Below are 115,343 nucleotides of genomic sequence, written 5' to 3' on the forward strand. Positions count from 1 at the left end.
TGGGCATTTACAGCCTTCTTCATCATCCATTACAGGCTCCGTTATTCGCTATCAACATCTAAAACACGCTTGCCTTCATTGAGGTAGTTTTTCAGATAACTATCAATGACCCGTGGGTTTTGTCCATCCTGAATAGCCAGAACACCATCCATGATTAAACGGCGGTTAAGCTTTTCTTGATCTCGGCGCAAAGCGAGTTTGTCTGCAATCGGGAAAAAAATCATGTTCGAGAGAACAGCGCCGTACAAGGTAGTTAATAAGGCAACGGCCATGGCAGGACCAATTGATTTAGGGTCATCCATGTTAGACAGCATGGCAACCAAGCCCACCAAAGTACCGATCATGCCCATCGCTGGCGCTACGTCACCAAAAGCACGAAATACGCCAGTTCCCTGTGAATGACGCTCATCAGTCAATACAATGTCTTTTTGCAACGCAGAGCGCACCACGTCAGCATCATGGCCATCCACCAGCAAATCGATCCCCTTTTGCATGAAGCTATTGGTAATTTCCATCTCTTCTAATGCAAGAAAACCACCTTTCCGCGCCGCATCAGCCATTTCTACAATTTTCGCGATCAAATCTTCAGGTTCATCGGATTTGAACATAAATGCCTTACCTGCCACCTTGGCTGCACCGAAGAATTGTCCCATCGTGAACTTCATCAATACAACAAACATTGACCCACCCACTACGATCAAGATGGATGTGACGTCGAAGAACATCATTAGGCTTCCGCCTAAAATCATCGCCATGATAACGAAAGCGAGGCCTCCGATCAGGCCTATCAGCGTTGCTAAATCCACAAAGCACTCCTCATGCTGCTTACCTGCGATAATGAGTTTAAACTCGTTATCGGCAATAGATTCAAATCTTTAAGTAAATTATTGGATCATACCGAAATTCTCTCTATTCAGTTTATACCTAAACTGAGCAAAGATGCACTGTTGCCAGCACACTGATATGGCCAAGATTCTGAGTCACCGTCACTATTTCAGTAAATATCGGTCTGGTTGCTAAGTATCGTATTATTATTTTTATTATTTGTGATAGTGACAGTTCCAAAAGAGGGACTTTTCAGACAAAAATCGTTGGTTAAATTTGACCATCACTACGCCCTAAGGTAACTTTCGTGCATATTTACCAAGATAAAAAGATTATGGCGAGCAAGAAACCTGAAAATATGTCCTTCGAAGCGACAATCGAAGAACTTGATAGCTTAGTGGAACAGCTAGAAAATGGCGATTTAGCCTTAGATGATGCGCTAAAAAAATTCGAGCGCGGAATATCCCTTGCTCGTGCTGGACAAAGTAAGTTAAGTGAAGCGGAGCAGCGAGTCAGTATTTTGCTCAGTGCGAGCGATGACGCGCCACTCTCTGACTTTACTGAACTACCTGAGTAATAGGCACGTATTACTGATACATACTTATTACTGACTCATATTTATCGATCTCATCGCTCGCTATGTGACATGAACCTGTCAATTAAGTCACAGGGAAACGGTCGATCGTAACCTAGTAGATACCACAACTTAGTAGAAAGAGTGCCCTATGATTGAGGCTCTGAGCTCCTATCAGCAAAGAAATATTGACCAATTAAACCTTTGGTTAGGCCGTTTACCGCACCAAAAACAACCGTTGATTGACGCGATGCGCTACGGTTTGTTACTTGGCGGCAAAAGAGCTCGACCTTATTTGGTGTATATCACAGGGCAAATGCTTGGTTGTACGCCAGATGAACTCGATACCCCAGCCTGCGCAATAGAATGTATTCATGCTTATTCATTGATCCACGATGACCTTCCCGCGATGGACGACGATGAATTGCGTCGCGGTAAAGCCACTTGTCACATCGAATTTGACGAAGCCATCGCGATTTTAGCGGGCGATGCCCTGCAAACACTGGCCTTTACTATTTTGGCAGAAGGTCAACTTGCCGAACATGCGCAAGTCAACCGCATTAAAATGGTCCAAATGTTGGCTCAAGCTTCCGGTGCTCAAGGTATGTGTATAGGGCAAGCGTTGGATCTGCAAGCGGAAAATCGTCTGGTTTCAGTGCAGGAATTAGAAGAGATCCATCGCAATAAAACAGGAGCCTTGATGCGTTGTGCAATCCGTTTAGGTGCGCTTGCGGCTGGTGAAAAAGGGCTTGCGGTACTACCACAATTGGATCGCTATGCCGATGCCGTTGGTCTCGCATTCCAAGTTCAAGATGATATTTTGGATATCGTTAGCGATACCGAGACATTAGGTAAACCTCAAGGCTCGGATCAACAACTCAATAAAAGTACCTACCCAGCGCTGCTAGGGTTACAAGGTGCTATTGATAAAGCACAAAGTCTGTTACAGGAAGCTCTTAAAGCCTTGGAAGCAATACCCTACAATACAGAATCACTCGAAGAGTTCGCCCGATACGTCGTCGAGCGCAAGAACTAAACTATAAGCGCGCAAAATTATGACTCTTGATATTTCAAAATACCCAACACTGGCTTTAGCAAATACACCCGATGAACTGCGCAGTCTGCCGAAAGAGGTTCTGCCAACGTTGTGTGATGAATTAAGAAACTACCTTCTTAATTCCGTCAGTCAGTCGAGTGGCCACCTTGCGTCAGGCTTAGGCACGGTTGAATTAACGGTTGCCCTACACTACGTCTATAACACCCCTTTCGATCAGCTGATTTGGGATGTAGGCCACCAAGCTTACCCGCACAAAATATTAACTGGTCGCCGCGAGAAAATGTCGACCATTCGTCAAAAAAACGGTCTTCACCCTTTTCCTTGGCGTGAAGAAAGTGAATATGACACGCTCTCTGTCGGCCACTCGTCCACCTCAATCAGTGCCGCCTTAGGGATGGCGATCAGTGCAGGTAAAGAAGGGAAAAATCGCAAAGTGGTGGGCGTAATTGGTGATGGTGCTATCACCGCAGGCATGGCCTTTGAAGCAATGAACCATGCTGGCGACGTTCATCCGGATATGTTAGTCGTGCTCAACGACAACGAAATGTCGATCTCTGAAAACGTCGGCGCACTGAATAACCATTTAGCGCAACTGCTTTCCGGTAGCCTTTATACCTCAATCCGTGAAGGGGGCAAAAAAGTGCTCTCTGGCATACCGCCTATCAAAGAGCTGGTACGCCGCACAGAAGAGCACTTGAAAGGCATGGTCGTACCCGGCACCTTGTTTGAAGAGCTTGGATTTAACTATATCGGCCCAGTCGATGGCCATGATGTGATTGAACTTATCAAGACATTACGCAACATGCGCGAGCTCAAAGGCCCGCAGTTTTTGCACATCATGACCAAAAAAGGCAAAGGTTATGAGCCCGCAGAAAAAGATCCGATTGGTTACCATGGCGTTCCTAAATTTGACCCGAGCCACACTAGCCTGCCAAAAAGCAGCAATGCTAAACCTACTTTTTCTAAAATCTTTGGCGATTTTTTATGCGATATGGCCGCGCAAGATCCAAAATTAATGGCGATTACACCCGCGATGCGCGAAGGCTCTGGCATGGTTCGCTTTTCAAAAGAGTTCCCACAACAATATTTTGATGTGGCGATTGCTGAGCAACATGCCGTCACCCTTGCGACAGGTATGGCGATTGCGGGAGATCATCCGATAGTGGCGATCTACTCAACCTTTTTACAACGGGGTTATGATCAACTGATCCACGATGTTGCCATCATGAATTTACCGGTTATGTTTGCCATTGACCGTGCGGGGTTAGTCGGAGCTGATGGCCAAACTCACCAAGGTGCGTTTGATTTAAGCTTCATGCGCTGCATTCCCAACATGGTGATCATGGCACCCGCCGATGAAAATGAGTGCCGACAAATGCTCTATACCGGCCATAAACACACCGGGCCAAGCGCCGTGCGTTATCCTCGTGGCAATGGCATGGGAGTCGAAATCCAAACCCAATTTAGTGCGTTAGAGATTGGCAAAGGACGCATTATGCGCCAATGTGACACGGCTATCGCGAATGAAAAAATCGCGATCCTCAACTTTGGCACTTTCCTACCAAACGCGCTTGAAGCAGCCGATAAGCTAAATGCAACAGTGGCTGACATGCGATTTGTTAAGCCCCTTGATGAAACACTCATTCGCCAACTGGCTGCGCAACATGATGTGCTAGTGACCTTGGAAGAGAATGCGATTGCAGGTGGTGCGGGTGCTGGCGTCATTGAACTGATGATGAAAGAGAAAATCCTAAAACCGGTACTCAATCTAGGTTTGCCTGATCAATTCATCGCTCAAGGCACACAAGAAGAGCTGCATGCAGAATTAGGTTTAGATGCCAAAGGCATCGAGCGTTCCATTCAAGAGTATCTAGCGAAATAGCTCGTTTTTTTGTTCGCTGTCGGCTTTTATGAACTGAATGTCTTGATGAACTACACCACTTTCAGTTACATCCCAATACTCAAAACCCTCGCATTACGAGGGTTTTGTTTTTATATCGGCTGGCTCCACTCAAACTGAGTAAACAGCCTTTGCCATACCTCATCAAAACCAGCTTTAAGCACTAATGCTTGGCCAGTAAACGGATGAGTAAAACGTAATTCAGAGGCATGGAGCATCAGACGCTGCGCGTCATAATGATCGCGAAATAGGCGGTTGTGCTTGCCATCACCATGAGTGGTATCACCAATAATCGGATGACTCAAATGGTGCATATGACGACGCAACTGATGTTTACGGCCCGTTTGCGGCTTCATTTCCACCAAACAGTAGCGGCTGGTTGGGAAACGCCCGGTTGAATACGGCACTTCTACTGTCGCTAATGGTTGATAAGCGGTGATCGCATCTTGGGCTTCTTTATCTTGTTTGGCAAACTTATCGGCAATTTTATCTAGCTCGATTTTGAGTGGGTAATCAAGCACATCCCCTTGTTCAATCCAACCACGCACAATCGCATGGTACGTTTTTTCCATTTGGTGGTTGGCAAACATCGGCATCATTTGCGCCGCCACTTCACTGGAGAGCGCAAACACGAGCACGCCAGAAGTTGGCCTATCTAATCGATGTAGGGGAAACACATGCTGGCCAATTTGATCGCGCAGCGTTTGCATCACAAATTGCGTTTCGTGTTTATCTAGCCATGAGCGATGCACCAGCATTCCTGCGGGTTTATTCACGGCGACCAAATCATCGTCCTGATACAGAATCTCTAACATGGTTGGCTTACCTCATCAATCAAACGTAGCAGCGCAATCACCTCAGCCAATTCCGCTTGATGTTGCCATGCCTCTTCAAAATAGGGAGTGAGCGAAAACCCTTGAGGAAGCTCTGCTTGCTGCTCAATTGCCAATAACATTTTGGGGATGAAAATCCACTGCAGCCACTGCTCCGGAGTGAGGGTATCGATGGAGAAAGGCTCTGTGCTCATCAATGCGCTTTCGCTTGGCGGCTGAGATTGCCAGCACTGAGAATTGCGTAACTGAGTTTCTAGTTGCTTCAACAGGTGGGTCAGTTCTGTGCTTACTGTCATTATTCACCAAGTTAATTTGCTAAGTGACCTTGAAAATGGGCTATAGAGTACCATTTATTGTTCAAAGAGAGTTATTGATCAAAAATAGTTATTCAAGAACACAAGTTAAGGCCACTTTATCCATGGATACCATTCATACGCTTAGCCAATTGCTCACCAATAGTGGTAGCCAATATCGGATCTTTGATTTAGGAAGACGTATCTGCCCGATTGAAAATACACACTTTTCTCAAGTAGAAAAAGGTCAACAACCGTATCCCTATCCATTGCAGCGTCATGCTCATCTTGCCATCGCGTATTGGAACCAAGCCCAACAACCTTGGATCTGGTTTCTTAAATTCTCTTTGGATGAACGCGGCCTACTCAAACAAGCTGAGATAGGTAACTTCATCAAGTTTGTACTTGAAGCGATGGGGTCACGTTTGCATCAAGACCTCAGCGATGAGCAGCAGCAAAAGCTTGCCAATAACCCTTATACCTTTAAACCGAGCGACGACAAAATGGCAGTATTCCACAGCCAAATACGCGCCCAGTTGAACCTACCATCAAGCCAATATTATGAGCATGCGCAACACTATTTTAGTGGGGATTTAGGCTGGGAAAACTGGCAGACGGTCGGCTTACAAGGCATTACTGATATTTGTGCTCGTTTAAGCAAAGAACAAAATAGCGTGTTACTAAGGAAGGCATTAAACCACCTCCCCGATCAGCCTTTGTATGCCCTGCTGGGGGCGCTCGAACATAGTGCACCGTTGAATGATAAGTTGGCGCTGCGTTTGCAAGAGATGGCAATGTTGCACATCGAAAGCCACGAACCTGATCTGTTCTTACTCTCTGCCTTAGTACGAGCCTTATCAGGTGCGAATAATGCACTCACCGCGACCTTGGTTGAACGTATTCTGCAAAGCCCACGCTTGAGCCATCAAGAGATATTAATTGCCATTGCAGGGCGCTCGTGGCATGTATTGTCTAACCCATTGCTTGCCGAAACGTTTTTATTACGCTTGGCGCAAACAGGCAATCAAACCCTCTTTAACCAGCTCTTTGCTGATTTAGTGATGCTGCCAGAACTGCGAATGGTACTGCTGCCACTGCTGCATTCTAGCCCTTCGTTCGAATTAGCCGATGCCTTAATTCGCTTACAGCAAGCGACCAAAACTCAATAACTGGAATGTTTATGCTAGGCGATCTATTGGCTATTTTATTACTCAGCTTGGGCTGCTTTCTTTTCTGGCAACAGCGTCGCCAAGCCGAATTGGCAAAAGCGGCGATCAGTCGAAAATGCGAACAACTCGACTTACAGCTGATCAGCGTTGCTTTTGGACGCCACAAATTCAAAACGCCAGAAGGACTCTGGCGTTGGCATACCGTTTATTGGTTTGAGTTTTCTGCACTAGGTGACGACTGCTACCAAGGTGAATTACAAATGATAGGCTTTAGGCCATCTGCTTTTCATTTGCCGCCTCATCGTATGTAAACTCAAATTCCCAATAAGGGCCAAAAACATCTTCTTTCTCACCCAACAGCTCAAAGCCGAGTTTTTTGAGTACCGCAATAGAGGCATGGTGGCCAATATTAGCAGTGGCTGTAATTTTTTGTCGTTGCAATTGGTAGGCCGCTTTAGGTAAAAAAGCCTTCAATGCCTCAGTTGCAATGCCTTTGCCCCAATACAATTTATCAAACAGAAAACCGAGTTCTGCTCGCTCTTCGTCAAGTTCAATGAACAAATGCCCCATGTATTCGCGGTTATAATTATCTAACACCGCCATTGCGTACAAATGAGGATCATGAAGCACTCGTTGAAAAAGCTGTTTTGCTGAAGCGACCGTTTTAGGGCCATTCATCTGTGCCCGATTTTTGGCGCAACAATTGAGCATCAAAAAATCAGACTCTAACGAATCGGTGTAAGGGAGAAGAAGCGTTCTTCTTGTTACGGTTGTCACGTACAATCCTTGTTAGCCGCAAAATAATACCGAAAGACTCAACTAGGCTCAGGGCAATACGCCTTAGCCCAGATAAAATCTGGTACTCTATTTTTGCAAAGAAGCCGAAAATTAAACCAACCGAACGATGAGGTAATTGATCTAGATTGTTTTTTTGTTGTTATTATTTTGCTGCACTTATCATATGAACTTTTTTTGAAGCAACAACACGCTAAAGCCAGAATGCAAGTAATAAGAAAAGCCTCAACACGCATGTGTCGAGGCTTAAAGTCTTACTCGCAGCAGTCCAGCTACTAAATTGTGTGCTCCATGCATCATCCATAATAGTGGCCAATTCTTCGGCTCATCCTGCATCGCCATCCTAGCGGTGTCCAAACTTTCCATGGTACTAACACTCCGGTCAATACTCATCACTTGTTCCTTGAGCGGTGTCCATAACATCATCCTGATGTTGTCCTGCCTTATCCACAAGGTGTCCATCGCCAATCCATGCAGCTCGCATCCTGCCAACTGTTGTATCCTTACGCTGTCCTAGCATCCTGCGTGGTTATTCTTCGTGAACAACCTTGTCTTCTTCCTGAAGAGACCAAACCTTGGTGCTTTGTAATTCCTTGTCAGAATCCTTCCGACAGGGTCCAATTTACTCGTTTGGCTTTAAGAAACAATCACCTAAAAATATCATTTTTAAAAAAACAACCTAAAGAAATAGATATATTAATTAAAAACAAATAGTTATAAAAAAATCACCACCAAACACTGCGTTAAACACTGTGATTTCTTACAAACAATGTGCGAGATCTCTTACAACACTTCGCCACTTTTGCTCTTGGTAAATAAAAGGTAAGATCACAGCAACTCACAAAAAGGACAACCTATGCTCACAAAAGATGTCACTCAAGAACTAGAAAGCATCTTGACTCTCTTACAACAACAGGGAAAGGAACCGAGCGTGGCCTTAGTAAAGTCACGTCTTAGCACCTCAGTGCCAATGCCAGCCTTGATTGCAACCATCAAAAGTTGGAAAAATGCACACCGAGTTCCCAAAGTAGAAGTGAGCGTTAGTACGGAAAATAGCGCGAACAAGGTAGCCGAACTTGAAACGCAACTAGCCGCTTTGTCAGCCCGAGTAGCAGCCCTAGAGGCACAACTAAACGAGAAGTAATTGAATGATGAAAATTTGGGTGGACGCCGATGCATGTCCGAAAGTAATTCGTGAAACCATTGTCCGCGCAGCCGAAAGGACGGGCGTTGAATGTACTTTTGTGGCCAATCATGTTGTTCCGATTCCGCAACGATCTAACATTCGTTCACTGCAAGTCCCCAGTGGTTTTGATGTTGCCGATAACGAAATCGTCAAACGGGTAGAAGTGGGCGATTTGGTAATTACTTCCGATATTCCACTGGCCGATGAAGTGATAACCAAAGGTGGCTTGGCGCTCAATTCTCGTGGTGAGCTGTATACCAAAGAGACCATCAAGGCACGCCTCAATATTCGAGATTTTATGGACACAATGCGATCAAGCGGTATCCAAACTGGCGGACCAAGTGCGCTTTCTCAAACAGAACGGCGCGAATTTGCCAACCATTTGGATCGCATTTTGGCTAAAGCGAACAAATAACCACGTTTTGACGGTTGGACAATCACTAGCCTGTCCAACCGTTCCTCTTCATTAGCGCTGAACCGCCTTAAATCTTGGATTAGTTTTACAAATTACATATAAACGACCGCGTCTTTTGACGATTTGACAATCTGGATGACGTGATTTTGCGCTTTTTAATGAACTTAATACTTTCATAGTTTACTCCTTACCAAACTGAGCAAAGCGACGATTGAAATTCGCCACTCGTCCTTCTTTTTGAACAACTCGCTGCTTACCGGTGTAATACGGATGCGATTCAGACGACACATCTAAGGTGAAATAAGGATAGGTGTTGCCATCTTCCCACTCGATCGTCCGATCAGTTTTTAGCGTTGAACCCACAATAAAATACTTATCCACACTGGTGTCGTGGAAAACCACTTTTTGGTATGGCGGATGAATTCCGTCTTTCATCAATTTCCCCTCGCTTAAATTGTTATGTTATAACATGCCAATTAATAATCATTACCAAGAAGAAAAGCAAGCTTAAATGTGATATTTTTCTCAACCAACGTGAAAAAAGACGGATACGGATATGCACACCATTGCTCCGATTGGCACTATTGAAACGCCTTATAAAGAAAAATTTGCCGTTCCTCGCCAACCTCGCTTAGTGGCGAGCGCAAGCGCGAGAGTCAAGCTCATCGGTCACGCTAATTGCTTAGAGTCGGTGCGAGGTATCGAACAATTTAGCCATGTCTGGTTACTTTTTCTGTTTGACCAAAACCTCGATGCTGGTTGGAAACCGACCGTGCGCCCACCGCGCTTAGGCGGAAATGAGCGGATCGGCGTATTTGCTTCACGGGCTACGTTTCGACCTAACGGCATCGGTATGTCTGCCGTTGAATTGAAAGGCGTCACTCAACAAGGTGATCAGGTTTATTTGGAACTAGGCAGCGTAGATTTAGTCGATAACACACCGATCATTGACATCAAACCCTATATTCCCTATTCCGATTCGATAGCCACAGCCGGCGGTGGCTATGCCGAGAGCGAGCCCGACAAGATCGCAGTGACCTTTAGCCAAGCAGCGTTAACGGCACTGAATGCGCGGGCAGATCAAGACATGGTTAAAGCCGTCATTGAGCAAGTGCTGGCTCAAGACCCTCGCCCAGCCTATAAAAAACACAAAATCGATCATAAAGAATATGCGGTAAATCTGTTCGATCTGAACGTAAAATTCACTATCGCAAACAACTTAGTCTCAGTAACCGCAATAGAACGCTTTTGACAAAGCCGATTGGCTGATATTATTAGCGGCTTAATTCTAGCCTCTCATTGGAGAGCGCTTTTAACTATCATGAAACGGATACCATAGAATGCGTACCAGTAAATATCTTCTTTCTACTTTGAAGGAGACTCCAAACGACGCAGAAGTCGTGAGCCATCAGCTCATGTTACGTGCAGGTATGATCCGTAAGCTGGCTTCAGGTCTTTATACCTGGCTGCCTACTGGTCTACGTGTGCTGCGTAAAGTCGAAAACATCGTTCGTCAAGAGATCGACAATGCCGGTGCAATCGAAACCTTGATGCCCGTTGTGCAACCGTTTGAACTGTGGGAAGAGACAGGCCGCTCTGAGAAAATGGGCCCTGAGCTACTTCGCTTTACTGACCGCCATACTCGTCCGTTTGTGCTTAGTCCAACAGCAGAAGAAGTAATCACCAGCTTGGTACGCAACGAAGTCAGCTCTTACAAGCAATTGCCGCTGAACCTGTACCAGATTCAAACCAAATTCCGTGATGAGAGACGTCCTCGTTTTGGTGTGATGCGTGCTCGTGAATTCTGCATGATGGATGCCTATAGCTTTGATATAGATAAAGCAGGCTTAGAGAAATCTTACCAAGCGATGCACGAAGCTTACTGTAAAGCCTTCGATCGCATGGGGCTTGATTACCGCCCAGTATTAGCCGACACCGGCGCTATCGGTGGTAACGGCTCTCATGAGTTCCATGTATTGGCTGAAAGTGGTGAAGACATCATCGCCTTCTCAACTGAATCGGATTACGCCGCCAACATCGAAAAAGCAGAAGCCATTGCGCCAGCCGTTGAGCGCGCCGCGCCAACTCAAGAGATGACGCAGGTTGATACGCCAAACGCCAAAACCATCGCTGAATTGGTTGAGCAGCATGGCCTACCGATTGAGAAAACAGTTAAAACACTGTTTGTAAAAGCATCTGATGAGATCGATGCCTCTATCGTGGCACTGATTATCCGTGGTGATCATGAACTCAATGAAATCAAAGCCGAGAAACTCGCTGAAGTTGCCGCTCCGCTAGAAATGGCTAGCGAAGAAGAGATTCGCGCGCTGATTGGCGCAGGCCCAGGCTCTCTTGGCCCTGTTGGTCTTGAATTGCCGTTTATCGTTGATCACAGCGTAGCCGTCATGAGCGATTTTGGCGCAGGAGCCAACATCGATGGCAAACACTACTTTGGCATCAACTGGGGCCGTGACGTTGAGCTAGCGAAAGTGGAAGACCTCCGTAACGTCGTTGAAGGCGACCCAAGCCCATGTGGCAAAGGGACACTAATGCTCAAACGCGGTATCGAAGTGGGTCATATTTTCCAATTGGGTACTAACTACTCTGAGAAAATGAACTGTGGCGTTCTTGATTCCAATGGTAAAAACACCATTTTAGAGATGGGTTGTTACGGCATTGGCGTATCACGCGTTGTGGCATCAGCCATCGAGCAAAACAACGATAAATACGGCATCATCTGGCCTGACGCGATCGCACCTTTCCAAGTGGTGATTGTCCCTATGAACATGCACAAATCAGAGCGCGTCCAACAAGCTGCTGAAAAACTGTATGCGGAACTGACCGCAGCTGGTATTGAAGTGCTATTTGATGATCGTAAAGAGCGCCCGGGCGTAATGTTCTCAGATATGGAACTGATCGGTGTGCCACATACCATCATTATTGGCGATCGCAGTATGGATGAGGGCAACTTCGAATATAAACATCGCCGTAGTGGTGAGAAGTCGGCCGTCGCTATGAATGAAATAGTCTCCTTTATTAATGCTCAAATCGCCTAATAAAGTGTGCTATTGAAAAGGTTGCCTAAATGGCAACCTTTTTTATTTTGTCACCAGCCACACAAGCTTTTTCAAGCATATTAATCTTCGATTCATCTACGGTGATCTATTCTTTAATCCATTATTAATGGAGGTGACCTATGGATCTAAAAAGTTTACTTAACCAAGCATTGAATTCAGACATCGTAAAACAAGGTTCAAGCCAACTCGGCGCTATCACACAAGATTCAAGTAAACTCAAAACCTTAGGAGCTGGTGCACTCGGTGGTGGCCTAATCGGTTTGTTGATGGGCTCGAAGAAAGCAAAAAAAATAGGCACTAAAGTGATAGGGATTGGTGGAGCAGCGGCGCTCGGCGCACTAGCCTATAAAGCGTATAATGACTGGCAAGCAAAACAAACGACCACTCAACCGCAGTCTAGCTTTGACCCTAATGATGCTAGCCACAGCACGCTGATCCTAAAAGCGATGATTGCCGCCGCAAAAGCTGATGGTCATGTGGATGAACAAGAAATGGCGAAAATTGAGCAAGCCATCTCTGAAATGGGCGCAGATAACCAATTGCAGCAGCTGGTAAAAAATGAGCTGCATAAACCGCTCGATCCCACGGCTATTGCACAGTTAGCCACAACGCCCGCACAAGCGAGTGAGCTTTATCTGGCCTCTTTACTTATCGCCGATGAACAAAATTTCATGGAAAAAGCGTATCTGAACGAGCTCGCTAAGCAACTACAGCTAGCCGACGATCTGGTCATGGCGCTAGAGCAGCAAGTGAACGCTTAAAGTTTCATCACATGCAATCAGAGCTTGCGCAAACGCAAGTTCTGATTTTGTCTTTGCCAAACGTAATGTGTATATTGAGAGCCATTATCATTAGTTAGGATTTAATCTATGCAAGTTTACGGTTGTTGTGAATTAGTGCGCGAGCTTTATGCACAGATAGGCAGTGGTGATCAAGCTTATATTCCTCAAGCAATCTCCTGCGCCATCAAAACCTTGAATGATGTCGCAGCAGACGAATCGCTGCCAAAAGCGGTTCGAGAGCAAGCAGCCTTTGCGGCAGCTAACTTGCTGATTTCTGATTTCGAGGATAAGTGATGAATTTAGCCAATTTTGCCTCGATGGATCCAATCATGCTGATGAGCATCATCAATATGAAGCTACGTGATGATTTTAATGGCGATCTTGATAAGCTGGCAGATGACTTTGATATCGATCGGGCAGCATTAGAGGCTCGCTTAGCCAGTGCAGGTTTTGAGTTTTTACCGCAAATCGGTCAATTTCGTTAAGGCATAAAAAACCCGCTAATTTAAAGCGGGTTTTCGTTCAAATAACAGTTCTTAAAGCACAGCACTCAGATTTTTTGTACTAAGCTTTTTTCTCTTTTCTTGCCAGAGCCTTACGCTCATTGCGTTTCGCTTGGTTCTCAATAAAGCCACTGAGCTCTTTTTCCGCCCAAGCTTGTGCTTGTGCTTCGCTTTCAAAACCCATTTCGCGCTTTGAAACAACACTTCTGCGAGAGGTCACTTGACGTACGATTTCCGCCGCCCAACCATTGCGCTTTTCAGTCACTTTGATGGTAAATTTTTTACTTTCTGACATTTTCGTTTTCCTAAGGGAATAATAAGGGATTACTCATCAACGTTTGTCGCGCGCCATTATATTATATGGCGGCGGATGTTGAACACCATCCCTTGGTAAGCGCGGCATTAGAGCACAAATCACAATTTTTTTCTGCATTTTTTACAAAAAATTCATCCTCAAAGTAAACAAAAAAGCCGCTGAGTTGCAGCGGCTGGAATAACAAGACTAAGTCGTTTCTCTCACTGGCGACAAGGTGAGTTACCCTAAGTTCTTACGTGCATTTTGGAACATACGCATCCATGGGCTGTTTTCACCCCAAGAATCAGGATGCCAAGAGTTCGCTACCGTGCGGAACACGCGCTCTGGGTGCGGCATCATGATCGTCACACGGCCATCTTGAGTCGTTAAGCCTGTAATGGCATTTGGTGAACCATTTGGGTTGTTCGGATATTGCTGTGTGGCATGGCCGTTGTTATCCACAAAACGCAGCGCAACAGTGCCTGATTGTTCAATCGCCACTAAATGTGCCGTATCACGAACTTCAACGCGCCCTTCGCCATGCGAAACCGCAATCGGCATGCGCGAGCCAGCCATCTCATTAAAAAACAGTGAATCAGATTGCTGCACTTCCACTAAGCTAAAGCGCGCTTCAAAACGCTCTGATTCATTGCGCACAAAACGCGGCCATAAATCCGCACCAGGGATTAACTCTTTCAAATTCGACAGCATTTGACAGCCGTTACACACTCCTAGCGAGAAAGTATCTTCACGTTGGAAGAAACGTTGGAACTGTTCACGAGCTTGTACATTAAACAGCACTGATTTCGCCCAGCCTTCGCCCGCGCCCAATACGTCACCATAAGAGAACCCACCACATGCGACGAGGCCTTGGTACTCGTCAAGCACCGCTTGACCCGTTAAGATGTCGCTCATGTGTATATCGGTTGTTTCAAAGCCTGCGCGATCAAACGCTGCCGCCATTTCAACGTGTGAGTTAACCCCTTGCTCGCGCAAAATAGCCATTTTTGGCTTCACGCCTTTAGCAATATACGGTGCCGCAACATCCTGCTGCACGTCAAAGCTCAAACTGACGTTAAGACCTTTATCACTGTTATCTTGTTTTGCTGCAAACTCTTGGTCCGCGCACTGCGGGTTATCGCGCAGCGCTTGCATCTTATGCGTGGTTTCAGCCCAAATGGTGCGAAGTTCGGTGCGGTTACGCACAACAATAGGTTGTTCACCAGCGGTAATGGCTAACTCATCAGAAGCGTCAACACGACCGATAACGTGTGAACACGCTTGTAAACCATGCGCCGTTAGCGTCGAGATCACCGTTTCTAAATCGTGGTGACGAACTTGAATGACTGCGCCCAGCTCTTCATTGAATAACGCGGCCAACGCATCATCACCTAGCGCGGCGATATCGGCTTTCACGCCACAATGACCAGCAAAGGCCATTTCAGCTAGAGTAACGAATAGACCACCGTCACCTTTATCGTGATAGGCAATAATCTGCTGATTCGCGACCAAGGTTTGGATCGCTTCATAGAAGGCTTTAAGCTGCGCCGCATTATCTACGTCTGCGGGTTTATCACCCAACTGTTTGTAGACTTGTGCTAACGCCGTTGCGCCCAAGCGATTCTTACCATTACCTAAATCAATCAAAACCAGTGAGGTTTCGCCCTTATCGGTTCTTAACTGAGGGGTGATGGTGTTACGTACATCTTCAACACGAGCAAATGCCGTGATCACCAATGATAGCGGAGAGGTCACTTCTTTTTGTTCGCCATTTTCATCCCATTTGGTCTTCATCGACATCGAATCTTTACCCACTGGGATAGTCAGGCCGAGCGCAGGACAAAGCTCTTCACCGACCGCTTTTACTGCCTCATACAAACCAGCATCTTCACCTGGGTGACCCGCTGGTGACATCCAGTTCGCCGACAACTTAATGTGTTTGATATCACCGATATGGGTAGCGGCAATATTGGTGATCGCTTCGCCCACGGCTAAACGTGCCGATGCCCCAAAATCCAGCAAGGCAACTGGCGTGCGCTCACCCATCGACATCGCTTCGCCATGGTAAGTATCATAACTTGCCGCAGTGACCGCGCAGTTTGCTACTGGCACTTGCCACGGACCAACCATTTGGTCACGAGCGACCAAGCCAGTGACGGTTCGGTCACCAATGGTGATGAGGAAGGTTTTTTCTGCAACCGCAGGGAGACGCAGTATACGATCAATCGCTTCGTTCAATTCGATATCACGGCGATCAAGTGCTGGATTATTAACTTTCAGCGTCTTCACATCACGATACATTTTAGGTGTTTTGCCAAGCAATACGTCCATCGGCATATCAATTGGCGTATTGTCGAAATGTGAATCTTCCAATTTCAGTTCACGCTCTTCAGTGGCAATGCCCACAACAGCATAAGGCGCGCGCTCACGTTGGCAAATGGCGTCAAAGCGCGCCATGTTTTCTGGCGCTACAGCCAGTACGTAACGCTCTTGTGATTCATTACACCAAATTTCAAGCGGGCTCATTCCCGGCTCATCGTTAGGTACATCACGCAGTTGGAAAATACCGCCACGTTCACCATCATCAACAAGCTCAGGCAATGCGTTTGAGATACCACCAGCGCCCACATCATGGATAAAGGCGATCGGATTCGCCTCACCGAGTTGCCAGCAGCGATCAATCACCTCTTGGCAGCGGCGTTCCATCTCTGGGTTTTCACGCTGTACCGACGCAAAATCAAGATCTTCCGCAGATTGACCAGATGCCATAGAAGAAGCGGCGCCCCCACCAAGGCCAATGTTCATTGCCGGACCACCAAGCACAATTAAGCTCGCGCCAACAGGGATCTCTTTTTTCTGCACATGCTCGTCGCGGATATTCCCCATCCCACCAGCAATCATGATTGGTTTGTGATAACCACGCACTTCTTCACCTGCGTGAGAGTTAACTTTCTCTTCGTAAGTACGGAAGTAACCTAACAAGTTGGGACGACCAAATTCGTTGTTAAAAGCCGCGCCACCGAGCGGGCCTTCCAGCATAATATCGAGTGCCGTGACAATGCGCCCCGGTTTACCAAAATCCGTTTCCCAAGGCTGCACAAAATTAGGAATACGCAAGTTTGAAGTAGTAAAACCGACTAACCCGGCTTTAGGTTTTCCACCAATACCCGTTGCACCTTCGTCACGAATTTCACCACCGGAACCCGTTGAAGCGCCCGGCCAAGGAGCAATTGCCGTAGGGTGGTTGTGTGTTTCCACCTTCATTAAAATATGCGCTTTTTCATGGTGATAACCATATTGGCGTGTCTCTGGATCAGGGAAAAAACGCCCAACTTCTGAACCCACCATGACGGCAGCATTATCTTTATAGGCGGACAGCACGTGATCAGGAGTCACTTCATAAGTGTTTTTGATCATCTTAAACAGCGATTTATCTTGCTTAACGCCATCAATAGTCCAATCGGCATTGAAGATTTTATGGCGACAATGCTCAGAGTTTGCTTGAGCAAACATCATTAATTCGATATCGGTTGGATTACGCTCAAGCTTAGTGACGAAGCTTTCGAACAAATAATCAATTTCATCGTCAGCCAATGCAAGCCCAAGGGTAACGTTTGCTTTTTCAAGCGCTGAGCGGCCGCCATTCAGCAAGTCGACGTACGCTACGGGAGCAGGTTCAGCGACTTTAAACAGTGAGGTTGCTGATTCGAAATCGGTAAACACGACTTCCATCATTCGGTCGTACAGCAGTGAATAAAGCGTAACAAGTTGCGGTTGAGAAAGTTCGCGATCTAATTCGATGTAGTAAGCCGTACCTCGCTCTAAGCGCTTCACCTCATTCAAACCACAGTTATGCGCAATATCCGTCGCTTTGGAAGACCAAGGCGAGATGGTTCCAGGGCGAGGAGTGACCAGTAAAAGAAGACCTTGTGGCTCATGTTCTTGAATCGTTGGGCCATAAGTGAGTAGTTTCTCTAATTTTTCAAGGGATTGAGCGTCTAAATCCGCAGAGAGATCAGCAAAATGCATGAACTCCGCGTAAATACCCGATACAGGCAGTTGCTGTTCACGACAAAGTTCAACGAGTTTGTTAACACGAAACTCAGAAAGCGCTGGGGAGCCACGCAAAATTCTCATGTGCTTAGGTCTCTTATACAGTGGGTTGAGGTGTAATTGGAATGAATTCAAAATCATTAAAATACAATAAGTTAATAAAAGAAAACTGAATACATACCAATTTCACCTCGTGATTTCGAACTCATTATAAAGGAATTCTTTTTGTGACGTAACACCAAAAGCAACCGTTTGCGTCATTTTTTTTGTCAAATTTGAAATACAGCCACATTAGCGTGGTCGCCGACACTTTTTCATCCGTTTTTGATCTGAAACTTTGCCAATATGGCCGCCTTTGATATAAAGGCAGTAATTGATGTAAGAGATCGCTCATAAATGCCAAAGTATTATCTGATTCAGCTTCATCGCTCATTGTCCATTTTCCTACTCACTCTTTTTGTAGTCGGTTGCCAAATCGATTCAGATCCTAAAAGCGAGCTTGACCATATTCGTGAACGTGGCGTATTGCGAGTGGGTACGTTGAACAATCAACTCTCCTACTACATTGGCCCAGATGGCCCTGCAGGGCTGGACTACGAACTAGCACGCGAATTTGCCAATCAGCTTGGGGTTAAACTAGAGATGAAACCCGCTTATCGGTTGTCTAGTCTCTTTCCTGCACTGAAAAATGGGGAAATCGACGTTGTTGCAGCAGGGTTAAGTCAATCGAATCAACGCTTGAATGAGTACAGAACAGGGCCCGCTTATTACTATGTCAGCCAACAAGTCGTCTATAAGAAAGGCAACTGGCGTCCAAGAAATTTAAAACAATTACTGGAAAAACAACCGGAACTGATTGCTGGTCATGAAGGTGACAGCGTTTTTTCTATCGTGAATGAATCCCACTTTGAAAATACGCTCAGCGACATTAAACAGACCTACCCAGAGTTTCAGTACAATGTGAATAATAACGCCGACGTTAACGACCTTTTAAAACAGGTTTCGAATGGCGAACTGCTATTTACCATGGCTGATTCGGTCGAAGTCTCGCTGTCGCAGCGAATCTACCCTGACTTAGCCGTCGCCTTTGAATTAACTGAAGATCAGCCTATCGCTTGGTATATGCGTCGTTCTGAAGATGAAAGCTTATACGCCTTGATGATTGAGTTTTTTGGCAACCTTAAACAATCTGGTCAATTAGCGGCCTTGGAAGAGAAATATATTGGTCACGTGGGCACGTTTGATTATGTCGATACGCGCGCCTTTATTAGAGCACTCGATGTCCGCTTACCAAAATGGGCACCTCTTTTCCAACAATATTCTGACGAGTTTGATTGGCGATTGATTGCCGCCTTAGCTTATCAAGAGTCTCACTGGAATCCGTTAGCTAAATCCCCCACCGGGGTCCGCGGTATGATGATGTTGACTCTCCCTACGGCAAGAAGTGTTGGTGTCGCCAATCGACTCGATCCGGAACAATCGATTCGTGGTGGTGTCGAATACCTGCGTCGGATGGTACAGCGTATACCAGACTCCATCCCAGAACATGAGAAAATTTGGTTTGCTCTCGCTTCCTATAACGTCGGCTATGGGCATATGATGGATGCAAGACGCTTAACCAAGCAACAAGGTGCGAACCCTGATTCATGGACTGAAGTCAAAGAACGCCTCCCTCAACTGAGACAAAAGAAATACTTCAGCCAGACTCGATATGGCTACGCGCGAGGTGACGAAGCCAAGGCCTACGTTGAAAATATTCGTCGCTATTATCAAAGTATTATTGGCCATGTTGATCAACAAAAGCAGATAGACAATAGTTCAGGTACTGATGATTTGGTTGTGATCAGTATTGAGGAGGAGGAGGCCGCGTTAGAAGCTATGGAATCGGCCGATGAGGCGCAGGATAATCAGTATCTCGACCCCATAGCTCAATAAGCATAACAATAGCTAAATCTTCCACGTTGAACGAAAATTGCACACTTGATTTCCAAGTGTGCAGCCCATACATCAAAACGTGAAAAAGATCGTTTTCTAAGTTTCATATTATGGTAACAATCCTGCACTATAAAGGCAGATTAAGATTGTCATAAGGCACCCTAAACCATTAGGGATCATTGTCAAAACTCAGCAGTAGGAGGTTGTTTATGCTTAAACGTAAAAAGCTATCAAAACACCTTAATAAAACGGTGGCAGCAAACCGTCGTAAACGTATGTTATCCAATAATAAAAAGAAAATTATCTGGCGTAACCGTGCATTTATGCAATTAATCTCTGCTTAACCTTCAGCGGCAAACATCTACTCAAAGTGGATGTTTGCTAAAGCCCATCACTCTGTTGCTTATTCCGCTGTTTTTCTGCCTGTATCTCTGCGCGTCTTCGTCTAAAAAAAGATTGCAGTTGCTCCCGACACTCCTCTTCTAACAATCCTTTATCGACCGTCGCATAATGATAGGAGGCTTGGCTTTCAAATAAATTCAGCACCGTACCGGCCGCCCCAGCTTTGAGATCTGGAGCGCCAAAGACAATCCTTTTGACTCGGCTATGCAGCAGTGCGCCTGCGCACATTGGACAGGGCTCTAAAGTGACGTATAAGGTAGTATCAAGCAAACGATAATTTTGTAACCGTTGACCTGCTTGACGCAAAGCCTGAATTTCAGCGTGCGCTGTTGCATCATGTTGACCAATAGAGGCATTCCAACCTTCAGCAATGATTTCGCCATCTTTAACAAGCACAGCGCCCACAGGCACTTCACCTGCTTGTTCTGCAAGATTGGCAAGCGCGATGGCTCGGCGCATAAACTTTTGATCTTGAACGGTAAACTGTGTATTCATATATCCTATTTTCTCTTTCACTAGCCTTTGCCGTTAGCGGACGATAGCCGTTCTGCCAGAAAATCCACCAGCAGCCTAACTTTTGAGGACAAATGGCGATTTTGTGGGTATAAGGCCCATACACCTTCACGATCATCTCGGTACTGATGTAGCACTTCTTGCAACTCACCCGAGAGCAAATACGGCTCTACATAATAGTCGGGCAATTGTACGATTCCAATCCCTTGCAACGCGGCATTCAATAACGCCACACCGCTGTTGCATTTAATTTTTCCTTTAACACCGATTTCACGGGAGCGTTGCTGATCCTTAAATCGCCAATAGTTCATAGTGCCTTGTAAACATTGGTGATGAACCAACTCTGACAATGAATAGGGAGTGCCATATTTCACCAAATAGTCAGGGCTAGCGCAGACAAACAGTTGTCGGTTGGATAACTTTTTGCCAATAAAACTCGAATCATCTAACTGCCCTAATCGTACGGCGACATCAATTCCTTCCGCAATCAGATCCAATTTTTGGTTAGTGAGTATCAGTTCCAACTCCAATTGAGGATGTAACTGCAAAAACTCATGCAGCAAAGGCGCGACTTTCTGCTCACCATAAGTCACCGGAGCGGTCACTTTCAGTAAACCTGACGGCGTTTGCTGCATCTGCGTGACAGCAAGATCAGCCTGCGCTAAGCCTTCAACCAATTGCCGACACTGATGATAATAGAGTTGACCCGCTTCGGTCAGGGAGACTCGCCGCGTGGTACGTTGCAACAACTTTACCGCCAAGCGCTCTTCTAATAGCGCAATACGTCGGCTGACATTCGCTACTGATGTCGATAGTTTATGTGCTGCTGCGGTAAAACTTCCAGTTTCAGCCACCGCAACAAATTCATGAATGCCTTCCCAACTCGCCATCTTAATTATTACTGATAAGTAAAAGTGATTCTTATTTTAGACCGATTATCAAATTTCAAGAAGGGAATATACTGTCACTCTCCCCAACTCACTTGAAACTTCAAGTAATGTGCAAAGGAAAATCTTATGTCATCACATCAATTCATTAAATCTCGCGCGGCGATTGCGTGGGGGCCAAATCAACCACTAAAAGTCGAGGAGGTTGACGTTATGTTGCCCCAAAAAGGCGAAGTGTTGGTGCGTATTATTGCGAGCGGCGTTTGTCATACCGATGCCTTTACGCTATCTGGTGAAGACCCTGAAGGGATTTTTCCGGTTATCCTCGGCCACGAAGGCGGCGGTATCGTTGAGAGGATTGGTGAAGGGGTAACCAGCGTCGAGGTAGGAGATCATGTCATTCCCTTGTACACCGCAGAGTGTGGTGAATGCAAATTCTGTAAATCAGGTAAAACTAACCTGTGCCAAGCAGTACGTGAAACGCAAGGAAAAGGATTAATGCCGGATGGCACTACACGTTTCTATAAAGACGGCCAACCCATTTTCCATTATATGGGTTGCTCCACCTTTTCTGAGTATACCGTGTTGCCAGAAATTTCCTTGGCTAAGGTCAATAAAGCGGCTCCATTAGAAGAGGTCTGCTTGCTCGGTTGTGGTGTCACAACGGGCATGGGCGCGGTGCTTAATACGGCCAAAGTTAAACAAGGTGATACTGTGGCCATCTTTGGCCTAGGCGGCATCGGGCTTTCCGCCATTATTGGCGCAAGAATGGCCGGTGCCAGCCGTATTATTGGCATTGATATCAATGAGAGTAAGTTTGAGCTTGCTACTCAGCTTGGTGCAACGGACTGCCTGAACCCGAAAACTCTGACTAAGCCAATCCAAGAAGTGATTATTGAGATGACTGATGGCGGTGTTGATTTTTCTTTTGAGTGCATCGGTAACGTCAATGTAATGCGCCAAGCGTTAGAATGCTGCCATAAAGGCTGGGGAGAATCGGTCATTATTGGTGTGGCTGGCGCGGGCCAAGAAATATCAACTCGCCCTTTCCAATTAGTGACGGGCCGAGTATGGCGTGGTAGTGCATTTGGCGGCGTAAAAGGCCGCTCGGAACTACCACACATTGTCGAGCGCTATCTGGCAGGCGAATTTGGTTTGCAAGAGTTTATTACCCATACCATGGGTTTAGAGGATATAAACCAAGCCTTTGATTTAATGCATAAAGGCGAAAGTATTCGTTCTGTGATTCATTTTGACCAATAAGCCTTAATAGCCAGCCTTTTTTCTTAAAGGGCTGGGTGGGGAAACTTGCTATGCACATTGAAAACATTAGCCAAGCCAAAGTATTTGAAGGCTGGCATAAACAGTACACGCACTCATCACAAGTACTAGGGTGCAGTATGCGTTTTGCTATTTATCTTCCACCTCAAGCGGCCTACCAATCGGTTCCGGTGTTGTATTGGTTATCCGGCTTAACATGCAGCGATGAAAACTTCATGCAAAAAGCTGGCGCATTTCAAAGCGCGGCTAAGCTCGGTATCGCGATTGTTGCCGCCGATACCAGCCCAAGAGGTGAAGGTGTTCCTGACGACCCGCAAGGAGCGTATGATTTTGGCCTTGGCGCAGGATTTTACCTCAACGCAACTCAAGCGCCTTGGGATAAGCACTACCAAATGTACAGCTACATTGTGCAAGAACTTCCAGCCTTAATAGAGCAACATTTTCCCGTAAACCAACAGCGAGCGATTGCAGGACACAGTATGGGTGGCCATGGTGCGTTAACCATCGGATTGAAAAACCCTCAACGCTATCGCTCGATTTCAGCCTTTAGCCCGATAAGCAACCCAATACACTGCCCTTGGGGGCAAAAAGCATTTCGCCACTACCTTGGTAATAACCAGCAAGATTGGAAACAATACGATGCGGTTGAATTGCTCACTACTCACTCATCATCCTTACCCATTTTGGTTGACCAAGGAGAGGAAGACCCGTTTTTACACGAACAGCTTAAACCTGAACGCTTACTCGCCGCTGCACAAGCGAGCAATAGCCCACTCTCGTTAAGAATGCATAAAGGTTACGATCACAGTTATTTTTTCATTCAAAGTTTCATTGATGATCACTTAGCATTTCACGCGCAACATCTGCACAAATGAGATTGAAAAAGCCCGCGATACACTCGCGGGCTTTTAATTCAGACTCGATAAATAACGTTAACGCTACAAGCTGTATGTGTAAGGCGCTTGCACCCCTAGCGGAATACCAAAAGCCCAGTAAGCGAGCAGGAACAGCGTCCAACCAATCAGCATCGCAATGGAGAAAGGCATCATCATTGAAGCCAAGGTGCCAATGCCCGTCGATTTTACATAACGTTGGCAATACACCACGACTAATGGGAAGAAGACCATCAGTGGAGAGATAATGTTAGAAACCGAATCGCCCACGCGGTAAGCCGCTTGCGATAGCTCGGGAGAAATCCCTACCGCCATCAGCATAGGTACCAGAATTGGACCAATCAATGCCCATTTTGCCGAGGCCGAACCCACCAGCAAATTAACGCTAGCCGTGAGTAAAATCATCCCCACAATCGTTGCTTGGCCGGGTAAGTCCATCGCTTTTAGGCCTTCGGCACCATACAATGCCAACATAGTACCAATATTAGATTGACCAAACGCTGATAGGAACTGAGCACAGAAGAACGACATCACTATGTATGCGCCCATCGTAGCCATGGTGCCAGACATCGCTTTTATCACGTCATTACTGTTTTTAAAGGTGCCAGCCACTCGGCCATACACAATTCCCGGAATAATAAACAAGATAAAAATCAAAGGAACGATCGACTTCATCACTGGCGCAGAAAAGGCCGTTAGCTCACCATCAGGCGAACGCAGTGCTGAGTTTTCTGGGATCAAAGCCGCTACTAGTAATGCAATACCTACCACCATTGCCCAGCCAGCAAAACGAAATGCTCTCGATTCCGTTGCGCTGAATGTTCCTAGATCAGGCGCTATTTCCGCATCTTCATCGACAGGCATATTCGCTAGACGAGGTTCAATAATTTTCTCAGTCACATACCAACCAATCGCAACGATGATCACCGAAGATAAACCCGTGAAGAAAATGTTCGCCAGCGGATTCACTATGTATTGAGGATCCAAAATTTGTGCGGCGGTTTGTGTAAAACCAGCGAGCAAAGGATCAATACCAGAAGGGATAAAGTTCGCTGAAAAGCCACCAGAAACACCAGCAAATGCGGCTGCAATACCGGCCAGTGGATGACGCCCTGCCGCATGGAAAATAATCCCACCCAGAGGAATAACCAATACATAACCAGCATCAGCAGCCGTATGCGACACTATCGCCACCAAAATCAGCATCGGTGTTAGTAGTTTCGCTGGCGTGAAATTTAGCATTTTCTTAAGGCCTGTAGTGATAAACCCTGAAGAATCAGCCACTCCCACACCGAGCATGGCAACCAGCACGATACCTAGCGGCGCAAAGCTGGTGAATGTGGTCACCATATTGGCTAGAAAACTCGCGAGCGCTTTACCTGTCAGTAGGTTATTAACTTGCAGTGCTTCACCCGTTCGAGGGTTGGTCAAATCAAATGTCACATTCGATAACAGTGCCGATGAAACCCAAACAATAATCAGTGCCCAGAAGAACAAAATCGCAGGGTCAGGAATTTTATTTCCTGCACGTTCAATAAAATTTAAAAAGCGATCCATACCGCTCGGCTTCGGAAATGGTGCTTGTTTTACGACTTGGTTACTCATTCGTAACTCCATATGTGATGTTGCTGCTGTAGGCCTATATCAATTTATTTGACCTATTAATCGTCGGTTATTCTATAAAAAAGCCTCAACCAAAGCACAAGCTTCTACAGTTTTTTACAAAAACGGGGACATATTTTGCAAAAATAGCATTCCACCACAACAATCCAAACACATTCTTATGCTCTTTTTTCCTACAAATCAGTAACCAATTTGCAAAATCAAATATTTCATTTTTGTATAAGCATCGAGACGCTAATCAAACTCACTGAACTGCGAAATCATGGTTTTCAGCTCAACCGACTGCTTATTTCCCTGACGATCATGCCAATAGGACTCAATATAAATGGTTTTCAGTGAGCCCGATAAAGAGACCGTTGGTACTGACCAACTGAGTGTATAAAAGGGATGTGAGTGATCTTGTCCGTTAACAATATCACTATCAAAATTCGCTGGCGTGAGAGTAGAAATCGCGGCAGAAGCGCCACGGCTACGAAACCATTCCAACTTTTGTTCGGCCAAATGTAGTGCTTCGATACTATGAACGGCAAAATCCGCCTTTTGCTCAACCAACACTTGTAATTTGACCAAACCCAGTGCCCCAACACCAATTAGAACAAACGATATCATTACTTCTATTAGGCTAAATCCTTGCTGCTTAGAGATCATTCCATGAACCTTTTTGCCATCTAGGTGGAACCGAAAAGGAAAAGCTGTTTTCAATATCACTGTTATATTGCAAACGTAGCGAGTTATAAAATAGTGCTATCTGACCTTGGGTATCAAAGGCCATTCCTCCGGTAAATTGAAAAGATCCCGACTGTAAGTAGGTAGCGTGCTTTGGCGTCAAGGTGGTAGCGCTGCCGTACAATGTTTTTATCGGTGCATCAAAATTAGCATTGAGATCCGCGATGAGTTCAGTATCAAATCCATTCCAATTTGCCGTATCAGCGGCAAATCCACTGTTAAAATGAAAGAGCACCCCTTGAATGCTGCCACTCCCTCGAATCCCTAACACGCCATTATGCACCAGCAAAAAAAGGTAAGTCCCAGGATGAGCATTTTGTATGGTTGACATTGTATCAATCGATGCTTGGTTCAGTTGACAACTGCCATCAATCCATACTTGATTGGGCTGACCAAGAACCAAAGCACCTTTAAATTTCGAAACACAATCAACATCACCACTGGTCATTGTGTAACTCAAGAACTTAAATTCAGTATCGTCGCGTGCTTTTTCCCATTCTCCCCGTTCGTAACCAAAGAGATCTTTAAATGGGTTTAGCGTTTCATCTCGGTAAATATCATTTTTGACATCGACTGCTTCATAAAGACCGCTACTATTTTTCCAAATACCGCTTTGTGAACTACTGTTCGTTTTATGCGTCGGCGCGCAATCGGCACTATTGTCAAAAACAGCGCTTGGTTTTTGAATAGCACTCCCAACACCATTATTTGTCACTCCCGCCGTAGCAATAACATATTTAGCAACGGCGATAGCCGCGCATTCATATTTCCCATCACTATTTTTGGGCCCGGGATCTGGTGGAGAAATAAGTGTAGAGCCAAACACTATTAAGTCTGAAGTAGAACGAATGGCTCCTGGACTTCTCCCACGTTGAAACAGAATGTTCTTTTTCAACGTCGTCATTTGATACTGGGACATAAGTGTACTGGCGTTAGTAGGGTCTGCAGAGAGGTACGTTAACTCTAAATCGACACACAAGGTATTGAGGTTATTGGGAATTGAACTATTTTTATTGTTCACAATATGGCTATAACCACACTCAAGCCCCCCTTCTGCTCGCCAATGCTGTTGCCTCGCTTGCACCTCATTTTGTGCTCGTTTGATCTGAAAAAAGAGCGAACGGTAGGAGCCTAATGCCACCACTAAAGCGAGCACCAACAAAAGCGTGGTGATCAATAACGTTACAGCGCCTTGCTGAGCTTGCTTCATTACTGCCAATTCCTTTGTTTTATTGCCACTCCAAATGATGTTGATACACGGCTATCCCCCACCAACTCTGCTGCCATAGAGATCGTCATGTAGGCTGAGCTCACACCATTCGCCGCTAATGATGCTCGCTGGGCTTGAAAATGAGTCACATTAATCTGGTTAGTATCAAAAATAGCAGAGCAACCAGCCGTCGCTTGGGAAACGGTTTTGGCCCCTGAAATCACAGACGTCGGCCTGTCACAGACACCTAACGCGCCAGAAGTCATGACAAACCCAACATTTCTGATCTGTTTCGTTGCCCCCGTATCATCAAGGTAGGCATACGCAAGCGTTGATTGGTCAGCCGAAACAAAAACGATATCATCGCTATCCAATAACGTGAGTGAGTTACCATGACCGCCGTCATAACCTGCACGTTGAATATCTTGTTTGAGGTATTGCAGCGCGCCCGTCACTTGTTGCAGTAGCAGTAGCTCCTTGCCTCTTTCGGTCGCTACCTTCTGCCCAGTGATGAATACAGAGCCAATAATGGCTATCGCAATCAAGCCAAGCATGGATGCCACCATGAACTCAATTAACGTTGCCCCCATCTGCTTGGTTTCAGCGATATGAGCTTTATAGGTATGCTTTTTTGCTCTCGGTATGTTAGCTGCACTGCTTAAAACCAAAATAGTCTCCTCCATTACCACATAGGCGCATTCGTCCTGAAGGTCTATAGGTCGTGAATTTGAGTGCACCTTGGTGTGTTGAAAAATCAAGGCTCCCATTTACAGCTCGGCCATTAATGGCTTCAAAATGGATCTGATTTGACGGGTAATTCACCCCCAATTCAATATTGCGATAAGGTTGCCCCGATAGCGATGAAATCACTTGCCCCCCGGGATAGGTTCCTGAATTAGTCAGCACGATTTGCCATTCACCTTGGCTATTAACCGAACCCGACATGACAATATGCGCCCATAGCGGCTGCTTTCTCATTACTGCTTCCGAACGGGCGCTCATCATCAAGCCATTAATCTCACCCGCTAAACGTTGCATCTTTTGCGTATCACTGACTTGTTTGAAATTGGGAGCCGCTATCGTGAGTAAAATAGACAAAACGGAAACCGTGATAAGCAGCTCAAGTAAAGTAAACCCGCGAGCCATTTCCCAAATTCCTATGTAATTAAAATATGAAACAAAATTCACCTTGCGCGAATGCTATCACCTAATAAAAATAGCGGGTAAATCAACAAGGAACTCCACGTGATGATTCGAAATTCTAAATGCAACAACCACAACCGGCGGTCGTTCGGGATGACATTGATCGAATTATTGATTGCGGTTGTGATTATTGGCGTACTGTCTGCAATCGCTTATCCAAGTTATACCAAGCACGTTTTAAAAGGGCACCGAACCACCGCACTCGCCGATATGGGGAGAATTCAACTGGAACTGGAGCATCACTACGATAAGGGTTATGACTGGAGCGGGATCATTTCAGGGGGAAATTGCGTCATCTGTGAAAGCGATGCTGAACGCTATCAGTTTTCAGTCGCCAGCTCCGCAACCAGTAGCTACACCATCACCGCGACGGCGCAGAGCACCAGAGGCCAAGACAAGGATGAATGTCTAACCAGCGATAAGGTCATGACATTGAAATCAACCAACGAATCAGCCCCAAGCGCATGTTGGAAATAGAACACTACAAATGTTCCGTTTGTGAGGGGAGGACAAAGTCATCCTGTATCTGGAACGAATAAGGCCTGCATTGCAGGCCTTATTGGATAGATAATAATTCAACAGTGAATTAGCTGGTTAAATCATCGAAGAACTTTTTCACGCCATTAAAGAAACCTTCCGATTTAGGCTTATGCTTATTTGCCGCTTCACCACCGCAAGTTTCTTCAAATTCACGTAATAGTTCTTTTTGACGCGCGCTCAGTTTCACTGGTGTTTCAACCACGAGTTTGACAACCAAATCACCGATCGCCCCACCGCGTACGCCTTTCACACCTTTACCACGCATACGGAACATGCGCCCTGTTTGCGTCTCTTCTGGCACTTTCAAGTTTACACGACCATCGAGTGTTGGAACTTCAACTTCACCGCCAAGTGCCGCCATAGCAAAACTTACAGGGACTTCACAGTATAAGTTGTTGCCATCACGTTCAAAAATGTGGTGCTCTTTGACGTGAACTTGTACGTACAAATCCCCCGCTGGAGCGCCCATTTCTCCCGCTTCACCTTCGCCAGATAAACGAATGCGATCGCCCGTATCCACACCGGCTGGAATTTTAACATTAAGCGTTTTGGTTTTTTGCTTACGCCCCTGTCCATGACACACGTTACATGGGTCTTTAATGATCTTACCTTTACCATGGCAAGTCGGACAGGTTTGCTGTACAGCAAAAAATCCTTGGCGCATCTGTACTTGGCCGTGACCATGACAGGTTCCACACGTTTGCGCAGACGAGCCTTTCTTCGCGCCAGTACCTTCACAAGAATCACAATGGACCAGTGTTGGCACTTCAATCTCTTTTGAACAACCACGAACGGCCTCTTCTAAAGACAGTTCCATGTTGTAACGCAAGTCAGCACCACGTTGTGCACGCGCTTGACCACCGCCCCGACGACCACCACCGAAAATGTCACCAAAGACATCACCGAAGATATCGCCAAAATCAGCACTGCCGCCACCAAAGCCGCCACCGCCCATTCCGCCTTGTTCAAAAGCAGCATGACCGTACTGATCATAAGCCGCTTTCTTTTGCGAATCGGTTAAAATTTCATACGCTTCTTTTACTTCTTTAAACTTGTCCGAAGCGCTGTCATCCCCTTGGTTTCTATCAGGGTGAAACTTCATTGCTAGGCGCTTGTACGCCTTTTTAATATCGCGCTCAGAGGCATCTCGGCCTACGCCTAATACTTCGTAAAAATCACGTTTTGACATCTTCTTCGTCACCAATTTGTTACCGCAAACGACACGCTGCCGCTTGGTGTTTATATCGACCTAACTAATGGCTCTAGATTCTAGTGAATTCAAACTAAAAAGACACTGTTAGTTAGATGGACACCAATGAGTTTTCATTAATTACAGACATACGGGCGTAAGAGTTACCCCAAACGCCCGCATCATACCGTTGATTTCATTCTTCTCTTAGAGAAGTTAGGGTGGGTTAAACTCGCGAGCCACCCAACCCTAGCCCTCCCCGTTGAAAAGGAGGGAACTCAATCAATTACTTTTTGTCTTCTTTGACTTCTTCAAACTCAGCGTCAACGACATCGTCTTCTGCAGACTGTTGTTGGCCTTCACCCGCTTGTTGTGCTTGAGCTTTTTGCTGAGCGATCTCCATCAGTTTTTGAGCAGCAGCCATAAGCGCTTGAACTTTAGCGTCGATCGCTTCTTTGTCTTCACCTTTCTTCGCTTCTTCAAGCTCAGTAATGGCCGCTTCAATCTTCACTTTGTCGTCAGCAGGAAGAGCATCACCCGCCTCTTCAATTTGCTTACGAGTACCGTGAATCATTTGGTCCGCTTGGTTACGTGCTGTCGCTAACTCTTCGAACTTTTTGTCCGCTTCTTTGTTTGCTTCAGCTTCTTGGACCATTTTCTCGATTTCAGCATCGCTCAAACCGCCAGACGCTTGGATAGTGATCTTCTGCTCTTTGCCTGTTTGTTTATCTTTCGCAGACACGTGCAAGATACCATCCGCATCCAAGTCAAACACAACTTCAATTTGTGGCATGCCACGTGGTGCAGCTTGAATACCTTCTAGGTTAAATTGACCTAGCGATTTGTTGTACATGGCTTGCTTACGCTCACCTTGTAGAACATGGATCGTTACTGCGTTTTGGTTGTCTTCAGCGGTAGAGAATACTTGATTCGCTTTAGTTGGAATCGTTGTGTTTTTCTCAACCAACTTAGTCATCACGCCACCCATTGTCTCGATACCGAGAGACAGAGGCGTTACGTCAAGTAGCAGTACGTCTTTTACTTCACCCGCAAGCACACCACCTTGAATGGCCGCACCAACAGCAACCGCTTCATCTGGGTTAACATCTTTACGCGCTTCTTTGCCAAAGAATTCAGCCACTTTCTTCTGAACCATAGGCATACGAGTCTGACCACCCACTAGGATAACGTCAGTGATGTCGCCGACAGACAAGTCTGCATCGGCCAGCGCCACTTTCAGTGGCTCAAGCGAACGCTGAACAAGGTCTTCCACTAGAGATTCTAGTTTCGCACGTGTCACTTTCACGTTCATGTGCTTAGGACCAGCAGCATCAGCGGTGATGTAAGGCAAGTTCACATCTGTTTGTTGCGCTGATGACAACTCAATCTTCGCTTTTTCTGCGGCTTCTTTTAGACGCTGCATCGCAAGTGGATCAGTTTTTAGGTTGATGCCTTGCTCTTTTTTAAACTCATCAACGAGATAGTTGATCATGCGGTTATCAAAGTCTTCACCACCAAGGTGTGTGTCACCGTTAGTTGCTAGAACTTCGAATGTTTTCTCGCCTTCAACTTCATCGATCTCGATGATTGAAATATCAAATGTACCACCACCAAGGTCGTATACCGCGATAACGCGATCGCCACCTTGTTTGTCCAAACCATAAGCAAGTGCAGCCGCTGTTGGTTCGTTGATGATACGTTTTACTTCAAGACCTGCAATACGACCTGCATCTTTCGTTGCTTGACGTTGTGCATCGTTAAAGTATGCAGGAACCGTAATAACGGCACCAGTAACTGGCTCACCAAGAAAATCTTCAGCTGTTTTCTTCATTTTCTTCAGAACTTCAGCTGAAACTTGAGGAGCGGCCATTTTTTGGCCTCTTGCTTCAACCCAAGCATCGCCATTATCAGCCTTCACGATTTTGTAAGGCATTATTTCAATATCACGTTGAACTTCTTCGTCTTCAAAACGACGACCGATCAAACGCTTAATTGCAAATAGCGTATTGGTTGGGTTTGTTACCGCTTGACGTTTTGCAGGCTGACCTACTAGCGTCTCACCATCTGTATATGCAATTACCGATGCAGTTGTACGTTCACCTTCAGCGTTTTCAATAACGCGAGGTTTGTCGCCATCTAAAACAGCAACACAAGAGTTAGTAGTACCTAAGTCAATACCAATGATTTTACCCATCAGGCTATCTCCAAATAAATTCTATTTTTGTTTTATGCTACCCCCTATGTGGGGGAGGGAGAACAGGGTTTCAACCCTTACTCACAAACTAAACAAGGATGTTCGTTTCTCGTATGCCCAATAAATAAGGTCACTCAGCACCTTTTCAAGGGCAAAATTGAAAAAAGTTATGATATTTCGACTAAACAGCGTAAATAACGACTTTTTCAATCCCGAAATCACTTAATGAAGGTTTCTATCTCGACATTAATCGATTTCGACATAAAAAAGAGAGGCGACGTACACCTCTCTTTGGCACTGAATAAATTAACGCCAATAAAGCATTTGGCTTATTTCGCAACTCTTTACTTTGATACCATGACCATCGCAGGGCGAATCACTCGGCCATTCAACTCATAGCCCTTTTGCATCACAAACATCACAGTATTAGGTTCATGATCTGGGCTCTCTTGAATTGACATTGCTTGGTGCAATTCTGGGTTGAATGTTTCGCCTTCAGGATTAATCTCTTTCAGGCCAAACTTTTCAACTACGCCAATGAAAGTTTTGTGTGTCAGTTCCACACCTTCCACCAGCGGTTTCACCACTTCGTTCTCAGCGTCAGCAGCTTGAATCGTGCGCTCTAGGTTGTCTAACACTGGCAACAACTCTTCAGCAAAACGGCTCAACGCATATTTACGCGCTTTATCGATCTCTTGCTCTGAACGGCGGCGCATATTTTCAACTTCCGCTTTCGCTCTTAGCACCGAGTCTTTTTGCTCTTGAATTTTTGCTTCGCTCGACAGTAGCGCCGCTTCTAATTGCGCAATTTGGGACTCTTTCTCATCGACTTCAACTTGTTCGTTCCAATCGATATCCGCGTCAGTACCAACGACTTCAGCTTCTTGACCCACTACTTCTTGCTGTAGTTCTTCTTCTTTGATTTTGTTTTCTTCGTTGTTCATGATATCTCCAGAATCCAACTATTTTGCGCTTAACCTCCACAGTTCAAAAAGTTAAGCACACAAAAATTCGCACAAAGGCATAACTTGCCCTTATTATGGGGATGAACAATCCTGATTCAAGCCTAATTAGTTTGGAAAATTTATGAAAAAACCATTTGAAGTGATCGCTATCATTGGAAAACCAAGAGATCAACAAGCCATTCAAACACATAAAGAGCTTTACCAATGGCTAACTTCAATGGGATATCCGGTCTTTATTGATGATCGTCTCAGTGAAATATTGGAAGGTGTACCTGCGGAACATTTCGCTAGCCTGCTTGAAATCGGCAAAAAAGCAGACCTTGCGGTTGTGGTTGGGGGCGATGGCAATATGCTCGGTGCCGCACGCGTATTATCACGCTTCGACATTTCCGTGATTGGGGTGAATCGTGGCAATTTAGGATTTTTGACCGATCTCAACCCAGAAGATTTTCAACCAAGGCTACTTGCAGTACTCAATGGCGAATATTTAGAAGAACAACGCTTCTTACTGGAAACAGAAATTCATCGCCACGGGCAAGTCAAAAGCCATAATGCAGCGCTTAATGAAGCCGTATTACACCCCGGAAAAATTGCACATATGATTGAATTTGAAGTCTATATAGATAATAGCTTCGCTTTTTCTCAACGCTCTGATGGCCTTATCGTTTCTACCCCAACGGGCTCTACCGCTTATTCACTTTCTGGCGGCGGGCCGATTTTATCCCCCAGTTTAAACGCCATTACACTGGTTCCCATGTTCCCGCATACCCTTTCAAGCCGCCCCTTAGTTGTGGATGGCAACCGCCAGATAAAACTGCTGGTTTCGCCTGATAATCGCGGAACACAGGAAGTTAGCTGCGATGGACAAGTATCCCTACCGGTTTCCCCCGGTGATGAAGTGCATATTTACCAAAGCCCAAATATTCTAAAGCTCATTCATCCTAAAGATTACAGCTACTATCACGTGTTAAGAAAGAAACTGGGTTGGTCGAGTAAATTGTTTTAAACCAACCTCTTCACCTTCTATTGACTGTCGACCTCGATTAATAATATCGAGGTCTTTTTTACAGGGAATCATTAATATTTAATGGGTTTTAAAATTTCTATTTATTTTCCATCATAAATTTACTTATCCTATAGCTGATTATTTGTGAGCCATGATTTGTTCCATATTCAAGTTAAGGACTTCGATCACAATTATTATTTCTATCAATTTACTTACTGATCAACTTGGTTAAGAATCGTTCCATCAGTCAACCAGCTATAACTCACAACGGATTTAGATATGAGTAAAAATCTAAAAATTCAAGATAAGTTATGGTCAAGCTCCCTAGCTTGGTACACGCACGACTATCAAATCTCAATTTTACCATCTTTTGCACACGCCTAGCCTGCTTGGTTGTTTCTGCATTCTTTCGAATCCATTAAACAATCAGCATCAACACTAAATCTATTTATATCGCTTTTCGATACTTGCATTCATCTTTATTAATTTAAAGTCGTTGCTTGGTTATTCTCAAATAGATTTATTTCACTCGAATTTTATCGCTAATTATTTGGCGCGATATTTTGCACTCTAAATATATAAAGGGTGTTAACTAATATCGCCTGACGAAATTTAAATTATTCAAAGGTATTATCATGGAAAACTTTAAACACTTACCAGAACCCTTCCGCATTCGTGTTGTTGAACCAGTAAAACGTACAACACGTGAATATCGCGAAGAGGCCATCCTTAAAGCGGGTATGAACCCATTCCTTATCGATAGTGACGATGTATTTATTGACCTTCTCACTGACAGCGGCACAGGCTCTATTACTCAAAGAATGCAAGCAGCAATGCTAATGGGTGACGAAGCTTACAGTGGCAGCCGCAGCTACTATGCGCTGGCGAATGCGGTAAAAGATATCTTCGGTTATGAGTTGACTATCCCAACTCACCAAGGCCGTGGTGCAGAGCAAATCTATATTCCTGTTCTAATTAAAAAGCGTGAGCAAGAAAAAGGCCTCGATCGTTCAAAAATGGTGGCGCTGTCTAACTACTTCTTCGACACCACTCAAGGTCACACTCAGGTTAACTGCTGTGTGGCGAAAAACGTCTATACCGAAGATGCGTTCGATACGTCTGTCAATGCAGATTTCAAAGGTAACTTTGACATCGCGAAACTTGAAATGGCGATTGAAGAAGCAGGGCCTGCGAACGTACCTTACATTGTCAGCACGATTACTTGTAACTCTGCCGGTGGTCAGCCTGTCTCTATCGCTAACTTAAAAGCGGTATACGAGATTGCTCAACGCTACGATATTCCTGTCATCATGGACTCTGCGCGTTTTGCTGAGAATGCTTACTTTATTCAGCAACGCGAACCGGGTTATCAAAATTGGACTATCGAAGAAATCACTCGTGAAACCTATAAATACGCAGATGGTTTAGCCATGTCTGCTAAGAAAGATGCAATGGTTCAAATGGGTGGTCTGTTGTGTTTCAAAGATGAATCGATGATGGACACTTACACGGAATGCCGCACGCTTTGTGTGATTCAAGAAGGTTTCCCTACTTATGGTGGTCTTGAAGGTGGTGCAATGGAGCGTCTTGCTGTCGGTCTATACGATGGCATGCGTCAAGACTGGCTAGAGTACCGTATCGGCCAGGTTCAGTACCTTGTTGATGGCCTAGAAGCCATTGGGGTTGTGTGTCAGCAGGCTGGCGGCCACGCAGCATTCGTTGATGCAGGCAAACTATTACCTCATATCCCTTCGCATCAATTCCCAGCCCATGCTTTGGCCTGTGAACTCTACAAAGTAGCAGGTATTCGCGCGGTGGAAATCGGTTCGTTACTATTAGGCCGTGATCCTGCAACGGGTAAACAACACCCTTGTCCTGCTGAGTTGTTACGCCTAACCATTCCTCGTGCTACTTACACCCAAACGCACATGGACTTTGTTATCGAAGCATTTGGGAAAGTAAAAGAGAATGCCCACAACGTAAAGGGACTCGATTTCACCTACGAGCCACAAGTGCTACGCCACTTCACAGCCCGTCTAAAGGAAGTTGAATAATCACTAACTAAAGCGCGCCTAATTGGCGCGCTATTTCCTTCTAAATCGAGCAAAACAAAATCTATAAATTTAGCGGGCTTTTTCCTCAACATGAAACTTAAACAAGAGTAACGATTATGAACAATAATCCATCTTTAGTAGGCGGAGCTTGTATCATAGCAAGCGTCTGTGTCGGAGCCGGAATGTTAGGGTTACCGAGTGCGGGAGCCGGCGCTTGGACGACTTGGTCTCTTATCACAATTACCTTCACCATGATCATGATGACACTCTCGGGTTGGATGCTATTGGAAGCATTCAAGCGTTACGATCTTAAAGTGTCTTTCAACACTGTGACCAAAGACATCCTTGGCGATAACGTCAACCGAATTAATAATTTAGCAGTTTATTTTGTCGGCGGTATCTTACTTTATGCTTACATCACATCTTCAGGTTTAATTCTAGAAGGTGTTTTAGGTATCAATAACAAAATCACATCAGTCCTGTTTGTTGCTGTTTTCTCTCTTTTCGTTTGGCACTCTACTCGAGCAGTCGACAGGATCTCTATTGTTCTTATTGCCTTTATGGTACTGAGCTTCGTATTTGGTGTTTCTGGTTTAGCCGTTAACATAGATACTAGCGTACTTTTCGACCGCATTAACGAAGAATCCAATTATGCCCCATACGCTATGGCAATGTTACCTGTGGCGTTAACTTCATTTGGTTATCATCACTCAGTGGCCAGTATGCGTTCTTACTATGGGTGTGAGCATCGCGCAAAATACGCCATTTTGGGCGGTACCGTTATCGCACTATGTCTGTACTTCCTGTGGATGGCCAGTATTTACGGTAACCTACCACGTAGCAATTTCGGCCCAGTGATTGCCCAAGGTGGTAACGTTGAAGTTCTGTTAGCAGCGTTAGGCTCTGTGATTGATTCAGACAAGGTATCGCACGCAATCAACACCTTCTCAATGGCAGCCATTCTTTCTTCGTTCATTGGAGTAGGCTTAGGTGTTTTTGATTTTCTGGCAGACCTGTTTAAATTTGAAGACAACAAACAAGGTCGAACTAAAACGTGGCTAGTGACATTTATTCCACCACTCACCCTTTCTTTATTGTTCCCTTTCGGCTTTATTCTGGCGATTGGCTATGCGGGTGCTGCTGCAACAATCTGGGCTTGCTTAATTCCAGCGTTATTGGCTCGTAAATCACGCACTTTAGAAGGTGGTCAAGAAGGATTTATGGCACCGGGTGGCAACGCAATGATCGGCATGCTGATCTTATTTGGTATCGCAACCGCAGTATTCCACTTTATGTCAATGATGAACCTATTACCGACATTCAGCGGTTAAGTCAGTTTCACTACACCAATGGCAACCCACTAATGACGAGAATTACGATGGTCTTTGAAAGCCACCAAGCCTCTTTTCCAGCGCGCTCATGCGTGGAAGTTGCTCGCCTGCCTATGGATGCGAAAGTGGAAATTGAAGTGATAGCGACCAAGTAAGCGCTATTCTCTAGATGATAAAAAAGACGCATCAAGCGTCTTTTTTATGTGAATTTATGCAATGTAGATTAACCCTAGCAAACCAACTACGGCGATTGTCGCGCCAAACACCATGACACTCGATAGTTTGTCAGCCAATGTCGATTGGGATTTACCTTTTTCAGAGGTGCTTTTCTTTTCTAATAGCGAAAGAAGTGCTGAGTTCATGATTTACTACACCTTGTTACATTGTATACAGGTTGCGTATTCTATCTTTTTTGTGAACCTCGTCAAACTATTTAATGAACATTTAATAATCAATTCAAAACTAATTAACCCCATCGAATGAAGTAAAATTCACTAGAAAGCCAGAGCTATCAAGCAACATAAATCACTTCCTGTCGCATGCACTAAACTCAGCGCAGTTTCCAATACTCATAGTTTTCTGATAGGCATCTTTACTGTATAAAAAAACAGTTTATACTGTTCACTTATACAGTGTTATTTGATTATATAGGTACAGAAATGCTGGCTCATTTAAGTGTGAATAATTTTGCTATTGTTAAATCATTGCAGTTAGAGCTTTCCAAAGGAATGACTACCATTACTGGCGAAACCGGTGCGGGTAAATCCATTGCAATTGACGCGCTCAGTTTATGTCTTGGTGGCCGTGCGGAAGCAGGAATGGTCAGGCAGGGTGAAGAAAAAACCGAAGTCAGCGCCGCCTTTATTTTGGACAATAACCTCAACGCCACGCGCTGGTTGGAAGACAATGACTTGCTCGACCAAAAAGAGTGTATTTTACGCCGAATCATCACCAAAGATGGCCGCTCTCGTGCCTTCATCAATGGCAGCCCTGTGCCTCTTTCACAACTCAAAGCTCTAGGTCAATTACTGATCAACATCCACGGTCAACACGCCCATCATCAACTGATGAAAAGTGAGTATCAAATGAGCATGCTGGACCAATACGCAGGTCACGTGAATCTTGTCAAAGAGACACGCTTAGCCTACCAAATGTGGCGTCAAGCAGATAACCAGCTCAATCAACTCAAAGAAAATAGTCAACAAAACCAAGCTCAAGTTCAACTGCTGGAATATCAAATCAAAGAACTCAATGAATTGGCGATTGGTGAAGAAGAGTTCACCGAACTCGAACAAGAGCACAGACGTTTAGCCAACAGTGGCGAGCTTGCTACCACTTGCCAGCAAGCCATTGAACTTATTTATGAGGGGCAAGAAGTCAATGCGCTAAGTTTGCTGCAGTCAGCCAACCACGCCTTGCTTGAACTGGCCGAGTTAGATGAAAAACTTGCCACCTTACCCAACATGGTGGCTGAAGCCATCATCCAACTCGAAGAAGCCAACAGTGAATTGCGAAACTATCTGGACAGTATTGATGTCGATCCTGAACGTATGGCTTATGTAGAAGAACGTTACTCTAAAGTGATGTCCATATCGCGCAAGCACTACATCGCTCCTGAAACGCTTTACCACCACCACCAAGATCTGCTCAAACAAATAGCGCAACTTGACTGCTCTGAAGATAAATTACAAGAACTGGAAAGTAACGTTGCCAAACAGTATCAGCAGTTTGCAACCTGTGCCGACAAACTGCATAAGTCTCGTAGCCGTTACGCGAAAGAGCTGGATAAATTAATCACCAATAGCATGCACGAACTGAGCATGGAAAAAGCCAAGTTCTGCATCGAAGTTAATCATGAAACAACGCATCCATCACCACTGGGTTTTGACACCGTAACTTTCTTAGTCTCAACCAACCCGGGTCAACCGCTGCAGCCTATCGCTAAAGTCGCGTCAGGCGGAGAACTGTCACGGATATCTCTAGCAATCCAAGTGATCACCGCTCAAAAAGTAGATACTCCTAGCCTTATTTTTGATGAGGTCGATGTCGGTATCAGTGGCCCGACAGCAGCGGTAGTCGGAAAAATGCTAAGAACATTAGGTGAATCAACTCAAGTACTGTGTGTGACTCACTTACCACAAGTGGCAGGCTGCGGGCACCAACAACTGTTTGTTAGCAAGCAAGCCAAAGCAGGAAAGACAGAAACACAAATGAAACGATTAGATAGTGAACAACGCATCGCTGAACTTGCTCGCCTTTTAGGGGGTAGCCAAATCACCGAATCTACCCTTGCTAATGCGAAAGAACTGCTGATCGCCGCCTAAGCTGACATTTTTCTTTTTAGGTTTGCAACCAAACTCAAAATTTGCAGTCTCAACTAGCTCGTAGCTCAGTCTATTTTTTACTTCTGCTGCGAGCTTGTTTATTATCAGTCCAGTTTTACGACCTATTGGCAAAGAATTTTGAATATGCAGTTAAAAAAGTGGTTAATCGCAGTCCCTTTAGCAATGACAATGCTGACTGGATGCTCTTTATTAGAAAAACTCGTTTATCGTATTGATATTAACCAAGGCAACTACGTTGAACAGCAAGCCGTCGATCAACTCAAGTTCGGTATGAGCAAAGAACAGGTTAGGTTTGTCATGGGGTCGCCGATGCTTATTGAAAACGGTTATCCCGATACTTGGTATTACATTTATCACCACACGGAAGGCCACAAAGAATCGATACAGAAAAACCTGATTGCGACATTTAATACCGCAGGTGCTTTGATGGAAATCAGTGGCGACTACCCTCCTAGCGAACGGTTTTTTGAAGGCGTAAACTGAACGAAAACACGTTCAAACAAATGATACCCAAAGTGCACCTCACAATGAGTGACACTAACGGACAGGGCTCATAACGAGCCCTTTATCTTGCATCCAATACCGCAGCAACGTTTACTGTTGCGCTTTTGCCTGCTCGGCTCTCTTGCGACGGATCTCTTTAGGATCGGCCAATAACGGACGATAAATTTCAATGCGATCACGGTCTCTGACCGTCGAATCTAGCTTAACGTTACGACTAAAAATCCCGACCTTATTTTTTGATAAATCAATCTCTGGGTAGAGCTCAAGCACACCGGACTGTTGAATTATCGTTTCGACAGTTGAGTTTTTGTCTACCACCAAATTCAGTACTCTTTGCTCATGAGGCAATGCATAAACTACCTCAACATGGATCATCTCAGATTCAATACTCATTACTGATACACCTGTTTCGCTCGTTTGGTAAATGCGTTAACCATATTACTAGTCAATTCATTGAATATCTTGCCAAAAGCCAATTCCACCATTTTGCTCGAAAATTCAAACTCCAGTTTAAGTTCAACCTTGCAGGCCTGTTCATCAAGTGCAGTAAAATACCAACCGCCTTTTAAAGCCTTAAAAGGACCATCGACCAAATTCATCAAAATAGCTTCACTGGCCACCAACACATTCGACGTTGTGAACGTCTTACTTATCCCTGCCTTTGAAACATCCACCGAAGCCACCATCGACAAATCGGAAGATTCAATAACGCGAGAGCCAGAACAACCTGGCAAAAATTCAGGATAACGAGCAACGTCATTCACGAGATTAAACATTTGTTCTGCACTAAAAGACACTAAAGCAGAACGACTGACTTGCTTCATATTCTCTCCTCATCACCACCGAAAAAGTCTGGTGTGTAACAATTTTACTTTTATTCTTATCCTACGCAAATAAAAGGATTTCCTAAGCTCAAACCAAGCCGTATAATGCCGCCACTATGGTAAAGAAAAAATCAAACTCAAAAGCAGGTAGCAATACCATTGCTGTAAATAAAAAAGCTCGCCACGAATATTTTATCGAAGATGAAGTAGAAGCAGGCATGGAGCTCCAAGGCTGGGAAGTCAAATCTCTTCGTCAAGGCAAAGCGAATATCGCAGAAAGCTACGTTTTCATGCGAGACGGAGAAGCCTTTGTTTCCGGAATGACAATAACGCCACTGCAGCAAGCATCCACTCACGTGGTTGCCAACCCAACTCGCGTGCGCAAGCTGTTAATCAGCCGCCGTGAACTGGACAACCTTTATGGACGCATCAACCGTGAAGGCATGACACTTATCGCACTATCACTGTATTGGTCTCGCTCTTGGGTGAAAATCAAAATTGGTGTAGCGAAAGGTAAAAAACTGCATGACAAACGTGATGATTTAAAAGAAAAAGATTGGGCAAGAGAGAAAGCACGCGTAATGAAGAGCTCATTGCGTTAATCTTGACCACTTAGACGCAGAAAGCTAGACAGACAAAGGTTTTCTGGTAGTATGCGTCAACACACTTGGGGCTGATTCTGGATTCGACGGGAATTTTGCAGTCTGAGGTGCATGCCGTGGGGCGGTTTGCCACGTTAAAAGCCGCAAAAAAATAGTCGCAAACGACGAAAACTACGCACTAGCAGCTTAATAACCTGCCAAGAGCCTTTCTGCCCTAGCTTCCGCTCGTAAGACGGGGAACAACAGAGAGTCAAAACCAAACAAGCTCGTGCCGCGTCTCCCGCCTGAGAGACAAAGCATTAAAACTAATTCAGGATAGCCATTAGATAGCGTGTCGGTTCGCAGTTTGATGGTGAAATTAAAGATCGAATAAGCATGTAGTACCAATGATGAATGATTTTCGGACGCGGGTTCAAATCCCGCCAGCTCCACCAATGCATAGTTTAAAGACGTCCTAGGGCGTCTTTTTTCTTTTCTAAACCCTTGTCATATCTAGCTTTAAGTGGTTCAGGGCGTCTCATCAATATTCACTTAATCTCAGTCATTTAGTAACATTCCTCGTAACACTGCTACAGCTCACCTCAACCACTTTGTTCATTCAAGGTAACTGTTCATTTATTACGAACAACTTGCATCACTGTACAAACTATTAACGCTCTACTTCCTATCGCAGCTTTCATCGCTGAAATCATCCATTCTGCTCATCAAAACTTTTGACTTACAGATTATGAGTAACAATTTACTCACAAAGAGTCTCATTACGCATTAACGAGTAAATAGTTACTCACAACTTAAAAGAAAAGGACTTTAAGAGTAAAATTTTACTCATTGATAAGTAGAGGTGTTGTCGATGGAAGAACTTACCGTACAAGCTTTTATCAAAGGTGTGAATGGATAGATATTGGTATTATCTCGTTCCCTAAAAATAGCCAACATAATTTCCGAGTAACTGAACTCAACTACCTCAGCGACTATGCGCTAGAGCATCACGATAAAGATGACTTTCACGCTGTTTCACTAAACCACCCTGTCTCATTCTTTTTTAATGACATGGGTAAACCCAGATGGTTAAAGTTTCTAGACGATATTATGCCTAGCGGCGCTAGTAGACGGTACTGGGTTAAATACCTAGATATTGAAGACCTTAGTTCAGATGAACAAGACTATGTTTTGCTCAAGTTTGGCACGATGTCGCCTATTGGCAACTCAAACCATTTGGCTTAAAAGTCGGACTGCTCCCCTCTTCTCCCGATGCGTTAAAATCGCTATTGATAGATGGTGAGGGTGGGTAAAATGCTCAGTATCAGCGCTCTTGATTTAGATTAAGTTGCTATAACAAGCTAGCATTTTAAAGTGAGTTGGAAATATATGGACGCGGGTTCAGTTCCTTTTGAAGCAGGAAATTGATGATTTTGCCAGGTGGCTCTAAACAATCTCAACTTAGGACGCCACCCTGATGTTTCTCTTGTACAAATGCGGAGGTCAGTTTACACACCCGCAGTTATGCATTCGTTTGTTGCTGATGGGTAGCGACTGTCGTGAGTTTATCGGCGCGGAAAAGCTTGTAAGCCATAATGCCAATAACCAACGCTTTGATAATCATCATTTGTGGGTTACCAAAATAGGCAGCCATACCAACAAACCCCGATAAGAACATGAGCAAACGGAACCTTTTCAGGTCAGTCATATACAGTGCCAACAAAATTAACGCGAGATCGCCAAACTGCAAGGCTTCGGCAAGTGTGGGGTTATTGATAAAGCTGCTTACGGCCACATAAGCAATATAAAGAATACCGCTCGCCATCAAAGCCGCAGCAGAATTGATCACCATTTTGCTGGTGTTAGTAAAATCTTTCACATATCGATATGCGTTAATGGCACCAACAGACAGGTTAAGAATGACTTTAGGCCACCAACCCATCAAAATTGACCAAGCAATATCATTCGCAGCCGAAGCAAATGCAGCATAGCGAGTAAACTTCATCGAATTAAAGATGGTGAGTGATATATAGAATGCGACAGATGTCCATCCTAATACTTCGCGTAATATATCAAGCAAAATACGGTCTCTTTTTACATAGAATCATCATCCACAACAATGAAACTATCTGCTACTAATAAGGCCTGTAGTGGTTTATAAACCCACAACCTAGCCGTTGGGCGCAGGATAATATCACGGCATTCGGTATAAATCCTAGAAAAGACTCTTATCAATACACGCTTATTCTCGAAAATATGTTTCTCAATTTTGGAAACAAAACTGCAAACTCAACAAACGCATCACCACTCCCCTTTTGACACATTCAATCATCCCTGAATGAAAATTAACTGACGTACGCTAACTCATTCAGCGAGGAGAACGAACCGCAACAACTTTCGTCTCGATCAACTGGTAGCGAATCCCAGCTTGGTCAAACGACTGGCGCAGCGCCGTTAAATTCCGGTGATAGGTCACTTGCCGACCAGATGCCGTCTTCACTTTCATTACCATATTACTCATACACTTATCCTCTACACTTAACCGATTAGTTGCATCAAACTATGCTATTTTGAATATTTATCACCAAACAACTTGGAGTTGCAGGTAGCAAGGAAATCATTATTGTGCGAACTCTTTGAGTGCCGCCATCGCCTTTTCTGCCTTCTCTTGTTGTACAAAAATATGGTCATGATAATAGCCCGCAATCACATTAGCGCTGATGCCATACGAAGCTAGCTTAGTTGCAAAAGCGGCCGTTAAACCCACCGCCTCTAAACTTGAATGAACCGTCAGCGTAATTAAGCTGAATACCGATTCAAAATCGAGCTGCGCCGCAACGGCCTTTTGCTGCTCAACGACCAAGGTCAGCCCTTCACGCTCTTGAAATGTCGCCACGGGTTCTAAATGCAAATAATCGGCTAATGTCCCTTGCACAGCACAAAACACATAACTTCCGCCCACCAACTCGGGTGACATGGATTGCAGTAAAACCTCTAAATCAGTAATCGCTGTCATATTTTCTTTCTCATTCAAATTGAAGCCGAAGTGCAGAGTAAAGCCCTCTGTGGAATAAGTGAAATTAATAATATTAATTAGTGATTAATTATTCTTATAACCACAATTAAAAAACAAGAAGGAAATAAAAATTAAATAAAATTCAATCAATTAGAGAATCGCAATGTTAATAAAGAAAAAACAAGATGCATTTAAAATCAAAAAGGTCAACGTAACACATCACTCAATACTATCTGAATGCTTTATACTCTCCACAAACATGTATTTCAGGTGATGGTATGGATGCAGAACAATTTTCACAGTTAGTGGCGCAAATCAAAATAGGTAAACAGCTACCAGAGGCTATCTACTTACATAAGGATGCATTCAGTGCCTTACCAACAACACTGAGCAAGTTTATTCTGGCCGTCGCCAAAGCGCTTAATCACCCAGACAAATTACAACTCATCGAAAAATAGTGAATATATCTAAGGTGTCTGCTTATTTCATAAGATAGCTCACAGTTAGAGTGCAACCTGTTGAGCAGTAAAGATGAGAAAGTTACAATATGGACCTAATTCAGTTGAACTTATATCTGTGTCTGTCGACTTTTACACTCAAAACGCACAATCGTTTTTTCTTTCTCTGTGAGCCATAGTCAATTTAAGTATTGGTGGACGATTGTGCTCGATATGCAGCTAAGACCTTAAGAACATTGCAGGTATTTGTGTGGTGGGGTAATCTATTGAATCTAATGGCAATTAGTTTAGCGAGTAAGTCATGATCACATTAACTATTCATTTTTAATTGCACTATCGTACACCTATCGCAAATTTTAAGGGATGAAAATGCTTACTGAAATACTGTCAAATTTTTCTGAAGATGAACTACTAGAATTTATCCCTTCAAGCGCCATAAACTTTACACTTGAAATTGATGATTACAACAAGGATATAGAGCGTAGTTCTTTCAATAAAAATCATTTAGCACGAGTCGTTGCAAGTGTTAAACAGGTCGAGTTTATTTTTGAAAAACTATTACGCACTAAGCTTATTGAGCGACTAAGCCACCAGCAAATCGTTGAATTATTCCCAAGCTTTAACCTTCAACCAAGCCAAGTAACGCCTAGTCACTATGATGCGATCATCAGTTGGTCTGAAGAAAATCTCGAGCAGTTTGCTGCTGTCATCGGTTTATCTAAGCTCTATGAAAATCAACTAGCACAAAACACCGAGTTTCAAAGTCTTGCTCATATCGAACCAAGTTATGGGCTTTATCCTTACCAACAAGACATCAGTCGACAAGTTTTTAGTAACCTAAACAATAAAAAAGAAAGAGTTTTAATTCACTTACCAACCGGAGCTGGTAAAACTCGTACTGCAATGAATATTGCTTGTGAACATTTGAGAGCATCCTCTACCAATGTTGTTCTTTGGTTAGCTGATCGTGAGGAACTATGTACCCAAGCCTATGATGAGTTTACTAAAGCATGGAAATCAGTTGGCAACCGCCCTACATCCGTATACGGTTTTTATTCAAACTCTAATGAGAGCTTAAGTGGTATTGACTCTGGTTTTATTGTTGCAGGTCTGCACAAGTTTTTAAGCATAAAAAAAACAGACTCTAGACAATTACAGTTACTTTACAAAGAACTGGCAGACAAAGTCACTTTGGTTATTTTTGACGAAGCACACAAGGCAGTTGCACCTAAATTTCAAGAAGTGGTACAAGACTTTATCGCTAATAAATCGTTCCATGCAGATCTAGTCGGACTCACTGCAACACCGGGCCGTAGCTATTCAACAATAGGATTGTCTGAAGAGGATGCGAAGCTTGCACAGTTTTTCTACAACAATAAAGTATCAATGCGAATATCTGGTTATCTTTCTCCAATCGATTACTTAGTAGAGCAAGGTTACCTTGCCAAAGCTAATTTTAAATCGCTCAATTATGATCATTCCCAGATTTCCGCTTATGAACTTAGGGATGCAGGAGGCGTAGAGACTATGAAAGCCTTAGCCAGTAATGTAGAACGAAATCGTAAGATTATAAAAACCATTATTGATGAATGTAACCAAAACTCTCAAATAATCGTATTCGCATGTACTGTTGAGCATGGAATTAACCTCGCAACAGCACTTTCCTACCAAGGAATTAAAGCAGCCTCTATTGATAGCAAAAACGATAATCATGAGAGCAGAAGAGCAAAAATCGCACAATATAAAAACGGTGAAATACAAGTTCTTGTTAATTTTAACGTTTTAACAGCTGGTTTTGATGCTCCTAAAACTAATGTCACGGTTATTGCAAAGCCCATGAACTCATTAGTGCAATATTTACAAATGGCAGGTCGTGCAATGCGCGGTTATAAGAGTGGCGGTAACCGAGAGTGTAATATTTATACCGTGATGGACAACATACCAGAATTTCAGAGCATCAGTCTCGCATTCGGTTATTGGAACGACATGTGGGCAGAAAAGGACATAAAATAATGAGTAACCGATTTTTAAGTGCTGAGACCGTTATTGAATCATTACGGGATAACGGCTACACCAATACTGCCTACGCACTTGCTGAACTAATTGATAACAGTTTACAGGCCACAGCTACTCGTGTTGAAGTAGGCTTCATCGAAGAACAATTAGCCGCGAAAAAGAACTATACCGTATCCGAAATTTCACTATGGGATAATGGTATTGGGATGGATACAAACACTCTTCGTATTGCTATGCAGTTTGGCGGTGGAACACACAGAAAAGATATAAAGGGTATGGGTAAATTTGGTATGGGTTTACCAAACTCATCTATATCTCAGTGCAGACGTGTTGAAGTTTGGAGTTGGCAAAACGGTAGTGAACCCCACTATACCTACCTAGATGTCGATGAGATGAAAAGTGGACAGCTTGAAGAAGTTCCAAATCCTGTCGCCATGCCTATTCCTACAAAATATGAAAAAGCCTTTTTTACGAAAAGGCCAGAATCTGGAACGCTAATAATTTGGTCAAAACTTGATAGACTCAGCTGGAAGACAGGTAAGTCGATCTATCGTCATTGTGAACTTTTAGTGGGCAGAATGTATCGCAACTTTATTAGTGACGATAATATTAAAATCGAAAGCATCACTTACCGTAAGTCAGATCTGGACAGGCTAGATGTTTATGACCGTGAAACATTTAAAGCTAATGACCCCATGTATCTTAAAAAGAACACTTCATTACCTGAGCTTCCAGGAAACTATAAGGGTGAAGCATTTTTTGAAAAAATGGATGAGGAAGTCATTTCTGTCGAATATATTGATGAAAATGGGGAACCTAAGCGAGACGATGTAACTGTGACTACTTCAATGGCTAAAAAGACCATTGCTAATAGAATTCTTAAAGAGACAATCGGAAGATTAGGCGGTACTCAATGGGGAAAACACTGTGGCAAGAATGTCGGCGTTTCAATTGTTAGAGCGAATAGAGAGTTAGTTTTGCGAGACTCTTTCTTAACTTCCGCTCTGAGAGAAAGTAAAGGACGATTTATTGGTATAGAAGTCTCTTTCCCACCGACATTAGATGCCGTCTTTGGTGTCACTAACAATAAACAAGATGCAATTCGATTAATACCTTACGAAATAAAAAGTATATCCACACAAGCCGGTTTTGATACAGAGCAAGAATATTTACGTGATCTTGAGGAAAACTCAGATCCTCTACTACAAGTCCTTAAAGTCGTCGCTGTTATTAAAAAGCATGTAACAACACTAACTAAATCATTAGAAACAATAAACGTTGAAGGTAAAGCGGTTAAAGGTGAGGAACCTAAAACTATTTCAGAAGGTGCAGCCTCGAAAGCCACTCAAGGATCTGCTAATCGCGATACCCATGGACATAAATCAAAAGAAGAACCACCAAAAGAGTTAAATAAAAAAGACGTTATCGATCACCTAAAAACTGTGGGTGGTATGAGTGAAGAAGAAGCCGAAGAAAAAGCTGAACGTCTAATTCTTACAGGAAACCGTTTCCTAATTGAGGATGTGGCACGTGATTCTGAAGCCTTCTTTGACGTATCAACGAGCAAAGGCTTAACACTCGTTTTATTTAATACTAACCACATATTTTACAAAAAGCTGGTAAGTAAACTTGGCCCCGATGAACTCGAAGTAATGCAAACAACAATTGCTGGCTTTGCGCGTGTAATGAATGAAACAACTGATGATAAACGGTTGGCATACTTAAACTCTGTGAGACGTGAATGGGGTTTGGTGATTAGCGAGTTTTTAGAAGAACCCTCTGATGAAAGTATGGATGATTTTTGATGTCGGGTCTTATTTCTAATAGTGAACTTAAAGCAGAATTAGAAGCGCTACTTCCTCATTGCAACAGATTGACGATTATTTCTGCTTTTATGACTCAGCCAGCAACTCGCTGGTTGAGCTCATTAATGACAGATAACAAACCAGTCGTACAATTAGTTGGACGCTTCTCACCTCTCGATTTTATCAAAGGCTCTAGCGATTTAAATGCGTTACGTGATTGCGTAAACAATGGCTACACCGTTAAAGCCCTTACAAATCTCCATGCCAAAATTTATCAGATAGATGAAGACATCATTTTTAATGGTAGTGCAAACCTTACAAGTAAAGGCCTAGCACTTGTTGATATTAGTAATCTAGAGTCCTGTAACAAAATAACCGCTTGCGAAACTTCGAAAGCTTTTATCAATAAGATCGTTACCTCTGCCGTTGAATTAACCGATCAAACAATTGATAATATGGAAGAGTACCTTTCAAATATCGAATTAATGAATAGTTCAGAACATCAAATGGAGTGGCCAGAAGAAATTATCTCACCATCTAAAGATCTTTTCGTTTCAGATTTTCCGCTAAGTCCACCTGGATCTTTTACTAACGAATATGAAGTTAATCCATCCTTACCATTTGCACAGATAGAAAATATCAGAGAAGATTTTGAAGTAGCCTCTACACTCTTTAAAAAAAGCAAAGCGTATAGGTGGCTGATAAAACAAATTATAGAAAACAAAAGTGATAGGGATTTAGGGTTTGGCCAAGTATCGCGTCTGCTTCATGAAACACTTGCAGATGATCCTACTCCTTATCGAAAGGAAATTAAAGAAATACAGGCGAACCTATATTTATATTTGAAAGCATATGCTGCCGATGAGTTAGAGATACTCATACCAGGGAAACGAAGCGAAGTGTTAAGAAAAGTACGAGACTAATAAAAAAATGGAAAAAAAAATAAAAGACATATTCAATGCTGAGTCACTATCAATATTGAGCGCTCTAGGAAAGCCCGGAACTGCTTATCAAATACCAAGCTATCAACGAAAATATAGCTGGAAAAAAGAGAATATCCGAAGGCTTATTGAGGATGTTGTTTATGGAATCAAAGATATTAAAAATGATCCTAATGGTTTATCTTTTTTAGGTACATTTATCGTAACCCCTTTGACTTCAAGTTCAGAAACCCCTAGTGAACCTCTATCTATTGTAGATGGTCAGCAACGACTAACAACAATTGCACTAATAATTGCTTCTCTGCATGAGAAAATAAGGATTGGAAGTTTAGATGGCACCCTGTCATCAAAAATAAAAGACAGCGATAAAGAAGTAAAGAGAACACTGAAACAACTTCGCTCTTGCTTATTTGATGATAGGGGGATTTCAGATGATGCGTATGATTTGCAGCCAGTCATTATTAGAGATAGCGACAAATGGGGAGATGATCAGTTTTCTTCTTATTACATTTCATCCATTGCCAATCTTTTACATAATTATGCAAAACATCTTCATCAAGAAATTGAAGATGAATTTTACTTTAACTTAAATTCCAACAATGAAAATGACAGTGAAGTAAATGACTTAAACGAAAGACTTAAGCTTATATCCTCTACTCTATCTGAAATCTACGACTCAAATTGCGAGTACGATGGCTTGTACTTAGGTGAATTTGAATGTCTTTTAGATTACAGTATAAAACGAAACCTACTTTCGTTTATAGAAGATATTACTAATTTAGACTTTGACAGCTTCAACGAAAAAGAAATAAGCACTGTTTATCTGATAATATTTTCAAAGTATCTAATAGATAAGGTTGTTCTAACGAAAGTAGTAGCATCAGAAAAATATGCTTTTGACGTATTTGAGTCATTAAACACTACGGGCGAACCTCTAACAGCTTTAGAAACATTCAAACCAAAGCTAATTCAATTAATTAATGACATCCATAAAAATGATAATGCTTATAACAAATCTAACAGTAAAAAATACTTAGACAACGTTGAAAGATACATTGAAAGCCTAGGGGAGAAACAGAAACAAAACTCAACCCAGGACATTGTAAATAGCTTTGCATTACTATACTCTGGGGAAAAACTAGGTAATAACTTATCAGCCCAACGAAATTATTTAAGAAGCCTTATAAACCTTCATAAAGATGAAAGTGAAGCGGAAAATATAGCATCAAAATTATCTGATCTAGTTGCATTTAAAAATGCAATATGGACAACAGAAGACCTTGATTCTCAGATGAAAAATCAGTCAGATAGAGATATTACACTGACATGTTGTGAGTTTCTTAGAACTGCAAAAAAGACTTTATGCATTCCAATTTTGGCTCGCTATTATATCAAGGCAAAAGTTAACTCTGACTTTAGTGAATTCTCAAATATCGTTAAAGCAATAACTGCATTTACAATGCTTTGGAGGAGTGCATTGGGAGGTACTGCTGGTATAGATGACGCATATAGAGAGATTATGTACTTTGGCTATAAAAAGAAAAAGAAAGTCGTAGCAGAGGAAATTAACAACCCCATATGCTATAAAAATAATAATCCACCAACTGCTGACGAACTAATAGTCATCCTTCATAACCACCTAAAATCTAAAGAATTATTATCATTTGACAATTGGTATAAAAATGCAAAAACAACAAATATATATAATGCATCTGGCCCAATTGCCAAAATGTTTATTTTAATGGCAAATCACAAATCTACTTTCTCTAGCGAAGAGCAGATTCTTTCCAAAGGAGCAAGAAATAATGTTAGAGAGTATCTTAATTTGGATGTATGGAATTCTAGACGTAGCTTTTCCATTGAGCATATAGCACCGAGAAACAGAAAATCATATAGTACTTGGGATGATAGTATTTACAAGGAGGTACATACCGTAAACACTATTGGAAATTTAACATTGTTACCACAAAAAGAAAATGATGCCGTAGCCAACAGCAACTGGGACATAAAGAAAATTTATTTTAATTGTTTTGTTCAGCGTGATAATAAAGAGCTAGAAGCCGCCATCGAACAAGCCAAGAAGAAAGGTCTTCAAATTCCAAAAAAAGTTGTACAAGAACTTATGATTGGTGATTATCTTGATATTATCGAACCAATAGTTAATCAAGAAAAATGGCTATTGGAAGATATAGAAAAAAGAACCAGGAACCTATGTGAACTCCTATGGAAAGAATGTGACACCTGGCTGAAATTAAGTAACTAAGTGTAACCCCATACATGTACCTGAGGTTATTTATAACCTCAGGTACAAATCAATTTAATCATTGAGCCGTATTGGCTTAAATATGAATTCCTATCACACGTTATTTATAACAAGTAATACAAGCTCCACCACCTTCTTCGAGGTCGTACATAGCATCCATATCTAAGGTATCAATAAGCATGCTTTCATCAACCATGGCATGCATACCTAGGCGGCGTTTACGCTCTCGTTGTTTCTTCTTCTCAAAACGCGCTTTTACCTTTTCGTGATTTTCCTTAATCTGCTTGATACGTTCAGGATCCTCCAATGTTTCTAATGGCTCATTAGGGCCCATCCAGAAAAAAGTTTCACCGTTAGCACTGGTCTCGGCACGCTTTTCATAAGACTTAGCTTCTTCAAACGCTTCTGGGTGCTCTTCACGAAGACGTACCCACTCGATTTTTCGCTGGAAAAAACAAAACGTACATCCTGAACGAGATCGCCATTGATAATATTTAGGTAACCCAAGTCCTGCGCTATCAAGAATATCTAAAACACTCTGCTTTTTAATACCATCTTCGGCAAAGGGCATTTTGATCGTGAGGTACTTTTGGTTTTCACTTGGCCGATACCCATCACGCCAAGGTTCATCCGCTCGGATACCAACATAGGAAATAACTTCATAGCCGTCATCAAGAAACGGTCTGATCCATTTCTCAAATGGTTCCAGCTTCATTCGAATTGTACACCAACGCTGCTGTCCTGCAGGTAGGTAGTTATTATGTTGCTCTAGCCAATAATCGAACCCTTTTTTGTCATTGATGTGCAAAATAGGTTTACCGAGAACAATTTCTAATTGTTCTAGATACTCATAAACTTCGGGTAACTCCTTACCCGTATCCGTGAAAAAGTACTCGATATCGAGTTCAGGATAGTTCCTAGCCATATACACGGCGAGCGCCGCACTATCCTTGCCTCCAGAGAGGCCAAGGACATGTTTGACTTTGCGTTGTTCACTCATAAGTAACACCTGTCATTTTAATCCTGCACTTCCAGAGACTTTCTTAATAATTGTTGTAAGACATTAATTTTATGGAAATCATCAAGCCCTGAGAGCTGAGATTCAATTGCATTAATCGTTGGCTGCAATTGTGCCGCATCAATTGCACGTATCTCTTTCTTAAACGAGTTTAATTTGCCGTCATCGCCTTCAAGAACCAGTGACACTAATTTTGTTTTGCCCATGGTGGTTGAAAGGTTACTACTATGCTGTGATTTCACGACACTCAAGAAATCCTGTGCATAGTCACTTATTTTATTTGACGCGGTTTGTAGAATACCTTCGTTCCAATTTTGTTTACCTCGCCCAGTAACAATTTGGATTATGCTCTCTAACCATTGCAGCAAACCGGTATCACTTTTAGCAAGTTCACGTGCGAACGCTTTTAAACGTAAGTCACCAGAATGCTCTTCTACGAACTGGCACATTTGAGCAAGCTCTTCACCTGATTCAGGGAAAATACTTTTGACCTTTACTTTGATGGCAGAAAGCATCTGTTCATGCTTTCCTTGCAATGCCTTAAAACAACCCTCTAACAAATCAATCTGGCTTGTATAGTCTTTTGCGCCATAAGCCAGTAATTCTTTCTTCAAATCTTTAATCAGCAAAGTGTGTGGATCGTTCGCTTGCAAAAAGAGATCTCTTACTCTTAAGCAAGTTTTATTCATTGTATTGTTGTCCAGCACGATTTGATGAGCATTTTTTACCCATTGAGGCAAATTGTGCATAACTGTAACAAGTGGAGTTGCAACCGATAGAATATTATTGGATACATCACGGTTAGATTGTACAGCGGCGAATATCGCTAGATGCTGCAACCACTCTTGCTCTTCTTTAGCAAGAACAATATATTTAACCGCAAGATCACCTGGGTTTTTGATGAGTTTATGAACATAATCACGATCAGGCTCCGCAATAAAAGCAAACTCACCAGACATGTCTTTTTCATAATAAGCAATCTGTTCACTCATAGATTTAAGAAATGCAAGAAGGAAAATAGGTATAACGCCTTTAGTTAATCCATACGGTTCGCTAGCCCAAAGTTGGCCGATTTCCGATAGTTTAACTTCATTTCCTTTGCGTGCTTTTAAGAATTTTTCAGCGGCAGCGAATACGGCATTGAATTTGTTATCGAGATTATTTCTAAACCAATGTTGTCCATTTTCACCTTCTGCGGAGTGAATTGCGGTATTTTTAAGGCAACTAATATACATAGACTTCTCCGGAGGGAAGCCTTCAATACCTAACTCATCAGAATCTTCAGCTTCCAACATTGCCTCAAGGAGTTTTTTGAGAGCAGAGACAGCTGTGCCTGATAATTTATTTCGGTTAACTAGCTCATTTAGAATTTTAGGGGTTTGATTGAAAATGCTATCCGCTGCAAATGTAGCGATTTCACTCATTGTTTCCTTTTCATACACTTGACCTTTATAAACCCAACGCGCACTATTAAATGCAGTTGCGAGAGCGGTTTCTAGTGCTGACTGTGCGTTGAATAATCTTGCTTTATATTCTTCTCGTGCAACTTTATCGTGAGCAAGACCGGCCCCAGTGGTTTTATCGCTTTTAATTAATTCTAGTGCGTACTTTTCGTTTGCCAATGAAATGATTTCATTAGCATTTCTAGCACAAGCAATTACCAGAGATTGATCATTGAGTGTTAACTCACGTAGTTTATCTTCTTGTTCTTCTTTTAAAAGCAATAAGAAATTAGCAAATTCGCCGTTACGAGATTTTTTCAAACTACCAATATCAACCTGGTTAAGTTGAACCGCCACTGTTTGAGTCGCCCAACGAAGTGTACCAAATTCATGGTAGTGGCCTTTTGCTATAACTTGAGAACTGAAGCCGATACGCTCAATAGCCTCATTACTGTTATTGATCTGCTCGACTTTCTCTTCAACTAAGCTCGCAATATCTAGATCTGATCCCTCGAAGACAACCCAAGACGACAAATGCTTTCTGTATACAATGCAAGAAACATTTTGAAGTTGCTGTAAGCTCTCTTTCAATTGCTTAGGTTCATTTATACTTGTCGCTGTTAGCAGAACGCTCTCAGTTGCAGTCAAGTTAGCCGCTTTTCCAAACAAGGTAATTAACGAAATAGCTTTTAATAACTGAACTGTTTGAGGAGGAAAATCTTGTATTGATGCTTTTCTTATCGCTTCTGCCGCAGTAGCCCAGCCATGGCCGTCAGGAGAGCTTAGAATGGCATGTGACATATTCGCTTCGAGATAGTCCCAAAGATCGCTCAGACCATAACGTGCATCCGCATCACTCGTCTGTTGTAAGAACAGCTGAAAACTAAACTGCTCATAGGAGTTTAGAAAACTAAATGTACTGCGTTCATTTTGACTAAAACGTCGCTTTGCTATCGGACCAAGTAACAATGCCGTTAATGGATGTAACGGAACACACTGATCCAAACGGGACTTTAATAGTTCCTTTCGCTCTTTTTTATCGACTAAAGCTTTGAGGACTCGGCTTACAAGTGGATCGTCACTAACTTTCTGTTGAGTTGTTTTGATCGAATTGCTAATGAGTGCAACCGTCTCATCGGTTGATACGTTATACAGAATATCACTGTAGCGGCCTTGAATTTTAGCCCATTCATCTTGCAGCTTAGTACCACGTTCTTTTGCATATTCACTGAACGCTTGATGCAATAAACCCAAAAAGATGACAGGAGTTTGAGAACGAGAAAGCTCTTCCGCAATATCTTGAAAGAGGTGTAGATCACCACCACTACGATTAATATATTCGAGACTTTTCCCCATTTCATCGGCAATGACAAGAACACCATCGATAAGTGGAGAAACTTCTTCGAAAAGAGATTTCCATGAGCTTATAAGCTGACTTTCTGTTTTAACCGGTGCTTTGTAATACTTTTTTAGCGACTTAGTGTTACAAGTATTAGGATGTTCTTCGAGTGCACTTAATGTTGCTTTCCAGAAGGTTTCTACTGGACCACTAACTCCCCCCACGGAACGAATTTGTAACCACCCTTTTTTGTAGAAAGTGTTTTCTACAAATAGGGCTTTAGTCTGCTCATTGATTGATTGGATAGCAGTCTTATGAATAGTTGACTCAGGGTGAAGTAATCCTGCCATTAAGAGCGCGACAGTGGACTTTCCTGAACCGTAAGCGCCGGTTAAAGTAAAGACTCTTTGACCAGTTTGACCATACTGTCGAAAGAGAGTGTCTAACGCAGATTGCGCAGTGCCGTGATAAACCAACCTAGAGAAGAAGTCCGTACTTAAGTCACTATCAATTCGAGTAGAACGTTGATGACGTGTGGCTATTGAATATTTATTGCTTAAAGTCACGACTTATTTGTCCTCTGGATAGTAATAGTGCTTTAGATACTGTTCTGGTTTAACATCGTTTATATCGTCAAAAGAATGTTGAACTTGTCTTAGTCCCTGAGTGTCAGTCCATGCAATCTTTCTCTCTGTGAGTATTTCGACTTGATCGAGTTTGTCGCTTAAACCAGCAGAAGATAATCGAAACACTCGACCAGGAGAGCCAACGTCATTAAGTAATGCATCAAAAGACAAGCTGTTAGCATTACTTTCTCTTTGTCTTCTTTGCATAAAGTCGATGAGAGCATACGTAAATATTTCAATGGGAAGCGAAGGTCTTTTAGCTAATTCAGCAAGATAGTTTTTTGAGTCTTCTTGCTTTAGCAAACCCAGTTCAGTGAAAGGCGAAGCAAAGCTATCTTCGTTTATCTTGCTTGATTGTAGTGACTTCTGAGCATACATATGTAAAAAACAGTCAATATCTTTGTTCAGAGTAACTTCTGTTAACTCCTTTTCGTGGTTAACGAGAGCATCATTGATTTCTGTAACAAGCGTTTCTTTCCTTACCTTTATTCCATTGAAATAATTAAAGAAAAACCTTGCTGCGTTAAGTTCACCACCGATTGAAGACATTGATTGTAATAACCAGTGCAATAACCATGTAGTGCCAATTTTGTCGAGATATTCATCGTAAGCAGGACTCCTTTTTGTGACGGTAAAAAGTTGTTCAGCCAAAGGAGTCAGTTGATAAGTCTGTTCTTTATGATCAAGACAAGTCACCAAGTTAAGCGCTCTAATCCAGTAACGGACTGAAAGCACCATGTTCTTCCCCATCCCCATAGATTGCATTTGTTTCTCAACATTCAATTGACTTGAAAGGGACTCGCCACCCACAACCTCTTGAATAATCTTATAAATCCACCCATAACGGATAGGAAAGGTCTGATGTCCGGAAAATTTCAGGGACGTTGATTCGATACTCAATGTGCTTACCTTGCTGAATTGGAGATTTTATCCAAACGATGATCTTACACATTAATATCTTCAGGTCTAGGCACATTTACCGAAAAGTGACATAACACTGTTTTTTTAAACAGTGCTCACAAAAGTTCCATCCAAATAATGACACTATATGAGCGATTTCATTGTGTGATTGAAACTATAACGTTATCTAACCACTACATTTATCAGAGAGTGTCACAAATAATTATCCAATATAATTCATAAGGTTAAACCAAATTCATTGAGAATAACCTTTAAGATAAAACATAATAGGTATACGATAAAAATGATCATATTATTTTTAATCTCAGCCCTCAAACTCAGTGTTACCTAATGAAAAACTACTATGACTATGCCGCATCAACACCAGTCTCTCAATACGCTCAAGAAGCGATGGAGCCTTGGGAGGAAGATAACTTCGCAAACCCCTCGTCTGCACACCAAGCAGGCCGAAAAAGTTATCAAGCTATCCAACAAGCAAGAGAAATCATAGCAGAGAAGATTAGCGCACTTCCCAGTGAAATTATTTTTACGAGTGGGGCAAGTGAAGCGAATAACCTCGCTCTAAAAGGTGTAGCTTTCAAACATCTTGATGACAAAGGCCATATCATTACTTCAGAGATAGAGCACAAGTGTATTCTCAATACCTGCGCTTTTCTCGAGACGATCGGCTTTGACGTGACTTACTTATCACCAGATCAGAATGGTCGCATCTCACCGGCTTCTCTCTCAGCAGAGTTAAAGAGCAATACCATTCTGATTTCTATCCATCATGTCAATAATGAACTTGGAACCATTCAACCTATAAAAGAGTTTGGTGCGATAGCTTTTGAACACAATATCCCATTTCACACTGACGCTGCCCAGAGTTTTTGCAAGTGTGATATCGATGTGGACGATATGGATATAGACATGCTCTCGTTATCAGGCCACAAAATCTACGGCCCGAAAGGCATTGGTGCGCTTTACGTACGTGACGCTAGAGACTCGAAACTAGTCCCACTTATACACGGTGGTGGCCAAGAAGCAGGGTTGCGAGGCGGTACCTCCCCGACCCCATTGATCGTAGGGCTAGCGGCAGCGGTAGAATCGTATCCAATAAAATCGGCCCCTATAGAAAAGCAATTTCTCGAAGTCATGTCGCAGTTTGATTTTATAAGGAACGGCGGTGAGTACGTAGTACCGTCGACATGGAGTGTTACATTCCACACTGATGAAGAAGTAAAGCGCTTTGCGAGCGCTTACCCTTGGCTGATTTCTCAAGGTTCCGCGTGTAATGCACTATCAAATGTGGCTTCACATGTACTAACAGCGATTGGGATGTCCGAAGAAATCGCCCGACGGACTTACCGCATCAGCCTTCCTCCATACAAACTTAGCGAGAGTTGAGGCGAAAGCCGGAGACGGTTTTTCCTGCTTGAAGCAAGCGTTCCTCGTACATTTGCCGGTGCAAAATGACTTCATTGGTTGCCGTTGCCCCTAAGAGCTTTGATAGTCTCATATCAAAGCTCTTTTGCTTTTCATACTGTTCACTCTGCTTATCAAGCAACAAGTGTTTATTGAGTAATGGTGGGCGACGTGATTCATCAACATAGTCAAAAAAATCGATATCTTGATCTGCCATCTTTATCTTGGTTCTTTCGACTAAATACGGGACTGATTTTTCGAAATCATCATAATGGGTCAAGGTGAGCTTACCGGAGTTGATATGTATTTTTACCAAGTCAATGGCGTCATCGAGTTCACCATACATCTGCAATGCAGCACCAACATAAACGCGTAAAAGAAGCGGTAACTTTTCTATGTAGCTTTTATGGAAAATCAGAGAATGCCCTTCGTTGAGGATGCTCGCAGGTAATTGATTATGGGCTTTTAAACACTGATCTCTCATTAGCTCGGTATCTGCGATCGCAAAAAGCAGCTCTGTTGCGAGATTAATTGCCGTACGATAATCATCGAACAAGGCTTTAATATCGCGTTTTAGGCTTTCAGGTTGTTGTGTGTAGGGTTTTCGTTTGTCAAATAGCCCCATAGAAAAATAGACAAGTAAGTCCTCTTTTCGGGATTTCTCTGCATTAGAAAACTCACGAGTATCAAACATTTCCTGAAGTAATCCAAATACTTTTTTGTGAGGGCCAATTAAACTTCTTACTTCTTCAGAACGCTCAAACTCATCATTTGCAGGTATACGGCCAAGCTCGAGGCAAGCATTCCAAAAATCATCAAACAGCTTGCTGTTTTGGGTTATGACAAGTTTGGCCCTATCTTTACTCTCGACAAGCTGAGGTGAGGTAAGTTGTTGCCAGGTATGATGTCTTTGATACTTACTTTGTAGGTAGCGTTGCTCTTCAAGTTTGTCTTTAAATATGTAAAAAACACCTGGAGCAACAGTAATAATATCTTCTTGTAGAGAACATTCTAAATATCCTTTGATCTCTGTTTGGGCATAATACTTTTGAAATGTGTTACGAGACGTTATCACTCCATCTTTAAACGGTCGGAACTGAGCAACGTACGACTCATTTGCTAGCATGACAGACACAACTAACATTTTTTCCGTCAAATCCCAAGCATTCAATAACGCTTCAAGTCGCTCATCTTGATCCTCAATGACATTCAACACAAACCCCAAGTTCACAATATCTGACTTGACTTTCTCTGTGTCAGGAAAAAATACAGGATCCCAACCTAAAACATCAAGACCGTGAGCTTCTAACTCCCTTAAATCATCACCTCGCCCACATCCATAATCAAAAATGGAAAATCGCCCGTCTAAATAGCCTTGTTTCGCTAAAGTCTTTACAGGGCTGGAGAGTTCATGGCGAACAATTGCGGTTTTATGACGATCAATCCCAACGCGTTGAGAGTCATCGTTCATAGCAACGCTATTTACCTTCAATAACCGATCCTCAACTAACTGGTACCCTTTTTTCTCAATCAAGTTTAACCAAGATCGTTTAAAACCAATTGTCCGAGTATTGTCATATAGACCGGCCTTTTCTCCTTCTTGAGTAAGCGCAACAAAGTGATCATAGTATTCACTATCTGGTAGTATCATCGTTTCCTTTCGATGCAAGATCGGCGGGTTATCTGAAGAACGGTAACAGGTCACTTTGTGAGTGAGCTTACTCAAATCGACGTTAAGGCTTTGCTCGAGAGCGGGGTATGAATCGCTATAAAACTCTGGATAACTGAGCAGTGATAAGCGGAACTCATTTTTAAACAGTTTAATCAAGTTCCATTGTTCGCTGGGAAGATTTACAGCTCGCGCTACTGCAGGAATAAAATGTTGTAATGAGTCAGGAATTGCATTCATCGCATCTTTATGAATATAGATTGCGTCAGGTAGCTGCTTACCCATTTTTACTTGTTTAATCAATGATTTAAAAATCTGAAAATCCATATTTCTCGACTTACAATGTAACTATTGATGCCACTTTAACAACTTTAAAGTACCGTTACAGCCCCCTTCATAGTAATTCATATTAACAATACCCCAAAAACCATTATCAGCTTGAGGCACAAAACGCTGACTACGCTCCCATGCTCGCAACCGACAGCATGCGTACTTTTGCTCGGCTCAAAGCCACCCTCCGTTAATATTGCGTGCTTCCTGACGCTCGATTGGGGAAATAAACATAAAACCAAAATAACCACCAGTTATTTTGTGATAAGCAGCAAATAAAGAGACGATAAATTTGCGCTTAAAATAGCGATTCAAATCACCTTTTCAGCGCATTTACTCCCATAAATCTTCTTCACACATCACATAAAACCGCGCGAATGTTACTAGCCACGGTTTATTTCCATTTGGAAGTGGAAATAGGGCTTATCCACCCTTGCTCCCTTTTACGCTATTTTCTTCTCCAAGCTAAACATTTGGAGAATCCCACGGTGCAAAACTCTCAACCCATTAGCATGGATGATGCACAGATTATAGAGCTTGGCTTGTCGCTCACCGAACGAGCCATTGCCTTGCTTAATTCACACGCTATCTACCCCGATTCGCTACAGAAAAAAATGCTCGAAACACACATCAAAGCGATGGTTTGGCGCTCATTTAGCGGTGAATCGTTACCTGAACTCGATATGGAGATGTTTGATGAAATCTCTCCTATTTGTTTCACCTTGGCCGAGCAAGTGTGTCGTTGGATGGAGAACCTCGCTTATGAAGAAGCGCATCTGCTTTCGGTCCATTTTGAAGTAGCTAAAGAAAACGAATTAAACCCAACAGCAGGAGAAACAACATGTCAGTAATCAAAGTCGTTATTGGTGATCGCATGGGCAAAGGTCAGAAAGTAGGAGCAGGTGCTCAAGCGGCAGGCGCTGAAGTGACCGTTATTCCCGGCATGGCCGCAGACATGAAGCTAGGTGATGTCATGCATCAGCAGCAAGCCGATTTAGGGATCTCTTTTTGCGGCAGCGGCGGCGCTGGTGCTATCACAGCGCAAACAAAATATGGCTATCAATGCCGTTATGGAATGCGCTCTGTTGAGGAAGGGATAACCGCGATCAATGAAGGCTGTGTGGTTTTGGGTTTCGGCTTTATGGATAAAGAAGAGCTGGGCGAAAAACTGGTGAAGGCGTTTGTGGCTAAGCATGGCATCAAAGCATGAAAGAGCAGTTAACCACTAAGGTAACTGTGAGTGGCAAGGGCGAAACAAAGCAGCAGGCTTTTGCCGCGGCTTTAAGCCAAGTACAACCCACGTTACTTAAGAATAACGCAAAAGTCCTCCTCCGGATTGAGCCGTTAGACGTCAACGTTTTGCAAGCAGAAGAGAAAGTAACGCGAGAGAAATTCCTTTTCTTCTTTCTTGCAAGAGATCGACGCCAATACAGCGTCAAGCTAGAGGTTACGGTCAGCCTGACCCACATCGATGTGGAACAGGTCGATTTCAAACGTTAACAGGTCACTATAAGGATCCCTGACATGTTTCTTATCATTCTCTTTAAGTCCATCATCATTGGTGGCTTAGTCGGTATCGGCGTTGGAGTAGGCGCGGCAAGGATGTTCCATGCTCCAACTATCCAAGGTATGGGTGCATTTCGTACTCTGGGAGAGTTGAACTCGTGTGAAGGCGACCCGGCCTCTCACTTCTCTTTTGGGCTTGGATTCTTCTTTAATGCTTGGGCCTCAACGGTTGCGGCAGGGGCATTCACTCAAGATGTTGACCACCGCATCATCCCGAACTGGGGCGCGGCGGCGCTGATGATAAAAAACCGCGACCTTGCCACTACCTTGCATGATCCAAAACGAATGGGCATTGCTTGCGCCATTATCGGTGCGATTGTGGTTGCGTTTCTTAACTCAACGGCGGCGGCCGTTCCTGCGGCGCTGCAAGTCACGGCGGTAAAGGTATTAGTACCTGCGGCAAACTTACTGGTGAATACCGTCATGCCGGTTATTTTCTGGCTAGCGGCAATTGAAGCGGGTAAAAAATCGGGCTTTTGGGCCACTATCTTTGGTGGTTTAGCTCAGATGATTATGGGCAACGCCGTTCCTGGTTTGGTGCTGGGTATTTTGATTGGTAAAGGTGTTGAAGAGAGTGGTTGGAACAAAGTAACCCAGATCATGATGGCGGCGATTATTGCACTGTTTGCGTTAAGTGCTTTCTTCCGCGGGTTCGACATGAAATTTATCGAAGCTTTCCATATGCAAGTTCCTTTGTGGCTTGAAAATATCCATCTCATGATCAGTGGCAAATAAGGAGTTGACCATGGACGAAAAAATGAAACACAACTTTTGGTATGCCGACTGGTCTTTCCCGATTTTCGTGGGCTTGCTTTCAGCCGGGGTTTTTGCCGGAACGCACATGTACTACTTATACGGTGTCGGTGCTTTTAACGAAGTGGCGTTTGTTTCCATGCTGCGAGCAGGGATGGATACAGGCGCGTACGGTGCGGTGGCCGCTTTTGGTGCAAGCTTTCTGTTTGCACGCATCATTGAAGGTTCGCTCGTGGGCATTTTGGATATCGGTGGCGCAGTGCAAACCGGTGTGGGTTTAGGGATTCCAGCTTTACTACTGGGTGCTGGCATTGTTTATCCTCTTGAAAATTTCACCGCTTCGTTAATCACAGGCATGCTCGCTGGTTTGGCGATTGGTGGCTTAATTGTGCTGGCACGTAAATTCACCATTAACCAAAGCGATTCAACCTACGGGGCTGATGTGATGATGGGAGCAGGCAATAGCTCCGGCCGTTTTCTTGGACCATTGATCATTTTATCTGCGATGGCCGCTTCTATCCCGATTGGGATCGGCTCTCTAGGTGGCGCATTGATTTTCTATGTGTGGGGTAAACCGATTACGGGTGGTGCAATTCTCGGAGCGATGGCGTTAGGAGCTCTTTTTCCTATCGCACTGTAAAACAAGCTGGGGTTTAAATTCTACTGAGAATCGCTCTTCGCGCCGATGAGCGAAGAGCGTGAGATGCAAATTATGTATGACATCCTGATCAAAAATGCCCAACAAGCGGGTGGGTGTAGTATCGATATCGCCCTTCAGGGCAACAAAATAGCGGCGGTGGGCGATCTTGCTGGTTCATTGGCAAAACAGACCGTCGATTTAGATCATGACGTTTTTGTCAGTGCCGGTTGGATTGACGGCCACACTCACTGCTATCCGAACTCGCCTATTTATAACGACCACCCCGATAACGTTGGGGTGTCCGGTGGCGTGACGACTGTCATTGATGCGGGCAGCACAGGCGCAAACGATGTGGATGATTTTGCGCAGCTTGCAGCGCAATGCACAACCCATGTGCACGCACTACTTAACATCTCGAAAATTGGCTTGTTGCGCCAAAATGAACTGGCCGATGCTAATGACATTGATCTGGATAGCGCAAAGCAAGCACTGCTTCGTCATCCCGAATTTATTGTCGGCTTAAAAGCACGCATGAGCGGTAGTGTTGTCGGCCACAATGGCTTAATGCCACTTCATGCAGCCAAAGCATTACAACAGCAATGCGGCTGCGTTCCATTGATGGTGCACGTCGGTAATGCGCCGCCAGATTTGGATGAGATTGTCGCTCTGCTGGGCAAAGGCGATATTCTCACTCACTGCTTTAATGGCAAGCCTAACCGCATTCTTGATTGTCATGGGGAAATAAAAAGCAGCGTTCAGCAGGCCAGAGCTCGAGGCATGAAACTTGATATCGGCCACGGCAGTGCCAGTTTCAGTTTTGAGGTGGCTGAGCAGGCCATCGCACAAGGGATTTTGCCCGATACGATCAGTTCTGACATTTACTGTAAGAACCGGCTCAATGGCCCGGTTTACGGTCTTGCCCACCTGATGTCGATGTTTTTTACGCTCGGATTATCCCATGAGCAGATCATTGAGCGCGTGACGAGTCAAGCAGCGCAAGCACTTCGCCTAGCGAAAAAGGGGCACTTAATTGCAGGCTATGATGCCGATTTAACGCTCTACACCATCAATAAAGCGTCGGTTAACTACACCGATACTCATCACCAGCATCGAACTGGACAACAGAGATTTACGCCTCTTGCTGCCATTATTGACGGCAAGCTTGTATTGACTGAACAAGGACAACAGCATTATGTCTTCCATTCTTGAAAAATATCACTTGAAACAAGTGATCAACGCATCTGGCCGTATGACAGCTCTTGGTGTTTCTACTCCGCAACCCGAAGTGGAACAGACTGTCTGTTTTGGGATGAACAACTACTTTGAAATGAGCGATTTGGTGAACAAAACTGGCCAATATATTGCTCGTTTGCTGCAAGTTGAAAATGCAGTCGTCGTCTCATGCGCTTCAGCGGGAATTGCACAGAGTGTCGCGGCAGTCATTGTGCGTGGTAACCCTTATCTGCTTGAGCATCTGCATGCAAAAACGCACCCGATCGCAACGGATATTGTGATCCCCAAAGGGCATAACGTCAATTATGGTGCCCCGGTTGGCAGCATGGTAAATCTTGGCGGCGGTAACCTGATTGAGGCCGGTTGGGCTAATGAATGCAGCGCAGAACAATTAGCCGCGGCAATCACCCCCAATACCGCCGCCATTCTCTACATTAAATCGCACCATTGTGTGCAAAAAAGCATGTTAACCGTGCCACAAGCGGCCAAAGTGGCTCAAGACCACCAGCTTCCGCTGATTGTTGATGCAGCAGCAGAAGAGGATCTACAACTCTATTATCAGCAAGGGGCTGATCTGGTGATCTACAGTGGTGCGAAAGCGATTGAAGGCCCAACCAGCGGTTTAGTGATTGGGAAACATCAATATGTGGAATGGGTTAAGCAGCAATCTGCAGGGATTGGCCGTGCCATGAAAGTCGGTAAAGAAGGCATTTTAGGCCTAACGCATGCCATTGAGTTGTACTTAAGCCGCCAACAAGAAACCGGCCAACAAATGGTGGATAAAATGACGCCATTTATCGAGGGGTTAAACCGTATTGAAGGGATAAGCGCGCGCGTGGTTTGGGACAGTGCAGGCCGAGATATCGCACGTGCAGAAGTGAGTTTTGATGCCAAACAATTTGGTATCAGCGCTAATGAAGCCGTCACACGCCTCCAAAATGGTAACCCAGCGATTTACTGCCGCGCTTACAAATCCAATGAAGGTTCAGTGGAATTTGATGTCCGCAGTGTTTCATCTCATCAACTTGAACTTATTCTTAGCGCCATGAACCAACTGAATCAGGAGTCATTAGAATGTCTTTAAGCCCTAATTTTTACGCTGACCGTGTATGTCTCAATGTGCTGGCGGGCTCTCATCATAATGCGATTGAAGTCTACCAAGCCGCAGAAGGCCATGTGTTGGTCGGTATGCTCTCGAAAGATTACCCAGATACCGCAAGTGCTGCGACTGATATGAAAGCGTGCGCTGAAAAAATCGAGAATGCTTTATCGATTGGCCTTGGCGCAGGGGATCCGAAACAATCGGATATGGTGACGGCTTTAGCCGGAATACTGCAGCCTCAGCATGTCAATCAAGTCTTTACTGGTGTCGGGGCTACGCGTCAAGCGCTAGGTCAACATCATACTATCGTGAATGGTTTGATTTCACCATCAGGCACTGTTGGCTTGGTTAAAATCTCAACTGGCCCGAAAAGTTCCGGCATGGAAGAAGCGGTTGTTCCCGTTGATACAGCGATTGCCATGTTGCAAGATATGGGCTGCAGCTCAGTCAAATTCTTCCCAATGCAGGGGCTAAAATGCAAAGCTGAGTACCAAGAAGTTGCCAACGCCTGTGCTCGTCACCACTTTTGGTTAGAGCCAACGGGTGGTATTGATCTAAACAACTTTGAAGAGATTTTACGCATCGCTCTCGATGCTGGAGTCGAAAAAGTCATTCCACACATTTATAGCTCAATCATCGATGAACAGACCGGACAGACTCGCCCCGAGGATGTGAAAACCCTGCTGGCCATGACTCAAAAACAACTGGCACATTCATAACACCGACGCCGGAGCATGTGCTCCGGCATAACAAAGCGTTGGCTATCTATTGCCTTTAGTGCATTTTACCTTTTAGATAGCGCTGTTCATGCTGGAATAGGAATCGATGATGTACAAGCTACCGCACCCTCGCCTAATTCATTTGTTGGATGCTGTATCCGCCTCGCCTTTGACTCAGGACGAACTTGCGCAACGGCTTAATGTTTCGACACGCACCATACGCACCGATGTCGCGCTGCTCAATAATGTGATGGTCAATCATGGCGCGCATCTTCTCCACCAGCGCGGTTCCGGTTACCAACTCAATATCTACAACCCATCAACTTTCGAGCATTTTTTGTCGAGGGTGCAAAATGCAGAAACGATTCCAAGGACCAGTAAAGAGCGCATCATCCAGATTCAAGTACTGCTATTAACGGCAGAACAAGGCGTAAAAATTGACGAATTGGCCGAGACATGGAATCTAAGCCGCACTGTTATTCAAAATGATATGGTTGATGTACGCAGCCAACTGGCCACGTTTGGTTTATCGATTGAAAGTAAACCTCGTTTGGGCATGCTGATCCAAGGCCCAGAAATGGCGATTCGCTCCCGTTTAACCCAACTTATCTACATCGAACAAAAAGAGACAAAACAAGCTCTGGGCTTTATTAGTACGATTTTCCCTGAAAAATCTCAGCAAATTTTTGCAGCGCGCTTTCGTGAAGTGTTGACCAACCATACACTCTATATCAATGATATTGGGCTGCGTTGGTTAACCCTTTATGCTGCCGTCACACTGCACAGGCTCGCGTGTGGCAAAGAGCTTACCGAATTTTCTAAAAACGATGTTCATGAAACGACGCTACCAATTGCCAAAGCGTTATTTTCTGCGCTACCGATGCTGTTACCCGCCAATAACCATGAAATTGCGGCCTTGGCGATTCACATTCAAGCGAGAATTGCGACGAATCAAGCACTCCTTAGCCAGGGTGTACAGCATGAAGCCGATGCTCTAGTCACTCACATCTTTGATTATATCTATCAAAATTACCCTTACGATGTGCGTGACGATGCGCTATTACGCCGCGATCTTCACAACCACGTCTGCCATATGATCATTCGTGTCAAACATCATGTCGCCACAATTAACCCATTGGCCGAGCATATCAAACAGCACTACCCACTCGCTTACAGTATTACCTTATCGGCCATCGCAGACTGGATCAGAGAGACGGGTTACTGCATGACACAGCACGAAATAGGCTATCTTGTAATTCACATTGGTGTGGGGCTTGAACGTAATTACCATTTAGGTCACCGTACCCCCAAAGCGCTCCTGTATTGCGACGCAGGCAATGCCGCAACACTTGGGCTAGAAGCGATCATCCGCCGCCAGTATCCGCAATTGGATATGAAAACGGTTTATTCCCCTGAACAGTTGATCACCGCTGATGCCACGCAAGCGGACCTCATTATTACCACCATGCCCTTAGCCAATAGAGAGATTCCGAGCTTTGTGGTTGACCCCTTCCCTACCCAACATCAATTGGAAGAACTGGGCAAACAAGTGTTGGTTGATCGCACGCACTCTTATCTTTTGGATAAGTATTTTTCCAAGGCTCAATTTCTCTACCTTGATGACGTCATTGAGCAATCACTCCTCTTTGAGCAGGTTTGCTCGCATCTTGAATCAACGGAGTTGGTAGAGGAAGGATACCGAGCTTCACTGCAAGAGCGAGAGAGTTTGGTTTCAACCATGATGGGCGAATACATTGCTCTACCACACTCGATTGAACTCTTTGCTAAACGTTCGATGGTTTACACCGTCGCTGCACCGCGTGGAATTGAATGGGGTAATGGTGAAAAAGCCTATCTGATCTTTTTCCTCGCCTTAAGTAAATGTGACTATGAAGAGGCGATGGGGCTGTATGATCTTTTCCAAGTGCTGATTAATAAAAAATTAGGTAAAAGTCTGTCGCAATGCGAAACCTTTAAGCACTTCAAAACACTGGCGCACTTGGAATTACAATAAAATATATCGCTGTGTGATGCTTCCTAGATGCCCTCTATTTTTTAGATACCATCTGTTTTTAGGTTCCGTCTGTTTTTAGAAACACTCGTTTTTTGGGGACTAGTCTCTTTTATAAACAAGCCGTTTAGAGAGAAAACCGAGGCACAACAAGGCCCTCGCTAAGAGGGCCTTAATATCAAGATTACTGAGTGAAGAGGGTTTACAACACGTCGAAGCGATCGGCGTTCATGACTTTGGTCCAAGCAGCGACAAAGTCTTTGACGAACTTCTCTTTGTTATCGTCCTGCGCGTAAATTTCAGCGTATGAGCGCAAAATGGAGTTTGAGCCAAACACCAAATCAACACGAGTCGCTGTCCATTTTGTTTTACCGCTCTTACGCTCAACCATATCGTAAGAGTTACGGCCTGTTGGCTTCCAAGTGTAATTCATGTCGGTGAGGTTAACGAAGAAATCGTTAGTCAACGCCCCAACACGGTCTGTCAATACACCATGTTGACTGCCGCCATAGTTTGTACCGAGCACTCGCAATCCACCAATCAATACGGTCATTTCTGGAGCAGTCAGGCGCAATAGTTGCGCTTTATCTAACAGCATCTCTTCTGGGTTAACCACGTAATGTTTCTTTTGCCAGTTACGGAAACCATCCGCCAGTGGCTCAAGCACATCAAACGATTCTACATCCGTTTGTTCAAGCGTTGCATCACCACGTCCGGTAGTAAAAGGCACAGTAATATTAACGCCTGCCGCTTTGGCCGCTTGTTCAACACCGACGTTACCCGCCAAAACAATGGTATCGGCGATGCTAATACCCGCATCAGCAGCAATTTTCTCCAGAACAGCCAACACTTTGCTGAGTCTTTCTGGCTCATTACCTTGCCAATCTTTTTGAGGAGCCAAGCGAATGCGTGCACCGTTAGCGCCACCACGTTTATCGGAACCACGGAAAGTACGAGCACTATCCCATGCGGTACTGACCATCTCACTGATGCTTAAGCCGCTGGCCGCTATTTTCGCTTTTACTGCATCCACATCATAATCTTTACGACCTGCGGGGATGGGATCTTGCCAAATGAGATCTTCTGCCGGAACATCAGGGCCAAAGTAACGCGCTTTAGGCCCCATATCACGGTGAGTGAGCTTAAACCAAGCACGAGCAAACACTTCAGAGAAATACGCTGGGTCTTTGTAGAAGCGCTCTGAGATCTTGCGATATTCAGGATCCATCTTCAGCGCCATATCGGCATCGGTCATCATCGGGTTATAACGAATGCTTGAGTCTTCCACATCAACCGGTTTATCTTCCTCTTTGATGTTGATTGGCTCCCACTGCCACGCGCCAGCAGGGCTCTTCGTTAGTTGCCATTCGTAGGTAAATAACAGGTGGAAGAAGCCGTTATCCCACTGGGTTGGGTGCGTAGTCCATGCACCTTCAATACCACTGGTGACCGTATTACGGCCAATGCCGCGGCTGGTGTGGTTATTCCAACCCAAGCCTTGTTCGTGCAAGTCCGCCCCTTCAGGATCTGGCCCTAAGTTCGCAGCGCTACCATTACCATGCGCTTTACCCACCGTATGCCCACCCGCTGTCAGCGCCACGGTTTCTTCATCATTCATTGCCATGCGCTCAAAAGTGACGCGCATGTCATGTGCGGTTTTAAGCGGGTCTGGATTACCGTCAACGCCTTCAGGGTTTACATAAATCAGGCCCATCATCACGGCAGCAAGCGGGTTTTCTAGATCACGCACACCGGAATAGCGGCTATTTTCTCCGCCACTTGGCGCTAGCCACTCTTTTTCTGAGCCCCAATAAGTGTCTTTTTCTGGGTGCCAAATATCTTCACGACCAAAAGCGAAACCAAAGGTTTTAAGCCCCATGGATTCATAAGCCATATTACCCGCCAAGATCATCAAATCCGCCCAACTGATTTTGTTGCCGTATTTTTGTTTGATTGGCCACAATAAGCGACGAGCTTTATCTAAATTGGCGTTATCAGGCCACGAGTTAAGCGGAGCAAAACGCTGGTTGCCAGAGCCCGCACCACCTCGACCATCTGCAATTCGGTAAGTACCCGCGGAGTGCCATGCCATGCGGATCATCAAACCGCCGTAATGCCCCCAGTCGGCAGGCCACCACTCTTGGCTATCGGTCATTAGTGCTTTGAGATCTTTTTTCAAGGCATCAACATCCAATGTTTTTAGCGCATCGCGGTAATTAAAATCCGCACCCATTGGGTTGGTTTTCACGTCGTGCTGGTGAAGAATGTCAAGATTCAGTGCTTTTGGCCACCAATCCATATTGGATAGTTCAGCAGAAGTTACTCCGCCGTGCATGACAGGGCATTTACCGCCCGAATTCATACCTTTATTCTCCATTGCGTTCTCCTTGCTTCGCATTACTGCGGCTATTTAAGTGTGCTTGATTTATTCTAAAAACACTCAGCACGGTCGATATTGGCTGAACATTCACTGTATTAAATTCAAATGCAACAAAACTTATAACAACATCATGTATATACAATAACAACGAGAGGTGATGAGCCTGCGGTCACGACTTGTTCGAAAAACCTTTTTCTTCAAAACCTTGCCACGATTATTGTTTCTGCTGCGTTCTGTACAGACTAGACAAGATGAGCATTAAACACTAATTCACTGTGGCTATTAATTTGATAGGCATCCTCTAACGCAATACGGCTAAGTTCACCCCTAAAGTCTCTCCTAACCACAGAACTTGCCCCTGAGAATGGTCATACCTATCGTCTCCAGAAACCGGATGGATCAACACGCTAAGACCTTCCCGATGTTCATCTAGCCACTCAATAAATCCGTGGCTATTGTCAGCAAGGTGTACTTCAAACATCGGCTTTAAGTGCGGGCCAACAAGCCTTGGTACTAAGCCAAACATGGCTTGTACATCATGTCGTTGTTGGGCAATTTTTTGTTGTACGCGCTGTGCTTTTGCTTGCTCTGCGAGATCAAAATAAACATGGGCATGAAACATAAAATAACTCCTCTTGATTTTTAAGCAGTGTACTACGCCAAAAGAGCATAGAAACCACAACAAATTTGCTGATGATTTTCAGCTAATTTGAAGGTACTAACCACAACGTATTCTATTTTAAGAGCCAAGAAATGGGCATTATCACACGATGGCGTTGATTCAAACGAAGAACCAGCGTATTAAATAACCTCAAACTTTCGATGGTGGATACCCGCTTTGCAACCTATCAATCAACTGCTCCTCTCAATGCAGCCGTTATTGGAACAGTACGGCTACCTAGCACTGATCATCAGCATCTTTTTCGAAGGGATTGGCATTCCGATGCCCGGCCAATCGCTCATGATTGCCGCGTCCATTTTGTCATCCAATGGCGTAATGAATTTCTCTCTTGTTATGATTGTATCGTGGCTAAGCTGCTTTATTGGTAATAGTTGCGGCTATCTGCTCGGTTATTATTTTGAGGGTTGGTTGGATAAAAAAGGCTATATTTCAGGGGCTAAATTTCAAAAACTGCAAAGCGCTATTCAAAAATACGGCCCGATTTGCTTAATCATCAGTCGCTTTGTTGAGGGGATGAAACAATTCATGCCATTAGCCTGCGGAGTGGCGAAAATGCCCATCAGAGTATTTTTACTGGGTAACCTGCTTGCCACCACGGTTTGGGTCGCGGTCTTTGGTTTACTCACCCATTTTGCGTTTGTACATCTTCACCAAATCAGTGCTTTTTATTCCGCGCACCGTTACTGGATTTGGGTGGCCGCTGCGATTGCCTTTGCTTTAATGATTTATGCGGTTTTGAAGCACAAACATACTCAGCGCTGAGAGTTCACTTCGAGTGAGTTCTAACGCGTCATTTTTTTAACGAACACCACAACAAATAGTGCCATGGTAAAACTGCCTAAGAAGGCTTCCAATGCAGCAATAAATCGCGCAATACCTACTGGAGAGATATCGCCATAACCTAAAGTGGTAAAGGTGACGACACTAAAATAGATCGCGTTGAAAAACTCTAATAAGTAAAATGTCCACCCTGTTACATCATCATAGATCGGGTTTGCAGAGGTGGTACCTAAGAAAAAGTAAGCCGTTGCACTGGCCAGAATGACAAAAAGCGAAAATAACACCACTCTTAACGGCTCTTCCCCATAACCGCAAAACAAATCAACGGTTTTCGACAACATTCTCTGAAGACTAAACTTGGGCATTTGGTAACGTCTGAAACGCATCTCTTTTTTAAAAAACGTTCCGGCCATTTCGAACAAGCCTTGCTTTTCACACTGCTTACGAACTCCCCTGCTCACTTCCTCAGCTTCTTGCCATAGTGCACAAGCCTGCTTGTACTCTCCTTTTTTTAAGGCCACTTTAGCTTCTTGCTCTTGCTTCAACTCCTCTCCCCATTCAATATTTTCCAACCTAGCGCGAGAAAGATCAGCCCCCAGCAAATTGACTTTTTGCAATTTGGCGCAATGGAGGTTAGCACACACCAACTTGCTCTTCATCAAAGAAGAACCTCGTAAATCCAAACCAAAAAAGTGAGCATTGGTCAGATCTGCTCGATAAAAATCGGCGTTCCGACATTGATAGCCAGTTTTACGGCCCCGATTGACGAGGTTGAGATCGACTAAATTTGCTTTAGCCAACTGAAATCCATCTAAAGGTTTACCTGAGGCCGCCCATTGTTCAACCTGAGATTTGATGTCGTCATTACTTTTATCTATTTTGGGGTCATGCCAATAACAAAGGCCAGACTCACCACTAGGTTGATCACAACACCAACCATCAGGGTTTTGATAGCAGCATCGACCTGTCTCTGACTTCATTTACCGCCCCTTTTGTCATCACCACATAAAAATAAGTGTAGGGGCTAGTGATTGTGTTTCCACTCAATTTGATGTTTGATGTTGCCATTATGTGAACATTTACACCGACTCTGAATGTGCTCAGAGAACACACTAGGGTGATTTAAGGAGACAACATGGACGTGATCGTCTTAGGTAGCGGCGTCATCGGGCTAACCAGCGCATGGTATTTATCACAAGCGGGCCACCGAGTAACGGTGGTGGATCGCCAATCACAAGGTGCAAAAGAGACCAGTTTTGCTAACGCAGGGCAAATATCTTACGGCTACTCTTCCCCTTGGGCTGCACCCGGCATCCCACAAAAAGCATTAAAGTGGCTGTTTGAAGAGCATGCACCGTTGAAAATAAAACCGTCTATCGACCCACATCTGTTGGCGTGGATGGGTAAAATGTTATTGAACTGCCAACAGGATCGTTACAACATCAATAAAGCCCGAATGCTGGCGATTGCCAATTACAGCCGCGTTTGTTTGGCTGACCTGAATCAGCAACATAACCTGCAATATCAAGGCCGTCGGCTTGGAACGTTGCAAGTGTTTCGCAGCGAAAAACAGCTACAAGCGGTACAAAAGGACATCAAACTACTCGAGCAAAGTGGCATTCGTTATCAGCTTCTTGATGTCGATGGGTGCATTAAGCAAGAGCCGGGGCTTGCTCTTGTACGCGATAAATTGCGAGGTGGTTTGTACCTACCCGACGATGAAACCGGAGACTGCTATCTGTTTTGCCAACAATTAACAGAGCTCGCGAAAAGCCGTGGGGTGCAATTTCTGTTTGATACACAAATAAAAACATTAACCACTGAAGGCAAAAAGATCACCGCTGTCCAAACCGATAAAGGTGAACTGAAAGCAGACAAATATGTCGTCGCACTCGGCAGTTACTCTACCGCTTTACTGGCGACATTGGGTATCTCCATTCCTGTTTATCCAGTGAAAGGGTACTCACTAACGCTGCCGATTGTCGACGCCGAACTTTCCCCACGTTCAACGGTAATGGACGAAACATATAAAGTGGCCATCACTCGTTTTGAGGATCGAATTCGTGTCGCGGGCACGGCAGAGTTAGCCGGGTTTGATCCTGCCTTGCCTGATGCGCGCAAAGCAACCATTGCAAAAGTCGTGACCGATCTCTTTCCTCAAGGCGGTGATTTAGCACAAGCTGAATTCTGGACAGGCTTTAGACCAATGACGCCTGACGGGACTCCGATTATAGGCTCCACTCCATTTGAAAACCTCTACACCAATACCGGACATGGAACCTTAGGGTGGACGATGGCTTGCGGATCTGGACAGCTTCTTGCCGACATTGTCAGTGAGCAAACTTGTGCTTTGCCAATTCATGAGTTGAATCTCTCTCGCTACCTCATCAACTAGCCACAATAGAAAATGCTTATTATTAGCTAAACCTTAGTGGAAAGTTATTATGCATAATGATTCATCCGAGAGGATTTAATTTCCAACCTTTCGGGTGACCAACCCATATGCGCTGAAATTTTAGCCAATCCTAATTAACCCACCTATTATTTAACATTTAATTAGCATTTTGTGTTCCTCATCACGCTAACGATTATTCACAGATAAATAAATTAACATCTAAGTTACAAAAAGATTAATATGTTGCCCACAAAGCAAACACAACACTCACCAAAACTACTAAAACAGGGAAATGCATATGCAGTCATTTGTTGATTTTCTGAATGGAATAATCTGGAGCCCGGCGCTAATTTATTTATGCCTTGGTGCGGGTTTATTCTACTCAATTGTGACCCGATTCGTTCAGGTCCGTCACTTTTTTGAAATGTGGCGACTTCTTCTTTCCGGAAAAAGCTCAACCAAAGGGATATCCTCTTTCCAAGCTTTGGCCGTTTCACTTTCGGGACGCGTCGGTACCGGTAATATTGCAGGCGTAGCCGCGGCAATTGGCTTTGGTGGCCCTGGTGCTATTTTCTGGATGTGGGTAGTGGCCTTTTTTGGTGCCGCGACTGCTTATGCTGAGTCAACTCTGGCACAGATTTATAAAGAAGAAGATGAAGGTGAATTCCGTGGTGGTCCCGCTTATTACATCGAAAAAGCGATGGGACAAAAATGGTATGCATGGATCTTCGCCATTTCCACCATCTTTGCTTGTGGTGTGCTTTTACCTGGCGTGCAATCCAACAGCATTGGTAATGCTGTAGAGGCCGCTTTTGGTGCTGGCCCAACCATTGAAACCGCTATCGGTAGCTTCACTTTTGCTAAAATTTTTACCGGTACCGTAGTGTCGATCATTTTAGCGTTCATCATCTTTGGTGGTGTTAAGCGTATCGCTAACTTCACACAGGTCGTGGTGCCATTTATGGCTTTGGCCTATGTGATTACTGCGTTTGTTATCATCCTGCTTAACATCAGTGAAGTACCACGTATTTTTGCCATGATCATTGGTGATGCGTTCACACCAATGGCAGGTATTGGTGCTGCGATTGGTTGGGGGGTAAAACGAGGTGTTTACTCAAACGAAGCAGGCCAAGGTACTGGACCGCACGCTGCGGCTGCCGCGAGTGTTGATCACCCAGCCCAGCAAGGTTTAGTGCAAGCATTTTCTATCTACATTGATACTTTGCTGGTCTGTTCCGCAACCGCGTTCATGATTCTGATCACTGGTGCTTATAACGTACACGGCGGCGCAGAAGGTGCATTTTTAGTACAGAACATCGCGGCGGATATCAGTGCCAATGGCCCAGTATTTACCCAAATGGCGATTGAGAGCGCACTACCGGGCGTGGGTAAACCTTTTGTTGCGTTTGCTCTGTTCTTCTTCGCCTTTACCACGATTTTGGCATACTACTATATTGCTGAAACGAATATTGCTTACATTCGCCGCACCTTTAAAGTCGATGGCCTGATGTTCCTTCTTAAAGTAGTGATCATCGCAACGGTATTCTACGGCACAGTGAGAACCGCGAACCTTGCTTGGGCAATGGGTGATGTGGGCGTGGGTTTGATGGCGTGGCTAAACATAGTCGGGATTTTGATCATCTTCTTTATGGCTAAACCAGCTATTGCAGCACTCAAAGATTATGAAGAGCAACAAAAACAAGGTGTCGATGAGTATCTTTTCAACCCAGTAAAACTCGGCATTAAGAATGCGACATATTGGGAAGGAAAATATAAACGCAAAACGGGACAAGAACCAACCGTAGAAGAAAGCTCCGAGGGTGTTGAACAACCATCATCCTAACGGATTAGCTAAGCTCATCAGCAAAAAGCATTCAAGGTAAACGTAAAAAGGGTTAGCAAACGCTAACCCTTTTTCTTTTTCATCAACCCGTATTAGGCTGCGATTTCTTGTGTCGTCAACTTTTCGACAACAGCGTTTTGCGCTTTCTTTTCACCAATCGGTAAAATAACACGGCCATATTCATTATTCAGAACTTGAGCCATTGCAAAATAAATCGCACTTGCGCCACAGAAGATGCCTTCAAAGCCAGCAATCGTGCCGATAAGCTCGCTACCAGTGAAATCACGCGCAGCTAGTAAAGCAAATAGAATGGTCAGTGAGCCGAATACCACTTGTTTAGCACGTGGGTAGCACAATGAACCGATAAACATGAAACCAGTGAAAATGCCCCACAACGCTAAGTACCAACCCATAAAGTGAGCAGGGCTTGCTGGTAGTCCCATGTATGGCATGACAATCAGGCCAACCAATGTGAGCCAAAATAGACCGTAAGAGGTAAACGCTGTTGTACCAAAAGTGTCACCACGTTTGAAACACATGATACCCACGATAACTTGACTTAAACCACCGTAGAAAATACCCATCGCCAAAATCATAGAGTCGATAGGGAAAAAGCCTGCGTTATGGATATTAAGCAGGATAGTCGTCATGCCAAAACCCATTAGGCCTAGCGGCGCTGGATTGGCCAATTTAGTAGACATTCGCGAGTACCTTAAAAAATATTGATAAAAATTACGCGCGGATTTTAGTGGAGTAGCACACAAAATAGAAATAACATTAACGGAAACTAAGATTGTAAATTTAGCCACTTGATTGTTCAAAAAGAGAGCAGGACAACCGAATTCGATCGTGCTGCTCTCCTTTTGCTAAATGTTACTCTCTATTGACAGTTTATTTCATCCCAAAACCAGTTACTTTGCGTGGGTGATTCCCATACTCCGGGGTTGTTTTTAGCCATAAAACACTTTCCATTATGCGTAATTTTATCGCCATTTTTTGCAACAGTAACCCCTGCAACCCAGTTTGAAAAATCACTGCTTGGTAGCGTAGGCTCTGGCGTGACGGGCGGTTCAGGCTCGGTGACGACTGGCGGTGGCTCAACAGGGTCGGGTGTTGTGGGCGCTGTTGAGCCACCTGTAATAAGCTTCCAAGGATCACCTTGAGTGGGTTCATTACCTTGTGACCACCACTTAGCTTCATAAGTAGCGCCTTTATAGCTCACCTTATCACCCGTGTTATATACCTTTGTCGCTTCCCAGCCGACGATGCCATCGACTGGCGGCTCTGGTGGCGTACCGGGATCAATCGCATCCACAACACGCACTTGGGGCCAGCTAGAATGTGAACCATAAAAGTTAGTCACACATTTTTCGTAATCACCAGCAACAAGGGCTGAATACGCGGTTTGGAAACCAACCAGTTCACATTCAAACGAGTAGCCACCTGGGCGATCAGAGTAATATTTCCAATTACCATCCCAGTTGGTATACAGCACGTCAGTCGCACCGTTCAAATTTAAGCTACCGTAAGGCGTTTGCTGCCAACAGGTATTCTTTTCATCTGACTCAATCGGTATTTGATAATGATCCGCTAGCCCTTCCCAGTAGCGAATGCGATTAACCGGTTGACCTTTATCTTTGTTCTGTTCACCGCACTCAATGCCGCCATTGATAACGTTAATTGTGGTGCCAAAACCATAGCCAATACCAGCATTGCTTTCACGTTGCGAAGGTGCCCATGTACGGTCAATTACGTGCAACATTGCCGGTTTCGGTGCTTGAGGAGTTAAGAAGAACCAAATCGCTGAGGCTAAATTCAACCAAGAATCCGCTACTAATCCGGGATTATTGAGCAGTACTTTGGCATCACCATCAAACATCACTTCAGAAAAAGCGCCATAGTTGAAATGGTAAGAGAGCTGCTTCGCGCCTCGACCAAAATAACCTTGCCCAGCGGCGCACGGCCAACGAGCATTTTGCCAATCATTTTGACCACAACCGGTTGTGTAGCCACTTTGTCCTTCAGACCAGCCCATTTCACGCACATGAACCAATGCTTGCTGCCATTCTTCAAGCCTATTCGGGTTATCAGATACGTTATCTTTCGCAATGTGACCACCCGTTTCTTGTGAGAAATGGGCAAAAGCCGTCACAATGGATTTTTTACAAATTGCGTCAGAATCTCGGCCATCCGTATATTCGCCACAAAACGCGGGGAATTTGCCAATTGCCCGTAAGAAGCGTGTGTAGGTGTATTCGGGAGCCGCCATTTGAGTTAAGAAATCCCACTCGTACTGTGGAAAGACTCGTTCAACACGCTTAACGTTTTCAGGGTTAGAACTTAAACCCGGTACTATTGCTTCAACAATTGCATTCGAACGCGTTTCTAGTGCTTTCGACCAGATGGCATACATAGGATCCGCTGTTTTGGCTTTTTCTGCCGCTTGTAGCTCTACTTTAGAGACAATATAACCCGCGGAATTTTCAGGGTCAGGTAAGATATTTAACGCGTAACTGTTTGCGGCTAAGACACTGCTAATCAGCACGGCTAAATGCTTTGTTTTCAACATATCAATCCCTTATTTTTTGCTTAGTGGGTACGGTGAAAATAGTATGGATAGCCGAGCCATTGTTGACAGTGAAACTTATTAATTAAATGTCAAAATGCGAGTGGTTTCATCATGATGTAAACCAATTATCGTACGGCGACATCGCCCTTTGAAGGCAAGTCGATAAATATGAAAAAGCCTCAAAAAAGCTTGAGGCTTTTAGAGTTCAATCTATTTTTCATCAGGTTAAGTGAACAACCAATGCCTCAAATTTCTCAAGCATCATCGCACCGGCCATGGCTTAGCGCACATGAGCGTGGCCAGTAAAAAAGTGATGAACTGGGCCGCGACCTTGGCCAACATCCAGCTCATCGGCATAGCCAATGGCTTGCGATATGTACTGCTTAGCCAAATACACAGATTTGTGCAGGTTATTTCCTTGAGCAAGATAAGAAGCGATCGCAGAAGAGAGAGTGCAACCCGTCCCATGGGTATTTGGGGTTGGAAAACGCTTCGCACTGAGTAATTCTGACGAATATTTCATGATCAAAAGATCATTGCTGTTTTCAGCGTGTTCTAAATGCCCACCTTTTAGCAACACCGCCTTTGCACCCAACGCTCGTAAATCAGCCACCATGTCGTTCATTTCTGCTTCAGATTGAGGAACCGGCTTGCCAGTAAGTACTGCTCCCTCAAATAAATTGGGGGTAATGATGTCAGCCAAAGGGATCAACGTTTCTTTTAATGTGCTGATTGCCGATTGCTCAAGTAATAAATCACCACTGGTCGCCACCATTACGGGGTCTATCACAAGGCTCTTGGGTTGGTATTGCTGCATTTTTTTGGCAACGATCTTGATGATACCGGCATCGGCTAGCATGCCAATTTTAACGGCCACGATCTTCAAGTCGCTAAAGACAGCATCTAACTGGCTTTCGATGTGATCAAGTGGAATGGGGAAAATGGCAGAAACGCCTTGAGTATTTTGTGAGGTAATGGCGGTAATAACGGAACACGCGAAACTGCCGGTTGCCGATATCGCTTTGATGTCGGCTTGAATGCCTGCCCCTCCACCGCTATCAGACCCTGCGATAGTGAGTACAACAGGTATGTTTAATCGCGTCGTTTCTTGTGTGTGTTTCTGTATTGATTGTACCATGGTCGCTCCTATGACAAGACATACAGGAACTGACTTTGACCGTGGTTTGGAAAGTTCGGTAATCGAATTTACAAAGGTTAGCCGTTGTTATTCGGCTCGTGACAAAGTGCTCATAGTTCCCTACGTCAGTATTAACTGAATCAGGTTCGACGGGTCTCGAATTTCGATCTCAGCCGATGCAGAATCTGCATCGGCTCCCCGACTATTTCGCAGCAATCATAACAGGGCACTCACCGAAGGAGTACGCTTTTTTGGAGGATTATTCCCACTCAATCGTTGCTGGTGGCTTACCTGAAATATCGTAAACCACACGAGAAATACCATTCACTTCATTGATGATACGGTTAGAAACCTTACCCAAGAACTCATAAGGCAGGTGCGCCCAATGTGCTGTCATAAAGTCAATGGTTTCCACAGCGCGTAGTGATACAACCCAATCGTATTTACGCCCATCACCCATAACGCCTACCGAACGAACAGGTAAGAAAACCGTGAAAGCTTGTGACACTTTGTTATACAGATCAGCGGCATGCAGCTCTTCAATGAAAATAGCATCGGCGCGGCGCAGCAAATCACAGTACTCTTTCTTCACTTCGCCCAACACGCGTACGCCAAGGCCTGGACCAGGGAACGGATGGCGGTAAAGCATGTTGTAAGGCAGACCAAGCTCTAGGCCAATCTTGCGTACTTCATCTTTGAAAAGCTCACGCAGTGGTTCAACCAATCCCATTTCCATATCATCAGGCAAACCGCCAACGTTATGGTGAGATTTAATAACGTGCGCTTTACCTGTTTTAGAGGCAGCCGATTCAATCACATCTGGGTAAATCGTGCCTTGCGCAAGCCATTTCGCATTTTTCAATTTCTTTGATTCTTCATCGAAGATATCAACAAACACATGGCCGATGATTTTGCGTTTCGCTTCCGGATCAGACTCACCTTGCAGTGCGTTGAGGAAACGCTCTTCTGCATTAACATGAATGATGTTTAAACCAAACTTGTTGCCAAACATATCCATTACTTGCTGAGCTTCATTCAGACGCAATAGGCCGTTATCAACGAATACGCAGGTTAATTTATCGCCAATCGCTCGGTGAGCCAGCATCGCCACAACTGACGAATCTACACCACCCGATAGGCCAAGGATCACCTCATCGTCGCCGACTTGCTCTTTAATACGAGCAACCGCATCTTCGATGATAGACTCAGCCGTCCATAGACGCTCACAACCACAAACGTTGAGAACGAAATTCTCAAGCATTTTTAGACCGTTTTTGGTGTGCGTGACTTCTGGGTGAAATTGCACGCCATAATATTTTTTCTCTTCATTCGCCATTGCCGCATAAGGACAAGTTTCCGTTTGCGCTGTTTTGACAAAATCAGCCGGAATTTGCACCACTTTATCACCGTGGCTCATCCAAACGTCTTGCGTTAGCTCAAGGTCGCTAAACAGGGCCGATTCACCCATTAGCTGTACGGCTGCATAACCGAATTCACGTTCCTCAGAACTGGCCACTTTTCCGCCCAACTGTTCAGCCATGGTTTGCATGCCATAACAAACACCAAATACAGGTACGCCAGAATCAAACACATATTGTGGCGCACGCGGAGAGTTGGCTTCAGTCACACTTTCAGGACCACCAGAAAGAATAATGCCATCTGGGTTGAATTCACGGATGTCCGCTTCTTCAACATCCCAGCTCCACAGCTCACAATAAACACCGATTTCGCGAACACGGCGGGCAACCAGTTGTGTGTACTGAGAGCCGAAATCTAAGATCAGAATACGTTGGTCATGGATATCTTTAGTCATTTAAGGTCAATCTCAATCATTAATGTAGTGGATGGGGAGCATCGCGCTCCCCATAAGCTTCAAGCTATTCGTGGTTCGTCATTAACCCAAGCGGTAGTTTGGCGCTTCTTTGGTAATTTGAACATCATGCACGTGTGACTCTTTCATACCTGCACCAGAGATACGAACAAACTCGGCTTTAGTGCGCAGATCTTCGATAGTGGCCGAGCCAGTTAAGCCCATGCTTGAGCGTAAACCACCCATTTGTTGATGAACGATCTCTTTTAGACGGCCTCGATAAGCGATACGACCTTCGATCCCTTCAGGTACAAGCTTGTCAGCTGCATTGTCAGATTGGAAATAACGATCAGAAGAGCCTTGAGACATTGCACCCAGCGAACCCATACCGCGGTAAGCTTTATATGAACGACCTTGGAACAAAATAACTTCACCTGGAGCTTCTTCAGTACCAGCAAACATGGAGCCAACCATCACGCAAGATGCACCAGCAGCAATCGCTTTACAAATATCGCCAGAAAAACGAATACCGCCATCAGCAATCACAGGAATACCGTATTGATCAGCCACTTCAGCTGCATCAGAAATCGCCGTAATTTGAGGAACACCAACACCCGTTACAATACGCGTTGTACAGATTGAACCCGGGCCAATACCGACTTTGACCGCGCTTACGCCCGCGTCAATTAGAGCTTTCGCACCGGCACCCGTTGCAACATTACCGCCGATAATATCGAGATCAGGATAAGCGGCGCGCGTTTCACGAATACGGTTAAGTACACCTTCTGAATGGCCATGAGAAGAGTCAATCAGTAGAACATCCACTCCCGCTTCCACTAATGCTTTTACGCGCTCTTCATTGCCAGCACCGGCACCAACAGCCGCACCAACACGTAAACGCCCTTGTTCATCTTTACAAGCATTCGGTTTGCGTTCTGCTTTATGGAAATCTTTCGCGGTGATCATACCCGTCAGTTTGAATTCATCATTCACTACCAAGACTTTTTCAACACGCGCTTTGTGCATGCGCTCTTGTACATCCTGACGAGATGCGCCCTCTTTAACTGTGGCTAAGCGATCTTTTGGTGTCATGACTGCTTCAACTTTTTTTGTTAAATCAGTAACAAAGCGAATATCACGGCCGGTGATGATACCGACAAGCTCATTGTGATCGCTCACCACAGGGAAACCGGCAAAACCATGTTTCTCTGTCAAAGCAATCACATCTTGAATGGTTGCATCAGGGCGAACTGTTACTGGCGCAGTGACTACACCCGCTTCAAAAATTTTGACAAGACGGACTTGTTCAGCCTGCTCTTCAATGGGCATATTTTTGTGGATAAAACCAATACCACCCTCTTGGGCAAGAGCGATCGCAAGGCGAGCCTCTGTCACTGTATCCATAGAAGCTGAGATCATCGGAATGTTCAGTGCGATATTTTTGGTCAGCTGAGTATGGAGATCGGCTGTGTTTGGGAGAACGGTGGAGTGTGCTGGTACGAGAAGAACATCATCGAATGTCAGCGCTTCTTTGGCAATTCTTAGCATTTGCAATATCTCACAATTAAGAGGAGTGAATAAAAGGTAAATCCAAGTTGTCTCAATTTGCCCTAATACACAATGAACAGGATAAATCGATTTGGATTTGATATTGCGGTCGGATTATACGCCCGAGGTAATCGCTTGACCACTCATTTTTTCATTTTTAATTTGCATTCCAACCCTTGATATGTATTATATTGCCGCTAATTTCCATACCCTCGTCTAGGGGATTAGCCTTGCCTTCTTTGACCAACGAAAACATCTACACTGTCTCCCGTCTCAATGCTGAAGTACGCCTGTTACTTGAAAATGAAATGGGCATTGTGTGGCTCGTTGGTGAAATATCGAACTTCTCCGCTCCGGTTTCTGGCCATTGGTATCTCTCACTCAAAGATTCTCGCGCGCAGGTAAAATGTGCGATGTTCAAAGGCAATAATCGCTTTGTGACCTTCAAACCTAAAAATGGCCAGCAGGTACTTGTTAAAGCGCGTCTTTCTCTTTATGAACCCAGAGGTGACTACCAAGTCATTATCGAGAGCATGCAACCCGAAGGGGATGGTCGTCTCCAGCAAGAGTTTGAAAAGCTGAAGATGCAGTTGGCCGCAGAAGGGCTGTTTGCACAATCCAATAAGCGCCCCTTGCCGGAAAATCCTCAATGCGTCGGAGTTATTACTTCAAAAACTGGCGCAGCCCTGTTTGATATTCTTGATGTGCTCAAGCGGCGCGATCCAAGCTTGCCCGTCATCATTTATCCTACACTGGTTCAAGGCGAACAAGCGGCCATTCAAATTGCTCAAGCAATTGGTAGAGCAAATGCGAGGCAAGAGTGTGACGTATTGATTGTGGGTCGCGGTGGCGGTTCTTTAGAGGACTTATGGTGTTTTAACCACGAGATCGTAGCGCGCACAATTGCCGCTAGTCAAATCCCAATTATCAGTGCCGTCGGGCATGAAATCGATGTGACGATTGCTGATTTTGTGGCTGACGTACGTGCCCCAACCCCCTCCGCTGCTGCAGAATTAGTCAGCCGAGACAACAGTAATAAGCGACAAGCTTTCGCCTCATACCAACACAAACTACAAAGTGCGATGCGCTATTACACCAGTCAACAAGCGCATCATTTACGCGCTTTGGTTCACGCGCTAGAGAAACAGCACCCCACTTATCGCTTGCAGCGTCAAAGCCAGCAACTTGATGACACAGAAATGCGCCTACAGCGGGCGATACAGCGCTATATTTCGACTCAGCGCGAGCACATTGGCCAGCAATACCATCAACTGCAGTTGCATTCTCCCGTACAAACCTTAGCGAAGCAGCAGCATCGACTAGCCAAAAGCGAGCAACGATTGCTGGACGTAATGGAGAAAAAGCTCCTGCGCACAGCACACCGTTTAACGCTAGCCGCAGAGAAGCTTGACGCAGTAAGCCCATTAGCGACACTAAAACGAGGCTATTCGATCACGCGAGATAGCTCAGGCAAAGTGATTCACCGCGCTTGCGATCTAAAAACTGGCGATCAATTGATTACGCGAGTGGCGGATGGCGAAGTTTTCTCTACCGTTAATTAATCACTTAATCTTGTGCTTGAAACTCAAATCGAATCTTAGATTTTGATTTGAGCTCATTGCATGAATTACAGAAAAAGTTTGCTGCGCCACACGCCTGCAATTTCTCCAGCTCAGAATCACACTCAGGGCAAAAACCAATTTTGTTAAAGTGATGTTTGCACTGAGCACAATGGTAACGCCCATCCCACGCCAGTGGATTTTGGCAACAAGGGCAAAGATTTTCCTGCATATTGATCCCATCTCTCTTTGTGTCTTTCACATAACATCTTTCACATAGTGTGATTTTGGTAGATGTTTTATATCGTTCGTTTTAATAGATAGCTCGTTTGCGTAGATAGTTCATGCATGTGATAGCCGACACTTCATCAAACGGCACGTATGGTCTCGGATTATCGAGAGTTCAGCTTTGATCTCTATCACAATACCTTCAGGCTCACCAACCACCTCATACACATTAGGCTATGATCGATAAAAGATCTCTGCCTGATCATTTGCTTTATCTGCTCCGTTCAGCGATCTACTCTCAAAAGAACATTTATATAACCACACACCGAAAGCATAAGTTACATATTCTGCATATGGATTTATAACGATACAAAACTCCATTTTATAGCTAATAAATCAAAAAAATCAGAATATATTAAAATGATCTTTTGGCGAAATGTTCTACTCATTTTGTTTGATACTTATACAAAGCAGCAACGTTGCCGTGCTCTGTTTTTCACTCAATCATTTTGGTACTGCACTTCATTTCCAGACCGCCACGTTAGTGAGGTTCTATCGCCAATGATAAATTTTAGGCAAAAAAATACCCAAGTCTAAACTTGGGTATTTCAGTTATGAGGAAGGCTACTTGCTGCGTCCTTTCATCATCGTCATTAAGCGTTTACGTTTACGCTCTTGAGATAAGGTCAGCTTATTCACTTTTCCTTCAAATGGGTTATCACTGCTTTGGAACTGGATACGAATAGGCGTACCCATGATTTCTAAAGACTTACGGTAATAGTTCATCAAATAACGTTTGTAAGAATCTGGCAGCTCATTCACCAAGTTACCGTGTACAACGATAATCGGCGGGTTATAACCACCTGCGTGAGCATATTTAAGTTTTACGCGGCGGCTACGAACCATAGGCGGTTGGTGATCATCGGTTGCCATTTTAAGAATACGAGTCAATACCGATGTACCAACACGTGTTGTCGCCGATTTATACGCTTCTTGAACCGATTCAAATAGATGACCAACACCCGTACCATGCAATGCAGAGATAAAGTGGATACGAGCAAAATCGACAAAGCCTAAACGACGGTCTAGCTCTTTCTTGACTCGTTCTTTGACGTCGTTATCGAGCCCATCCCACTTATTGACTGCAAGCACTATCGAACGTCCGGCGTTTAATGCAAAACCTAGCAGGCTAAGATCTTGATCTGAGATATTCTCACGAGCGTCAATGACTAACAGAACAACGTTTGCATCTTCAACGGCTTTTAAGGTTTTGACGACCGAGAATTTCTCAACCGTTTCGTTAATGCGAGTACGACGACGCACGCCAGCAGTATCAATCAATACATACTCGCGCTCATCACGCATCATCGGGATGTAGATGGAGTCTCGCGTCGTTCCGGGCATGTCGTAAACCACAACACGCTCTTCACCGAGAATGCGGTTGGTGAGTGTCGATTTACCGACATTCGGACGGCCAATGATCGCCAGTTTTATCGGCTGATCTTGCAGACGTTTGTATTCAGCTTCGGCTTCTTCTTCGGTGTAATCTAACTTTTCTTCTTCGGCATCTTCAAAGTCGGTTAGATCTTCGATTTCGCCTTCAGCCTGCTCGATCATTTCTTCAGCAAGTGGATTCAAAGCTCGGTCGATAAGGATCCCAACACCACGGCCATGAGCGGCAGCAATTTGGTACATTTGATCGACGCCCAATTGCCAAAACTCAGCACTTGCAGCATCAGCGTCAATGCCATCCACTTTATTCACGACTAAAATAGCGCGCTTTTCAATCTTACGCAGATGTTGGGCGATCACTTCATCAGCCGCCGTTAAACCAGCGCGACCATCAACCATAAATAGCACAACATCAGCTTCATCAATCGCGGCCAATGACTGTTGAGCCATTTTCGTTTCTACACCCTCTTCACTACCATCAATACCGCCAGTATCGATAACAATGAAGTCGTGCTCACCCAATTTAGCTTGGCCATATTTACGGTCACGCGTTAAACCGGGGAAATCCGCCACCAACGCATCGCGAGTGCGAGTTAATCGGTTAAACAACGTAGATTTACCGACATTGGGACGCCCAACAAGAGCAACAACAGGAACCATACTAACCTCTACAATATTTTCTCTTATGTAGTTATAGGTAAACACTTGCTAGCAAGCATTAAATTTTTACCTATAACCACATCTATTTATTCAATAAAACGGCCCCTAACTGTTACCAGCCAGGAGCCGAATGTGAATTATATCACGATTTATTTTTTAATCGTCAGTTTCTTTACATTGCCATTACGGGTCATGCTGACATAACCATCATCGACAGCGAGAGGACTCACCGCAAAACCGCTCTTATCAACCAATTGTTGGGCAACGAATTCGCCACTGCTGCGATCAATCCAATGTAGATACCCTTCACTGTCACCTAGCACAAGGTAGCCATTGATAATCGCTGGCGCAGTTAGCAAACGGTGTTCAAGCTGTTTGTTGCTCCAAAGTTCGGTACCGCTTCTTGTATCCACAGCCACCACATGATCTTTGTCGGTCACCACAAATAATCGGCCACCATCGCTAGCCATGTCTGTTGCTGAAGAGTAATTCCGCTTCCAAGCTGGTTTGCCCGAACGCAGATCAATGGCGATCAACTGGCCATTAAAACCAACCGCATACAGCATGCCGCCAATCACGATAGGTGAGGCATCAACATCGACTAGGCGGTCAATTTCAGTGGCACCTTTAGGCATGCCAATCGGTTGTTGCCAAATCAACTGACCACGCTCAACGATAGCGGCAGCAAGACGGCCACCTGAGGTTCCCCAAAAAACACCGCCCGATACCGCAACAGGTTTGCTGTCACCTCTCAACGTTAAATTAGGAACTTCAGTACTGATGGTCCATTTTTGCTCACCCGTCGCTTGGTCTAAACTCACCAAAGTGCCACGACTGGTATTAACAATGATCATGTTCGCATCTGCAGCCGGAGCTGCTAGCACTTCACCGTCGACTTTAACTTGCCATACAAGCTCACCCGTAGCTTCATTAAGCGCAGTGACTAAACCGTTTTCACTACCAATGTAAATTTGGCTATAGGCCGCCGCTATACCGCCGGATAAACGCATGGTGCCATCTTGTTCAAGATCGGTTTTCCACAGCTCTTTACCCGTTTTAGGGTTCAAGGCTTTCACCAAACCATCACGGCTAGCAATAAACACTTTGTCGTAAGCGTATTCTGGAGATAACTTTGAGAAGTAATGCCCTACGCCATCACCAATCGATGTGCTCCACTGAGTTGTAGGCGTAAATTCACTCGTTACCATTGGCACAGGAGCCATGATAATGGTGTCTTCTTCACTAGCACACCCTGCAAGTGCTCCAAGCACAACGGCAGAAACGAGCACTTTGTTGAACAACTTTTTCATCAACTTGTGCCCTTATTTGGCAAGATCGTCCAGTTTCATCTGTAGCGTTTGGCTTGCATCGTCAGCTTGTTGTGCTTCCGTGTATGCCGCATAAGCCGCGTCCGTATCGCCTTTACGCAATGAGATATCACCACGTAGTTCCGCAATGCGTCCCGCCCACCCTTTCTCTGTGATGGTCGTAAGATCAGCTAAGGCGGCATCAAACTGGCCTTGTTCCGCTTTAATACGGGCCACGCGATAGGTTGCTAACGGTAGAATAGCATCATCTTTAGTGTTTGCTTTTGCCCATTCAAGCTGCGCTAAAGCTTCATCAATTTGACCCGCTTCTACTTGAACTTTTGCAAGTTGTAGTGCGGCTAAGACGGCATATTCTGTACCTTTATTACTATCAACAAAGCTCTCAACAACCATCTCAGCTTCTGCGCCTTTTGCCGCTAACTGAGTTACCGCTTTGCTATAACTTTCAGAAGCGGCTTCTTGCGCAGCAATAACGCTATCTTGGTAGTAACGCCAACCAAACAAGCCACCAAGGCCAATTACAGCACCAAAGATCACGGCTTTACCGTTCTCTTTCCACCAATCTTTTATCGCTTCAACTTGTTGTTCTTCAGTATCGTAGAGTTCCACTTCCTGTCCTCTTTAATAGATGTCTCAAATGCGCTTGCTTACACAAGATGCGTGAGTTTGCTCGCGACTTCAGTTTGAGAAATCGTAATTTGTTCACCACCGATAAGATCTTTGAGAACTACTGTGCTTTCTGCGACTTCATCTTCGCCTAATACCAAAGCCACCGCAGCGCCCACTTTATCAGCACGTTTAAATTGTTTTTTGAAGTTACCACCACCAAAATGGTTCATAACACGCAGCGCCGGAACCTGTTCACGCAACTGCTCAGCAAGTTTCATTGCTGCCATCATAGTGCCTTCACCCGCACTGACCATGTACACATCGACACTGCGACGCACGTCGGTCAGTTCCAGTGTTTCCATCATCAGCACTAAGCGCTCTAACCCCATGGCAAAACCCACTGCTGGTGTCGCTTTGCCACCCAGTTGTTCTACCAAGCCATCATAACGTCCACCGCCACAAACCGTACCCTGAGCACCTAAGCTTTCGGTGATCCACTCAAATACGGTGCGGTTGTAGTAGTCTAGGCCGCGCACCAAGCGCTCGTTAACTTGGTATTCGATACCCGCAGCGGTAAGAAGTTCACATAAGCCTGCAAAATGTTGCTTCGATTCTTCATCTAGATACTCAGACAATTTGGGTGCGTCACCTAAAATCGCTTGAATATCTGGATTTTTAGTATCGAGTACACGCAGTGGGTTGGTGTACATGCGACGTTTGGCATCTTCATCCAACACCTCTTGATGCTGCTCTAAATAGTCAATCAAAGCGGTGCGGTAATTGGCACGCGCTTCAAGAGAACCAATTGAGTTCAGTTCCAAACGAACATGTTTGTCGATGCCCAATTCACGCCACAAACGCGCGGTCATCATAATCAGCTCGGCATCAACATCAGGGCCATCCAGGCCAAACACTTCAACCCCACATTGGTGGAATTGACGGTAGCGCCCTTTTTGCGGACGTTCATGACGGAACATCGGCCCCATGTACCATAAACGTTGCTCTTGGTTGTAGAGCAAACCATTTTCGATACCAGAACGGACACAACCTGCAGTACCCTCTGGACGAAGCGATAAACTGTCACCATTGCGATCTTCAAAAGAATACATCTCTTTTTCAACCACATCGGTCACTTCACCGATCGCACGGCTAAATAGGTGTGTCATCTCAACGATAGGCATACGTACTTCATTGTAGCCATATGCACTAATCACGTTTTTCACTGTGCCTTCCACTTTTTGCCAAAGTGGAGACTGAGTTGGGAGGCAGTCGTTCATGCCTCGAATTGCTTGAATTGTTTTTGCCACAATACTTACCGTAAGGTCGTTGAGATTAATTTTGTTCGATTTGAGTCACGTTGATTCGGTTCTTCTCATCGAGAATAGAGGCCTTCGCGCGAATTTTCGCTTCGAGTTGGCTGACCAGATCATCGTTATCAAAACGCTCTTTCTGGCGGACGCCGTCTTCGTAGAATGCACTTTTCTTGTTGCTGCCAGCCAAACCAAGATGAGAAGCTTCAGCTTCACCTGGGCCATTAACCACGCAACCGATGATCGAGACATCCATAGGTGTCAAAATATCTTCCAAACGTTGCTCTAACGCATTGACTGTGGCGATCACATCAAACTCTTGACGTGAACAGCTTGGACAAGCGATGAAGTTAATGCCTCGTGAGCGAATACGTAGCGATTTAAGAATATCAAAGCCGACTTTGATCTCTTCGATCGGATCCGCAGCCAGTGAAATACGCAGCGTATCGCCGATGCCTTCGGCAAGCAGCATACCTAAGCCCACTGCCGATTTAACTGCACCGGCTCTTGCGCCTCCTGCTTCCGTAATACCAAGATGCAGAGGTTGGGCAATCTGTTTAGCCAGTAAACGGTAGGAATCAACGGCGAGAAAAACATCCGATGCTTTAACGCTGACTTTGAATTGATCAAAGTTGAGTCTTTCAAGAATATCGACATGACGCATCGCTGACTCGACTAAAGCGGCCGGTGTTGGCTCACCATATTTCATTTGGATCTCTTTTTCGAGCGACCCACCATTCACGCCAATCCGAATGGGTATGTTCTTGTCACGTGCGCAATCGACCACGGCGCGAATACGTTCTTCGTTGCCAATGTTACCAGGGTTGATACGCAAGCAATCAACGCCATATTCGGCGACTTTCAACGCAATGCGGTAATCAAAATGGATGTCAGCCACCAGCGGGATGGATACTTGCTGCTTGATCAACTTGAACGCTTCCGCCGCGTCCATTGTCGGTACAGAAACCCGTACAATATCAGCCCCGACTTTTTCTAACGCTTTAATTTGAGCGACCGTTGCCGCAACATCGGTAGTGCGCGTGTTGGTCATAGATTGAACAGCAATAGGAGCACCATCACCGATGGGCACATTACCGACATAAATACGCGTCGATGAACGACGCTTAATTGGAGATTCGTGTTGCATAGTATTTTCTAAGGTAAGGTGAATCGAGCGACTTTACCGGAAGTATACCCAGAAAGGTCTACAGGTTCACTTGCAAATGTCATTGAAACGCTTTCAGGCGCGCCAAGAATGATTTGAAACGGAGCTTCACCTTGCAAGGTTACGGTTTGCCCTGATTTTTTAATCCCAGTGGAAAGGGTTTTGCCTGCTGCATCTTTCACCTGAATCCAACAATCTGCGCTGAATGTGAGCGTTAGAGGAGCGTATGGATTCGTTGCATCCTGCGGTGGCGTCTTATCCAATACAGGATCGTCGCTCGCACTCAGGTCGGCTTCGGCTGTATCATCTTCAGGTGAAGGGATAAGTTCTGCAGCCTGAGTGTTGATTTCTACAGGGATATCCACCGCTTCTGCTTCTACTTGAGATTCGTCAACCGTAGGCACTAATTCAGGAACGGTCGTGAAATCCTCATCTCGCAAACGCTCAACCGATGTCGACGTGATTGATGGTGAACTCTCAACCACAACATTCTCTTGTTCTTGGTTTTGCCACCACCATAATGAGGAAATACCAATAATGATGGCAAAAATACCCCATGTCAGCGTCATAATACGGCTATCGTGTTTCTCTCGCTTGGTTTTCTTCGAAAAACTTTGCATCGGTTGCTCAGCGACAACCGTAGGATAGCAATCATCAAAGGAAGCTAAAATAACTGACTCTTTGATCCCGACGGCCTTCGCATAGGAACGTAAATAACCGCGAGTAAACGTCGCCACTTGGTCCGAGGCGAAGTTATTCTCTTCTAAACTCTGAATGATAGAGAGACGTAACCGCAACCTATCGGCAACTTGCTTTTGCGTTAATCCCAACGCTTCACGCTTTGCCTTTAATAAAGTACCGGGTTGCACCGTGTCTGTTTTTACATCTGCAATAATCTGTTCTTGTTCAGTAGTCATCCGTTTTGTACATCTCATTATGTTATGGCTCGAATGGCACCGTCATCACTTTTATTGTTATTAGTTCGTAGTAATAAAATGGTGCATTCCAACACGGTGAAAAATTTGCATTCATTGATGCAGGCGACAGTTCAAATTTAACATTACGTCAGTTAGCAATTCTAATGGATATTTGACGTTAAACAACATGGCTTTAGGAAAGAAATTACAGCTAGGTCAATATTTTTCATAAAATTGACGTCAAAATCGCGGAAAATTATTTCAAATGGTAAAAATGCACAAAGCCAGAGGAATCTCTGGCTTTGCTTTATCATCCGATTTAGACCGATTTGACAGGAATGACATCGCCACCCATTTGTTTCATTTTGGTCCGTTTGGTTCTATCAATCACATCACCGACTAGCTGTCCACAAGCGGCATCAATATCATCTCCACGAGTTTTACGCACTGTCACTGTGTGTTCATACTGCATCAGTGTTTTTTGAAAACGGTCAATACGTGAATTACTCGGTTTTTTATAAGGTGAACCGGGATAAGGGTTAAATGGGATCAGGTTAATTTTGCACGGCGTGCCTTTCATCAACTTAGCCAATTCGTGCGCGTGGTCCATATCGTCATTGACGTGATCCAGCAACACATATTCCACCGTAACCTTGCCACGGTTAGCGTTTGAAGTGGCGATATAACGACGCACTGAGGCCAAGAAATCTTGAATATCCCAGCGATCATTGATCGGCATAATTTCGCTGCGTAATTTGTCATTGGGTGCATGCAATGAAATCGCTAATGCAACATCGATTTGCCCTGTCATTTGATCAAGACCAGAAACCACGCCCGAAGTGGACACAGTGACACGACGTTTTGACAAGCCAAAACCTAAATCATCCAGCATGATCTCTAACGCTGGGATCAAGTTTTTCATGTTGAGCAGAGGCTCGCCCATCCCCATCATTACTACGTTAGTAATCGGACGACGACCCGTCTCTTTCTCAAGGCCAATTTCTCTCGCTGCGCGCCAAACTTGCCCGATAATTTCAGACACTTTGAGGTTACGGTTAAAACCTTGTTGAGCCGTTGAACAGAATTTGCATTCCAGAGCACAGCCAACTTGGGAAGAGACGCACAAAGTCGCTCGGTCTTCCTCTGGGATGTAAACCGTTTCAACATCTTGATCTCCTACACGCATCGCCCACTTAATCGTACCATCAGACGAATGTTGTGCTTGTGAAACGATCGGCGCGCGAATTTCACAGCGTTGTTGCAGTTGTTCACGCAGTTTCTTGTTGATATTGGTCATTTGTTCGAAGTCATCACAACCAAAATGGTAGATCCACTTCATGACCTGATCAGCGCGGAACGCTTTTTCACTGAGCTCTTCAGCAAAAAATTTACGCAGACCTTGGCGATCAAAATCAAGCAGATTGACTTTTTCAATAGTCATGTGGCCTCTCAACGACGGAAACAATAAATAAGGGCGCGAATTGTACAGCCTTTATGCAGTAACAACAAGGGTTGTACAACCCTTCAATTACTAAGTCATTCAATGCTTGGCGGATTGTTTTTACTCTGCAGCTCCCAATCATACGAGTATAAAAAAGCCTCACAACGTGAGGCCTTAATCGAAAGAATTTGGGATAGAAAACGCCAAGATTAACGAGAGAAAATCTCTGATTCAGGGAAGAAAAAAGCGATTTCACGTGCCGCCGATTCAGGACTATCACTGCCATGAACTGAGTTATGGCGCATGCTTAATGCGTAATCAGCACGAATGGTTCCACATGCCGCTTCTTCTGGGTTAGTTTTACCCATTAATTCGCGGTAACGAGCAATAGCATCTTCACCTTCAAGCACTTGAGCCATGATAGGCCCTGAGGTCATAAATTCTTTTAGTGCTGGAAAAAACGCTTTGCCTTCATGCTCAGCATAAAAGCCGCTCGCTTGCTCTTCGTTCAAATGTACCATTTTCGCAGCGATAATACGCAAACCTGATTTTTCGATACGGTGATAGATTTCACCAATCAAGTTACGTTCTACCGCATCGGGTTTAATGATAGAAAATGTTCTTTCTAGAGCCATAAGGTTATCCTTTTTCTTTTGTTTTTTTAGTTATAGTGAACCGCCCAAAACAGAGAGTTGAGCGGTTTTTCATTATTGAGCTTGGTCGGTCAAAATGCGTGCTAATGTACGCACCCCCATCGCCGTTGCACCTGCGGCCCATTTATCGCTTGCTGATTTGCGGTAAGTACCAGCGCAATCAAAGTGCAGCCACCCTTTTTTGTAATCTTCAACAAAGTAAGAGAGGAAGGCCGCTGCGGTACTTGCTCCCGGAGAATAGTCACCTGAGCTGATGTTAGAGAGATCCGCAAAGCTTGAAGGTAACATAGAGCGATGAAACTCAGCCAAAGGCAGAGGCCATAAGCCTTCTTTCTCTTGGTGAGCTGCCACCAATGCCTGCTGGGATAAGCTCTCATCAAAGCTGAGTAGTGCATGGTAATCATTGCCGAGTGCATTTTTGGCGGCACCCGTTAATGTCGCGCAATCAATAATAAGCTGTGGTTTTTGCTCGTTGGCATAAATCAAGCCATCGGCCAACACTAGGCGGCCTTCTGCATCGGTGTTCATTATTTCAACTGTGGTGCCATTTTTATAAGTGATGATATCACCCAGTTTCAAGGCGCGTCCGGAAACCATATTTTCTGCACAACACAAAATGAGTTTCACACGTTTATTAAAACCGCGCATGATAGCCAAACCAAGACCACCGGTGATCGTTGCAGCGCCCCCCATATCCGCTTTCATCGCCGACATAAAGTTGGACGTTTTTAAACTGTAACCACCAGAATCAAAAGTAATGCCTTTGCCAATTAAGCAAGCAAAAACAGGAGCACTTTCTTTTCCTGTCGGATTGTAATCGAGTTGCAGCATAGCTGATGTGCGCTCGGAGCCGCGACCAACCGCATAAATACCTTCCCAACCTTCGGTGAGTAGATCTTTATCTTTGACAATGCGGTAGCTGACATGCTCAGGGGCTAGCGATTTGATGAACTCAGCCGCCATGGTCGCTAACTGACGCGGCGCGACTTCTTCAGCGCTTTTATTGATGATATCACGCGTCCATTCCGTCGCTTTAATACGATATTCTAACTCGGCTTGATCTGACTCACTCAGCGGTTGCCATTCTAGTGTGTTGAGTTTTTTCGCTTCACGATAACCTTGGTAGAAAGCCCAAATATTTTCTAAGTGCCAACCGTCACCTTGTAGGCTGATAGCTCTGATAGCTTGCCCATCAAGCTTACGTGCCGCGCGCTGAACCGCGCTGAGTTCATGCTCACTCTCAATAGCATGAATTGTGGCACCATTTTCTGAAAACGAAACAATCGCCTTTTCTCCCCACTGAGGCTGGGCAGCTTGTTGGCTGATAAATACGGACATCTTTGTAGACATGGTTTCTCCTTGCCTGAATATGGCCTCACCTGTGCCATTACGATTAAATAACCAAGGGATGTTAGCATTTTGTAGGGTCAAAATGTCAACTTGATAAAAAAACGGACCATTCGGTCCGCTCTTTTTAGTTAAAATTGTTAACTCTGTGATGTTTTACTGAATAACCATCATGTTAGCAATAGTCTTAGTCGATCTCTTCCATCCAACATAGAATAATCGCTTCGAGAATTTTTTCGTTGGAACGGTTTGGCTCATCATCAAACTCTTCCAGTTCCATCACCCACTGGTGTAGATCCGTAAAACGTACATTTTTAGGATCTACGTCTGGGTATTGCTCACAAAGCTCGATCGCAATATCACGAGAATCGGTCCATTTCATTTTGCTTTCCTTTTACAAACAGTGAACGGGCGTTAATACGCTCAATAGGATTAATGATCTTCAGAAGCCAGATTGAGTGTGTACTTTGGAATTTCAACCACTAAATCTTCGTTAGCGACTCTAGCTTGGCAGCCAAGGCGAGATTCAGGTTCAAGACCCCACGCTTTATCAAGCATGTCATCTTCTAACTCATCACTCTCATCAAGTGAGTCAAACCCTTCGCGAACGATAATATGGCAAGTCGTGCATGCGCAGGATTTTTCACACGCATGTTCAATAGCGATACCATTTTTCAGCGCCACATCCAGTACGGTTTCTCCTGCTTGCGCTTCCAGAACGGCACCTTCAGGACAAAGCTCTTGGTGAGGTAACACAATAATCTTAGGCATAATTTTTCTCTTTAAATATCATCTACCGATTGACCAGCAAGTGCACTGCGAATGGATTTATCCATACGGCGTGAAGCAAAATCTTGGCTGGCTTTGTCTGTCTCTTTAATTCCTTGCTCGATGGCATCGGCGCTATCACCATTACGCAGCACAATTAAATCTTCTATTGCATTCAGAAGGATCTGCTTTTCTGACTCAGATAACAATTCATCACCATCGGCCTGTAAGGCAGAGATCAAACCTTCGATAACACGATCGGCTTCTACACGTTGCTCTGCCAGAGCGCGAGTCTGCATATCTTGTTTGGCAAACGTCATCGAATCTCGCAGCATATTTGCTACTTCATTATCACTCAGTCCATACGAGGGCTTAACTTGAATTTCCGCCTGAACTCCCGTACTTTTTTCCATCGCTGTCACGGAGAGTAAGCCATCTGCATCAACTTGATAAGTTACGCGGATATGCGCGGCACCCGCCGTCATTGGTGGAATACCTTTTAGTGAAAAACGAGCCAATGAGCGGCAATCGTCTACCATCTCACGTTCGCCCTGCACCGTATGGATGCTCATGGCTGTTTGACCATCTTTGAAGGTGGTGAATTCTTGAGCTTTCGCCACAGGAATGGTGGTGTTACGTGGGATGATTTTTTCCACTAAGCCACCCATGGTTTCAATACCCAGCGACAGAGGAATGACATCCAGCAGTAGCATTTCTGAATCGGGTTTATTACCCACCAAAATGTCGGCTTGAATTGCTGCACCAATCGCAACAACTTCATCAGGGTTGATACTAGTTAATGGTGTGCGACCAAAAAACTCACCGACTAAATCTCGAACCAGTGGCGTACGAGTTGAACCGCCTACCATCACCACTTCCAACACTTCATCTGCAGCAATCTCGGCATCTTTGAGTGCTCGACGACACGATAGTAAGGTTTTCTTTACTAGTGGCGTGATGAGTTGGTTAAACTCATCGCGAGTTAAACGCCCTTGCCAACCCAGCACAGAAACCTCGACACTATCGGTATCAGATAAGGCAATTTTCGCTTCGGTGGCCGCATCAAGCAATACTCGTTGCTGCTCTGCACTGAGCGGTTTAGCTAAGCCGATTTGGCTCAAAAAATGGTCAGCAATCAAATGGTCAAAATCATCACCACCGAGCGCGGAATCGCCACCAGTCGCAAGTACCTCAAACACGCCTTTCGACAGACGTAAGATAGAGATATCAAACGTACCGCCACCTAAATCATAAACCGCAATCACACCTTCTTGCGCGGAGTCTAAGCCATAGGCAATCGCTGCAGCGGTAGGTTCATTGAGTAAACGCAGTACGTGCAAGCCGGCAAGTTGAGCGGCATCTTTGGTGCCCACGCGCTGAGCATCATCAAAATAAGCAGGTACGGTAATCACCACGCCCGCTAATTCACCACCTAACGACGCTTCGGCACGCTGAGCAAGAGATTTAAGAATATCGGCGGAAACTTGAATCGGGTTCTTATCACCTTGCGCCGTTTGCAAAATAGGCAAACCGTTGTCACTGGCTTTGAAACGATAAGGCAATGTGGGATAACGTGCCTGAATGTCAGCCAGTGAACGGCCGATCAAACGCTTCACAGAAATGATGGTATTGGCAGGATCAACTTGCGCGTGTGCTCTGGCATCAAAGCCTACGCAACGCTCTTGAGCCGAATAGTGGACCACCGAAGGGAGGATCGAGCGTCCTTGTTCATCAGCAAGCGTCGTCGCATTACCGCTTCGAACCGATGCGACTAATGAGTTGGTTGTCCCCAAGTCGATACCCGCTGCGAGTTTATGCTGATGCGGCGCAGAGCTTTGACCGGGTTCTGCAATTTGAAGTAATGCCATGGGTTGGTCCTTATTATCGAACTAGCCGAGTAACTGTTCTTCGACTCTTTCTATTTCATTTTTGAGCTTGGCAATAAATTTAAGCTTGCGAACCGTATCAGCCGCAAGGTTCCATTGAGCATGATTAAGTTGTTGCTCAACCAAGGTAAGATGCTGTTTATACATCTTGCTGACTCTGTTTTCAAAATCGAATAACGCACTTTCAACATCAGACTGTGAGGCGATGGCTTCAAGCTCTTCTCGCAGCTCCATCTGCTCCATTAAAAACAGCGGATCTTGCATGGTTTGGTGTTCTGCGCGTAACTCTATGCCTTGTTCAAGCAACAAGTATTCTGCGCGACTGATCGGCGATTTTAATGTTTGATAAGCATCATTGATTTGTGAGGCGTTTTGCACAGCAAGCAGGCGATCTCGCTCAGACGCAGTGGCAAAATTGTCGGGATGAAACCGTTTTTGCAGCGCACGAAACTGAGAAGAAAGAAGGCTACCATCCAGTGCAAACTGACTTGGTAGCCCAAATAATTCAAAATAGTTCATTAACACATTGCTCCTAGTGCTCGACACTAGGCTCAAGTGAGCCTAGTCACGCCGAAAGCCAATCCGTTACACGTTGAAGCTTTCACCACAACCACATTCGCTTTTTGCATTCGGGTTGTTGAACTCAAAACCTTCGTTTAGCCCTTCTTTGACATAGTCAAGCTGTGTGCCATCAAGATAGACGAGGCTTTTCGAATCGATAATCACTTTGACACCATGATCTTCAAACACTTCGTCTTCTTCGTTAACGTCATCAACGAATTCAAGCACGTAAGCCATACCCGAGCAGCCTGTTGTTTTCACTCCAAGACGTAAACCTACGCCTTTGCCTCGGTTATCTAGGAATGCTCGAACGCGATGCGCTGCTGTTTCAGTTAAGGTAATGGCCATACTACAACCTTAGATTCTTAGTTTGAACTTATGGGAGTGAACCATCATTCACTCCCTTAATATTATTGTTGGTGTTTCTTTTTATAATCGGCAACGGCAGCTTTGATCGCATCTTCCGCCAAAATCGAACAGTGAACTTTCACTGGTGGAAGCTCTAGCTCTTCCGCGATTTCAGAGTTCTTAATGGCTGCCGCTTCATCAATGCTCTTGCCTTTCACCCATTCAGTGACCAGTGAGCTCGAAGCAATCGCGCTACCACAACCGTAGGTTTTAAATTTTGCATCTTCAATGATGCCTTCTGGCGTCACTTTAATTTGTAGCTTCATTACGTCGCCACAAGCTGGAGCGCCAACCATACCACTACCAATGGTTGGATCTTCTTTATCAAAAGAGCCAACATTACGTGGGTTTTCATAGTGATCAATTACTTTTTCGCTGTATGCCATGATAGTTACCTCTAATCCTCTATTTCCTTGGGAATAAACCAGTGCCTTTTAAAGGACTAGTGATGTGCCCATTCAACGGTGTTTAAATCCACACCCTCTTGATACATATCCCATAGAGGAGACATGTCACGTAATTTGCTTACGGCTACGCGGATTTGTTCAACGGCGTAGTCCACTTCCTCTTCGGTCGTAAAACGGCCAAATGAGAAACGAATTGAGCTGTGCGCCATTTCATCGTTCAAACCAAGCGCACGCAGTACATATGACGGCTCTAAGCTAGCCGACGTACAAGCACTACCTGATGATACCGCTAAGTCTTTTAAAGACATCAGTAGCGATTCGCCTTCAACAAAGGCAAAACTAATATTCAGGTTGTGCGGAACACGCTGATCTAAATCGCCATTCACACTCACGGCTTCCATGTCTTGTACACCAGCGAGTAGACGATCACGCAATGCTTTTGCGTGGTCAAAATCTTTTTGCATGTCTTGCTTAGCAATACGGAATGCTTCACCCATACCTACGATTTGGTGCGTTGGTAATGTGCCTGAACGGAAACCACGTTCATGGCCGCCACCGTGCATTTGCGCTTCAAGACGGATACGAGGTTTACGGCGAACATATAATGCGCCAATCCCTTTAGGTCCATACGCTTTATGCGCTGAAAGGGAGATAAGATCCACTTTCATTTCTTGCACATCAAGGGGAATTTTACCGGCAGATTGCGCTGCATCTACGTGGAAAATTATCTTGCGTTCACGGCAAAGCTCACCGATCGCCATGATGTCCTGAATTACGCCAATTTCGTTGTTCACGTGCATGATCGACACCAAAATTGTGTCATCACGCATTGCCGCTTCTAATTTTTTTAGATCAATCAAGCCATTCGATTCTGGCTCAAGATAGGTCACCTCATAACCTTCACGCTCAAGCTGACGACATGGATCAAGCACCGCTTTATGCTCGGTTTTACAGGTAATGATATGCTTACCTTGCTTGGCATAGAAATGCGCCACACCTTTGATCGCGAGGTTATCTGACTCTGTCGCACCGGATGTGAATACGATTTCGCGAGGATCAGCATTAAGCAGTTCAGCAATTTGCTCACGCGCAGTGTCTACGGCTTCTTCTGCCTGCCAGCCATAACGGTGCGATCGCGATGCTGGATTACCAAAAACACCATCCATCGTCATGTACTGAACCATCTTTTCAGCCACGCGAGGGTCAACTGGACAGGTAGCTGAATAGTCAAAATAAATAGGCAGTTTCATTTTCTACTCCAATGTAAACATTGCCGCTATGAGCGGGCATTAAGACCTACGGGCACCGAGCCGATAATCACGGTATTGGTATTTTTATTGGTTAACCCGTGGTTCACCGTCAGGCCCAAGCCTTGGCGGTCAGAAATTTCTAGTACTTCATTATCAATCATTAACTCGCCAAGAGTAATGTTGTTCAGAAAGTCACTAATGCGAGAGCTAAGATCTCGCCATAACGTATGTGTTAAGCAGCGAGTACCACCTTGGCAGTCGGCTCTTCCATTACATTTTGTTGCATCAACTGATTCATCAACAGCGGCAATCACAGTACCAATCGAAATTGAGCAGGCATCTGCACCTAAGCGGTATCCACCACCTGGACCACGTACACTAGCAACTAGCCCCGCTTTACGCAGTTTAGAAAACAGCTGCTCAAGGTAAGAGAGCGAAATGCCTTGCCGTTCGGAAATATCCGCCAGTGGCACTGGGGTTTGTTGCGAATGCAGAGCCACATCTAACATGGCTGTAACCGCATATCTTCCTTTAGATGTAAGTCTCATATCACCGTATCCACATTGATTATGTGGTTGGAATTTTTCCATACCTGACTAAATAGGTCAAGTATTTATTTGACTAATTTAGTCAGGTATTTAACCCTATTATTAATCTGGATAATTATTGATTGCTGCGATGCTTCTCAATTGAGGTCAACACACCACGTAATATATTGATTTCTTGAGACTCTGGACGCGAACGAGAAAATAGCCGACGGAGTTTATTCATGATCTGTCCCGGCTGTTCCTTTGAAATAAACTGTGTCTGTATCATGACCTTTTCAAGATGCTGATAGAACATTTCTAATTCGTGATGCAGAGGATACGCTTCTTCTGGCTGGGCTTGATAACCTTTTTTTTCATTATTTAGATAGGCAACACGCACCTCATAACTCAATGTTTGTACGGCCATAGCAAGGTTTAACGAACTGTATTCAGGATTAGCCGGAATGCATACATGAAAATGGCATTTTTGCAGTTCATCGTTGGTCAGCCCGGTTTTTTCTCGGCCAAACACTAAAGCAACCGGGTATTGCTGCCCCTCTTGCGCCAATTTTTCCCCACATTCACGCGGTTCAAGCATTGGCCATTCTAAAGTTCGTGAGCGTGCACTTGACCCAACCACCAGGCCACAATCTGCGACAGCCTGCTCTAGCGTATCCACGACCTCCGCATTTAAAGCAATGTCGCTTGCTCCAGCAGCTAGAGCGATCGCTTGGGCGTCTACCTCGCATTGAGGCGAAACCAAAATCATTTTACTTAGGCCCATGACCTTCATCGCTCGGGCAGCAGAACCAATATTTCCTGAATGAGATGTCCCTACTAAAATGATTTTTACATTGTCTAGCATTACGTTGTACGCCACTCTATTTTAAACGACAGAATACTAACATAAACCTGACTAAAATGGTCAGGTCCTTTAGCTACACATGAACAACCGAGCAAAAAATAGCCACTTCCTTTTTAATAAAACTTTGTTATACTGCTGCCCGCTTTTTCGTTCTTTAACATCCGTTGGGAAAACTGTATGCATCCAATGCTAAACATTGCTATTCGCGCTGCGCGAAAAGCTGGTAACCATATTGCTAAATCACTAGAAAATACTGAGAAAATCGAAACAACTCAGAAAGGGACTAATGACTTTGTTACTAACGTAGACAAAGAAGCAGAAACTATGATCATCGATACAATCAAAAGTTCTTACCCAGAACACAGTATCGTTGCTGAAGAAAACGGGCTTATCGACGGTAAAGATAAGGACGTTCAATGGATCATCGACCCACTGGATGGCACAACAAACTTCGTCAAAGGTTTACCCCACTTCGCCGTTTCCATCGCGGTTCGCATTAAAGGCAAAACAGAAGTTGCTTGTGTTTATGACCCAATGCGCAATGAGCTGTTTACCGCTCAACGTGGTGCTGGTGCGCAATTAAACAACTCACGCCTTCGTGTTAAACAGTTAAAAGATCTTCAAGGCACTATTCTCGCTACTGGTTTCCCATACAAACAAAAGCAACATGCCGAATCTTTCATGAAAATCATGTCTGCACTGTTTGTTGAATGTGCTGATTTCCGTCGTACCGGTTCTCCTGCGCTTGATTTATGTTACCTAGCTTCAAACCGTGTCGATGGTTACTTTGAACTGGGTTTAAGACCTTGGAATTTAGCCGCTGGCGAGCTGATCGCTCGTGAAGCAGGCGTTATTCTTACCGATTTCTCTGGCGGTACTGAATACATGAAATCGGGCAATATTGTAGGTTCAAGTGCCCGTGGTGTTAAAGCGATTCTGAAACACATTCGTGATAACGGTAACAGCGCTATTCTTAAATAGGTTGCACTAAATACCATCAACACCGTCAAAATTGATTCAAGCCTCGTATAGCAATATACGAGGCTTTTTTAGTTTCGCTTTATACTTTGCTACTTAGAGTGACCGCGGTGTGGGATGGGGTAGAAAAAAGCCGCAGAATATTCTGCGGCTTTGGCTATTTAAGAAACTTTCAGTCTGCTAAGGAAGTTCGTCGAACTCCGCACCCTCTTTTTCCACTTGAGGTGGAAGTAGGTGCTCACGGGTAATTCCTAATTTCAATGCCAACGCTGACGCAACATAGATAGATGAATAAGTACCCACGGTGATACCGAGCAGTAAAGCGGTGGCAAAACCATGTATGTTCGCCCCACCTTGCACAAAGAGTGCGATCACCACCAGCAAGGTGGTTCCCGATGTAATCAAAGTCCGGCTCAAGGTTTGGGTAATTGAGCTGTTCATGATCTCGGCTGAATCACCTTTACGCAATTTACGGAAGTTTTCACGGATACGGTCAAATACCACAATCGTATCGTTGAGCGAGTAACCAACAACGGTCAGCAAAGCGGCAACAATCGTTAAATCAACCTCAATTTGCATGATAGAGAAGATGCCAAGCGTGATGATCACATCGTGTGCCAGTGACATCACCGCGCCCGCAGCGAGCCGCCATTCAAAACGAACGGAGACATAAAGCAAAATACAGATGAGCGAAGCCAAAATCGCTAAGCCTCCGGCTTCAGCTAATTCATCGCCCACATTCGGGCCAACGAACTCAATGCGACGCATCTCGACACTTTTTCCTGTCCCCTCTTTAATAGCAGAAAGAATTTGGTTGCCTAACGTCTCGCCAACCATGTCAGCACGTGGACGAAGACGAACCATCACTTCGCGCGCGGAACCGAAATTCTGCACCGTCGCATCGCCAAACCCTTTCGCTTCCAAAGCACTGCGGATATCTTCAAGATTAGCTGGGTGTTCAAACCCAACTTCAATCAAAGTACCGCCGGTGAAGTCCAGTCCCCAGTTCAACCACTTGGTTGATAAAGTGAAAATAGACGCACCAATCATTAAAAGAGAGAATAAAAACGCAAATTTAGACCAACGCATAAAGTCGATCGTTTTATCTGCTTTTAGAATCTGAAACATAGTAATTCCTAGCCTTAGATCGACAATTTTTTAATGCGTTTACCACCATATAACAGGTTCACAATACAGCGAGTCCCGATAATAGCGGTAAACATTGAGGTTAAAATACCGATAGAAAGTGTGACGGCAAACCCTTTGATGGCTCCAGTACCCACAGCAAATAGAATGATTGCCGTAATCAACGTAGTGATGTTGGCATCAGCAATGGTACTGAACGCGTTAGCATAGCCTTGGTGGATAGCTTGTTGTGGGTTTCGTCCATCACGGAGCTCTTCACGAATACGCTCGAAGATCAGAACGTTAGCATCCACGGCCATACCAACCGTCAATACGATACCCGCAATACCCGGCAAGGTCATTGTCGCCCCTGGGATCATCGACATCACACCAATAATGAGCACAAGGTTCGCCATCAATGCAATATTGGCAATCAAGCCAAAACCACGGTAGTAAAGCAGCGTAAAGAGCATCACCGCAACCATACCCCAGATGCAGGCTTGAATGCCCATATCGATATTTTGCTGCCCCATTGATGGACCAATGGTACGCTCTTCAACAATAGAGATTGGCGCAATTAACGCACCTGCACGCAGTAAAAGTGCAAGGTTTTGAGCTTCTGCAGCAGAATCAATTCCCGTGATACGGAAGTTACGCCCAAGAGCCGACTGAATCGTTGCTTGGTTGATCACTTCTTCATGCTTATCCAGAATCACTTTGCCATCAGGTGTCCGACGGCCGCTGTCTTTGTACTCTGCAAATACCGTTGCCATAAGCTTGCCAATGTTCTTTTTAGAGAACGCCGACATCTTATTTCCGCCTTCGCTATCTAACGAAATGTTCACTTGCGGGCGACCATATTCATCCATGCTAGAGCTGGCATCCGTGATACTTTGACCACCTAAAATCACGCGTTTTTTCAAGACAACCGGGCGACCATTACGATCAGATTTGATTTCACTCCCAGCAGGAGCACGACCAGAAGCCGCGGCGGCTAAATCAGCCTTGTCATCAACTTCACGAAACTCAAGAGTCGCGGTTGCGCCAAGAATCTCTTTAGCACGAGCAGTATCTTGAACCCCCGGTAACTCAACCACAATGCGGCTGGCACCTTGGCGCTGCACTAAAGGTTCAGCGACCCCTAATTCGTTAACACGGTTACGCAAAATCGTGATGTTCTGCTCAACGGCGTAATTTCGAACTTCCTGCAAACGCTGCTCAGTAAATTGAGCAATCAGCGCAAAGCGACCGTCAGCCTTAGACGTAGTAAAAGTCATATCAGGATGTTTCGACGTTAATGCTTGCTGTGCTTGCTCTAATTGCTCATCGTCACGCAAAGTGACTTCCACTCGGTCGTTGCCCACTGAGCGAATAGCACGGTAGCGAATTTTGTCATCACGCAGTTCGCTGCGAAACGCTTCTTCTTGCTGACCAATCAATTTTTCCATTGCGGCATCCATATCCACTTCCATTAAGAAGTGAACACCACCACGCAGATCAAGGCCAAGCTTCATCGGTGCCGCGCCAATCGATTCCAACCAAGAAGGCGTTGAAGGAGCAAGGTTAAGTGCAACAATTGTATCTTTGCCTAACGCTTCACTCACCACATCACGCGCACTGATTTGAGTATCGGTATCGTTAAATCGAACAAGAATTGATCCATTCTCTAGAGCAATGGATTTATGAGAAAGGCTCTCTTTATCAAGAGCTTTGGTGACGGCATCCAGCGTTGACATATCAACAGAGGCGCCACGCGCCCCTGTAATTTGAATTGCCGGATCTTCACCGTAAATATTTGGAAGTGCATATAAAGCAGAGAGAGTGATGGCGAACACCACTAACAAATACTTCCATAACGGATAACGGTTTAGCACAGCAAGGATCCTTTAGCTGTTATAAAGACTTAAGCGTACCTTTTGGTAGCACCGCTGTAATGAAATCTTTTTTGATCACAATTTCATTGTTCACATTCAGTTCGATAGAGATGTAATCGCTGTCTTCTGCGATTTTAGTGATTTTACCCACTAAACCGCCACTGGTTAACACTTCATCACCTTTAGTCATGGCGGCCATCAAACTTTTATGCTCTTTAACACGTTTGGCTTGTGGGCGGTAAATCATGAAGTAGAAAATAACCGCAAACATACCAAGCATGATCAGCATTTCATAACCGCCACCTTGTGATGCACCTTCACCTGCTGCGTGTGCTACAGAAATTAAACTCATTGAAAACGTCCTCTAAAATATTGTTGTGTAATGTAATTCTAATTGGGCTGCGTTGGCTTAATTTCAAGTTTATCACTTCACAAATCAAGCAAAACGCAGCAAAACCGTTATTGGCCCATTGGTGGAACTTCACGATTGCGACGAGCATAAAACTCCTCAACAAACGCGTCGAAGCGGTCTTCTTCAATCGCTAAACGAATGCTTGCCATCAGGCGTTGGTAATAACGTAAGTTATGAATAGTATTTAAACGCGCACCCAGAATTTCGTTACAACGATCCAGATGGTGTAAATACGACTTCGAATAATTTTTGCAAGTGTAACAGTCACAATGCGGATCCAGCGCAGTTGTATCGGTTTTATGTACTGCATTACGGATCTTGATCACACCACCCGTCACAAATAGATGGCCATTACGTGCATTTCGCGTTGGCATCACACAGTCAAACATATCGATACCGCGACGTACCCCTTCCACTAAGTCTTCAGGTTTACCGACACCCATCAGGTAGCGTGGTTTGTCTTCTGGCAATTGTGGACAGGTGTGCTCAAGTACACGGTGCATGTCTTCTTTAGGTTCACCCACCGCTAAGCCACCAACCGCGTAGCCATCAAATCCGATCTCGGTTAAGCCTTTCACGGAAACATCACGCAAATCTTCGTAAACACTGCCTTGCACGATACCAAATAGCGAGTTGGTGTTCTCTAATTTGTCGAAATGGTCACGTGAACGCTGCGCCCAACGTAAAGACATCTCCATTGATTTTTTCGCTTCGTCGTGCGTCGCAGGGTACGGCGTACACTCATCGAAAATCATCACAATGTCAGAGCCCAGATCTTTTTGAATTTCCATCGACTTTTCTGCGTCCATGAAAATCTTGTCACCATTGACTGGGTTACGAAAATGCACCCCTTCTTCTGTGATTTTACGAATATCACCCAAGCTAAACACTTGGAAACCACCTGAATCGGTGAGGATCGGGCCTTGCCAGTTCATAAAATCATGCAAGTCGCCGTGCATTTTCATCACTTCTTGGCCAGGGCGCAGCCACAGGTGAAAAGTATTACCGAGCAAAATTTCTGCGCCCGTCTCTTTTACTTCTTCCGGTGTCATGCCTTTTACTGTGCCGTAAGTACCTACAGGCATGAATGCCGGTGTTTGCACAGTGCCACGTTCAAAGGTTAATTGCCCACGGCGAGCATTTCCGTTTTTCTTTTTAAGTTCGTATGTTAACTTCACGAAGCCTCCAATGTCAGAGAAACAGTCTGACGTATCATGATTAGGTGCAAGCACCCCTCTAGAGCGGTCGCCAATTCCTAGCGAAAAACGAAGCGGAGCTTCTTCTCCTAGCGTAATGCTAGCACTCGTTAATTGGTGTTCTTGGTGATAAACATCGCATCACCATAACTAAAGAAACGATATTGATGTTTCACGGCATGCGCGTACGCGGCCATAGTATGATCATAACCTGCAAAAGCGCTGACGAGCATAATCAGTGTCGACTCTGGCAAGTGGAAGTTAGTGATTAAGCAATCCACCAACTGATATTCATAACCAGGGAAGATGAAAATTTCAGTGTCACCGAAAAAAGGAACCAGCTCAGTGCCCTTTTTAAGCGCATCTTGCGCGGCACTTTCCAGTGAGCGCACCGACGTAGTTCCAACAGCGATCACTCGGCCACCACGCGCTTTCGTCGCGTTGACGGCATCGACTACCTCTTGTGGCACTTCAACATATTCTGCATGCATATGGTGATCGTGAATATTGTCGACTCGTACTGGCTGGAAGGTTCCAGCGCCAACATGTAAGGTTACATAAGCAAATTCGACGCCTTTCGCTTTGATTTGCTCAAGCAGAGCCTCATCGAAATGCAAACCGGCGGTCGGTGCAGCGACAGCTCCCGGTTTTTGGTTGTATACGGTTTGATAACGCTCTTTATCAGCATCTTCATCAGGGCGGTCAATGTAAGGCGGCAACGGCATATGGCCAATCTCGTTTAAGATCTCCAGTACCGTCTTTGACGCTGTAAAACGAATCTCGAACAGCGCGTCATGGCGAGCCACCATGTGTGCATGATATTCGTCATGCTCTCCTAAATACAACTCACTGCCCGGTTTTGGCGGCTTAGATGAGCGAACATGAGCTAAAATCGTCTGTTCATCCAACATTCGTTCGACCAATACTTCCAGTTTGCCGCCTGAAGCTTTGCGCCCAAACATGCGAGCAGGGATGACACGTGTATTGTTAAAAACCAATAAATCGTCGGGCTGAACTCGGTCAAGAACGTCTTTAAATGAGCCATCCGCCAGTTCACCGCTGTTACCGTCTAATTGCAGTAAGCGACTCGCCGTACGTTCAGCCGTTGGGTAACGAGCAATCAGCTCATCGGGAAGTTCAAAGTGAAAGTCTGAAACTTGCATAGTTCTTATCTTGTTCGTTTTGAGTGGATGACGTAATTTTTTTTAAGCGCCGTAGTATATACGTAAACACCTTCGCTCGTCAGACCCAGATCTAAATTTAATGTAATTAAACATGAAAATGGCACCCAATCTTTACGCATCAATCAAAGTAAAAATAGCGGGAGCTCTCAGATATTTTGCGCAGAAAAAACTATAGTTGAATCAGGTCAATAATAAAAAGGAGCTCGTTATGATCAAAATTGAAGACATGATGACTCGCAACCCCCATACCCTGTTGCGTACACACACGTTAGCCGATGCTAAGCACACTATGGAAGCGTTGGATATTCGCCATATCCCTATCGTCGATCCACACAAAAAACTACTCGGTATCATTACTCATCGAGATATTCTTGCCGCGCAAGAGTCGAGCTTAAAAAACATCCCTGAAGATCAATCATATACACTGACAACGCCATTATATGAGGTGATGCATACTGAAATTATGACGGTTGACCCGCGAGCGGGGTTAAAAGAGAGTGCTATCTACATGCAAAAACATAAAGTAGGCTGCTTACCCGTTGTAGATAAAGGCCAACTAGTGGGCATTATTACTGACACGGACTTTATTGGGGTAGCTGTTACCTTACTTGAGCTACAAGAAGAGAGTGAACCGGACGAAGTCGATATTGAATAACGCTCACTCCCTAATATAAGTACCTCACATAAAAAAGAGCGGCTTACGCCGCTCAAAGGTGTTACACAGATAATGATTGGGAAGTATAGCTAATTAAAATTGGTCTTCTTCGGTAGAGCCCGTTAACGCGGTTACGGAAGAGCTGCCACCTTGGATGGTATTGGTCATCCGGTCAAAGTAACCCGTTCCCACCTCTTGTTGGTGTGCAACAAAGGTATAACCTCTTGATGCTGCTTCAAACTCTGGACGCTGAACTTTCTCAACGTAATGACGCATACCTTCGCCTTGCGCGTAAGCATGTGCTAACTCAAACATGTTGTACCACATGTTATGAATGCCCGCTAAGGTGATGAATTGATATTTGTACCCCATGTCCGACAACTCTTGCTGGAAACGAGCAATAGTGTCTGCGTCTAAGTTTTTCTCCCAGTTGAAAGAGGGAGAACAGTTATAAGCCAGCAGTTGATCTGGGTATTGCGCTAGAATTGCTTCGGCAAATTGGCGGGCTTCATCCAAATCAGGCTTAGCGGTTTCACACCACACGAGATCAGCATACGGCGCGTAAGCGAGACCGCGTGAAATCGCTTGCTCAATCCCAGCATTCACGCGATAGAAACCTTCTTGAGTACGCTCACCTTGGATAAAATCACGATCGTATGCGTCGCAATCCGAGGTCAGTAGATCCGCCGCGTTTGCATCAGTACGAGCAATGACCAAAGTGGTTGTCCCTGATACGTCAGCGGCCAAACGTGCAGCAATCAATTTTTGAACCGCTTCTTGAGTCGGAACCAGAACCTTGCCGCCCATGTGTCCGCATTTTTTTACTGACGCCAACTGATCTTCAAAGTGCACACCGGCCGCCCCTGCTTCAATCATCGACTTCATCAACTCGTAAGCATTGAGTACGCCACCAAAACCGGCTTCAGCATCAGCAACAATCGGTAAGAAGTAATCAATACCACCTTCATCTTCCGGTGATTTTCCGGCCGCCCACTGAATTTGATCGGCACGACGAAACGAGTTGTTGATGCGCTTGACCACCGATGGAACAGAATCGACTGGATAGAGCGATTGGTCTGGGTACATGGTGGAAGCGGTGTTGTTGTCTGCCGCTACTTGCCAGCCGGAGAGATAAATCGCCTCAATTCCCGCTTTGGCTTGTTGTACCGCTTGACCACCTGTCAATGCACCCAAGCAGTTCACATAACCTTTTTTGGCACTGCCGTTAACCAGTGACCACAATTTATCAGCGCCACGTTGGGCCAAGGTGTTGGCTGGAGTGATTGAACCGCGCAGGTCAACCACTTCAGCAGCAGTATAAGTACGCTTTACATTTTTCCAGCGTGGGTTGGTTGCCCAATCTTTTTCTAGAGCTTCGATTTGTTGGCGGCGAGTTAATGTCATGGTCTATCCCTCTTATTTTGATGCGCAAGCGCACTGTCATCCTTTTCTCAGCAGTACGACCTATTCTGCTTTTGAAAACAGCTTCACGTTATTGGTTGTCAGTAATTGGTTATTAGTTATTGGTTTTAAATCTCATCAATCTAGGTAGTCATAACCCGGAACGGTGAGAAAATGTGTCAGCTCATCGCTGGTAGTTAAGCGAGCCATCAATTGTGCCGCTTCGCTAAATCGTCCTTGTGCAAATCGCTGCGTGCCGATTTCCTGTTTCACGACTTCAATTTCTTGCGCAAGATACTGCTCAAAAAGCGCTTTGGTAACAATCTGACCGTTATCCAAGGCTTTTCCATGCTTGATCCATTGCCATATTGACGCTCGAGAAATCTCTGCGGTCGCCGCATCTTCCATCAACCCATAAATGGGGACACAGCCATTGCCGGAGATCCATGCTTCGATGTACTGAAGTGCAACTCGAATATTATGACGCATGCCATGTTCGGTACGTTCCCCTTCACATGGGGTCAACAGCTCATTGGCATGAATCGGCGCATCAGACAAACGCGTAACATCTAATTGGTTACAACGCTCGCCAAGTACTTGGTCAAAGACCGCTTTTGCCGTATCCGCTAAACCGGGATGGGCAACCCAAGTACCGTCATGACCATTATTGGCTTCGAGCAATTTATCGTGATGAATTTTATCGAGAACCAACTGATTTTCTTGGGGATCTTTAGCTGGAATGAACGCGGCCATACCGCCCATCGCAAATGCGCCACGCTTATGACAGGTGTAGATCAGTAAGCGTGAATAGGCGTTAAGAAACGGCTTTTCCATTGTGACAACTTGGCGATCTGGTAGCACCCGATCCGGATAATTTTTCAATGTCTTGATATAACTGAAAATGTAATCCCAGCGGCCACAATTTAAGCCGACAATGTGTTCTTTAAGCGAGAACAATATTTCGTCCATCTCGAACACGGCGGGTAAGGTTTCAATCAATACGGTGGCTTTAATGGTGCCAGTTTCTAACCCAAAATACTCTTCGGTAAAATGGAAAACATCACTCCACCACTTTGCTTCTTGATAGGCCTGAAGTTTTGGAAGATAAAAATAAGGGCCACTGCCTTTTTTAAGCAATGATTTGTAGTTGTTGTAAAAGTAGAGTGCAAAATCAAACAGCGAACCCGGAATACTTTGCCCTGCATATTTAACATGCTTTTCTTTAAGGTGCAGACCGCGTACCCGACAAATGAGCACCGCTGGGTTATCTTTAAGCTGGTAGCACTTACCATTGTCAGAATTGGTATAGCTAATGGTTCCTTTAATGGCATCACGCAAATTGACTTGCCCATCCAGCACTTTATCCCATGCTGGTGACATCGAATCCTCAAAATCCGCCATGAACACTTTGACGTTAGCATTCAATGCATTGATCACCATTTTTCGGTCGGTTGGCCCCGTAATCTCCACTCGACGATCTTGTAAATCGTGTGGGATACCGAGAATTTTCCAGCTTCCTTCGCGAATATCTTGCGTATCCTTGAGAAAATCCGGCAGTTCTCCGTTATCAATACGTGTTTGTCGCTCTTCTCGAGCATCCAGCAGCGAATCAACACGGCTTGCAAATTTAGCACACAGAGTGGACAAGAAGATTTGGGCTTCTGAAGGGAAAATAGCTTGATGATGTGGGCCAACGGCACCAACAACCTCAAGCTTGGCTTCGTGGTGTTCTTTGCTGAGTGCTAACTCTGTTTCTGGGGTCTGTGCAAACATAACGTTCTTCCTTAAAACCATTCCAACTACATTTGTAATTTAAAAACCACAAATTCAAATGCTCATTTTTTGCTATCCACTGACTTATCTCTACCGACACTTTCTCTCAGTCAATCCAATATTTCAAGCCTAACCAAGCTAGACATAAGTCTTATAAAACCTTATTAAACCTTACATCAACTCATCATTCAGCAAAAGAGACAAAGTTAATGAAAGGTTAAAAACAAAGTTTTATCCCGTTTCAAACCTATGTTTGATTTCCTTGTTAAATATGAAAGTTATTACGTTATTTTATTACACAACTCAAAAAGGCAGATTTTAGTTTTAAACAGACGTTCGAAATGATGTGAGACGCAGTAAGGCTTGAATTTACGACTAACCGAGCGAGACAGATGCCTTATTTTTAAACGCAAGAGAAAATAGGATGTGTAAAATTGTGGCTGTAAAGATTTTTGATTTTATGAAAACTTCATCAAGAATTGTTTGTAAAATTTTACAAGTTTAAAAACACTAACAGAATAAAAAACTGAAAAAAGCCACATTAAAAGTGACTTTTTGATTTTTTAAGCAAAAGAAAGAGTAAGACTAATCGCTAAAGTAAACCAGAAACCACATCCGCTAACTGCTTAAAAGTGTGAGTTCTCGATGAACTTGGCCGCCAGACTAAACCAATCTCTCGATACGCTTGCTGGCCAGGAGGCTCGATGACCACTAAATTTTGGTTTTCAACTAAGCCATGATTGATTGCCATTTGTGGAATGAAAGTCGTCCCTAAACCATTGGCGACCATCTGCACTAAGGTATGTAAACTGGTTGCGGTAAATGGATTAATTTTCTCTTTGGCGGTTAACTTGCAAGCCGACACAGCATGATCCGTTAAACAGTGCACATTTTCGAGCAAAAACACCGATTCATCAGGCAGGTCAGCATACTTGATTGGCACACGGATGCTATCCATTTGATGACGGCTGATCACCATTTTGAATGGATCAATCCCCACGACTCTACTCTCCATTTTGCCGAT

Annotated in this window: 107 protein-coding genes, 1 other RNA gene, 3 pseudogenes and 1 riboswitch (1 of these 112 running past the window's edge); of the genes and pseudogenes, 48 read left to right on the forward strand and 63 right to left on the reverse strand. The window is 44.5% G+C overall.

Features of this window, described 5'->3' with window-relative positions:
• Positions 1 to 41 precede the first annotated feature (41 nt).
• Positions 42 to 806 carry a flagellar motor protein PomA gene (pomA, locus tag AACT23_RS00005; RefSeq protein ID WP_013857399.1) on the reverse strand — a complete coding sequence of 255 codons (765 nt, stop codon included), beginning with the start codon at positions 804 to 806 and terminating at the stop codon, positions 42 to 44.
• A 353-nt stretch (positions 807 to 1,159) separates the two neighbouring features.
• Between pomA and xseB the strand changes: the two genes are divergently transcribed.
• From xseB to dxs, 3 genes are all read left to right on the forward strand, one after another.
• The gene (gene xseB, locus AACT23_RS00010) at positions 1,160 to 1,402 is read left to right on the forward strand and encodes an exodeoxyribonuclease VII small subunit (RefSeq protein ID WP_010319093.1); all 243 of its coding nucleotides are present in this window, start codon (positions 1,160 to 1,162) and stop codon (positions 1,400 to 1,402) included.
• Positions 1,403 to 1,550: 148 nt separating this feature from the next.
• On the forward strand, positions 1,551 to 2,435 hold the full coding sequence (ispA, locus tag AACT23_RS00015; protein ID WP_094128251.1) for a (2E,6E)-farnesyl diphosphate synthase: 885 nt from the start codon (positions 1,551 to 1,553) through the stop codon (positions 2,433 to 2,435).
• A 19-nt stretch (positions 2,436 to 2,454) separates the two neighbouring features.
• Positions 2,455 to 4,338, forward strand: a complete 1,884-nt coding sequence (dxs, locus tag AACT23_RS00020) for a 1-deoxy-D-xylulose-5-phosphate synthase (RefSeq protein WP_094128253.1) — start codon at positions 2,455 to 2,457, stop codon at positions 4,336 to 4,338.
• A gap of 110 nt (positions 4,339 to 4,448) precedes the next feature.
• Here the strand turns inward: dxs and truC are convergent, their stop codons facing one another.
• Entirely contained in the window at positions 4,449 to 5,171 is a 723-nt protein-coding gene (gene truC, locus AACT23_RS00025) for a tRNA pseudouridine(65) synthase TruC (protein ID WP_094128256.1), read from the reverse strand.
• Positions 5,165 to 5,485 (reverse strand): YqcC family protein, encoded by a 321-nt coding sequence (locus tag AACT23_RS00030; RefSeq protein ID WP_088728693.1) that lies wholly within the window; start codon positions 5,483 to 5,485, stop codon positions 5,165 to 5,167. Before AACT23_RS00030 ends, truC begins: the two co-directional genes overlap by 7 nt.
• A 122-nt stretch (positions 5,486 to 5,607) precedes the next feature.
• On the opposite strand from AACT23_RS00030, the gene AACT23_RS00035 reads away from it, so the two are divergent.
• Together AACT23_RS00035 and AACT23_RS00040 are read left to right on the forward strand one after the other, a co-directional pair.
• Positions 5,608 to 6,651 (forward strand): DUF3549 family protein, encoded by a 1,044-nt coding sequence (locus tag AACT23_RS00035; RefSeq protein ID WP_094128374.1) that lies wholly within the window; start codon positions 5,608 to 5,610, stop codon positions 6,649 to 6,651.
• 11 nt (positions 6,652 to 6,662) lie between these two features.
• On the forward strand, positions 6,663 to 6,962 hold the full coding sequence (locus AACT23_RS00040; RefSeq protein ID WP_017045584.1) for a DUF3301 domain-containing protein: 300 nt from the start codon (positions 6,663 to 6,665) through the stop codon (positions 6,960 to 6,962).
• Here AACT23_RS00040 and AACT23_RS00045 read toward each other — a convergent pair.
• Entirely contained in the window at positions 6,922 to 7,434 is a 513-nt protein-coding gene (locus AACT23_RS00045) for a GNAT family N-acetyltransferase (protein ID WP_013857407.1), read from the reverse strand. The two genes, AACT23_RS00040 and AACT23_RS00045, sit on opposite strands and share 41 nt — an antisense overlap.
• Positions 7,435 to 8,302: 868 nt before the next feature.
• Here AACT23_RS00045 and AACT23_RS00050 point away from each other — a divergent pair.
• Both AACT23_RS00050 and AACT23_RS00055 read left to right on the forward strand, forming a co-directional pair.
• Entirely contained in the window at positions 8,303 to 8,590 is a 288-nt protein-coding gene (locus AACT23_RS00050; protein WP_094128259.1) for a hypothetical protein, read from the forward strand.
• Positions 8,591 to 8,597: 7 nt separating this feature from the next.
• Positions 8,598 to 9,047, forward strand: coding sequence for a YaiI/YqxD family protein (locus AACT23_RS00055; RefSeq protein WP_026027673.1), 450 nt, complete (start codon positions 8,598 to 8,600; stop codon positions 9,045 to 9,047).
• A 51-nt stretch (positions 9,048 to 9,098) separates the two neighbouring features.
• Here the strand turns inward: AACT23_RS00055 and ykgO are convergent, their stop codons facing one another.
• Positions 9,099 to 9,224, reverse strand: a complete 126-nt coding sequence (gene ykgO, locus AACT23_RS00060; protein WP_010319082.1) for a type B 50S ribosomal protein L36 — start codon at positions 9,222 to 9,224, stop codon at positions 9,099 to 9,101.
• A 3-nt stretch (positions 9,225 to 9,227) separates the two neighbouring features.
• Positions 9,228 to 9,482 (reverse strand): type B 50S ribosomal protein L31, encoded by a 255-nt coding sequence (locus AACT23_RS00065; RefSeq protein WP_010319081.1) that lies wholly within the window; start codon positions 9,480 to 9,482, stop codon positions 9,228 to 9,230.
• Between the two features lie 121 nt (positions 9,483 to 9,603).
• Here AACT23_RS00065 and tsaA point away from each other — a divergent pair, with 121 nt between their 5' ends.
• From tsaA to AACT23_RS00090, 5 genes are all read left to right on the forward strand, one after another.
• A complete protein-coding gene (tsaA, locus tag AACT23_RS00070) occupies positions 9,604 to 10,299 on the forward strand; it encodes a tRNA (N6-threonylcarbamoyladenosine(37)-N6)-methyltransferase TrmO (RefSeq protein ID WP_094128262.1) in 696 nt (231 codons plus the stop codon).
• Between the two features lie 88 nt (positions 10,300 to 10,387).
• Positions 10,388 to 12,103, forward strand: coding sequence for a proline--tRNA ligase (locus AACT23_RS00075; RefSeq protein WP_094128265.1), 1,716 nt, complete (start codon positions 10,388 to 10,390; stop codon positions 12,101 to 12,103).
• A gap of 140 nt (positions 12,104 to 12,243) precedes the next feature.
• Positions 12,244 to 12,885, forward strand: coding sequence for a tellurite resistance TerB family protein (locus tag AACT23_RS00080; protein ID WP_088731992.1), 642 nt, complete (start codon positions 12,244 to 12,246; stop codon positions 12,883 to 12,885).
• 108 nt (positions 12,886 to 12,993) lie between these two features.
• On the forward strand, positions 12,994 to 13,200 hold the full coding sequence (locus AACT23_RS00085; protein WP_010319078.1) for a YaeP family protein: 207 nt from the start codon (positions 12,994 to 12,996) through the stop codon (positions 13,198 to 13,200).
• Positions 13,200 to 13,391 carry a DUF4250 domain-containing protein gene (locus AACT23_RS00090; RefSeq protein ID WP_010319077.1) on the forward strand — a complete coding sequence of 64 codons (192 nt, stop codon included), beginning with the start codon at positions 13,200 to 13,202 and terminating at the stop codon, positions 13,389 to 13,391. Before AACT23_RS00085 ends, AACT23_RS00090 begins: the two co-directional genes overlap by 1 nt.
• Before the next feature lie 79 nt (positions 13,392 to 13,470).
• On the opposite strand, the gene AACT23_RS00095 is transcribed toward AACT23_RS00090, so the two are convergent.
• Together AACT23_RS00095 and purL are read right to left on the reverse strand one after the other, a co-directional pair.
• Positions 13,471 to 13,704: a DUF3622 domain-containing protein gene (locus tag AACT23_RS00095; RefSeq protein ID WP_010319076.1), complete on the reverse strand. Its 234-nt coding sequence runs from the start codon at positions 13,702 to 13,704 to the stop codon at positions 13,471 to 13,473.
• 240 nt (positions 13,705 to 13,944) lie between these two features.
• Positions 13,945 to 17,841: a phosphoribosylformylglycinamidine synthase gene (gene purL / locus AACT23_RS00100; protein ID WP_094128268.1), complete on the reverse strand. Its 3,897-nt coding sequence runs from the start codon at positions 17,839 to 17,841 to the stop codon at positions 13,945 to 13,947.
• A gap of 312 nt (positions 17,842 to 18,153) precedes the next feature.
• Here purL and mltF point away from each other — a divergent pair, with 312 nt between their 5' ends.
• Both mltF and AACT23_RS00110 read left to right on the forward strand, forming a co-directional pair.
• On the forward strand, positions 18,154 to 19,692 hold the full coding sequence (gene mltF, locus AACT23_RS00105) for a membrane-bound lytic murein transglycosylase MltF (RefSeq protein WP_094128271.1): 1,539 nt from the start codon (positions 18,154 to 18,156) through the stop codon (positions 19,690 to 19,692).
• Positions 19,693 to 19,901: 209 nt separating this feature from the next.
• Positions 19,902 to 20,036, forward strand: a complete 135-nt coding sequence (locus AACT23_RS00110) for a hypothetical protein (protein ID WP_254917022.1) — start codon at positions 19,902 to 19,904, stop codon at positions 20,034 to 20,036.
• Positions 20,037 to 20,073: 37 nt separating this feature from the next.
• Here the strand turns inward: AACT23_RS00110 and tadA are convergent, their stop codons facing one another.
• Positions 20,074 to 20,589, reverse strand: a complete 516-nt coding sequence (gene tadA, locus AACT23_RS00115) for a tRNA adenosine(34) deaminase TadA (RefSeq protein WP_170888572.1) — start codon at positions 20,587 to 20,589, stop codon at positions 20,074 to 20,076.
• Positions 20,590 to 20,609: 20 nt separating this feature from the next.
• On the reverse strand, positions 20,610 to 21,497 hold the full coding sequence (locus tag AACT23_RS00120) for a LysR family transcriptional regulator (RefSeq protein ID WP_017045589.1): 888 nt from the start codon (positions 21,495 to 21,497) through the stop codon (positions 20,610 to 20,612).
• 126 nt (positions 21,498 to 21,623) lie between these two features.
• On the opposite strand from AACT23_RS00120, the gene AACT23_RS00125 reads away from it, so the two are divergent.
• A complete protein-coding gene (locus AACT23_RS00125; RefSeq protein WP_017045590.1) occupies positions 21,624 to 22,757 on the forward strand; it encodes an S-(hydroxymethyl)glutathione dehydrogenase/class III alcohol dehydrogenase in 1,134 nt (377 codons plus the stop codon).
• A gap of 50 nt (positions 22,758 to 22,807) precedes the next feature.
• The gene (gene fghA / locus AACT23_RS00130; RefSeq protein WP_013857422.1) at positions 22,808 to 23,650 is read left to right on the forward strand and encodes an S-formylglutathione hydrolase; all 843 of its coding nucleotides are present in this window, start codon (positions 22,808 to 22,810) and stop codon (positions 23,648 to 23,650) included.
• Between the two features lie 63 nt (positions 23,651 to 23,713).
• Here the strand turns inward: fghA and AACT23_RS00135 are convergent, their stop codons facing one another.
• From AACT23_RS00135 to AACT23_RS00155, 5 genes are all read right to left on the reverse strand, one after another.
• Positions 23,714 to 25,273, reverse strand: a complete 1,560-nt coding sequence (locus AACT23_RS00135; RefSeq protein WP_017045592.1) for an AbgT family transporter — start codon at positions 25,271 to 25,273, stop codon at positions 23,714 to 23,716.
• A 252-nt stretch (positions 25,274 to 25,525) separates the two neighbouring features.
• Complete coding sequence (locus AACT23_RS00140; protein WP_017045593.1) at positions 25,526 to 25,939, reverse strand: type IV pilus modification PilV family protein; 414 nt, start codon at positions 25,937 to 25,939, stop codon at positions 25,526 to 25,528.
• The gene (locus AACT23_RS00145; RefSeq protein WP_013857426.1) at positions 25,929 to 27,236 is read right to left on the reverse strand and encodes a hypothetical protein; all 1,308 of its coding nucleotides are present in this window, start codon (positions 27,234 to 27,236) and stop codon (positions 25,929 to 25,931) included. Before AACT23_RS00145 ends, AACT23_RS00140 begins: the two co-directional genes overlap by 11 nt.
• Entirely contained in the window at positions 27,227 to 27,895 is a 669-nt protein-coding gene (locus tag AACT23_RS00150) for a PilW family protein (RefSeq protein WP_094128274.1), read from the reverse strand. Before AACT23_RS00150 ends, AACT23_RS00145 begins: the two co-directional genes overlap by 10 nt.
• Positions 27,873 to 28,373, reverse strand: coding sequence for a GspH/FimT family pseudopilin (locus tag AACT23_RS00155; RefSeq protein ID WP_017043370.1), 501 nt, complete (start codon positions 28,371 to 28,373; stop codon positions 27,873 to 27,875). The genes AACT23_RS00150 and AACT23_RS00155 overlap by 23 nt, the downstream gene beginning before the upstream one ends.
• A 102-nt stretch (positions 28,374 to 28,475) precedes the next feature.
• On the opposite strand from AACT23_RS00155, the gene AACT23_RS00160 reads away from it, so the two are divergent.
• Positions 28,476 to 28,907 (forward strand): type IV pilin protein, encoded by a 432-nt coding sequence (locus tag AACT23_RS00160; protein ID WP_026028109.1) that lies wholly within the window; start codon positions 28,476 to 28,478, stop codon positions 28,905 to 28,907.
• 109 nt (positions 28,908 to 29,016) lie between these two features.
• Here the strand turns inward: AACT23_RS00160 and dnaJ are convergent, their stop codons facing one another.
• The 3 genes from dnaJ to grpE all read right to left on the reverse strand — a co-directional run bounded on the left by dnaJ (position 29,017) and on the right by grpE (position 33,297).
• A complete protein-coding gene (gene dnaJ / locus AACT23_RS00165) occupies positions 29,017 to 30,159 on the reverse strand; it encodes a molecular chaperone DnaJ (protein WP_026027474.1) in 1,143 nt (380 codons plus the stop codon).
• Positions 30,160 to 30,445: 286 nt separating this feature from the next.
• Positions 30,446 to 32,353 (reverse strand): molecular chaperone DnaK, encoded by a 1,908-nt coding sequence (dnaK, locus tag AACT23_RS00170; protein WP_013857431.1) that lies wholly within the window; start codon positions 32,351 to 32,353, stop codon positions 30,446 to 30,448.
• Between the two features lie 344 nt (positions 32,354 to 32,697).
• Positions 32,698 to 33,297 (reverse strand): nucleotide exchange factor GrpE, encoded by a 600-nt coding sequence (gene grpE, locus AACT23_RS00175; protein ID WP_038148829.1) that lies wholly within the window; start codon positions 33,295 to 33,297, stop codon positions 32,698 to 32,700.
• A gap of 142 nt (positions 33,298 to 33,439) precedes the next feature.
• On the opposite strand from grpE, the gene nadK reads away from it, so the two are divergent.
• The 4 genes and pseudogenes from nadK to AACT23_RS00195 all read left to right on the forward strand — a co-directional run.
• Entirely contained in the window at positions 33,440 to 34,324 is an 885-nt protein-coding gene (gene nadK / locus AACT23_RS00180) for an NAD(+) kinase (protein WP_013857433.1), read from the forward strand.
• A gap of 635 nt (positions 34,325 to 34,959) precedes the next feature.
• Entirely contained in the window at positions 34,960 to 36,378 is a 1,419-nt protein-coding gene (gene tnaA, locus AACT23_RS00185; protein ID WP_017043367.1) for a tryptophanase, read from the forward strand.
• 116 nt (positions 36,379 to 36,494) lie between these two features.
• Entirely contained in the window at positions 36,495 to 37,709 is a 1,215-nt protein-coding gene (locus AACT23_RS00190; RefSeq protein WP_026028108.1) for an aromatic amino acid transporter, read from the forward strand.
• 53 nt (positions 37,710 to 37,762) lie between these two features.
• Positions 37,763 to 37,864: pseudogene (locus AACT23_RS00195) on the forward strand (Rid family hydrolase); the annotation flags it as partial.
• 54 nt (positions 37,865 to 37,918) lie between these two features.
• On the opposite strand, the gene AACT23_RS00200 reads toward AACT23_RS00195, so the two are convergent.
• Positions 37,919 to 38,071 (reverse strand): hypothetical protein, encoded by a 153-nt coding sequence (locus AACT23_RS00200; protein WP_170900195.1) that lies wholly within the window; start codon positions 38,069 to 38,071, stop codon positions 37,919 to 37,921.
• A 297-nt stretch (positions 38,072 to 38,368) separates the two neighbouring features.
• On the opposite strand from AACT23_RS00200, the gene recN reads away from it, so the two are divergent.
• On the forward strand, positions 38,369 to 40,033 hold the full coding sequence (gene recN, locus AACT23_RS00205; RefSeq protein WP_026028979.1) for a DNA repair protein RecN: 1,665 nt from the start codon (positions 38,369 to 38,371) through the stop codon (positions 40,031 to 40,033).
• Between the two features lie 144 nt (positions 40,034 to 40,177).
• Positions 40,178 to 40,537, forward strand: coding sequence for an outer membrane protein assembly factor BamE (bamE, locus tag AACT23_RS00210; protein WP_026027472.1), 360 nt, complete (start codon positions 40,178 to 40,180; stop codon positions 40,535 to 40,537).
• 111 nt (positions 40,538 to 40,648) lie between these two features.
• Here the strand turns inward: bamE and AACT23_RS00215 are convergent, their stop codons facing one another.
• Both AACT23_RS00215 and AACT23_RS00220 read right to left on the reverse strand, forming a co-directional pair.
• Positions 40,649 to 40,951: an RnfH family protein gene (locus AACT23_RS00215; protein ID WP_010319507.1), complete on the reverse strand. Its 303-nt coding sequence runs from the start codon at positions 40,949 to 40,951 to the stop codon at positions 40,649 to 40,651.
• Positions 40,951 to 41,382 carry an SRPBCC family protein gene (locus AACT23_RS00220; protein WP_013857438.1) on the reverse strand — a complete coding sequence of 144 codons (432 nt, stop codon included), beginning with the start codon at positions 41,380 to 41,382 and terminating at the stop codon, positions 40,951 to 40,953. Before AACT23_RS00220 ends, AACT23_RS00215 begins: the two co-directional genes overlap by 1 nt.
• Positions 41,383 to 41,498: 116 nt before the next feature.
• Between AACT23_RS00220 and smpB the strand changes: the two genes are divergently transcribed.
• The 4 genes and pseudogenes from smpB to AACT23_RS00240 form a co-directional block, all read left to right on the forward strand.
• Positions 41,499 to 41,984, forward strand: coding sequence for an SsrA-binding protein SmpB (gene smpB, locus AACT23_RS00225; protein ID WP_013857439.1), 486 nt, complete (start codon positions 41,499 to 41,501; stop codon positions 41,982 to 41,984).
• A 67-nt stretch (positions 41,985 to 42,051) separates the two neighbouring features.
• Positions 42,052 to 42,418, forward strand: a transfer-messenger RNA (tmRNA) gene (ssrA, locus tag AACT23_RS00230).
• Between the two features lie 416 nt (positions 42,419 to 42,834).
• Positions 42,835 to 43,190, forward strand: a pseudogene (locus tag AACT23_RS00235) (hypothetical protein); the annotation flags it as partial.
• Positions 43,191 to 43,192: 2 nt separating this feature from the next.
• Positions 43,193 to 43,276 (forward strand): annotated as a pseudogene (locus AACT23_RS00240) (transcriptional regulator); the annotation flags it as partial.
• 209 nt (positions 43,277 to 43,485) lie between these two features.
• Here AACT23_RS00240 and AACT23_RS00245 read toward each other — a convergent pair.
• The 3 genes from AACT23_RS00245 to AACT23_RS00255 form a co-directional block, all read right to left on the reverse strand.
• Positions 43,486 to 44,043, reverse strand: coding sequence for a hypothetical protein (locus AACT23_RS00245; protein ID WP_013857463.1), 558 nt, complete (start codon positions 44,041 to 44,043; stop codon positions 43,486 to 43,488).
• Between the two features lie 288 nt (positions 44,044 to 44,331).
• On the reverse strand, positions 44,332 to 44,484 hold the full coding sequence (locus tag AACT23_RS00250; protein ID WP_013857464.1) for a hypothetical protein: 153 nt from the start codon (positions 44,482 to 44,484) through the stop codon (positions 44,332 to 44,334).
• A 99-nt stretch (positions 44,485 to 44,583) separates the two neighbouring features.
• Positions 44,584 to 44,979 carry an ACT domain-containing protein gene (locus AACT23_RS00255; protein ID WP_094128277.1) on the reverse strand — a complete coding sequence of 132 codons (396 nt, stop codon included), beginning with the start codon at positions 44,977 to 44,979 and terminating at the stop codon, positions 44,584 to 44,586.
• A 278-nt stretch (positions 44,980 to 45,257) separates the two neighbouring features.
• Between AACT23_RS00255 and AACT23_RS00260 the strand changes: the two genes are divergently transcribed.
• The 5 genes from AACT23_RS00260 (at position 45,258) to AACT23_RS00280 (ending at position 52,462) form a co-directional block, all read left to right on the forward strand.
• Positions 45,258 to 45,437 carry a hypothetical protein gene (locus tag AACT23_RS00260; RefSeq protein WP_094128280.1) on the forward strand — a complete coding sequence of 60 codons (180 nt, stop codon included), beginning with the start codon at positions 45,258 to 45,260 and terminating at the stop codon, positions 45,435 to 45,437.
• A gap of 369 nt (positions 45,438 to 45,806) precedes the next feature.
• Complete coding sequence (locus AACT23_RS00265; RefSeq protein WP_176428657.1) at positions 45,807 to 47,450, forward strand: DEAD/DEAH box helicase; 1,644 nt, start codon at positions 45,807 to 45,809, stop codon at positions 47,448 to 47,450.
• Positions 47,450 to 49,258: an ATP-binding protein gene (locus AACT23_RS00270; RefSeq protein ID WP_094128287.1), complete on the forward strand. Its 1,809-nt coding sequence runs from the start codon at positions 47,450 to 47,452 to the stop codon at positions 49,256 to 49,258. The genes AACT23_RS00265 and AACT23_RS00270 overlap by 1 nt, the downstream gene beginning before the upstream one ends.
• A complete protein-coding gene (locus AACT23_RS00275) occupies positions 49,258 to 50,181 on the forward strand; it encodes a phospholipase D-like domain-containing protein (RefSeq protein WP_094128290.1) in 924 nt (307 codons plus the stop codon). Before AACT23_RS00270 ends, AACT23_RS00275 begins: the two co-directional genes overlap by 1 nt.
• 7 nt (positions 50,182 to 50,188) lie before the next feature.
• Positions 50,189 to 52,462 carry a DUF262 domain-containing protein gene (locus tag AACT23_RS00280; protein WP_094128293.1) on the forward strand — a complete coding sequence of 758 codons (2,274 nt, stop codon included), beginning with the start codon at positions 50,189 to 50,191 and terminating at the stop codon, positions 52,460 to 52,462.
• A gap of 100 nt (positions 52,463 to 52,562) precedes the next feature.
• Here AACT23_RS00280 and AACT23_RS00285 read toward each other — a convergent pair whose 3' ends face one another.
• From AACT23_RS00285 to AACT23_RS00295, 3 genes are read right to left on the reverse strand one after another with little or no spacing between them, the layout of a single operon-like run.
• On the reverse strand, positions 52,563 to 53,462 hold the full coding sequence (locus AACT23_RS00285; protein WP_094128296.1) for a phosphoadenosine phosphosulfate reductase domain-containing protein: 900 nt from the start codon (positions 53,460 to 53,462) through the stop codon (positions 52,563 to 52,565).
• Between the two features lie 17 nt (positions 53,463 to 53,479).
• Entirely contained in the window at positions 53,480 to 56,827 is a 3,348-nt protein-coding gene (locus tag AACT23_RS00290) for a hypothetical protein (RefSeq protein WP_094128299.1), read from the reverse strand.
• A gap of 3 nt (positions 56,828 to 56,830) precedes the next feature.
• Entirely contained in the window at positions 56,831 to 57,787 is a 957-nt protein-coding gene (locus AACT23_RS00295; protein WP_094128302.1) for a DUF4007 family protein, read from the reverse strand.
• A gap of 351 nt (positions 57,788 to 58,138) precedes the next feature.
• Here AACT23_RS00295 and AACT23_RS00300 point away from each other — a divergent pair, with 351 nt between their 5' ends.
• A complete protein-coding gene (locus AACT23_RS00300; protein ID WP_094128305.1) occupies positions 58,139 to 59,194 on the forward strand; it encodes a cysteine desulfurase family protein in 1,056 nt (351 codons plus the stop codon).
• Here AACT23_RS00300 and AACT23_RS00305 read toward each other — a convergent pair.
• On the reverse strand, positions 59,181 to 61,208 hold the full coding sequence (locus AACT23_RS00305; protein WP_094128308.1) for a DNA phosphorothioation-associated putative methyltransferase: 2,028 nt from the start codon (positions 61,206 to 61,208) through the stop codon (positions 59,181 to 59,183). The genes AACT23_RS00300 and AACT23_RS00305 overlap by 14 nt on opposite strands.
• Positions 61,209 to 61,699: 491 nt before the next feature.
• Here AACT23_RS00305 and AACT23_RS00310 point away from each other — a divergent pair, with 491 nt between their 5' ends.
• The 9 genes from AACT23_RS00310 (at position 61,700) to AACT23_RS00350 (ending at position 69,238) form a co-directional block, all read left to right on the forward strand.
• Entirely contained in the window at positions 61,700 to 62,062 is a 363-nt protein-coding gene (locus AACT23_RS00310; protein ID WP_228209387.1) for a transcriptional regulator, read from the forward strand.
• Entirely contained in the window at positions 62,053 to 62,421 is a 369-nt protein-coding gene (locus AACT23_RS00315; RefSeq protein WP_017045611.1) for an SFCGS family glycine-rich protein, read from the forward strand. Before AACT23_RS00310 ends, AACT23_RS00315 begins: the two co-directional genes overlap by 10 nt.
• Positions 62,418 to 62,711 carry a DUF4312 family protein gene (locus tag AACT23_RS00320; RefSeq protein WP_017047947.1) on the forward strand — a complete coding sequence of 98 codons (294 nt, stop codon included), beginning with the start codon at positions 62,418 to 62,420 and terminating at the stop codon, positions 62,709 to 62,711. The genes AACT23_RS00315 and AACT23_RS00320 overlap by 4 nt, the downstream gene beginning before the upstream one ends.
• A 24-nt stretch (positions 62,712 to 62,735) precedes the next feature.
• Positions 62,736 to 63,512 carry a DUF4311 domain-containing protein gene (locus tag AACT23_RS00325; RefSeq protein WP_017045612.1) on the forward strand — a complete coding sequence of 259 codons (777 nt, stop codon included), beginning with the start codon at positions 62,736 to 62,738 and terminating at the stop codon, positions 63,510 to 63,512.
• Between the two features lie 10 nt (positions 63,513 to 63,522).
• A complete protein-coding gene (locus AACT23_RS00330; protein WP_017045613.1) occupies positions 63,523 to 64,170 on the forward strand; it encodes a DUF4310 family protein in 648 nt (215 codons plus the stop codon).
• 45 nt (positions 64,171 to 64,215) lie between these two features.
• Positions 64,216 to 65,379 carry an amidohydrolase/deacetylase family metallohydrolase gene (locus AACT23_RS00335; RefSeq protein ID WP_094128311.1) on the forward strand — a complete coding sequence of 388 codons (1,164 nt, stop codon included), beginning with the start codon at positions 64,216 to 64,218 and terminating at the stop codon, positions 65,377 to 65,379.
• A complete protein-coding gene (locus AACT23_RS00340) occupies positions 65,363 to 66,487 on the forward strand; it encodes a DgaE family pyridoxal phosphate-dependent ammonia lyase (protein ID WP_047688996.1) in 1,125 nt (374 codons plus the stop codon). Before AACT23_RS00335 ends, AACT23_RS00340 begins: the two co-directional genes overlap by 17 nt.
• Positions 66,478 to 67,224, forward strand: a complete 747-nt coding sequence (gene dagF / locus AACT23_RS00345) for a 2-dehydro-3-deoxy-phosphogluconate aldolase (RefSeq protein WP_017049432.1) — start codon at positions 66,478 to 66,480, stop codon at positions 67,222 to 67,224. The genes AACT23_RS00340 and dagF overlap by 10 nt, the downstream gene beginning before the upstream one ends.
• A 106-nt stretch (positions 67,225 to 67,330) precedes the next feature.
• Complete coding sequence (locus AACT23_RS00350; protein ID WP_255211878.1) at positions 67,331 to 69,238, forward strand: BglG family transcription antiterminator; 1,908 nt, start codon at positions 67,331 to 67,333, stop codon at positions 69,236 to 69,238.
• Between the two features lie 199 nt (positions 69,239 to 69,437).
• Here the strand turns inward: AACT23_RS00350 and katG are convergent, their stop codons facing one another.
• Complete coding sequence (katG, locus tag AACT23_RS00355) at positions 69,438 to 71,612, reverse strand: catalase/peroxidase HPI (RefSeq protein ID WP_094128317.1); 2,175 nt, start codon at positions 71,610 to 71,612, stop codon at positions 69,438 to 69,440.
• A gap of 304 nt (positions 71,613 to 71,916) precedes the next feature.
• Positions 71,917 to 72,237 (reverse strand): DOPA 4,5-dioxygenase family protein, encoded by a 321-nt coding sequence (locus AACT23_RS00360; RefSeq protein ID WP_064624564.1) that lies wholly within the window; start codon positions 72,235 to 72,237, stop codon positions 71,917 to 71,919.
• Positions 72,238 to 72,453: 216 nt separating this feature from the next.
• Here AACT23_RS00360 and AACT23_RS00365 point away from each other — a divergent pair, with 216 nt between their 5' ends.
• Positions 72,454 to 73,059 (forward strand): DedA family protein, encoded by a 606-nt coding sequence (locus AACT23_RS00365; RefSeq protein WP_017043183.1) that lies wholly within the window; start codon positions 72,454 to 72,456, stop codon positions 73,057 to 73,059.
• 20 nt (positions 73,060 to 73,079) lie between these two features.
• On the opposite strand, the gene AACT23_RS00370 is transcribed toward AACT23_RS00365, so the two are convergent.
• Complete coding sequence (locus AACT23_RS00370; protein ID WP_094128320.1) at positions 73,080 to 74,057, reverse strand: ion channel; 978 nt, start codon at positions 74,055 to 74,057, stop codon at positions 73,080 to 73,082.
• A 155-nt stretch (positions 74,058 to 74,212) separates the two neighbouring features.
• Here AACT23_RS00370 and AACT23_RS00375 point away from each other — a divergent pair, with 155 nt between their 5' ends.
• Both AACT23_RS00375 and AACT23_RS00380 read left to right on the forward strand, forming a co-directional pair.
• Entirely contained in the window at positions 74,213 to 75,472 is a 1,260-nt protein-coding gene (locus tag AACT23_RS00375; RefSeq protein WP_094128323.1) for a D-amino acid dehydrogenase, read from the forward strand.
• 298 nt (positions 75,473 to 75,770) lie between these two features.
• Entirely contained in the window at positions 75,771 to 77,315 is a 1,545-nt protein-coding gene (locus AACT23_RS00380; protein ID WP_094128326.1) for an alanine/glycine:cation symporter family protein, read from the forward strand.
• A 92-nt stretch (positions 77,316 to 77,407) separates the two neighbouring features.
• Here AACT23_RS00380 and AACT23_RS00385 read toward each other — a convergent pair whose 3' ends face one another.
• The 5 genes from AACT23_RS00385 to guaB form a co-directional block, all read right to left on the reverse strand.
• Positions 77,408 to 78,016, reverse strand: a complete 609-nt coding sequence (locus tag AACT23_RS00385) for an acetate uptake transporter (RefSeq protein WP_010320388.1) — start codon at positions 78,014 to 78,016, stop codon at positions 77,408 to 77,410.
• Positions 78,017 to 78,195: 179 nt separating this feature from the next.
• A complete protein-coding gene (locus AACT23_RS00390; protein ID WP_094128329.1) occupies positions 78,196 to 79,884 on the reverse strand; it encodes a chitinase in 1,689 nt (562 codons plus the stop codon).
• 280 nt (positions 79,885 to 80,164) lie between these two features.
• Entirely contained in the window at positions 80,165 to 81,022 is an 858-nt protein-coding gene (gene thiD, locus AACT23_RS00395) for a bifunctional hydroxymethylpyrimidine kinase/phosphomethylpyrimidine kinase (protein ID WP_094128332.1), read from the reverse strand.
• Positions 81,023 to 81,122: 100 nt separating this feature from the next.
• Positions 81,123 to 81,233: riboswitch (TPP riboswitch) on the reverse strand.
• A 48-nt stretch (positions 81,234 to 81,281) separates the two neighbouring features.
• On the reverse strand, positions 81,282 to 82,835 hold the full coding sequence (gene guaA / locus AACT23_RS00400) for a glutamine-hydrolyzing GMP synthase (RefSeq protein ID WP_094128335.1): 1,554 nt from the start codon (positions 82,833 to 82,835) through the stop codon (positions 81,282 to 81,284).
• An 81-nt stretch (positions 82,836 to 82,916) separates the two neighbouring features.
• Positions 82,917 to 84,380, reverse strand: coding sequence for an IMP dehydrogenase (gene guaB, locus AACT23_RS00405; RefSeq protein ID WP_026028100.1), 1,464 nt, complete (start codon positions 84,378 to 84,380; stop codon positions 82,917 to 82,919).
• A 230-nt stretch (positions 84,381 to 84,610) separates the two neighbouring features.
• Between guaB and xseA the strand changes: the two genes are divergently transcribed.
• The gene (gene xseA, locus AACT23_RS00410) at positions 84,611 to 85,942 is read left to right on the forward strand and encodes an exodeoxyribonuclease VII large subunit (protein WP_047689015.1); all 1,332 of its coding nucleotides are present in this window, start codon (positions 84,611 to 84,613) and stop codon (positions 85,940 to 85,942) included.
• A 4-nt stretch (positions 85,943 to 85,946) separates the two neighbouring features.
• Here the strand turns inward: xseA and AACT23_RS00415 are convergent, their stop codons facing one another.
• The 19 genes from AACT23_RS00415 to trmJ all read right to left on the reverse strand — a co-directional run bounded on the left by AACT23_RS00415 (position 85,947) and on the right by trmJ (position 103,721).
• Positions 85,947 to 86,171: a zinc ribbon domain-containing protein gene (locus tag AACT23_RS00415; RefSeq protein WP_199871416.1), complete on the reverse strand. Its 225-nt coding sequence runs from the start codon at positions 86,169 to 86,171 to the stop codon at positions 85,947 to 85,949.
• A gap of 620 nt (positions 86,172 to 86,791) precedes the next feature.
• Positions 86,792 to 88,279: a ribosome biogenesis GTPase Der gene (gene der / locus AACT23_RS00420; protein ID WP_029388206.1), complete on the reverse strand. Its 1,488-nt coding sequence runs from the start codon at positions 88,277 to 88,279 to the stop codon at positions 86,792 to 86,794.
• Positions 88,280 to 88,428: 149 nt separating this feature from the next.
• Complete coding sequence (gene bamB, locus AACT23_RS00425) at positions 88,429 to 89,589, reverse strand: outer membrane protein assembly factor BamB (protein ID WP_026027694.1); 1,161 nt, start codon at positions 89,587 to 89,589, stop codon at positions 88,429 to 88,431.
• Positions 89,590 to 89,601: 12 nt separating this feature from the next.
• The gene (locus tag AACT23_RS00430) at positions 89,602 to 90,216 is read right to left on the reverse strand and encodes a YfgM family protein (RefSeq protein ID WP_094128338.1); all 615 of its coding nucleotides are present in this window, start codon (positions 90,214 to 90,216) and stop codon (positions 89,602 to 89,604) included.
• A gap of 38 nt (positions 90,217 to 90,254) precedes the next feature.
• The gene (hisS, locus tag AACT23_RS00435; protein ID WP_094128341.1) at positions 90,255 to 91,523 is read right to left on the reverse strand and encodes a histidine--tRNA ligase; all 1,269 of its coding nucleotides are present in this window, start codon (positions 91,521 to 91,523) and stop codon (positions 90,255 to 90,257) included.
• 25 nt (positions 91,524 to 91,548) lie between these two features.
• On the reverse strand, positions 91,549 to 92,673 hold the full coding sequence (ispG, locus tag AACT23_RS00440; RefSeq protein WP_010320399.1) for a flavodoxin-dependent (E)-4-hydroxy-3-methylbut-2-enyl-diphosphate synthase: 1,125 nt from the start codon (positions 92,671 to 92,673) through the stop codon (positions 91,549 to 91,551).
• A gap of 8 nt (positions 92,674 to 92,681) precedes the next feature.
• Positions 92,682 to 93,626: a RodZ domain-containing protein gene (locus AACT23_RS00445; RefSeq protein WP_094128344.1), complete on the reverse strand. Its 945-nt coding sequence runs from the start codon at positions 93,624 to 93,626 to the stop codon at positions 92,682 to 92,684.
• 301 nt (positions 93,627 to 93,927) lie between these two features.
• Positions 93,928 to 95,049, reverse strand: coding sequence for a bifunctional tRNA (adenosine(37)-C2)-methyltransferase TrmG/ribosomal RNA large subunit methyltransferase RlmN (locus AACT23_RS00450; protein ID WP_026028096.1), 1,122 nt, complete (start codon positions 95,047 to 95,049; stop codon positions 93,928 to 93,930).
• A gap of 209 nt (positions 95,050 to 95,258) precedes the next feature.
• Positions 95,259 to 95,684: a nucleoside-diphosphate kinase gene (gene ndk / locus AACT23_RS00455; RefSeq protein ID WP_013857494.1), complete on the reverse strand. Its 426-nt coding sequence runs from the start codon at positions 95,682 to 95,684 to the stop codon at positions 95,259 to 95,261.
• 72 nt (positions 95,685 to 95,756) lie between these two features.
• Complete coding sequence (gene pepB, locus AACT23_RS00460) at positions 95,757 to 97,052, reverse strand: aminopeptidase PepB (RefSeq protein ID WP_026028095.1); 1,296 nt, start codon at positions 97,050 to 97,052, stop codon at positions 95,757 to 95,759.
• A 184-nt stretch (positions 97,053 to 97,236) separates the two neighbouring features.
• A complete protein-coding gene (gene iscX / locus AACT23_RS00465) occupies positions 97,237 to 97,431 on the reverse strand; it encodes a Fe-S cluster assembly protein IscX (RefSeq protein ID WP_010320404.1) in 195 nt (64 codons plus the stop codon).
• Between the two features lie 50 nt (positions 97,432 to 97,481).
• Positions 97,482 to 97,820: an ISC system 2Fe-2S type ferredoxin gene (gene fdx / locus AACT23_RS00470; protein WP_010320405.1), complete on the reverse strand. Its 339-nt coding sequence runs from the start codon at positions 97,818 to 97,820 to the stop codon at positions 97,482 to 97,484.
• An 11-nt stretch (positions 97,821 to 97,831) separates the two neighbouring features.
• Positions 97,832 to 99,685: a Fe-S protein assembly chaperone HscA gene (hscA, locus tag AACT23_RS00475; protein ID WP_094128347.1), complete on the reverse strand. Its 1,854-nt coding sequence runs from the start codon at positions 99,683 to 99,685 to the stop codon at positions 97,832 to 97,834.
• Positions 99,686 to 99,706: 21 nt separating this feature from the next.
• Positions 99,707 to 100,222: a co-chaperone HscB gene (gene hscB, locus AACT23_RS00480; RefSeq protein ID WP_026029095.1), complete on the reverse strand. Its 516-nt coding sequence runs from the start codon at positions 100,220 to 100,222 to the stop codon at positions 99,707 to 99,709.
• A 66-nt stretch (positions 100,223 to 100,288) separates the two neighbouring features.
• Entirely contained in the window at positions 100,289 to 100,612 is a 324-nt protein-coding gene (iscA, locus tag AACT23_RS00485; RefSeq protein WP_010320408.1) for an iron-sulfur cluster assembly protein IscA, read from the reverse strand.
• Between the two features lie 62 nt (positions 100,613 to 100,674).
• Complete coding sequence (gene iscU / locus AACT23_RS00490; RefSeq protein ID WP_010320409.1) at positions 100,675 to 101,058, reverse strand: Fe-S cluster assembly scaffold IscU; 384 nt, start codon at positions 101,056 to 101,058, stop codon at positions 100,675 to 100,677.
• A 56-nt stretch (positions 101,059 to 101,114) separates the two neighbouring features.
• On the reverse strand, positions 101,115 to 102,329 hold the full coding sequence (locus AACT23_RS00495) for an IscS subfamily cysteine desulfurase (RefSeq protein WP_013857499.1): 1,215 nt from the start codon (positions 102,327 to 102,329) through the stop codon (positions 101,115 to 101,117).
• 26 nt (positions 102,330 to 102,355) lie between these two features.
• On the reverse strand, positions 102,356 to 102,877 hold the full coding sequence (gene iscR / locus AACT23_RS00500) for a Fe-S cluster assembly transcriptional regulator IscR (RefSeq protein WP_026027698.1): 522 nt from the start codon (positions 102,875 to 102,877) through the stop codon (positions 102,356 to 102,358).
• 115 nt (positions 102,878 to 102,992) lie between these two features.
• A complete protein-coding gene (gene trmJ, locus AACT23_RS00505; RefSeq protein ID WP_026027699.1) occupies positions 102,993 to 103,721 on the reverse strand; it encodes a tRNA (cytosine(32)/uridine(32)-2'-O)-methyltransferase TrmJ in 729 nt (242 codons plus the stop codon).
• Between the two features lie 177 nt (positions 103,722 to 103,898).
• Between trmJ and suhB the strand changes: the two genes are divergently transcribed.
• Positions 103,899 to 104,702 (forward strand): inositol-1-monophosphatase, encoded by an 804-nt coding sequence (suhB, locus tag AACT23_RS00510; RefSeq protein ID WP_013857502.1) that lies wholly within the window; start codon positions 103,899 to 103,901, stop codon positions 104,700 to 104,702.
• A 177-nt stretch (positions 104,703 to 104,879) separates the two neighbouring features.
• Here the strand turns inward: suhB and secF are convergent, their stop codons facing one another.
• From secF to queA, 5 genes are all read right to left on the reverse strand, one after another.
• Complete coding sequence (gene secF, locus AACT23_RS00515) at positions 104,880 to 105,827, reverse strand: protein translocase subunit SecF (protein ID WP_013857503.1); 948 nt, start codon at positions 105,825 to 105,827, stop codon at positions 104,880 to 104,882.
• Positions 105,828 to 105,841: 14 nt separating this feature from the next.
• The gene (gene secD / locus AACT23_RS00520; protein WP_017044259.1) at positions 105,842 to 107,698 is read right to left on the reverse strand and encodes a protein translocase subunit SecD; all 1,857 of its coding nucleotides are present in this window, start codon (positions 107,696 to 107,698) and stop codon (positions 105,842 to 105,844) included.
• Positions 107,699 to 107,717: 19 nt separating this feature from the next.
• Positions 107,718 to 108,050 carry a preprotein translocase subunit YajC gene (yajC, locus tag AACT23_RS00525; RefSeq protein ID WP_013857505.1) on the reverse strand — a complete coding sequence of 111 codons (333 nt, stop codon included), beginning with the start codon at positions 108,048 to 108,050 and terminating at the stop codon, positions 107,718 to 107,720.
• A 107-nt stretch (positions 108,051 to 108,157) separates the two neighbouring features.
• On the reverse strand, positions 108,158 to 109,288 hold the full coding sequence (gene tgt / locus AACT23_RS00530) for a tRNA guanosine(34) transglycosylase Tgt (RefSeq protein WP_026027700.1): 1,131 nt from the start codon (positions 109,286 to 109,288) through the stop codon (positions 108,158 to 108,160).
• A gap of 128 nt (positions 109,289 to 109,416) precedes the next feature.
• The gene (gene queA, locus AACT23_RS00535; RefSeq protein WP_094128350.1) at positions 109,417 to 110,469 is read right to left on the reverse strand and encodes a tRNA preQ1(34) S-adenosylmethionine ribosyltransferase-isomerase QueA; all 1,053 of its coding nucleotides are present in this window, start codon (positions 110,467 to 110,469) and stop codon (positions 109,417 to 109,419) included.
• Positions 110,470 to 110,698: 229 nt separating this feature from the next.
• Here queA and AACT23_RS00540 point away from each other — a divergent pair, with 229 nt between their 5' ends.
• On the forward strand, positions 110,699 to 111,145 hold the full coding sequence (locus AACT23_RS00540; RefSeq protein ID WP_038171482.1) for a CBS domain-containing protein: 447 nt from the start codon (positions 110,699 to 110,701) through the stop codon (positions 111,143 to 111,145).
• A 93-nt stretch (positions 111,146 to 111,238) separates the two neighbouring features.
• Here the strand turns inward: AACT23_RS00540 and aceA are convergent, their stop codons facing one another.
• The 3 genes from aceA to AACT23_RS00555 all read right to left on the reverse strand — a co-directional run.
• Positions 111,239 to 112,549 (reverse strand): isocitrate lyase, encoded by a 1,311-nt coding sequence (gene aceA, locus AACT23_RS00545; protein ID WP_013857509.1) that lies wholly within the window; start codon positions 112,547 to 112,549, stop codon positions 111,239 to 111,241.
• 135 nt (positions 112,550 to 112,684) lie between these two features.
• Positions 112,685 to 114,319 carry a malate synthase A gene (gene aceB, locus AACT23_RS00550; RefSeq protein ID WP_094124965.1) on the reverse strand — a complete coding sequence of 545 codons (1,635 nt, stop codon included), beginning with the start codon at positions 114,317 to 114,319 and terminating at the stop codon, positions 112,685 to 112,687.
• A gap of 592 nt (positions 114,320 to 114,911) precedes the next feature.
• On the reverse strand, positions 114,912 to 115,343 hold the final stretch of the coding sequence (locus AACT23_RS00555) for a hydrogen peroxide-inducible genes activator (protein ID WP_013857512.1). 471 nt of this gene lie beyond the right edge of the window; 432 of the gene's 903 nt are visible here — the last part of the coding sequence; its start codon lies off the right edge, out of view; the stop codon is at positions 114,912 to 114,914.

The organism is Vibrio sp. V09_P4A23P171, from assembly GCF_963875615.1.
Lineage (GTDB): Bacteria > Pseudomonadota > Gammaproteobacteria > Enterobacterales > Vibrionaceae > Vibrio > Vibrio anguillarum.

Coding starts and splice junctions, on each gene's coding strand:
- xseB (WP_010319093.1), top strand. CDS start 1,160: ATGGCGAGCAAGAAACCTGAAAATATGTCCTTCGAAGCGACAATCGAA.
- ispA (WP_094128251.1), top strand. CDS start 1,551: ATGATTGAGGCTCTGAGCTCCTATCAGCAAAGAAATATTGACCAATTA.
- dxs (WP_094128253.1), top strand. CDS start 2,455: ATGACTCTTGATATTTCAAAATACCCAACACTGGCTTTAGCAAATACA.
- truC (WP_094128256.1), bottom strand. CDS start 5,171: ATGTTAGAGATTCTGTATCAGGACGATGATTTGGTCGCCGTGAATAAA.
- AACT23_RS00030 (WP_088728693.1), bottom strand. CDS start 5,485: ATGACAGTAAGCACAGAACTGACCCACCTGTTGAAGCAACTAGAAACT.
- AACT23_RS00035 (WP_094128374.1), top strand. CDS start 5,608: ATGGATACCATTCATACGCTTAGCCAATTGCTCACCAATAGTGGTAGC.
- AACT23_RS00040 (WP_017045584.1), top strand. CDS start 6,663: ATGCTAGGCGATCTATTGGCTATTTTATTACTCAGCTTGGGCTGCTTT.
- AACT23_RS00050 (WP_094128259.1), top strand. CDS start 8,303: ATGCTCACAAAAGATGTCACTCAAGAACTAGAAAGCATCTTGACTCTC.
- AACT23_RS00055 (WP_026027673.1), top strand. CDS start 8,598: ATGAAAATTTGGGTGGACGCCGATGCATGTCCGAAAGTAATTCGTGAA.
- ykgO (WP_010319082.1), bottom strand. CDS start 9,224: ATGAAAGTATTAAGTTCATTAAAAAGCGCAAAATCACGTCATCCAGAT.
- AACT23_RS00065 (WP_010319081.1), bottom strand. CDS start 9,482: ATGAAAGACGGAATTCATCCGCCATACCAAAAAGTGGTTTTCCACGAC.
- tsaA (WP_094128262.1), top strand. CDS start 9,604: ATGCACACCATTGCTCCGATTGGCACTATTGAAACGCCTTATAAAGAA.
- AACT23_RS00075 (WP_094128265.1), top strand. CDS start 10,388: ATGCGTACCAGTAAATATCTTCTTTCTACTTTGAAGGAGACTCCAAAC.
- AACT23_RS00080 (WP_088731992.1), top strand. CDS start 12,244: ATGGATCTAAAAAGTTTACTTAACCAAGCATTGAATTCAGACATCGTA.
- AACT23_RS00085 (WP_010319078.1), top strand. CDS start 12,994: ATGCAAGTTTACGGTTGTTGTGAATTAGTGCGCGAGCTTTATGCACAG.
- AACT23_RS00090 (WP_010319077.1), top strand. CDS start 13,200: ATGAATTTAGCCAATTTTGCCTCGATGGATCCAATCATGCTGATGAGC.
- AACT23_RS00095 (WP_010319076.1), bottom strand. CDS start 13,704: ATGTCAGAAAGTAAAAAATTTACCATCAAAGTGACTGAAAAGCGCAAT.
- purL (WP_094128268.1), bottom strand. CDS start 17,841: ATGAGAATTTTGCGTGGCTCCCCAGCGCTTTCTGAGTTTCGTGTTAAC.
- mltF (WP_094128271.1), top strand. CDS start 18,154: ATGCCAAAGTATTATCTGATTCAGCTTCATCGCTCATTGTCCATTTTC.
- AACT23_RS00110 (WP_254917022.1), top strand. CDS start 19,902: ATGCTTAAACGTAAAAAGCTATCAAAACACCTTAATAAAACGGTGGCA.
- tadA (WP_170888572.1), bottom strand. CDS start 20,589: ATGAATACACAGTTTACCGTTCAAGATCAAAAGTTTATGCGCCGAGCC.
- AACT23_RS00120 (WP_017045589.1), bottom strand. CDS start 21,497: ATGGCGAGTTGGGAAGGCATTCATGAATTTGTTGCGGTGGCTGAAACT.
- AACT23_RS00125 (WP_017045590.1), top strand. CDS start 21,624: ATGTCATCACATCAATTCATTAAATCTCGCGCGGCGATTGCGTGGGGG.
- fghA (WP_013857422.1), top strand. CDS start 22,808: ATGCACATTGAAAACATTAGCCAAGCCAAAGTATTTGAAGGCTGGCAT.
- AACT23_RS00135 (WP_017045592.1), bottom strand. CDS start 25,273: ATGAGTAACCAAGTCGTAAAACAAGCACCATTTCCGAAGCCGAGCGGT.
- AACT23_RS00140 (WP_017045593.1), bottom strand. CDS start 25,939: ATGATCTCTAAGCAGCAAGGATTTAGCCTAATAGAAGTAATGATATCG.
- AACT23_RS00155 (WP_017043370.1), bottom strand. CDS start 28,373: ATGGCTCGCGGGTTTACTTTACTTGAGCTGCTTATCACGGTTTCCGTT.
- AACT23_RS00160 (WP_026028109.1), top strand. CDS start 28,476: ATGATTCGAAATTCTAAATGCAACAACCACAACCGGCGGTCGTTCGGG.
- dnaJ (WP_026027474.1), bottom strand. CDS start 30,159: ATGTCAAAACGTGATTTTTACGAAGTATTAGGCGTAGGCCGAGATGCC.
- dnaK (WP_013857431.1), bottom strand. CDS start 32,353: ATGGGTAAAATCATTGGTATTGACTTAGGTACTACTAACTCTTGTGTT.
- grpE (WP_038148829.1), bottom strand. CDS start 33,297: ATGAACAACGAAGAAAACAAAATCAAAGAAGAAGAACTACAGCAAGAA.
- nadK (WP_013857433.1), top strand. CDS start 33,440: ATGAAAAAACCATTTGAAGTGATCGCTATCATTGGAAAACCAAGAGAT.
- tnaA (WP_017043367.1), top strand. CDS start 34,960: ATGGAAAACTTTAAACACTTACCAGAACCCTTCCGCATTCGTGTTGTT.
- AACT23_RS00190 (WP_026028108.1), top strand. CDS start 36,495: ATGAACAATAATCCATCTTTAGTAGGCGGAGCTTGTATCATAGCAAGC.
- AACT23_RS00200 (WP_170900195.1), bottom strand. CDS start 38,071: ATGAACTCAGCACTTCTTTCGCTATTAGAAAAGAAAAGCACCTCTGAA.
- recN (WP_026028979.1), top strand. CDS start 38,369: ATGCTGGCTCATTTAAGTGTGAATAATTTTGCTATTGTTAAATCATTG.
- bamE (WP_026027472.1), top strand. CDS start 40,178: ATGCAGTTAAAAAAGTGGTTAATCGCAGTCCCTTTAGCAATGACAATG.
- AACT23_RS00215 (WP_010319507.1), bottom strand. CDS start 40,951: ATGAGTATTGAATCTGAGATGATCCATGTTGAGGTAGTTTATGCATTG.
- AACT23_RS00220 (WP_013857438.1), bottom strand. CDS start 41,382: ATGAAGCAAGTCAGTCGTTCTGCTTTAGTGTCTTTTAGTGCAGAACAA.
- smpB (WP_013857439.1), top strand. CDS start 41,499: ATGGTAAAGAAAAAATCAAACTCAAAAGCAGGTAGCAATACCATTGCT.
- AACT23_RS00250 (WP_013857464.1), bottom strand. CDS start 44,484: ATGAGTAATATGGTAATGAAAGTGAAGACGGCATCTGGTCGGCAAGTG.
- AACT23_RS00255 (WP_094128277.1), bottom strand. CDS start 44,979: ATGACAGCGATTACTGATTTAGAGGTTTTACTGCAATCCATGTCACCC.
- AACT23_RS00260 (WP_094128280.1), top strand. CDS start 45,258: ATGGATGCAGAACAATTTTCACAGTTAGTGGCGCAAATCAAAATAGGT.
- AACT23_RS00265 (WP_176428657.1), top strand. CDS start 45,807: ATGCTTACTGAAATACTGTCAAATTTTTCTGAAGATGAACTACTAGAA.
- AACT23_RS00270 (WP_094128287.1), top strand. CDS start 47,450: ATGAGTAACCGATTTTTAAGTGCTGAGACCGTTATTGAATCATTACGG.
- AACT23_RS00275 (WP_094128290.1), top strand. CDS start 49,258: ATGTCGGGTCTTATTTCTAATAGTGAACTTAAAGCAGAATTAGAAGCG.
- AACT23_RS00280 (WP_094128293.1), top strand. CDS start 50,189: ATGGAAAAAAAAATAAAAGACATATTCAATGCTGAGTCACTATCAATA.
- AACT23_RS00285 (WP_094128296.1), bottom strand. CDS start 53,462: ATGAGTGAACAACGCAAAGTCAAACATGTCCTTGGCCTCTCTGGAGGC.
- AACT23_RS00300 (WP_094128305.1), top strand. CDS start 58,139: ATGAAAAACTACTATGACTATGCCGCATCAACACCAGTCTCTCAATAC.
- AACT23_RS00305 (WP_094128308.1), bottom strand. CDS start 61,208: ATGGATTTTCAGATTTTTAAATCATTGATTAAACAAGTAAAAATGGGT.
- AACT23_RS00315 (WP_017045611.1), top strand. CDS start 62,053: ATGTCAGTAATCAAAGTCGTTATTGGTGATCGCATGGGCAAAGGTCAG.
- AACT23_RS00320 (WP_017047947.1), top strand. CDS start 62,418: ATGAAAGAGCAGTTAACCACTAAGGTAACTGTGAGTGGCAAGGGCGAA.
- AACT23_RS00325 (WP_017045612.1), top strand. CDS start 62,736: ATGTTTCTTATCATTCTCTTTAAGTCCATCATCATTGGTGGCTTAGTC.
- AACT23_RS00330 (WP_017045613.1), top strand. CDS start 63,523: ATGGACGAAAAAATGAAACACAACTTTTGGTATGCCGACTGGTCTTTC.
- AACT23_RS00335 (WP_094128311.1), top strand. CDS start 64,216: ATGAGCGAAGAGCGTGAGATGCAAATTATGTATGACATCCTGATCAAA.
- AACT23_RS00340 (WP_047688996.1), top strand. CDS start 65,363: ATGTCTTCCATTCTTGAAAAATATCACTTGAAACAAGTGATCAACGCA.
- dagF (WP_017049432.1), top strand. CDS start 66,478: ATGTCTTTAAGCCCTAATTTTTACGCTGACCGTGTATGTCTCAATGTG.
- AACT23_RS00350 (WP_255211878.1), top strand. CDS start 67,331: ATGATGTACAAGCTACCGCACCCTCGCCTAATTCATTTGTTGGATGCT.
- katG (WP_094128317.1), bottom strand. CDS start 71,612: ATGGAGAATAAAGGTATGAATTCGGGCGGTAAATGCCCTGTCATGCAC.
- AACT23_RS00360 (WP_064624564.1), bottom strand. CDS start 72,237: ATGTTTCATGCCCATGTTTATTTTGATCTCGCAGAGCAAGCAAAAGCA.
- AACT23_RS00370 (WP_094128320.1), bottom strand. CDS start 74,057: ATGAAGTCAGAGACAGGTCGATGCTGCTATCAAAACCCTGATGGTTGG.
- AACT23_RS00375 (WP_094128323.1), top strand. CDS start 74,213: ATGGACGTGATCGTCTTAGGTAGCGGCGTCATCGGGCTAACCAGCGCA.
- AACT23_RS00380 (WP_094128326.1), top strand. CDS start 75,771: ATGCAGTCATTTGTTGATTTTCTGAATGGAATAATCTGGAGCCCGGCG.
- AACT23_RS00385 (WP_010320388.1), bottom strand. CDS start 78,016: ATGTCTACTAAATTGGCCAATCCAGCGCCGCTAGGCCTAATGGGTTTT.
- AACT23_RS00390 (WP_094128329.1), bottom strand. CDS start 79,884: ATGTTGAAAACAAAGCATTTAGCCGTGCTGATTAGCAGTGTCTTAGCC.
- thiD (WP_094128332.1), bottom strand. CDS start 81,022: ATGGTACAATCAATACAGAAACACACACAAGAAACGACGCGATTAAAC.
- guaA (WP_094128335.1), bottom strand. CDS start 82,835: ATGACTAAAGATATCCATGACCAACGTATTCTGATCTTAGATTTCGGC.
- guaB (WP_026028100.1), bottom strand. CDS start 84,380: ATGCTAAGAATTGCCAAAGAAGCGCTGACATTCGATGATGTTCTTCTC.
- AACT23_RS00415 (WP_199871416.1), bottom strand. CDS start 86,171: ATGCAGGAAAATCTTTGCCCTTGTTGCCAAAATCCACTGGCGTGGGAT.
- der (WP_029388206.1), bottom strand. CDS start 88,279: ATGGTTCCTGTTGTTGCTCTTGTTGGGCGTCCCAATGTCGGTAAATCT.
- bamB (WP_026027694.1), bottom strand. CDS start 89,589: ATGAAAAAGTTGTTCAACAAAGTGCTCGTTTCTGCCGTTGTGCTTGGA.
- ispG (WP_010320399.1), bottom strand. CDS start 92,673: ATGCAACACGAATCTCCAATTAAGCGTCGTTCATCGACGCGTATTTAT.
- AACT23_RS00445 (WP_094128344.1), bottom strand. CDS start 93,626: ATGAGATGTACAAAACGGATGACTACTGAACAAGAACAGATTATTGCA.
- AACT23_RS00450 (WP_026028096.1), bottom strand. CDS start 95,049: ATGACTATTGAAAAAGTCAATCTGCTTGATTTTGATCGCCAAGGTCTG.
- ndk (WP_013857494.1), bottom strand. CDS start 95,684: ATGGCTCTAGAAAGAACATTTTCTATCATTAAACCCGATGCGGTAGAA.
- pepB (WP_026028095.1), bottom strand. CDS start 97,052: ATGTCTACAAAGATGTCCGTATTTATCAGCCAACAAGCTGCCCAGCCT.
- iscX (WP_010320404.1), bottom strand. CDS start 97,431: ATGAAATGGACCGATTCTCGTGATATTGCGATCGAGCTTTGTGAGCAA.
- fdx (WP_010320405.1), bottom strand. CDS start 97,820: ATGCCTAAGATTATTGTGTTACCTCACCAAGAGCTTTGTCCTGAAGGT.
- hscA (WP_094128347.1), bottom strand. CDS start 99,685: ATGGCATTACTTCAAATTGCAGAACCCGGTCAAAGCTCTGCGCCGCAT.
- hscB (WP_026029095.1), bottom strand. CDS start 100,222: ATGAACTATTTTGAATTATTTGGGCTACCAAGTCAGTTTGCACTGGAT.
- iscA (WP_010320408.1), bottom strand. CDS start 100,612: ATGGCCATTACCTTAACTGAAACAGCAGCGCATCGCGTTCGAGCATTC.
- iscU (WP_010320409.1), bottom strand. CDS start 101,058: ATGGCATACAGCGAAAAAGTAATTGATCACTATGAAAACCCACGTAAT.
- AACT23_RS00495 (WP_013857499.1), bottom strand. CDS start 102,329: ATGAAACTGCCTATTTATTTTGACTATTCAGCTACCTGTCCAGTTGAC.
- iscR (WP_026027698.1), bottom strand. CDS start 102,877: ATGAGACTTACATCTAAAGGAAGATATGCGGTTACAGCCATGTTAGAT.
- trmJ (WP_026027699.1), bottom strand. CDS start 103,721: ATGCTAGACAATGTAAAAATCATTTTAGTAGGGACATCTCATTCAGGA.
- suhB (WP_013857502.1), top strand. CDS start 103,899: ATGCATCCAATGCTAAACATTGCTATTCGCGCTGCGCGAAAAGCTGGT.
- secF (WP_013857503.1), bottom strand. CDS start 105,827: ATGTTTCAGATTCTAAAAGCAGATAAAACGATCGACTTTATGCGTTGG.
- yajC (WP_013857505.1), bottom strand. CDS start 108,050: ATGAGTTTAATTTCTGTAGCACACGCAGCAGGTGAAGGTGCATCACAA.
- queA (WP_094128350.1), bottom strand. CDS start 110,469: ATGCAAGTTTCAGACTTTCACTTTGAACTTCCCGATGAGCTGATTGCT.
- AACT23_RS00540 (WP_038171482.1), top strand. CDS start 110,699: ATGATCAAAATTGAAGACATGATGACTCGCAACCCCCATACCCTGTTG.
- aceA (WP_013857509.1), bottom strand. CDS start 112,549: ATGACATTAACTCGCCGCCAACAAATCGAAGCTCTAGAAAAAGATTGG.
- aceB (WP_094124965.1), bottom strand. CDS start 114,319: ATGTTTGCACAGACCCCAGAAACAGAGTTAGCACTCAGCAAAGAACAC.